This is a genomic window from Myroides odoratimimus (assembly GCF_030326305.1).
Lineage (GTDB): Bacteria > Bacteroidota > Bacteroidia > Flavobacteriales > Flavobacteriaceae > Flavobacterium > Flavobacterium odoratimimum_A.
The window spans coordinates 214,698-330,040 of record NZ_JACAKB010000001.1 but is presented as its reverse complement, the minus strand read 5'-3'; the positions used below and the strand labels follow the sequence as shown (position 1 = coordinate 330,040).

Genomic DNA, 115,343 nt, shown 5'->3' with positions numbered 1-115,343 from the left:
TAGACTTTTTCAAAAATCACACATTCAAACCTAATTACAGACCTTTTCAATTAGCGTTTTTCTTGTTGAATCTTGAATCAATAATCAACGAAAATTCTGACGACAGAAACAACGTTGTTGATTTGCTTTGGTTTCCGACAGGTGGCGGTAAAACAGAAGCGTATTTGGCAATTACAGCATTCACGATAATTAGCAGAAGAATTTTATACGGAAAAGATTCGGACGGAGTTTCTGTGATTATGCGTTATACATTGCGTTTGCTGACTGCACAACAATTTGAACGTGCAACAAAATTGATTCTTTCGTTAGACTTTTTGAGAAGATTTTTTAAACCAAACGAAGAATACTTTTTTGGAGAAAACAAAATTTCAATTGGAATGTGGGTTGGAGCTTCTACAACACCAAATTCATATAAAGATGCTCAAACAATATTCAAAAAAACATTTGACGAAATAACAAAACTGAATAACAAAAAAGTAGGAGATTATCGTAAAGCAAATACTTTTCCAATTACAAGTTGTTCGTGGTGCGGTTGTAATTTAGTGTCGCAAAATAGTTTAGGAAAATTTGATTTGGGTTACAAAGCAACAAACAATATTTTCTCGACCAATTGCTTAAATTCAGAATGTGCTTTTAATCTAGAATTACCAATTTATTTTGTGGACGATAAAATTTATCAAAATCCACCAACATTGCTTTTCGCAACAGTTGATAAATTTGCGATGCTCTCACACAGAGAAGAAGGACATCATCTTTTCAATTCATTAGACGATAAAAAATCACCCCCTGATTTAATTATTCAAGATGAATTACACTTGTTAAGTGGTCCTTTGGGTTCAATCACAGGTTTGTATGAATCAATCGTTGAATTACTCGCTACAAAAGGAAAAAGAAAGCCAAAAATCATTACTTCAACAGCAACAACAAGAAACACCGAACAACAAGTTGCAATGCTCTATGGAAATAGAGAATTGAATGTTTTTCCACCAATGGGAGTAACTTATGATGATAATTTCTTTTCTTATGTTTCAACTGAAAGCAAACGAAAACATATTGGTTTTATGCCAACAGGAAAAACAGCTTTAAATTCGCAAATACGTATTTTAGGAAATTTGCTTTTGGCAAGAATTGAATTGTTCAAGTATTACAGAGTAAAAGAAAGTTTAACGCAAGAAGAAGCAATTAGCAGAGAAGATAATTTTTGGACGATTGTTTCATTCTACAATAGTTTACGTGATGTTGGAAAGATTTACAATAAAGTTCCTGCAGAAATTTCAGACTTCTTGAAACTCTTACACAATCGCTATCAACTGTCAAAAAAAGTGTATGGTTTTAATTATTTCGGACTTGCAGGAAGAACAAAAGAATTGACAAGTAGAATTGAAAGTAATTCTATCAAAAAGCTCTTAAACGAGTTAGAAATGCCGTTTAGTTTGGTCGCAAAAGACGGTTACGCTTTCGTTCAGAATTCGGTAGATTTAGTTTTGGCTTCAAATATGTTTTCGGTTGGTATTGACATTGAGCGACTAAATGTGATGTTAATGAACGGACAACCTAAAAATGTTGCTGAATACATTCAAGCATCTAGTCGTGTTGGACGAAAAGACAAAGGAATTGTAATCAATTTATTGGATGCTAATCGTTCAAGAGATAAATCGTATTTTGAAAATTACGTTCCGTTCAACAATGCTTATTACAAATTCGTTGAACCTTTAAGTGTTACACCATTTACCGAAATTGCATTAGACAAAGTTTTAGCAAGTTTATTGGTTTGTTTTGTCCGACACAAGCAAGGATTATATCCAGACAAACGAGCAAAAGATTTTACAGGAAATTACAAGGAACTTAAAATATTTATTTCTGAACGTATCAAAAATAAAAAACAACTTGATTATGCTTTGGAAAAATTGGAAGTTTTATCTGAAAAATGGACAACAAAAGAAGGTGATTTAACTTATAAAGTTCTGATCAAAAAAATGTCCGATTTAGATGATTGGAGTTTAATGATGTCAATGCGAGAAATAGATACTAATAGCATTGTAAAAATAATAAATAAGTAATGGGACAATTTGAGCAAATACAAACAAGAAAAGCCATTAGTTCTTATGGTGGTGTTGGTTCTATTATAGAAACAAGAGATGGTTCTATATTGATTGATAATTTTAATGAATGGCCCTTTTTCGATAAGATAAATGGAAAATTTGAAGAACATAATTTTATCTTTGATAAACGCTTCAAAAACCGTTTGAGCAGATATTTTCAACAATTGGAACACTTAGTAAAAATCCCTGTTAATGAATTAAAGCAAGGTTTTAAGCCCGAGAATCAATTCGCCTTTTTATCTGCAAAATATTTTCCCGAATGGTTTTATTGTAATAATTGTAATCGTTTTGATAGAATTGACCATTGGAAAAATAATTGGGAAAATAACGTTAATTCGGAACACAAAGAAAATTTATATCCGCCAAAATGTTATAGTTGTTATGTTCAAAACCGAGAAAAGAAAAGAAAATTCTATGATTTAGAACAAGTTCGTTTTGTTTTAACATCTCCTAATGGAGAAATTGCTGATATTCCTTGGGATAAATGGGCAATGTTTTTAAACAAGAAAAAAGACGATAAAAAAGAATCTACTGAAACTGTAAGCGAAGAAGGTATTATTACACTTGGCAATATTCAAGTTCCAGAAGATGCAATTTTTGAATATATAACTTCTGACAAGTTAGACGATTTAAAAGGTATTTGGATAATTGCAAAAAGAAAAAACGGAGAGCAATTAAACTTTACAACGCTTTCAGGTTTGTTCAATTTAAGAGTGAAAATTCAAGAATTATTACCCAATACAAAAGAAACAGATATTTTGTTTAAACCTGTTATACGTTCAAGTAATAGCGTTTATTATCCAAATATTTTGTCAAGTATTTACATTCCTGCAAATGACGAGTTAAATGAACATTCACTCAATTTAATTAGAGAAGAACACGAAGACGGAAGCAATTCACAAACAATTTCAAGAAATTTAAAACGCTACAAAAACATAGAAATTGATGCTACAATTATTCAAAAATTGATTGACAACAATTTTAGCGAACGAGAACTTGAAATTGCCAAAACTGAAAATCAATACAGATTTGATGAGTACAAATTCATTACAGAAAAAGACAGCGAAAGAGTTGAAGACAAACTCATTTTCAACAAAATTGACAATTCGTTTTTTCAAAATGATTTGATAAAGTCTATTTTCAAAATGGATAAAATAAAAATCACTTCTGTTCAAACTTCTTTTACACGACAAGAACCTCTTTCATCAAGTTTGATTTTGGAAGATGAGGATACTGAAAAAATAACAAAAGAAAGTATTGTAAAAAAGTTTACTTCAACTTTTGGAAAAACAACAAAGTACTTACCAGCAATTGAAAGTTTTGGAGAAGGAATTTTCTTTGAGTTTAACAATGAAGTTCTAAATGATTGGATTAAAAACTATTCTAAAATAAAAGAGCGAATTGAAATTCTTATCGGAAATCAAAAACATTTTGAATCCAACTTTAATGAAGATTTTGAGTTAAATCCGAAATATGTTTTAATACATACTTTTTCACATTTAATCATCAAAGAATTAGAGTATTTGTGTGGTTATCCATCAACTTCCATTCAAGAACGACTTTACATTGACGAAGAGCTTGAAATGAACGGAGTTTTGATATACACAATTGCGGGTTCAGAAGGAAGTTATGGTGGAATAACATCAATTTGTGATGACAATAAAATTGGAAAACTAATTGAATCTTCAATGATTCGCGCAATTGATTGTGCAACAGACCCAATTTGTTACCACACACACGGACAAGGTGTAGCAAACTTGAATCTTTCAGCTTGTTTCAGTTGTACATTATTACCCGAAACCTCTTGCGAAAAATTCAATTGCTATCTTGACAGACGAATATTAATAGACAAAGATTATGGGTATTTTAAAGACCTAATAAACAAACTGTGAAAAGGCTTATACTAAACTGGACAGATAAGATAAGATAAATTATTTTTTCTTTATATCAGTATTAAAACAATTTCAATCATAGTTTATAACTTTCCGAATAAGGTGCTAACCGCAATTTAAAAAGTGAACATCCCTATTTATAAAGCATACAAATTAAAAGAGGCTAACCCTCTTTCTCCAATTATAAACTTAAATAAAAAACCTACATCCTAAATCAAGATGTAGGTTTTTACATTTAATCTCATTCCTGAAATAATTCCTGAAAACGTTCGACATCTTCAATAAAATTGTTCGATATTTGTCCCTTCGGGAGTACAAGAAAATCCTAAGTTAACGCTTAGGATTTTTTCTGTTTAAAAATAGAAAATTAGTTTTCTAAAATAATTTTGTTGGTAACAAGCCCCAGATTTGGACAAAGGTTAAACTGTTAATTTTCACTATATTTTATTGTATACAATCTTACACTTATACTACTCAATTTATTGGGTCATTTAAAGAATCTAGTCAAAATAATATTAAAATTAATAATACAACTTTAAACATTAACAAAGAAATGGAGGGAAATATGAAGAACTACGTACACGAATTAAAATCGAAAACAGTATGTCCTAAATCCAAATCTGTAAAGCATTAATATAAAAGAAAGACTGTCCTAACAAGACAGTCTTTTGTATATTATCCCATTTCTTTTTTCTGTTTAATAAGAATAAAGAAATGGAATAATATACTTAAACTATAAGTTATTTATTAAGTTTAATATTTTTTTTCCATATTTTTGTGCATAATGCATTAAAACCAAATTTATGGATACTTATACTACATTCAACAAAGTTATTGCAGAGTACTTCCAAAGAAGTTCTTCTGAAACAATTCATTATATCAATCAAAAATTTTTAGATAGTAAACGTAATACCTATTATGGTTTTTTTGATGATTTTTTATATGAATATGGAATAATATCTCTCAACCTAAGTCCTACAGACATAGTTAGTAACAATTATGACTCTTATGTAAACTGTACCAAAAACAACATCTTTAAAGAAGAAAAGGGAATTACTGAGATCAGTACTAAACTGAGTCATTCTAGTAGTGAAAAAGCATTAGCAAAATATGTATACACAAAACTTACTACTTTAAAAGCAGAAGACTTTATTAATTGGAATTCAGAACTAAACAATGGTTAAGAAACATTAAATATATAAAGTCCTTAGTTAACGCTTAGGATTTTTTTTTGACCTTAACTAAAAAGCAGAAGAGTACTAGACGACTCTCCTACTTTTTTGAAAAAAAATATAAAACTAAAAGGGTGAAACACTTTTTGATTTTAAGTAAACCCATGTTTTACTTAAATAAGGTGTGAATAGTACTAAGATGATAATCACTAATAAAAGTAAACTAAGTATCTCGAAGTAATCCATTGCATACCTCAACTCTATTTGTTTGCTAAGATCAGATAACATTATCTTTTCACTTGCTTTCTCAGCTATAGAACTGGGCATACCTCTACTTTTTAACTTCATAGTATTCTGAGTAAGCTTAGTCTGTAGTATAGGATTAGCTATATTCAAATAATCTGAGAAACGACTTAAGTGACGATTAGAACTGTACAAACTATAATAATTCATAATCGCTATACTACATGTATAACCAAAGTAGCGCACACCTAAACATACAGCAGCCGCAGAAGCACTAAGTGATACAGGTACTGAAGTAACACAATAAACTATAATAGGCACCATTAAAACTCCTACTCCTAAACCTTGACAAAACAAAAGAAGATAATAATCATCTGGATTAGCACTAGGGGCAAACTGCATATACATCCCCACGTGAAACAAAAACAGCGCAATAAATCCTAGACTCCATATAAAGCGCATAGGACGACGATTAATCAACCAAACACATGCAAGTATCACTCCTGTCACAAGTCCTATTAAATTAAAGCTATTTAGATAAGAAAGATGCCTAGGGTCTAAATGAAGTGAGTTAATAAAATGTGTATTTGTAATCCCTGATGCAAAACGACAGATATAAAGAATAAACAATAAGAACAATCCTATCTTAAAGTTGCGATACTTCCATACATGCCAATTAATATAAGGTCTCTTCAAATGCTTTTGTCTCCATACAAAGAAGAATAAGGTAATCAAGATCGTCAATCCTATTAAACGAATATCGCGATCTTCAAACCAATAATACTGTTGCCCATAAATAGTAAGATATCCAAATAGTACTACCACTACTGAAAATAACACAAAGCTCTCCCAATCTAGACTATACAATGGCAGTTTACGCTGGAGACGTACAAAGCGCATAGTCAGCATAATTAATATTAACCCTGGTATAAAAGAAAAAGAAGCTATCTTATACAAAAAGGAATAGTCGTACTGATCTACTAAATCTGAAGTAATTAATTGATTAAAGGGTGTTGCACAAATCAAAATACCGTAGAAGCACGAGAAGCTAATCTCCCTAGCTTTAGAACTATCTAAACGGACATATAATGTAGAAATAGATAGATTAACTGTACTAGCAAATAACATTCCTTGTAAAAAGCGAACAGGAAAAACAATGCATAGCGCTTGTACATTATACAGTACTATACAGCCTACTATCTGTAAGACATTAAATAGAATAAAGTATTCTTTAGTCGCTAAATACGTAAAGAAACGTCGTTCTAAACTATAAAAAGAGACAAAACCTGCATACAATAGAGACACAGAAAACTGAATGTCTCGTGAATCACATCCAAAGTATCCTGCAGCTGCTGTAGCATTAGCAGCTGGCAGGAAAAACAAGACAATACTCGGCATTAAAAGTACAAAAAGAATGACGTGTATCATCCACTCTGGAATCCAATCAACGAATAACTGAGACGCTTCGTTATTTTGCATTAGATTGTTTTTTAGCTATAAAAACATTGACATTCATACCCGCTTTTAATAATTCTTCCGAATCAGTAGGTGATATTATTTCTATACGTACAGGAATACGCTGTACAATCTTTACAAAGTTACCTGTGGCATTATCTGGTGGTAATAAAGAAAAACTAGAGCCAGTAGCTGGAGCTATAGAAATAACCTTTCCTATAAACTGTCTATCAGGATAAGCATCTGCGACTACCTCTACCTGATGACCTATCTGTATATTGCGTATTTGTGTTTCTTTAAAATTAGCAATAATCCACTTCGGTGTTTCGTCATTAACGATATAGGTAAGCACCTGACCTACAGAAATCATCTGACCTAAGTCAATGCTCCTCTTCCCCATTCTCCCTCTATAAGGTGCAGTGATAACGGTATAACCTACAGTCAGATTCTTATACTTCTCAAGTTCTTGTAATCGAGTAATCTCTTTTAACAAAACTTGTTTCTGTGCTTCAATATCTGCTATACTAGCTGTAGCAGCTCGAGCGTGCTCTACACTAGTATTATAATCACTCTGTCCTATATTTAATTGTGCCTGTTTCTCCTCTAGCATTTGTGCAGTAGCTGCATCTTCTTCATAGAGTTTCTTATATCGCTGATAATCCAACTCCTGTTGATGATATTTAGATTCTCTCCCTTGGATTTGGCTTTTTGCGGCGGCGGCTGTTTGAGACAATGTATATTGACGAGCGTCTAATTCCTTTATCAATGCATACTGTTTCGCTATCTCAGCAGAAGTAGTCGCTTGATCATAAATGTACTCTCGATTATCCACTACTAATAGGGTATCTCCTTTATTCACTATTTGATTCTCCTCAAAGCGCACTTCTGTTAAGAATCCTCCTACTCTAGAAATAACAGGATTAATATACTCTTGTACTTGAGCATCATTAGTTTGTTCATATTTCCAATACATCCATAGTGTGTGAATTCCCCAAAGACTTCCTATCAAAATAATAATAGAAGCTAGATAGCGCGTAATACGTGTGATTAGGCGATCTGTAATTTTAATACGAGTTTTAATATCCATTATAATAAGCCTTTAGCGAATTGAAGAGTATAGTATTTATAAATGCTGTCTAACTTGGCAGCTTCTAGTTCAAATTGTGTTTGTAAATGTTGTACATCAGCATCTAATAAATCTGTAAGCAAAGAAATTTTATTAAAATAAGTACTCTTAGTAATACGTGCATTCTCTGCCGCATGTTCTTTATTCTTCGTACATACCTCTATCTGTACCAATGATTCTTGATATCTTAAATATGCCTGTTGTACCTCTTCTTTTATTTGATCTTGTACATATTGATGTTGTAACTCCTCTTTCTCATGTTCTAAAGCACGACTGCGAACCTTGTGTACATTCTGATATAAATTAGAAATAGGAAATGATACCTGTACTCCGATAGTCCCTAAACTGTACCAACTAGGATTATACGGATACAAGAATATTTGTGGATTAGCCATAGTGAAGTTTCCTATTAAGCCAATACTAGGTTTAGTATTAGCTTTCACCTTTTTCTGTTCGATATCACTTAATACCAAGCTCTCCTCTGACAGCAGGTGTTTAAACCCGTGTTCTAAGGCAATATCTAAAGCCTCATCATAAGATTCTAAGAATAGTTCTTCATTAAAGGAATCTTGTGGTTTAATAAAATCTGTATCCTTACGTCCTGTCAATATAACCAACTTTTGGTTTTCTATAGAGAGATCGTTTTGGAGTTGTACTAAGGTCATTTCTCTCTTCGAGATTTCCATAGTCGCACGAAGTACATCACTCTTTAACACTACTCCATTCTTATATAAATGTTCTATTTCGATTAACTGCTCTTTATGTTCGGCAATATCTTGTGTAATCACTTTTTTAAAACGAGATAGTTTCGCTAAAGCCAAATAACTCTTGATCGCCTCTAACCGAACTTCTGATTTAGTCATATCTGCCTCAATATTCGCTTTAGCTTCTAAAGTTTTTCGCTCTTCTATTTCTAGATTTTGTCTATTGCCACTATATAGATTTAAGTACATAGACACTCCAGTATTATAGAGCGTATGTATCACATCATGTTGTTCGGGTTTATTAAATATTCCATTTGTATAGACAGGGATATTACTTGCCTTTTCTGCTTTACCGAAGGCATTAAACACTGGATATCTACCGATGCGTGCATCATCCGTATTCTCTTTTCTGATCTGTAGATCTTTGGCTTGAATCAAGCTTCTTTTACTACTAAGATCTGTTTGTTCCCAAATCTCTTGAATACTGAGTTGTATTGTATCCTTGTTGGAAATTGATAGAGTAGTACTCTGACAATACCCCATAGTAACACAGCTGGTGAGTACAGCTAATAAGTGGAAATCCCCAAGTTTCATACGTTGTTTTTAAAATCGGACAAAAGTAAAATGAGTACGATATATCTTGTATTTCTTAAATAGTCATTTTTTTATTCAAAACAGACAAAATCATTATATACTTTTGCGCTCATTAAAAAGAAACACTACAATGAAGATCATCGATTCCTTAGAGTTTATCGATAGTATAGAAGAAGGCGTATTTATCAATCATGAGAAATCGACAAAAAGATATCCTTTACATCAACATCAAAAAGGACAACTCACATATGTAGAAGGAGGAATAACTTATGTGACTGTAGACAATGTCACTTATGTTGTACCCGCGAAGTACTTCTTTTGGATCCCTGAGGGCGTACCACATATTTTGAGATTAAGTAACTCTGCTACTGTGCTTCACTCCTTGTATTTTTATACCCATGATGATGATAATGATCCTTTTTATACTACACTAGGGATATACGCGGCTTCAGATCTATTAATAGAGATGATAGCATATACAGTGTGTTGGCATGATAAGATGGTCAATCAAGACACGCCTAATTTTGTTTTTCTACAAGCTTTAAAAAATATTCTACCCACTTTTATCAATAAGAATATACAGTTACAACTTCCTTTTAGTGATAATCCACGCATTACTAAGATAACAGACTATCTAGACAGTAGTTTTGGACTTCCATTAACGCTGACGGATATCAGCAACAAGTTTAATATGAGTGAACGCTCTGTATCACGCCTCTTCCAAGCTGAATTACAAATCTCCTTCTTACAATACTTAAAAGCATTGCGTATCGTGAAAGCTATAGAACTACTGATGAAGACTGAGCACTCTGTCAGCGAAATAGCCAATACAGTAGGATATGTTACTCTAGGAGCATTTAGCAATGCGTTCTGTGAGTTTACAGGAACACGTCCATTAGAGATGAGAAAGAATAAATAGTGATTCTACTATACTATGTTTTTACTTACTTTAGAGTATTCAATTTAAAATAACTATGAAACGAACTTATCTAATAAAACATGCCTTCATCAGTTGTTGTACTGCTTTCCTATTACTAGCTACAACATCAATAGAAGCTCAGACCAAACCAAGTTCTACTAAATACACAGAGAAAGAGCTTACTAACCTATCAGTAGAAGAACTTGCTTTATTGCGCAATGAAGTATTAGCACGAAAAGGTTATGTGTTCTCTAAAGGAATCTATGCTAGTTATTTCGAAATGCAGAACTGGTATAAACCTGCTAAGTCTAATAGTAGTATCGTACTAAACGATACCGAAAATGCCAAAGTAACTCTAATCAAAAAGGTAGAGGATCAAAAAAAAGCAATGCGCACAAAGGCTATTAATGACCTAAAAGAAATAAAGAAAGCTGTAAATACTAATAATAGTAATGAATTAAAAAGGTACTTTAACAATACTGAGTTTAGTGAAGATATGCTTAATGCTCTAAAAGAAATCTTTAGATTATGCAATCTTAATGATATTAACTTTACACGAAAAGAGGGTTTAAATAAAGTTAGCATAGATAATGGTGATGCTGTATATGTCTATTATATACGATTTACAACAACACAAGTTATTTTATCTGAAGGACGCATAGAACACAGTGAAATATTTGGAGACTTTAGTGATGGTTATTCTTCATATATGTCAGAATACGAATACACAAAATGGTTTGTTTTCAATATTACAGAACAAGGTCTTAAATTTGACAAATGGGATATTGCAGGGTAACTAACTATCTCTATTCAATTAAAAATACTTTTGACATTGTTCTATAGTAATATTATTTGGGAGTAATATCAATATAGTTGAATACTCTAAAGTACAAGTAGGAGATAAAATCTTTAAATGAATACATTCCTTTTAATTTCGTTGTTAATGAATAGGATAAGAGCGTTTCGCTTGCACTTCTTAGGGGATTGCTAGCACATTCCTAGGGGGTTCCTTGCCTAGAAGGTGCTTTTGTCGAAGGAATGTGCAAGAAACCCTCAAGCAATCCCCTAGCAGGTCCAAACAAAACTATCTTTAACTCATCAATAAACACTGATCAGAAATAGAATTTTAAGTACTTTATGTTAAATTCGGTAATGAGAGACTTTATTATTCCGTTGTTTAAAATGCTTTTATTTCACTTCTTCTGTACTTACAAAAAGCCAATTATTAATCAAACTTAGGTGATTATGTATCGGAATAATCGGAATCTACAATAAAAAAGAGGTTAGACAGTCTTTAGTGATGTCTAACCTCTTTTTTATTTACACTTAGAGTAGATGTATTTATTTAGATGATATTGCGTGATTGGTCTTAAAGACTTACCAGAGATAGGATGTACCCCTGTTCCTGGGTTATTAAAATAATCATGTTTTCCCTCTCCAGTCTTGACAAACCATACCTTCGGTTTTCCTTTCCTAAAAAACTCGGTATCACAATCAACACTTATTTGTTTAAAGTTCTTCAGTATGCTTTTATCATACGGTACAGGCTCACTACTTACACCTGCAAAACTCTTTATTGTAGCCTCACCACAGTCATAAGCCACATATCTATCTCCTTCCCACTTCATACATTGATCATTTGATAACACACTACTCGCTAAACTACCAACACCTAATAAGCCTATTATAATCACTGTGACAATTACTAGATTGCGCTTAAGTTTCTTCTTCGGTGTAGTAGTAGGCTGAGATTCTGCAAATGATTGAACAGGTGATATATTATTTGCAATAGTTTTCTCTTCTACTGCTTCACTTTTCTCTTCAACAATAATTGAATCAGCTTGATCATCAGCTACACTCCCCTCTTCTATCTCTACACTACTCTTTCTAAACTTGCCATACGGTCTAGGTTCATAATCATACATCACGGCAATTAGCTCAACAATAGCAGGAATTTTTGTGCCCTTTGTTTTAGCAATTATAAAGTGTTGTACTGGTTTAAGTTTTTCTACATCTACATTACGGATGATAGCTATTAACTCTTTGAAATCCTTTGCATGGCATTGAAAGAAGGCATTCAATACTTCTAGATCATCTTTAGATAGTGTATTCCCCTCACACAGCATCACACAGTGGTTTCTTATCTGTGCAGGTGATGGAGACATTAGTAAAGTATACTTAGGAAAATGTTTAACAGCTTCAATATGCTTTCTCAAACATTCTATATAATCATCATTCGTTAGTAAGGTCATAATTATAATTCAATGTAAAACGGAATTATCAGAATCATCGGAATCATCAGATTTACAACACATTGCACCCTAAAAGTCGCCTTTCCTTTGCTGTGTCGAAAATCAGATACGTGTTGTGATGTTTCAAAAGTACGAAACATTTATATGGGTTGTTTACTCGTGATACTAAAATAACAAGGAAGCCATTTTATGTCACTTAAACAACTCGCTTCCCTCAGCATGTATTACTGCTTTTCGCATCTAACTTAATAATTAAACAAGATGAAAAAAACAGTACAAGCAGCAATGCTATTAGGCGTAATCACATTATCAATGGTAAGCTGTGATAAAGATGATAACCAACTTCAAATGAAGAAAGAGGTTAAAGCGAATGGAGTGGATCAGGAGATGGACAATAATGATTTAGGTAATACTACTATTAAACCTCCTATAAGAAAAGTAATGAATGAACAAGAGGACAATAATGATTTAGGTAATACTACTATCAAACCTCCAAAAAATGCAAAAAACACAAATGAACAAGTAGACAATAATGATTTAGGTAATACTACCATCAAACCACCTATTAAAAAATAGTCCCTAAATGAAAAGGTTTAAGGAATAAAACTATTCCTTAAACCTTTTTTATTTTTTAATATTGTAACTTTACTATCTTATTTTATATTAATCTTATAAGAAAAACAGTACAAGCAGTAATGCTATTAGGCGTAATCACATTATCAATGGTAAGCTGTGATAAAGATGACAACCAACTTCAAATGAAGAAAGAGGTTAAAGTAAATGGAGTAGATCAAGAGATGAAAAAAGATGATTGGGGACTAACTCCTATTAAAAGACCTACATCAAAGTAGTTGACCTATTTAGAAAATTACTAAATTCGAAGAATGAAAAGACACCTACACACTTTCTATTCTTCGAATTTTCTTTTGACAACACTTCTACTGTTATCTTTTTGTTCGTGCTTAACAAAACCAGCTAATTCCACTAATGAAAAAGAATCAGAATTAGCTTATAGATATCAAGGTCATGCAGATAGCTTATATAATAAAAATCAATTAGATAGTGCTTTTAGTTTTTTTTTAAAATCTAACTTTTATTTTAAAAAAATTTACAAATCAGAAGAAAGTATTACTTACAACAATCTACGTATAGCTACAATTTATTTAATTATTGGCGACTCCAATAGTGCACAAGAATTAATCATTAAGGAACTTCCTAAAGTTAATAAAGACAATAAACCTTTTGTCATTTATATTTATAATACTTTAGCACATTGTTATACTAATCTAGATGATAATTTAACAGCAATAAAAACATACAAATATGCATTAAAATTAATACCTGAAAATATAGATAAAGATATAATAAACAACAATATAGCTTCTAATTATATTAGTTTAAAAGAATACACTAAAGCAATTGATATTCTACAAAGCATTCTTTCTTCTAATGTATTTAAAGAAATGCCCTTAGAGCAAGCACGAGTCCTTAATAACCTAGGAAAAGCCCTTTACTTACAAGACAAATCACAAGGGTTAAAAGAACTTGAAGAAGCCTTAGCTATAAGACTAAACGATATCAATCAAAATGACATCTATAGAAGCTATATCAACCTAGCAGAATATTATACCTTAAATAAAGATTATCACTCTGCACATGACTATGCCTTAAAGGCTTATGAAATCACTACAACTAATAAAAATAAAAAAGACAAACTACAAGCTCTTGAATACCTCATCAAGTCTAGTAAAGAAAGTCCCTCTAAGTATTATGCAGATTATATAGACCTTTCTAAAGAAATCGCTACGGAGACTCAGCAAGCGAAGAACCAATTCGCTAAAATACGTTATGACTTTGAACAACATGAACAAGAGAACATTAAGCTAAAACTTGATTTACAACACAGTGAACTAGTATCTGCTAGAAGTAAAAATGCTCTTTATGTGAGTCTTCTTTGTTTATTGGCAGGTGGAGTGATTACATCTTTTATTTACAGAAGAATAAAACATCGTCATAGAATAGATAAGATTCAACAGTCTTACTTAACAGAAACTAAAATTGCTAAAAAGATACACGACGAATTAGCGAATGATGTATTCAATGCATTAACGTATACACAGAACTTTAACCTTGAAACTCCAGAAACAAAGAATCATTTACTATCTGATCTGGAGTCTATCTATAAAAAAGCAAGAAATATTTCTCTGCAACATAGCTCTATTGCAACGGATGAAACTTTTGTTACGCATTTGACTAATTTATTCAATGAATACACTACTGCTAACTGCCAGATTATCATCTCAGGGCTTGACAACTTTGATTTTTCTTTACTTGATAAGAATCAAAAGATAACCATCTATCGAGTAATACAAGAATTATTAGTCAATATGAAGAAACATAGTATGGCTACTATAGTAGTATTCAAATTCAATGAAGATAAAAAATACTTTAAAATATTCTATTCTGATAACGGCGTAGGAATCATACAGGAGGATATTAAATCAAAAAATGGGCTTTCAAATGTGGAAAACCGTATTACTAATATTGGAGGAACATTTATATTTGATTCAACTAATAAACTGGGTGTAAAGTATAATATCCAATTACCGAAAAAAAATTATGTTTAAAAAGATATTAGTTGTCGAGGATTATGATAGTATCAATATTGGTATTGTACAAGCCTTAAGTGACAACATTCCACAGGTCGAAGTATACAGTACTAAATACTGTGATGATGCTTGGCTAAAAATTCAAGGTGCTAAGAACAATAACTCTCCGTTTGATTTAATCATCTCTGACTTGTCTTTTCAAGAAGACTATAGAGAAACTAAACTAAAGGGAGGAGCAGACTTAATCAAATTAATACGTGAACAAGATGACAATCTTAAAGTCATTGTCTATTCTATAGAAAACAGATTTATAGAAGTAAGTGAATTAATAGATGATTTAAAAGTCAATGCTTATATCAGTAAAGGGAGAAATAGTATTAAAGAATTACTAGCAGCTATCACCTATATCCAACAAGAGGAAAAACCTTATCTATCACCAGATATCAAGGATGTAAAAGACAATCCTGTCACACTAGTACTACAAGAGGAAGATTTAACCATTCTCCGTCTACTAGCAGAAGGGTATTCTCAAAGTGAAATGAGTCATAAGTTTAAAGAAGATAATTTATCAATAGCAAGTACAAGTAGTATCGAAAAGAGAATTAGCCGTTTAAGAGTTTCTTTTAATGCTAAAAACACGACACACCTTATTGGTATTGTAAAAGATATGGGAATCATTTAAACCCAGATTCTCCATTAACCAAATACTACAGTAAACTCTAATACTCATCTATCTTTTTGACATAAATATTCACTAAATGAGGTTTTCCGTAAAACACTGTCATTTATAGCCAGTACTTTTACCTTCCATAAATCATACTGTATTATGCAAAAATATGTTTATCTATTAGTTATCTCTTTCTTTCTTCTTTTTTCTGGTTGTAATGAAGGGCGATATACAGTAATGGAGCCTACAGAAGAAGATAAAGCTTACCAAGTAGAAATAGACTCTATACTTACTATTTACAGTCAACATGCTTCTATCTACTCAGAAATATACCCAAAAGCGTTATATGGTAATAAAGATGCCTTAAAAAGATACTCTGATCTCATGTTAGATATTAATGTATTAGATAATAAATTAAATCTTTTAATTAATCAGAACAGAATAACATCCAACCAACTTAAGAAATATATGAAATTGAGAAAACAATTTACTCAATAAAAAAAGCAGGAAGATCTTTCCTGCTTTTTTATTATGATGCAACTTCTAATCGTTGCAATAAATTTTTATTTAATGCCTGAGCCGTGTAGTCTTTATCTACATTTAACTCTTTTACTCCATCTTGGCTAGGTAACTCATACATAGCGTCTGTTAGAATAGCTTCACATAATGATCTCAATCCTCTAGCTCCTAACTTATACTCTAGTGCTTTATCCACAATATAATCTAATGCCTCATCAGTAATAGAGAACTTAATACCATCCATTTCGAATAGCTTTTCATATTGTTTTATTAGAGCATTTTTAGGTTCCGTAAGAATTGCACGCAATGTCGTCTTATCTAATGGATCCATATGCGTTAATACAGGTAACCTTCCAATAATCTCAGGAATTAATCCATAGTCCTTAATATCCTTAGGAATAATATACTGCATTAAGTTAGTACGATCAACTTGATCTCCTTCTACTGTAGACTTATATCCTACAGCTTGCATATTTAATCGTTTAGAAATAAGTCTTTCAATTCCGTCAAAAGCTCCTCCTGCTACGAATAGAATGTTCTTTGTGTTTACTTCTATAAACTTCTGATCTGGATGCTTTCTTCCTCCTTTAGGTGGTACATTTACTATACTTCCTTCTAGAAGCTTTAATAGAGCCTGCTGAACTCCTTCTCCTGACACATCACGTGTTATCGATGGGTTATCACTCTTACGCGCGATTTTATCTATCTCATCTATAAAGATGATACCACGCTCTGCTTTTTCCACATCGTAATCTGCAGCTTGTAAAAGTTTAGTAAGAATACCTTCTACGTCTTCTCCTACATAACCAGCCTCTGTTAATACTGTCGCATCTACAATAGCTAATGGTACGTTCAACATTCTAGCAATTGTTTTTGCTACTAATGTTTTACCTGTACCTGTCTGTCCCACCATCAAGATATTACTCTTTTCGATTTCGATATCTTGATCATCTCCATTCATTTCTTGTAGAAGACGTTTATAGTGATTATAAACAGCTACAGACATTACTTTCTTAGTTTGATCTTGTCCTATGACATACTCATCTAAGAACGCTCTTATTTCCATTGGTTTCTTAAGTAATAAATCACTTGACAAATCACTTAAATGTTTTGACTGTTGTTCTTCTAATACTATACCATAAGCTTGCTCTACACAACGATCACAAATATGAGCATCTATACCAGCAATTAGAATATTTGTATCAGATTTAGCACGTCCACAGAATGAACATGACATTTCTTCTTTAGCCATAAATTATTTTCTAATTAAAACCTCATCAATCATTCCATATTCTTTAGCCTCTTGTGCAATCATCCAATAGTCACGATCACTATCATGATGTACTTTCTCCATAGATTGTCCTGAGTGCTTAGAGATGATTTCGTATAATTCATCTTTTAATTTTAATATCTCACGAGCTGTAATTTCGATATCAGAAGCTTGTCCTTGTGCTCCTCCTAATGGTTGGTGAATCATCACTCGTGAATGTGGTAATGCAGAACGTTTTCCTGCAGCTCCAGCACATAATAATACAGCTCCCATTGATGCTGCCATACCTGTACAAATCGTTGCTACATCAGGTTTGATTAACTGCATAGTATCATAGATACCTAATCCAGCATAAACACCTCCTCCAGGAGAGTTCACATAGATACTAATGTCCTTCTCGTTATCTACACTTTCTAAGAATAATAACTGCGCCTGTATAATATTCGCTACATAATCATCAATAGCTGTTCCCATGAAGATGATTCTATCCATCATTAAACGTGAGAACACATCCATAGAAGCAACGTTCATCTGTCTTTCTTCTATAATGTAAGGAGTCATACTACTAACGATTTTATCGTAGTACATACTATTTATTCCTTGGTGCTTTGTAGCAAATTTTTGAAACTCTTTACCAAAATCCATATTCTTCTTCAATTTATTTTAAATACTATATAAAAAAATAAGCGCCTCTCTTTAACAGAAAGACGCTCAAATATACTTATTTTTTTCCGGATATTATTCTCCGTACATTTCCTTAACGAAATCTTTGTAAGATACTTCTTTTACTTCAGCTTTTACTTTATCGTTAAATAAAGCTAACACTTTTTCATTCATAACTTGCTCAGAAATACGTCTAACTTCATCTTGGTTAGTCATTACTCTAGCAACAATATCTTCAACTACTTTAGCTTCAGGATCCATTTGTCCAAACTGAGCCATTTGATCTTTAATCAACTTAGTAGTATATTCTTTAATTTCTTCGAAGTTTAATTGTAAGTCATATTGAGACATTACTTTACCTTCTACTAATTGGTAACGTAAACCTTTTTCTGATTTTGTGTACTCAGCAGCAGCCTCTTCAGCAGTCATTGGAGTCTCGCCTGCATCCATTAACCATTTAGTTAAGAAAGCAGCTGGTAATTCAAATGACGTATTCTCTAATAAATGCTCGTAAACATCATTTAAGAATTTTTGATCTGCTTGACTAGCAAATTGCTTTTCAGCATCTTCTTTGATTTTTTCTTTTAATTGCTCAACAGAAGTAACAACTCCTTCTCCAAACAATTTATCGAATAACTCTTGGTTTAATTCAGCTTTCTCTGTTTCATTGATTTCGTTGATAGTAAATACTACATCAATTTCTAATCCGTGAACTTTATCGTGATCAACAGCTAAAACTTCCATTAATTTATGGTCATCTTCGAATAAACCTTTAGTACTTACAGTAACTTGGTCACCTACTTTTTTACCTATAAATTTCTTTTGGTTAGTTTTAGTTCTGATATCGCTTACAGCAATTTTAACTTCATTGTTGATTCCCTCTTCTTCGTTAACAAAAGTACCTACCATTTCTGATGTCTCTTCTACTATCTCTTTAGAGATCATTTTTCCGTATTGTTTTTGAATAAACTCAACTTGCTCGTCAAGCATAGCGTCATCAGCTACAACTTTGAACTTCTTGATTTTATTTTTACCTTCTAAGTCTAAAGAGAACTCAGGAGCTAATCCTAATTCAAAATCAAATTTTAATACATCTGCATCCCAGTTAATATCATTAGCTACTGGTAATGGATTTCCTAAAATATCTAATTTTTCTTCTACAAGATAGTTACTTAATTTTTCTTGCAAAATTTTGTTTACTTCTTCGAACAATACAGCTTTACCATATTGTTTTACGATTAAACTCATTGGAACTGCACCTTTTCTAAATCCAGGAACGTTTGCGTTCTTTTTGTAGTTAGATAAAACGTTATCTACATTACCTTGGTAATCTTCTTTTGCAAGCTCAATAGTTACGATTGCATTAAGAGCATCTACATTATTTCTTGTAATATTCATTTTTGATGTATTTACATATAAAATTGGGTTGCAAAAATATATTATTTTTACAACCCAAACAACTTTTTAAGTAATTGTATTTCAACTATTAATTTTTTTATCCTCTTCTAGGCTCATCTTTTTGTAGAAACCCATTTACTATAGATTGACAAAATGTCAAGACAACACTAAATAGTAATGCAGTCCAAAATCCACTTACTGTAAAACCATTAACAAAATAGGCTGCTAACTGTATGATAACTGCGTTAATTACAAGTAAGAACAATCCCATAGTAACAATAGTCGCAGGTAATGTCATAAACACTAAAATAGGTCTTAAAAACATATTTAATATCCCTAGCGCTACCGCCACCCATAGTCCAGTAGTAAAACTCTCTACAAAAACTCCTGGTAATATATTTGCTAATAAAACAACTAAACCAGTAGTAATTAATAATCTAATGATAAATCCCATATTTAATTTTTTGTTTAAAATTAAAAAGAATTTTACTTATTACCAACCATTAATGTTGGCCCAGGGTATACAGCAGGATTAACTAATGGTATACTAGCCTTATAATGTTTATTAATAGATCTTAAAATCTCTGAAGCTATAAATGCATAGCCTCTTCCATTTAAATGTACTCCATCTAATGAGAACATAACCGTATTTAAATTCCCCATTCCTTGGAAATAATTAGCTGTATAGATTTGACCATCTTCTACTCTAAGTCCAGAAACTGCTTTATTTAAGATATCATTCATATCAGCTACAGCTAATCCTTTACTAGCAGCTGTTGCTTTAATAATACTATTAAATTGAACTGTAGCTTCTTTGATATTTGCTTGTTCTGTAGGGTTAAGTACAAAAGAATCACTAATAGGGAAACTAACTCCTTTTTTCAGCATAGCATCCATTGTAGGGTTACCTGTTGACTGAGGTAATGAAGCTCCAATCTGTGCCTTACTTGTTAACAGCATTAAATCTTTTGCAGTAGCATGTCTAGCCTGTCCATAAGACATTGCAATAAACTTGATTTGCTCAGGTGTTAATTTTACAGGAAATAAACCTGCTCCAACTACTTGTGTTAACCCTCCCTCTAATAAAGGAGACATATCTGCCAAAGTTTTGTCTTGAATTAAAAGTGGATTAGCTGAAGTTTTAGATATCAATTGAAGTCTATCCCCCTGTCCTCCTTTTGCTAAAATTTGCTTTAATAATCCTATTAAGCTATTTAATTGATCAATATTACCTTCACCGATAAGTTTAGGAGATAATGGATTATAAGGTACTGTCGTAAAAAATGGAATCGCTGTCACATCAGGAACAGTAGCTACCACACCTTTTGCACCTTGAGAAGTTAAGGTACTCGTGATTTGTTCATACACTTGTTTAAATACTCCTACATGAGTAATATCATTTGAACCATACATTGCAGGATTAAGTCCTCCTGCTTTATTTTGATCCACACCTTCTCCTCCTGAAGTAGCATATGCTAATACATCATTAGCCCCAATCCAGTTCGTAAAGAATGTTGGCTTCAGACTCATCGCATCACCTAACACTGTCGCATTATCCGCTGTAGCCGTGCGTACAAAGTATGGGTTAGCGGTAGCAGGAGTGGTTAATAACCCCGATGGATTACCATATCCAGGTGCTATTAAATGGAAAGTCTTAGCACCAGGTACACCAGCATTGTGATATGCTTTTTTCTGTTGCTTAGTCGCTTCTATAGTTACTGCTCTATCAATATTCTGAGGCCCTATAGCTTGTCCATCAGCTCCAGGCATCATATTAACAATCATTCTTGTTGGAAAGCCTGGATTCGCTTGCCCTCCAAACAATAAACCTCCTACATCATTAATATCATCTTCAAATGATGGTTGAGTGAACTCTCCACCTCCTACTACTTTAAATTGTGTTGCCAATATATTAGGAAATGAGTTCTTCTGTCCTGATTTAAAAACAGTTCCATCCATAAACCCAGAAGTAAGAGAGTTTCCAAGAGCTACGTATGAACTAAAGTCAGCTTCTCCTGCATAATATGTTCCTGAATTAATCTCGTCTTTAATTGAAGGTTCACATGCTGCTAATAAAGCAATGGCAGGTAATAATAAATATCTTTTTTTCATGATTTCTTCCTAATTAAATTAAAAACTATAGCTTACTCCTAGACCACCACTGATTACAGAAGACTTATAAGTCCCTCCAAAAGACACATTCTGACCATCTTCCATAAAATAGTCATAAGAACTATTTGTATCACTAAAGTGTAAATAAGTCAATGACATATCTATTGCTATACCATTCTTAAACTTATAACTAAATCCTCCTGTATAAGCGCGAGAATCATTACGTGGCGTTTCTGGGGCAAAATATCCCTCTTGTACAGGGCTTTCGTCATAATACCAACCAGCTCTAAGTGTTAACTGATCATTCATTGTATACTGTAATCCTAAACGATAAGTACTTGAGTCTTTATAATTACGAGGATTTACAGATGTTCCAATTGCAGGGTTGTCTACGAACTCAATCTCTAATGCTTTATATGCATTCCAAAATGTTCTATTATAATCAAAAGCAAATAACCACTTATTCCAAGTATAAGATGCTCCTACTGCCAATTCTGCTGGCAAAGGCATCTGTGCTTTAATTTTTCCATTTGTAAACAATCCTTGACCATATCCTGGTACATCAGAGAATTTAGACTTACCGCTCTTCTCATCCATAACAATTTTAGAACGATAGTTTAATCCTAATCTTAGATGATCATCTACATTCACCATATATCCAGCTGTCCATCCCCAAGCAGTAACGTTTTTAGCTTCTACTGTTACATTCGTTCTATTCCCTTGCTCATCAGTCATACTACGAGACAAGTTTTTATTAAATGTAACTCCACCATTTACGAAAATAGGTCCCCCACCAAAACTGAAGTGTTTACTAACTTTAATAGCTACAGTTGGTTGAAAATAGATTGCCTTTAAATCAATATTATTAACTAAGTGTGAACCTTGCCAATCTTTATCCCATTCTACTTTACTACCGTATGGCGAATAAATAGCTAGACCAACTGTCATCCAATCAGTAGCCTTATAAGTACCATATGCATAGAATGGTGTTCCTGGATTACGAGTTTCATTCTCCCATCCATAAGTTTTATTCTGAAATTTAGTATCAGCGACTAAAACACTAACACCTCCTGAAAAATTAAACTTATCTTCCAAATAAACAGATGCAGCAGGGTTGAAGAATAAAGATTCCGCACCACTACTTATGACTGCTACTCCCGTATGTCCCATTGCAAGTTGTTTATTTCCTTGCATTGCAACTCTATACCCCCCAGCAAAGGCTGATGTAGATATCAAAGTAAGTAGAGACAGTGATAATAATTTTCTTATCATAATTAACTGTTATTTATAATTCGTTTATTTCAAATATATACAGTTCTATTAGTTTTACAAATATTTAAGTCTATTTTTAACATTCATATTTTTACTTTTTAATTATTATTAAAATATAACTCAAATAAACTCATTTTAATACAATACAATTAACAAATTAAAAGAATTATGCATGCATACATTAACAGCACACATATTTAAAAACCAACAACATCTTGCATTTTTACTAAATCAATGATTATCTAACAACAAAAACAGTCAATAAAAAAGAGATATACACTCGGTATATCTCTTTTTACAATATTTCTTAATCTACATAGACTAAAAATTTCTATACTCCACTATCCCATTAGAAGGAACAAACTCTTTAAGGATAGACACATCTGTATTACTAAAAAAATAATTAGTACCTCTACTTTCTCGAGTAGTAAGTAAATCCAACTCTTCTAATACTTTTTTTGTTTGTTTAGCAACTGCTTTTCCAGAATCAATAATCTTTATTTCTTTTGGAATAATCGTTTCTATAATAGGTATAAGATAAGGATAATGAGTACAACCTAAAACTAGAGTATCTATTCCTTTCTCTACCATAGGATCTAAATATGATCGCAGCAAATCTTTCATTTCTTGAGAATCAATACAACCACTCTCTATAAGGTTAACTAAGTTATAACCTATTTGCTCAATGATCTCAATATCTGGATACATCTTTACCTTAGAAGTAAAGAAGTCACTTGTAATCGTTCCTTTTGTCGCTAAAATACCGATTTTAGAAGTCTTCGTTAAGATAGTAGCTGGTTTAATAGCTGGTTCGATTCCTATAATAGGAATATGACACCTAGCTCGCATCTCGCTTATTGCATTGGTCGTTGCCGTATTACAGGCTACTACTACAATCTTACAATTCAGAGAGACTAAATACTCAACATTTTTAAGAGATAAATCTATTATTTCTTGTTTTGTTTTGATTCCATAAGGAGCATAAAGTTGATCACCTATAAAGATAGTATCTTCGTTTGGCATTAAGAGATTAATCTCTTGCCAAATAGTTGTTCCTCCAATTCCTGAGTCAAATAAACCTATAGGGTTGTTCTTAGTCATATACAAATATAAAAAAAACCACTCTTTAACAAGAGCGGTTTTGATTATGATTATCTAGTTAAACTAAAATTAATTAGCTCCTAATTCTTTTTTTACATCAGCTAAAAGGTCTGCACCTCCTGCTAATAAAACTCCAGAACCATTAGAAGAATCTAATACATAGTCAAATCCTTTAGATTTTCCTACTTTCTGGATAGCTGCTAAAGCTTTTTCTACGATAGGTTGAGTTAACTCTAATTCTTTTTTACCGTAATCTTGTTGAGCAGTTGTTTGGAACTGTTGAATTCTTTGTTGTAATTCGTCGATTTCTTTAGCTCTTTCTTCATTTTTAGCATCACCTGCAGTAGCAGCTTCTGCTTGGTATTGTTGAATCTTAGTTTGGTAAGTAGACATCATTGTAGAAATTTCTTTCTCGTATCCCTCACCTATTTTCTTTAATTCAGCATTAGCGTTTTTCATCGCTGGTAATTCTGTCATTAAAGCTCTTACGTCGATATGTGCTACTTTAGATTGAGCCATTACCGCTGTAGTACTAACTCCAAAAAACATTGTAGCTGCAATTAATAAAGATTTCATTTTTCTCATCTTTCTCGATTTTTGATTTATATTTTATTGTTATTCTATTTTTTATTAGCTTCTTCAGCTTTCTTTCTCGCCTCTTCTTGCTTTTGCAAGATTAATAATTTTCGGTCTTCTTGTTCCTTTAAGATACGCTGTCTTCTTTCTTCTTGCTTACGTAGAGACTCATCTATTAATTCTTGTCGTCTCTTCATCGCCTCTTCCTGCTTACGCTTTTGATCAGCTTCTCTCTTCTCTTGAGCTATTCTGCGTTCCTCTTGCAATTTCTCGATATCCACAGAAGATTTCTTTGACTGATGATCTAAAGCTTGTTGTTTTCTTCTCTCTAGCTCATCTTGTATCAGTTTATCTCTTTCTGCTTTACGTCTATCAGATTCTGCCTGTTGCTCCTGCATCATCTTTAAACGCTCTTGAGTTGCCTGCTCCTTGTTTCTCTCATTTTGCAGACGCTTATCCTCAGCTTGTTGCTTGCGTTCTTCTATTAACTTCTTCTGAGCTTCGATCTTATCCGCCTTCTCTTGTTTCAGTTTCTCCTGTCTCTCTATCTGCTCTTTGATTTGCTCCTCTTTTCTTCTCTGAAGCTCTTGCTCTTTCTGATAGTTAACATCATTCTCTAGCTCTTCTTTTCTCTTCTTCTCCTCAATTCGCATGATACGTTCAGCTTCTTCCTTACGTCTCTGTTGCTCTTCACGTCTACTCTGTCTTAGAGACATTGCATCCTCTTTCTGCTCTTCTTCTTCAACAGCTTGTGCTTCTGATTTAGTCATACCTTGCTTTCTACGAGCAGTAGCTAGTCTACGTAAAACTAAGTCGCTAATATCGTGTTTTTTTGTAGCAATTACCATAGTAGCCTCAGAATTTTTATCTAGAACGTAATCAAATTTACGAGCCTCTGCAATATCTTCCACTACAGCAAAAACCTGATCTTGTATTGGTTTAGCTAACATGATTTTTTGTGTAATCAAATCACCTGACGTACCAAATCTCTTTTGTTGATATTGAAAAAGCTCATCCTCTAATATAGCGATTTCTTCTTCTTTCTCTTCTATCAACTCTCTGGTTAATAAAATTCGTTCAGCTGCTAGATTATCTTTTAATTTTTTAATCTCAGCCTTCTTTTTATCAACATCTCCTTTCCACGTATTTGCTCTTTCATCTAATTGACTAGTAGCCTGTAGATACTCTGGTGTCTGACTTAAGATGTACTCCATATCAATGTAGGCTACACGAGCACTACCACCTTGAGCCACTACTGATACTAATCCAAAAATACTAAATAATAAAGTTAAATACGTTTTCATTCTAAATCAAGTTTATGATGTAACTAGTACATTAAAACGATTGCCCAAGAATAAAGTGTGTTTGAAATCCACTCTTCTGAGTAGTACCTGGCACAGAATCGAATCCATATCCAAAGTCAATACCTAACAATCCAAACATCGGCATAAACACACGAACACCAAAACCAGCAGAACGTTTTAATTCAAACGGACTATAGTCTTTAAATGATGCAAATGAGTTCCCTGCTTCTGCGAAAGTCAACACATAAACTGATGCACTTGGCTTTAATGTAATAGGGTAACGTAATTCTAACGAAAATTTATTATAAATAGTACCTCCGATTTGTTCTCCTCTATCATTATATGGTGTTAATGTCTGATTTTGGTATCCTCTTAACTGAATTACCTCACGACCATCTAATGAATAATTCGCTAATCCATCACCTCCTACATAGAACCTTTCAAATGGAACAACACCTCTATTATTGTTGTAAGCACCCATATATCCAAACTCTCCAAGTGCACGAACTACTAATTTATCATAGATAGTTGTATACCAATCTCCTTTGAATTTTAATTTGTAGTATTCTAACCAATTAAATTTCTTTTGATCCACTTTAGCTACATCTGCTGTAGCATCTTCCCAATTATTAACTGGTCTATAGCTAGAATCTAAATAAGTTCCTACAGGGATAGTCGCTCCAGTTACTGGATCTATTGCACCTGCTTTTGCTCTTAATTTATATTCTTGCTGATCACCAAGGTTTTTATAATCTACATTGTTAAACAACGAATATGGAGCAGTAAACTTACCACTTACACTAAAGAAAGAACCAAACGTTGGGAAAATCGGGTCATTACCACGATTATCACGTCTTAACTCGATCTGATAAGCTAAGTTACGAGAATCTCCATCTCCGAATGTAAATAATCCTGTATTATAATTTTTCATATTATAATATTGGAAACTCAAAGTATGAGATAATACAAAGTTATCATCTGGCACACTTAATTGTTTAGCTATACCAAATTGTAATGTTGTAATATCAAATCCTCTACTTCTATCTGTACGACGATTTACATAATCATAAAGATTCTGTGTACTGTACGCTACTGTACCAAAGAAGTTAATAGGTTTACGCCCTCCAAACCATGGCTCAGAGAAACTTATACTATATGTTTGATAGTAAGTACTTCCTTGTAGACGTAGTGATAAAGACTGTCCATCTCCCATTGGGAATGGTTTATAAGACTTCTTATTAAATATATTTCTCAATGAAAAGTTATTAAACGACAGTCCTAATGTACCGATGAATCCTCCACCACCGTATCCTCCTTGTAACTCAACCTGACTCGATCCCTTTTCAGTTACTTGCCAGTCGATATCAACTGTTCCAGAATTTGGATCAGCATTTTTTACATCTGGAATAATTGCTTGTGCATCAAAAATATTTAACCCTCCAAGTCTACGAATTGTTTCCATCACTAACGATTTACTCCATATCTCACCTGGACGAGTTCTTATATCTCTATGAACTACGTGATCGTGTGTGTTATCATTACCAGAAACAGTAATATTATTAAACCTTGCGATAGGTCCTTCCACAATTCTCACCTCGAAATCGATTGTATCATTTGCAGTTCTAACCTCAACTGGGTTAACGTTAGAGAATAAATATCCATTATTCTGATACACATTTGATATATAATATCCATCGGGATCAGTTTTATCATCTATACGTTTATCAAGCAAGACTCCATTATAAACATCACCTTTCTCAATACCTAATACTTGCTTTAGTTGACTATTAGTATAAACGGTGTTACCAATAAAACGAATGTCTCCGAAGTAATATTTATTACCTTCAGTAACATCAATATTTATACTGATTCTATTTGTTTCAGGATTATAGCTTGTTGTATCAGCAATTATACGAGCATCTCTATAACCATTCTCTTTATATTTACTAACAAGTTTATCTAAATCCTCTTCATATTTAGCTTTGATAAACTTAGAAGGCTTGAAAATACGCAAAGGATTAAAAGGACTACGTTGCTTAGTCTCCTTCATTGCTTTTTTCAATTTCTTATCGCTTAACTGTGTATTACCACTAAAAGCTATCTCTTCTATACGAACTTTTTTCCCTTTATCTATTCCAACTAATAGTTCTACTGTTCGGCCTGTCGAATCAGCTGGAATAGTATTTAAAGTTACCTTTGTATTGTAGTAACCATCCTTCTTATACTTATTTAATAAGAAATACTTAGTAGTAGATAGAAAGTTGTCATTAACAATTTTACCTCTGTTCAGTTTAGCTTCTTTAATAAGAGCTTCAGACTTTGCCTTTTTAAAACCTTTAATCTTTACACTTTTTAAACGAGGTAATTCATTTAAAGTAAGTTCTAAATTAATAGTGTCATTTACAACAGATGTTTCGTAGAAGTTAATATCAGTAAATGAACCAACCTTCCATAACTTTGTAAGAGCATGCGAAAGCTCTTCTCCAGGCACAGCTATTTTTTGGCCTTTAGAAAGCCCTGTAAAAGTAACTATCGTTTGTGGGTTTAAGCTATATTTTCCTGTCACTGTTATATTTCCTAAAGTATAGATTTTAGGAGCTTCGAAAGAAGGGACTTTTATACTGTCCTGTGCATGCACATGAGAGTATACTAAACCAGCAATAAACAGTGCAAAAAGAGATGTACCTTTTTGAAACATTAGATTCGTTTTTTATTTTATTTGTTCACTTGTTTTTCCAAACCTTCTTTCTCTATTTTGATAAGTAAGAAGGGCTTTATAGAGTTCCTCTTCCGTAAAATCCGGCCAAAGTACCTCTGTAAAATAAAGCTCAGAATAAGCGATTTGCCATAACAAAAAGTTACTTATTCGTTGCTCTCCACTTGTTCTAACTAATAGGTCAACATCAGGTAGATCACTCGTGTAAAGATGATTATTTATAACTGATTCATCTATATCAGCCTCCGAAATTAAGTTATTTTTAACTTTAAATGAAATTTCTTTTACAGCTTTTATTAGTTCAGCTCTAGAACCATAGCTCAATGCCAATGTTAAAGTCATTTGAGTATTGTCTTTAGTCTGTTCTAATACATCTCTTAATTGAGCTTGTACTTTCTCTGGTAATAAAGATAAATCACCTATAGCATTAAGTTTAATATTATTCTTTGTAAAAGTAGGGAGTTCCTTTTTTAGTGACTTCACTAATAATTTCATTAACATCTCTACTTCCAATTTGGGACGATTCCAATTCTCAGTAGAAAATGCATATAAAGTTAAATGCTTAATTCCTAACTTAACGCATGTGCTAATAGTAGTACGCACGGACTTAACACCATTCTCATGGCCTAGCGTTCTTAGAAATCCTTTTTGTTTTGCCCATCTACCGTTACCATCCATAATGATGGCTAAGTGATTAGGTAAATTGTCTGTGTTAATCTGTTCTTTCAAATTCATTTAATCTGCACAATAACATGGGTTATTTCCAAAAGTATAACTTATCGATATACCTGAGTAAAAAAACCAATCATTTCCGTTTTTACCAAAGCCATAAGACTTTTTATTTGCGTCTGTAGGACTACTTCCATCTAAATTATTAGTGAAAGTATAATGTGCAGCTACTTCAGCATTCAGATTTATCTTAGGAGTAAGTCTTAATTTTAACCCACCTGCAAAAGGTATAGCCATTGAATTTTTCTTTTCTCCTTTTACTAAATCCACACTTGTCGACTCAAACCCTTCAATAGGGGTGCTGGGTCTAAAGTAAATATCATTATATCTTATACCTGATACTCCAACAAAAAGATAAGGTGTAAAACCAAAATTTTCCTGATGTAAATCAAATTCAAAAAAATTGAATTCAATTCCAACTGACAATTGTTGAATAGTATTAGTAAAACTATATCCTCTTTCTTTTCGGCTTCCCATATCAGACTTAGCATCATCACCTCCTATTTTATAGTGCGAATAACTAATTCTAAACGAGTGCCTAGGACTTCTATTCCATCGATAAAACACATTATACCCCATATCCTTTGGCGCTATATACTGAGTAGAACCAATATCTCCTACATAATTAGAACCCCCAAGCCCTACACCGAATTCGTGAATCTGAGCTTTAGCTATAACTGTTGTAAGTATCAGTAATAGAGATATAAGAATTTTATTCATTCTGTTAAAATAATTTACAAATATAGTAATATAGACCTTTCAAAATCTAATTTTTTCTCATGGATTGACCAAATGAGGTTAAGCTATTTTGTTCTAAACGTAGAAAACCCTTAAAAAGTATATAGTTTATTGACTTTTTTAATTTCTCTTATCCTCTCCCCACAGTAATTTATTTCTCAATGTCTTAATAAAGCTCTGAGTAGGGAACTCTACTAAATCTACCGTAAAGGGAGCTTTAGTAATAATTAATTCTGTATCATTATCCACAGCTTTTGTAGTTGTATCAAGTGACACTAAGAACTGCTTCTCTCTAGAACTTACTTTTAACTTAATTGTTAAATTATCTCGGATAACCAACGGTCTCACATTTAAATTATGTGGTGCCAATGGAGTTAATACAAAACAACCTGTTTCAGGTTCTATTATTGGCCCACCACAGCTTAGAGAGTATCCTGTAGATCCTGAAGGAGTAGATATAATCAACCCATCAGCCCAATAAGTAGCTAAAAACTCATCATCTAAATAAGTTTCTACTGTAATCATGGAAGTTGTATTCTTCCTTGATACAGTCACCTCGTTTAAGGCATACTGAATATCAAAAGCATTATTTTCTTCAGGTAAACAATTTAAGCTCAACAAAGATCTTTTTGACCTCTTAAACTTACTTTCAAACAATAAAGGAATATGCTCCTCTAAATTATCGTGTTGTACATTAGCTAAAAAACCTAATCTTCCTGCATTAATTCCCACAATTGGGATATTCGTGTTTTTAATAAAATTAGCGGCACGCAACATTGTTCCATCACCTCCCACGCTAATAAAAAAATCCACTTCACTAGTCAATGGATTATTCGTTCCAAACGTTTGGTATTCTTTATCAAGAATATCTTGTTCATTCAATAGACTGTAAAACTTTTCTTCAAACACTACTTCTGTGTTCTCGTATTTTTGAAATAAGTTAAATAACCTACGTACTATATTTTGTACTATAGGTTTGGCAGTCTGTCCATAAATCGCAAACTTCATATTATATGTTTAGATATTTATTAAGGTATTCTGTTCTTTCCTTTAGATCATTAATATGCGTATCTTCTGAAAGTGTACTAACTATCTCATAACCATAACGTCTTAGGTCATCTAGAATAACCTTTGTATTGATACTATTAGTTTTAACTAATAGTTGAGTATTATGATTATTATTAGACAATAGTAATAGACCTATCATTTTAGCATTATTACCTTCTACTATTTGTGTTATTTCTGAGAAGCTATAATCTAAATGTCCTTTTTCGATGACAAAAGTAGTGCCCTTTTCATCAAAAAACATTGTTTTACTCCATTCATTTAACAAATATTCTTTAGAATATATTCCTTTTATTTTTCCCTCTTCGTCTAATAGCGGAATTGTATTCGTATCACACTGACTAAACAAATCAAAAAAATCAAAAGGATTCAAATTAGAAGATTCTAAAAGATAGAACTTATCTAAATCATACATAACATCCTGAATAGTGCTATCGATATCAGCTGTATAAATATCCTCTGTATTGATATTACCAATCCAGATATCATCTTTATTCACCACAGGAAGATGAGAATAGTTACTTTTTTCTAGATAAGGCAGAATATCTTTAATAAGCGTATTCAATTTACAGATAGGATAATCTGTTAGTAGAAAGAAGTCAGGAGATAACATAATTCAAGGTTATTATTTAGAAGTGCAAAATAATCAAAAATAAAACAATAGACGTTAATTATAGTTTGTATTTTTGTCTTTAAAACTTAATTTTATGACTAAGCTATCTGTTAATATCAACAAAATTGCTACTCTAAGAAACTCAAGAGGAGGAGATGTTCCTAATTTATTGCAAGTAGCCAAAGATGTACAAAAATTCGGAGCTCAGGGAGTAACTATACACCCTAGACCTGACGAAAGACATATTCGTTATCAAGATGCACGTGATTTAGTAGACGTAGTCTACACTGAATATAATATAGAAGGTAACCCTATGGATAACTTCTTAAACTTAGTATATGAATGCAAACCTACCCAAGTAACATTAGTTCCTGATGCTGTAGACGCACTTACTTCTAATGCGGGATGGGATACTATTAAGCACAAAGCATTTTTACAAGAAGTAATTCAAGAATGTAAATCTCGCAATATCCGTACTTCTATTTTCGTAGATCCAATATTAGAAATGGTAGAAGGCGCTAAAGTTGTAGGTGCTGATCGCATTGAGTTATATACTGAAAATTTTGCTGCTGAATATGCTAAAGGAAATGAAAACGCTATAATACCTTATACTAAAGCTGCTGAATTAGCGAACCAACTTGGATTAGGAATTAATGCAGGGCACGATTTAAGTCTTGAGAATATTGAGTTCTTTAAGAACAATATTCCGAACCTACTAGAGGTTTCTATTGGTCATGCTTTAATTTCAGAATCTCTTTACTTAGGATTAGAGAATGTAGTGAATATGTATATCAGAAAATTACAATAATGGCAGATATATTATACTCTAAAATAGAAGGCGAAGGTATCCCTTTAATTGTCATGCACGGTTACATGGGAATGTCTGACAACTGGAATACTTTTGGTAAACAAATGGCTGAAATAGGTTACGAAGTACACCTATTAGATCTTAGAAATCATGGTCGCAGTTTTCATTCTGACGATTGGTCTTATGACTTTATGGTTGAGGATATAGTTCGTTATATGGATCATCACGCTATATGTGATGCTATCATATTAGGACACTCTATGGGAGGAAAAGTAGCTATGAAGTTAGCCACTCGTTACCCAGCTAAAGTAGAAAAACTAATTGTAGCAGATATTTCACCTCGCAGCTATGCCCCACATCATCAGGATATATTAGCAGCACTTAATGCTGTTGACTTTTCTACTAAACCAAGTCGAAAAGAAGTAGAAGAAATCATTGCCTCACATATTCCTGAAATGGGTACACGGTTATTCTTATTAAAAAGTTTATACTGGGTAGAGCCAGGACAGCTAGGTTTTAGATTCAACCTGAATGCTTTTAATCAAAATGAAGATGTAGTAGGTGAAGGCGTAGAAGAAGGTGCTGAATACACAGGAAATACGCTATTCGTTAGAGGAGGAAACTCTAAGTACATACAAGAAAAAGATGAAGTTCTTATCCAAGAACACTTCCCTAATGCAATTATCAAAACGATTCCAAATACTGGACATTGGTTACATGCAGAGAACCCACAAATGTTCTTCGATATCGTTAAAGAGTTCCTAGGATAAACACAAAAATATCATTTATAATAAAGGTCTAATACATATGAAGTATTAGACCTTTATTAATATATAAAATGTAGTTCTAAAAAACATTGGTTCTTCATTACAATGTATCCCGTATTGACTTATCCTCAATAATGTTTTTTTGTAGACTTAGAGTATATTATTTATAAATTAAACGCTACAAATTTACCTATTGAATAAGACACATGATAAACAAAGAAAGTAAATATCGTTAGCGCACAAAATAGATAACAAAAAATTTCAAATCTAGAATATTCACTTTTCATAAACAGTACTATTTAGTTAATACACTGCAATATACTACTTATTTTGTTTAAAACAACTACTTCTCGTACTTATACTCCCAACGTTATTTATGGTACCTCAAGCTTGCATATTAATTGTACAAAATTCTTAATTAATCATTTATACCAGCTAGAATACATCACATAATTATCTGCTATACGCTCTACCTCACCTCCAAAGTCTGATGCACTTATATCCTTTACCTTTTTAGCTGGCATACCAGCATATATAGAACCTGCCTCTACTACCGTATTCTGAGTGACAACAGCACCAGCTGCAATTATTGTATTGCTGTGTACGACACAATTATCCATTACAATAGCTCCCATACCGATTAACACATTATCATGTATCGTACATCCATGTACCATAGCATTATGCCCTATAGAAACATTATTACCAATCACAGTTGGATGTTTTAAATAGGTACAATGCACGATAGCTCCATCTTGTATGTTCACCTTATCTCCTATCGTAATAGAGTTCACATCACCGCGAATAACAGCATTAAACCATACACTACACTTCTCTCCGAATGTAACGTCACCTACTATAGTTGCATTCTCTGCCACGTAGCAGTCCTCAGGTATTTGAGGATATTTTCCTCTTATTTCTTTTATAATCATAATATATAGCAATAAAAAATCCCGATAAATATCGGGATTTTTTTATTATTTAATCTTTTGCTGTCGGACAATTACACTCTAAACTCGTACGTTTCGGAAATATATTAAATCCTACTGTAAACTGATGGAAAGCACCATCACCGAAAGTAAGATCTCCCATCAACTTAGTATAAGAGTATGCGAAACTAACATTCTTATAGTTTCCTCCTAACATTGGAGAAATATACTGATAACGTTGTGTTTTAGATTTTCCATTCTCGAAATAGTCTGTCCCATTAAAATTAGATCTAAAAGACGCACCAGCCCAAATCTTACCAAAATCAAACTGTCTATAAACCTTCATATTAACATCTAGAGCGAAGTCCTCGCGTTCTTCAGTATACTGAGCTAATATAGATGGCTCATAAATCCACCCCGTTCCATATCTCGTGTTACCAAACGCATACCCTGCACCTAAAATATATTTTCTAAAGTTATTGCTCTCTGTATCCGAGTATAATTTACTAGAACTTGTTACCGCATTCTTCACTGTAAACATAGAAAAGAAATTTTGATAGTGATAAGCAGCACCAAAATCAACTGAGAAATAAGAATCTTTTAATTCTATACCTCCCGCTACATTAGGATCAAATCCGCCAAACTCACTTTCATCTAACTTCGTCTGAGCAAAACCCGCACTCAATCCAAATGACAATTGGTTTAAATCATAACGTGATTCACTAAAGGTAATATGGTGAGCATACGTCGCTTTAAAACCAGTCTGAGAGTGATAACCATTCTTATCATTAAATCCGATAATTCCGATAGCTGATTGATCAGTTAGACGAGTACTTGCATTCATCGTCATAAGACGAGGAGCATCATCTACACCACTCCACTGTTGTCTTACAGTCAATCTAACATTCGTACTATTCTTAATACCTGCCATAGCAGGATGTAAAAGATAATAGTTATCTGCTAAATATTCAGAATTTACCGTTAGTCCTTCTTGTGCAAAACCAATTTGAAAAATCAATAATGCTATAGCTAAATAGCGCTTCTTTATTATATTCATAACTTAATTATCTTTTTAAAGAAAAGTGTCCTTTATAACTTACCTTACGTCCATTCATATCATTCGGAGCTTTAAAATCATTCACAAACTCCACAGTGAACCAATAATCTGTAGACGGCATCGGTTTTCCATTCCATGTTCCATCCCATCCTTCTGTATGTGGACTTAACTGTTTTAATAATCTACCAGAACGATCATAGATATAAATACGAGCCTCATTGTGTCCTTTTAGACCTGGTATATTCCATGTATCATTATATCCATCTCCATTAGGAGTAAAATACTTAGGATAACCAAACACTGAGAATTTAACTGATGTAGAACATCCTGTTATTCTATTTCTTGCATAAGCAATATGTTCTCCGATTGGTATATTATAAAACTGACTTGAAGGCTGAAATGCACTATTGTCAATAGCAAAATCATAACCATCTGTAATAGGACTTGTTCCTCCATCCAATACACCTAAGCGTACCATCGTTTCTCCTTTTTCATCTATCTCCATACTGTTTAACATTCCTGTTGCATCTACTCCTTCCACTACAGCTACTGGTGGTGCTTTTACTGTCCATACTATCGTCTTTTTTGAACAAGATTGTACTTCTGGGTAAGGAGAAGTAGCATAACTAGCTACTGCCCAATAGTTACCAGGCTTATCAATGTTAATCGAAGTTTGATTACCACTACCCGGTACGGTTTCATAATGTATCCAACCATTCTCTCGACTTACTTCATATTGCCATGTTATAACGATAGGTCTACCTTTTACATCTTTATTCTCCACACTTAGCACCACAGGAGCTATTTCATTCGTCTCTGTATTAATACATAATTGTTGAGTACTTTCTTTAGGGAAATAATCTATAGCTAATTCTACCCCAAGAGAAACTTTAAAAGAAGAGTAATTATCAGCCTTACAATCGAAACCTTCTGTCATGATCACTCTAGTATAGATTGGTCCTTTTACTTCCCCCATCTTAATAGGGTAAGCCGTTACTTTACTCTCAGGCATACGGTTTACATCAGCTTTTGCATCATCTTCATTTTCGTAATAAACAGTTGTTATTTTATCAGTAGGATTTAAATCAGGTGTATTTACAAAAGAACTTTTTCCCATCACTGTATCCTCATCTTTTCTAAGATTGATAGTAGATTCCCCACTAATATTTTCTACTTGACAGTAAGGAAAAACTTGAGTTGATACATTTGCTGTCTCTAAATTATCGTATCCTAAAGATGCATAGAAAAATGCAGTATTAAAATTCTTGTCTTCTAGATTCGTTAAACGAGTCCATATCTTACGTGCTTCATTTAACTTCACTGTTATCTCTACTCCTACTATCTTATTTGTATTCGCAATTGCATCTTCCTCTGAATTAAAATATCCTATAGAATATTTCCCCTTAGGGTCAAATCCTTCTGCTGCTTGTTCTTCATCTGTAGCTATAGTACGTCCATCAGCTATCACTTTAGTTTGGCCATCTATAGTCAAACTGTATGAAGCAATCTTACTATCACAATAAGAAACATTCTGAAGAGCTGGAATAATTGGTTTATCAATCACTTTAAACACTACTTTCTGACTTGTTGAAACAATAGGACTAGCTGATTTAGCTAACTTATAAGAAATACGTGTAGTAGCATCTGTCCCATGTGCTCCTTCATAAGGCTTAGAGATATCTATTGGATTCTCATTTTTCTGAGCATCATAAGCAGTCTTGTGAAAAGTAATCGTATAATAATCTGGATTTTCTCCAGCAGCTAATAAAGCAGGTATTGTCTTTTTCAAGTCGTAATTACCATATCTATTTGTATCATCTTTTCTTGTCTCTACAGATTCTAATACTGGGTTAACGCCACTCACCTTTAGCTTCTCTACATAAAGTGTGAACTGACGAGTAGCTGTTTCTCCGTCTAGTACTATCTTAGCTTCGATTAATTGATTCTTATTGGTTGTAAACTCATCAATCTCAGCATCTGTTAACTTAGTTCTACTAGCACCATCTACTTTGAAAAGTTCTGTATTAGAATTACCATAATACAACTGGTTTTTATCCTCTTTTAGTTTAAAAGTTGCATTACCATTTTCACCTGCATTTTGATACTGATCAGGACGTCCTGTAACCCTATCATTTAATGTAACTCCTTCTTCTGGTTTCACTTTAATTAAAAAAGGGCTAACTGTTACTTTAGTAGCATCTACTACAGATTGCACTCTAAGAAACCTAGTCAATGGTGCTGTAGAAGGATTAAACTTATCTACATAAAGAATTTCTTTTTGCTTATTAGTATTGCGATTAGCTTCATCTTGAGTATTGTGAAAACTATAGATATATCCTTCAGGAACAATAGCATTTCCTTCAGCATCTACAACTAATCCAGTTGTTTTGTTTTTTATTGCCTCACCTAAGAATACTCTAAAATTCCCTGATGCGCTATTCTTTGGAAGAGCCTGTTCTATATCATGAGGTTTCCCAACTTTCACCTCAGGTTTTGGCTCATCTTGGTCATTATATACCTCAACTATCTCTCTATTACCTAGATATTCAAAAGGGTTTATACCTCCAGCTACAGCTCCTACTGACAGAACTCCTGAAAGTACAAATAATGAAAGCCACATTCTTTTGCCCATTTTATCGCTATATTAAATTGTTAGTGCTTACTAATGTTAATTAATTGTTTAAAAATCTTATCTTCGTGACGCTTAGCATTTTTCTTTGCTAATTTTGAAAAAAACTAAATTAACATGTCAAAAATACAAATTCAAAATACGTCAAACCCAACAATTATAAAATTTGTTTTACCAGATTTTATAGCTAAGGGCGAAAACCACGAGTTCAAAAATATTGATGAGACTGCAGAATCACCTTTAGCGAAGGAATTATTCTATCTTCCTTTTGTTAAAACGGTTTATATCTCAAATAATTTTATCGCCATCGAAAAATTTTCAATTGTCGAATGGGATGATGTAAAAGAAACCGTTGCAGATCAGATAGAACTATTCTTGGCTAAAGGTAAGAAAATCTTAATAGATTCTAAAAAAGAAATAAAAAAGCAACCAATTACTATTTACGCTGAATCAACTCCAAATCCTTCAGTAATTAAATTCGTTGCTAATAAATTATTAACAAAAAAAGGTGTAGAGTTTAAAAATATAGATGAAGCTAGTGCTTCTCCTCTTGCTAAAGAGCTTTTTAAACAATCTTTCGTTAAAGAAGTATTCATTGATGAGAACTATGTTTCTATTTCTAAATACGACTCTTTCGAATGGGATCAATTAGTACAAGTTACTCGTGCCTTTATCAAAGAGTTCTTAGAAAATGGTAATCTAGCAGTAGACGAATCTCTAATTCATGATGTTAAAGCAATTGAAGCGGCAGCTGACGAACACTTTGACTCTTTAGATGAAAAGTCTCAACGCATCATTAATATCCTTGAAGAAAACGTAAAACCTGCTGTACAAGCTGATGGTGGTAATATCGCTTTCCAAAAATATGATCAAGAGTCTAATATTGTACATGTACTTTTACAAGGAGCATGTAGCGGATGTCCTTCTTCTACATTCACTTTAAAGAATGGTATAGAAGGAATGCTAAGACATATGCTTAACGATGAGAAAATCATTGTAGAAGCTTATAACGGATAGTAAACAACTAGATATAAAGAAAAAGGTAGCATTTATAATGCTACCTTTTTTTATGCCTTATTATCTGAGTAGAAGATAGAAAATCATAAATCTACTTCATTACACCCCTAAATACCTTAAAAACAAAATGAGGTTGCCTAGACAACCTCATTTCTTCACTTAAATTAAATATAGATTAGCTCATTCTTTTGAATGACTTCCTCTTAACGTCAATTTCGAAATCTCGAAACAATTCTAACAATCCAATTGTAGACTTGATTAGATCATCAGTCTCAAATAAAATAGAGAAGTATAACTTACTATTTTTAGGACTTGTCTCTGTCGTACGTATACGAATGATTTGTTTTTGGATTAACTTATCTACAGTAGCGATTAAGTCGTCTTTTTCCTGTAGGATTTCTTCTATCTCAGAGAATTTCTCCTCTGTAAATAATACGATTACTTTATCGAATAATATTTGAAGTTTTTTATCAATTAGTTTTAAATCTCTAATTTGATTAAACTTCAGTTTCTTATGGTTATTGTCAATATGTGTATAACTATTCTGGGCAATAAAATTAATCGACTTAATCATATCTTGTAGATACCCTAATGTCAATACATAGAATTTACTTGCTTCTACAGAAGTTTCATCTAGATTTTTAATAAAGAAGTACACATTACCACGTAAGTTATCCACTTCTTTCTCTAGCTTCTTAAGCTGCTTTCTGCTTTTCTTTAATTCTGTCAATTCTTGTAGAGCTACACCATCTATTACAGAAGTATATAATTCATTCGCTCTTGTAATCACATTAGCTATTTGAGAAGAGCTTTCTGAAGCTACTCCTTGAATAGTCATAATATCAACGCTATCTAACCTCGCCTCACTATCCGCTTTTTCTTTTGTCTTCTTATTATACATTTTATTACTTCTGTATAATAAAATTCCCACTAGAATTAACATCCCTACTAGAGCGTAAATCTCTCCTACCTTTAATACATATGCGATAACAAAAGAAGCAATAAATGCTACAATAGCAGTTACGAACCAACCACCTATAACATTAAACACCCCTGCTACACGATACACAGCTGAGTCTCTATCCCATGCTCTATCCGCAAATGACGTACCCATAGCCACCATAAAAGTCACATAAGTAGTTGATAGTGGTAATTTCATAGAAGTACCTATAGAGATCAAAATACTTGCTACAATAAGGTTCACTGAAGCACGCACCATATCGAATGCTGGCTCATCCTTTAAAGTTCTATTCTTTGGTTTCTTAGGAATCTCAAAGCGCTTATCCATTTTAAGCTGTAGTGATTTTGGCAAGAAGTAATTCACTCCCATACCGATTAACACCATACCTCTAACGATAACCTTAGACAGAATATTAGGTGAGAATTTCTCCTCTGTACTTCCTGTATCTTGTCTTGCCAAGCTCATTTCTGTCTCGATTACATTCTTCGCTTTCTTAGATGTCCATAAAGTATACACCATGATAATACCTGCGATGGCTAAGAAATAGAAAGGAGCGACTACACTCTCTTCTGCTAACTTATTCATCATATAAGTATCTGGAGACTGACCTGATGCCATAAAGAACTCAAATGATTGGAATGCTGCAATAGGCACACCTATAAAGTTCACTAAGTCATTACCAGCGAACGCTAATGCTAATGCAAATGTTCCGATAACGATGATTACTCTAAGTATATTTAACTTAAAGATACTCATCAGTAATTGAGAGAATATAGTCCAGAATACTAAACTAATTCCTATAATAGTTAACTGATTATCTCCAATCCAGTTACTAGTTTCTTTTGTAATAAAACTTGCACCTTTTAATCCTTTTACCAAGATAAAGAAAGTAATAGCAGTAATGGCTACCCCTCCGAATATCGCTCCGAAGTATTTCAACTTTTGTTCCACCTGGAAGGTGAAGATTAATCTAGAAACGTATTGTACTAAAGTACCTAACGTAAAAGAAAGTATTACTGACAGCAATATACTGACTACAATCTCGGTGGCCTTCTCCGTATTGATATAATCTGGTAACATAGACCAGCTATCATTATTAGCTACGATTTTGATTACAGCAAGACACACTGCAGAACCTAATAATTCAAAAACAATAGATACTGTCGTAGATGTTGGCAACCCTAAAGAGTTAAACACATCCAGAAGTAGTACATCGGTAATCATCACCGCGAGGAAGATGACCATCACATCATTAAAGGAGAACATACTAGGGACAAATATACCACTTCGGGCTATCTCCATCATCCCTCCTGAAAATATCGCTCCTACTAGAATACCTAGTGAAGCTACAATCATAATTGTCTTAAAAGTAACTGCTTTTGAACCCAAAGCTGAATTCAGGAAGTTCACAGCATCATTACTCACTCCAACAGTTAAATCGATAATAGCTAATACCCCAAGGGCTATAAGCATTACAATAAAAATCTGTTCCATTTTATAAATTATATTTAAATTAAGTGTGCTGCAAAATTGATTATAATTATTTACTCCTATGTTAACTTAACGTTATTAATCCCATCGCTTCTTTTTATAGTTAAAATACATTTGACTACTTTTGTTAAGCAACAACAATATCAAAATCTCATCATGAATTTATTACACTTAGAATCAAGTCCTTATTTATTACAACATGCCAATAACCCTATTTATTGGAAAGCATGGAATAAGGAAACTTTAACACTAGCTGAGCAGGAAGACAAACTTCTTGTTATTAGCATAGGATATTCGACTTGTCACTGGTGTCATGTTATGGAGAAAGAAAGTTTTGAAAACCAAGAGGTGGCAGATTTAATGAACGAACATTTTATCTCTATCAAGGTTGATCGTGAAGAACTTCCACATCTAGATAACTTCTATATGAAAGCAATCCAAATTATGACGAAACAAGGAGGATGGCCTTTAAATGTTGTTTGTTTGCCTGATGGTAGACCGATATGGGGAGGAACTTATTTTAAAAGACAAAATTGGATAGATTCTTTATCACAGTTACATCAACTGTACAAAGAAAAACGTGATACTGTACTAGATTTCGCAACACAACTACAAGAAGGGATCTCTATTCTTAGCCAAGCACCTATAGCACAAGAAGAATCTAGATTCAATACTGAACTTGTACTTGAGAATTGGAAAAAGAGTTTTGACTGGGAATATGGGGGATACACACGAGCGCCTAAGTTCATGATGCCTACTAATTTATTATACTTACAAAAAAAAGGTGTACTACACCAAGATCAACACTTATTAGACTATATAGACCTTACGTTGACTAGAATGGCATGGGGAGGTCTATTTGATACAGTAGAAGGAGGCTTCTCGAGATATTCTGTCGATTATAAATGGCATATTCCTCACTTTGAAAAAATGCTTTATGACAATGCACAACTGTTATCTGTATATGCAGATGGGTATAAACGTACTCACAATAAACTCTACAAAGAAGTTATTGACAAGACAATTAATTTTATTACCAACAATTGGGCTAATGGTGAAGGAGGATATTATTCAGCACTAGATGCAGACAGCATAGACAGTCATAACCAGCTAGAAGAAGGTGCTTTCTATGTTTGGACCATAGAAGAATTAAAAGAATTAGTCCAACAAGATTTTCCTTTATTCAGTACTGTATTTAATATCAACTCTTTTGGACATTGGGAGAACAACCAATATGTATTAATCCAAACACGTGAATTAATAGATATCGCTAACGAGAATAACATCTCTCTTGAAGACCTAGAAAGTAAAAAGCAGCAATGGGAAACAGCTCTAAGACAGTATAGAGCCAATAGACCTAAACCTCGCTTAGATGATAAAACACTTACATCGTGGAATGCTATGTACATCACAGGATTATTAGATGCGTACACAGCTACTCAAAACATAGCTTATTTAGAGCAAGCTAAACAATTGCACCTGTTTATCCATAACAACCTATGGTGTGAAGAGCGTGGACTATTGCGTACATATAAAGATGGAAATGCCAAGATAAAAGCATTCTTAGATGATTACGCCTTTTATATACAAGGATTAATCTATCTTTTTGAACACACGGAAGAACAACAATACATCACAGAAGCTAAAAATCTTATGGACTACTCTTTAGACCACTTCTTAGATCACGAGAGTAAGTTCTTCTATTTTAGCAAGCACAATCAAGAAGATACTATCACTCCAGCGATAGAAACAGAAGATAATGTCATTCCTTCTTCTAATGCCATTATGGCCATAAACTTATTTAAGCTAGGTTTATTATATGAGAATGATTATTATATCGATTTAGCAACGAATATGATGAATACTGTACTTTCTAATGTCGATTATCCTTCAGCATACTCACATTGGTTATTACTGCAATTATATATAGAACAACCTCTAGAATTAACATGGGTAGGTGCCAATGCACTTCAACACAATCTTAATACAAGAAAAAAAGTCTTAACTAGAGCTTCTGTACTTTCAGTGTCTTCGCCATCAGCTATCCCATACCTTACTAAATATACTCCTAAAGAAGAGACTTTACATTATATTTGTATAGAAAGAGCGTGTTTAGCACCTGATACAGATCATACACTGATAGACAATTATATTTTATAGAATATGCAAAAATTAGATACTTTATTATCTAGATATATTGAAGATATTATTACCTATATACCAGAGATAGTGACTTCACTTATTATCTTAGGCATAGGATTATGGGTCATTCGTTTCTTACAGAGACTAGCAAAAAAAATATTCTTAAAAAAGAATATAGATCCTACTTTTTCTAGCTTTATTCTAGATGTATTAATTTGGGGCATGCGAATACTCTTATTTGTAATCATCGCCTCAAAGCTTGGAATACAGACTAGCTCATTCGTAGCGATTATTGGTGCGATGAGTTTAGCCATTGGACTTTCATTACAAGGGTCCTTAAGTAACTTCGCTGGAGGTGTATTAATTATATTGTTTAAACCATTTAGAATAGGGGATATTATAGAAGCGCAAGGAGAAACAGGTAAAGTTCTTACCATACACATCTTCTCCACTCAGATACTTACCTATCAAAACAATATAGTGTATATCCCAAACGGTGTGCTCTCTAATGGTAAAATCAAAAACATCACTCAGAACAACCTTAGAAGAGCCGAAATAGCAGTACAAACAACACTACTAAAAAACACAACACTCTTTATAGAAAAACTACAAGAGGAATTAGACTCCTATGACAAAGTACTTTCACAACCAAGACCTCGAATATTAATCAAAGAGCTATTAGATACTAAGATTACATATACCGTACAAATATGGGTAGAGAATGATAACTTTACAGTTGCCACATCTTATGTACTCTTAAAGGCGAGAGAAATAAGTGATGCGCTATAATAGATAATCATTCAATAAATAAGGGCTAAAAATCTATAGATTGTTAGCCCTTATTTAGTATTATTTATTTCTTCTTTTGAATTAGGACAAAGTCTTTAAGATAGAATGGCTCAAAGTAAGCCACATCTACAAATTCTTCTTTTATATACTTATCATAAGCCATCACTCCCATTTCATTTGCTGAAGGATACGTTATCTCCGGATAGTACATAAAACCTTCCGTACCTAATGTTTCTTTACACTTCATCGCTCCATCACCTATTAAATGTAATAGTGTTCCCTTATAGCTACTAAAAGCATTCTCATCAATAACAATTGCTTCTATTTCACTTCGTTTATTATACTCTTTATCAAAGACTGCTGAGAACACTTCCATACGTCTAGCATCTAGCATTGGTACGATAAGCCCTTCTGTCACCTCTACCTGTCTTGCTAATATTTCTAAGGTATCTAAAGCAATCAAAGGAATAGACAGTCCGTAGCACAATCCCTTCACAGAAGATACTCCAATGCGCAAGCCTGTATATGATCCAGGTCCTTGACTAATTGCTATAGCCGAAAGATCTTTTAAAGTCTTATTATTCTCTTTTAATATCTCTTCTACAAAAACATGCAATTTTTCAGCATGAGAGAAATTCTCTTCCGCTATTTCCTTACATGCTATAACCTCTCCACTCACTGATAATGAGACAGAACAGTTCTTAGTAGCTGTCTCAATAGATAAAATCGTTATCATTATTATTTTTTACTTTCTACTTCTACTTTAGCTCCATGCTGAAGAATCCTACTTACAGTCGAATATGGTCCTGTTATAATCACATCCTTAGCACTAAGCCCTTCTATAATCTGAATATTCGTATCGTCCTTTATTCCTGTTTTTACAAACTTAAGTTTAGCAGTACCTCCATCGTTAACGAATACAGCCTCTCTCATAAGCTCTTTATCGAATATTTTCTTCCCTTCTGTTTTATTTACTATCGTATCTGTAGGTGTTTTCATGACCACAGCACTAATAGGTACAGCAAAAATATCATTCTTTACATCTGTAACAATATCTACTGCAGCTGTCATACCAGGCCTAAATGGAGAATAATTCTCTATATCCTTCTTTACCAAGTCTTCGTATGATTCTGCTAAGATTTTAATCTTAACTTTAAATGTGGTTACCTGATCAGCAGATACAGTCTGATTAGAAGCAGAATTAGAGATACTAGTCACTACACCTCTAAATTCTTTCTTTAGATAGGCATCTACATTAATTCTTGTCTCATCACCTAACTTCACTTTTACGATATCATTTTCATTAATATCTACTTCTACCTCCATACCACTAAGATTAGCTACTCTTAATATCTCCGTACCTGCCATCTGTTGCGTACCTAACACTCGCTCTCCCAACTCTACATTCACTCTAGAGATTGTACCATAAGCAGGCGCATAAATAGTAGTTCGAAGAAGATTTGCTCTAGACTCTGCTAGTGCAGCCTTAGAGCTCTCTACGTTATAGAAAGCCGAAGACTGAGCTGCTTTAGCCACCTCATATGTTCGTACTACAAGATCCCATTCAGAACGCGAGATCACCCCCTTATCATACAGTCTACTATTTCGATCATAATTAGACTTAGCCTCTTTTAGCTGAGCTTCTGCTTGTGATAATCCAGCTTTACTTGTAGCCAACATCGCTTCTACCCTCTCCATAGCAGAAGTATATAAGTCAGGATTAATCACTACCAAGAGATCTCCCTTATTAACAACCTGTCCCTCTTTGATTGGCAAATTTATGATTTCTCCAGATACTTCCGAAGATATTTTAATCTCTATTTCAGGTTGTATCTTTCCTGTACCTGATACAGTCTCGATGATATTAGTTTTTTCCAATTCTAGTATCTCTACTTGAGTGCGGTCTTCCTCTTTACCGAAGACAAATTTACTGATCACTAGAGTAGCGATTATAGCAATACCAAGTATTACGATGTATTTTTTCTTCATCTCTCTAATTTTTAAAAAGTGGAATACCAAAATAGTACTCTAGTATCTTGGTTTTAAAAATGTATTCATATTTAGACTTTAATAAATCTGACTGTGCTGTCACAAATAAAGTCTGATTTTGATTTAATTCAAAGATATTAATTAAGCCTACAGAATAGCGCTCTTTTGAGTACTCTAGAGACAACTTTCTTGCTTCAAGACTTGCATTACTAGCCTCGTACTTCTGATAAGCACTCTCTGTATCTGTATAAGCCTTAAATACGAGCTGTTCTAAATTCAATGCGATCACCTCTCTTTCATTCTCTATCTGCTGAAGGCTAAGCTTTCTTAACTTTACATTATTTCGAGTAGAGAATCCATTAAAAATAGGTATCGTTAGACTTAAACCAAAATTAGAATTAAAGTTATCACTAAATTGATTAAAAAAGGAATTAGGCCCACCGTATACAGCCATACTATTCTGTCTCAATACACGCTGATTAGAACCTTCTACATAACCCACCTCAGAAGTAGACTCTAATAGGCGATTCCCCACTAATCGATCTTGGTAATTAATATTTGTACCTAGATTATAAAATGCTTGTAGAGTAGGGCTATAAGCAGACTTAGCTATACTTACATCCTTTTCTGCCATCAGCACATTCGTCTCTGCTGTTTTAATATCTGTCAATACCTCAGTAGCTCTATCCGTAATATCCTGAGGGCTATAACTAAGCATACTCGACTCTGACACTTCATAGTCTGTATCTACGATATCAAAAGACTCATAAGACCTTATTTGAAGCAATTGAGCTAAGTTTAAACGAGCCATCACTAACTCATTCTGTGAAATAATTAATCGCTGTGTATCTATAGCTACAGTAGCTTTAGCTTCTAATAAATCACCTGCAGGTACAACACCTTCGTTTACTAACTCTTGTGTGCGTTCTTGTTGACTCTTGTCGTATTCTAATTGTGTTTGATTAGTCTTTACCAACTCTTTATTAAACAAGATTTGCAAATAGGAATTAATCACATTTAACGCAATATCTTCCTTCATCTTTTGCAGCTTATATTGAGAAGCTAACTCTGATAAACGAGCTTTCACAAGCATATTCTGTTTCTTCAGTCCACTGTACAAGTCCACATTTACCCCAAGCCCTACTGTAGTAGCTTGAATAGTTTTACTTCCCAGAGCTCCTGTTAACTGATCTGGCTGATCTGCAATAGTCCACGAATGGTTTCCTGTTAGATTGACATTAGGCATAAAGCTACCTATAGCGATGTCTTTATTAATCATAGCACTCTGCTCATCTAACTCATATTGTTTAATACGAATGTTATTCTCTATTGCATAGTCGATACACTTCTCTAATGACCATAGAGTACGCTCTTGTCCCTTAGCAAAAGAACAATATAAACACAACATTATACAAGCTCCTTTTAGGAGGTAGCGATTTATCATACTCAATATACTCATCAGAAATTTATAAATATTTATAACTCAAGTATAAAGTAATAAAAAAAACCGCTAATAGTAGCGGTTTTTTTTATTACTTTATACTTTTTTTGTTTTTATATATTCTGTAACTAAAATACATAGCAAAAGCAACTAGTAAATACGGAAACATCATTAGATAAACTATTCCGTCATTAACAGCCTCTGCTTTCACTCCTCCGTCTTCTGTCTCTAACGTAGCACGACACATCGCGCACTGAGCAAAAGCTTCTCCTGAAAAGAAAAACACAGAAAAGAGTATACCCCAAACTAACTTTTTCATCATTACTTAATTGTATTAGTTAATATAATAAGGCGAAATCATCAAGTAAACGATAACTCCTGTTACAGCTACGTACAACCACATAGGATAAGTAATACGAGCTAACTTCTTATGTCTCTCATAAGATCCTGATATACCACGTACAAATGTGAATAATACAAAAGGAATAATGATAATAGACAATAAGATATGCGTAATCAAAATAAAGAAATAGATAGGACGTATAATTCCTTCTCCACCGAACTTAGTTTCTATCGAAGTCATGTGATAAGCCACATACATCGCTAAAAACGCTAAAGAACATGCAATACACACTTTAATTAAACGCTCATGCAATTGCTTATTCCCTTTTTTAATAGCCATTACTGCCCATACTAATAATACGGCTGTAAGCCCGTTAATACTAGCATAGATTGGAGGTAAAAATGATAATGGTTTTACATCATATCCTAGTTTCTGTAGATTAACTCCAAATAGGATGGCTACTACCACAGGTATAACGATAGAAAGTACCCATATCCACTTATTGTACTTTTGTTCAATATTGTTTTCCATTTTAATAATATTATTCTTCTAATAATGCTTTTATATCCTCTTTTAGCCAAGCTACACCTTCATCACTTGTCCCATCGTAATAAACTACAGGATTACCGTGCTCATCTTTACGAGAGCGAATATTCCCTTCTTTATCTACTAAGGCAAACAGTCCTGAATGTTCAAAACCACCTGGTGCATCAGGATTAACTCCAGTGTATAAATTAAACTTCTTTGCCAAATCATAAATGTACTTAGCATCCCCAGTCATCATGTGCCAATAAGGGTTCTTCACACCTAGTCCTTCAGCATGTGCATGTAGAGCTTCTACAGTATCACGGGTAGGATCTATCGTAATAGAAGCGATACCAAAATCTAACTTCCCATAGAATGTATCTTGTATTTTCAACATATTCGCATTCATAATAGGGCAGATAGTAGGACAGTTTGCAAAGAAGAATTCTACTAAGTATACTTTCCCTTTATAGTTATCATTGGTAATCGTTTTATTATTGTGATCCACTAATTCAAATTTAGGTGCTGTACCTATAATCTCTAAATCAGCTTTCTCAAACTTTTTAATAATCTTAGGCACAGCCCAAATTCCAAATATTAAAACAATAAGTGAGATCCAGATATACGACTTGTCTTTCATATTATTCGTTTGTATTAATTCGTTTATATTTTTTTAGAGCTAGTCGATACTCAGCTAAAAGTACTTTTACATCATCCATCATATCATTATTTAACTCTGCTGCTGATATCGTTGAGTAACCCTCCTTGTATTCATAATTCCCTATTTTATTCTCTCCTTTACGCCCACGTACATTTCTATCTTTATCCACTAGATACACATTGCTACTCGCTAGATCACTATCTAACTTACCAACTAACCCTAATGAATTAAAGAACTCTTGTATCTCTTCTGGCTTTAAGAATAAATAATTCCAATTAGACATATCTGAGATTGGACTCAACTCATCTACTACTTTCTGAGCTGCCTCTTCACTTCCATAAGGAAGAACCATCACTAATTGAAAATCTTCAAAATCTTTATATCGTTTATATATCTTTTGATTTAAATTAAAAGCATCACCACGATCTCGGAATAAGTGCGCTCCAGGAAAACCTAGAACTGTAATCTTACCGTCTAAAGAAGGCATCTTATTCAAGGACGACGTTCCTTTCGGAAAATCCTGAACACCTTCAGTAATTATAGGCAAACGCTTAAATTGATTAACACCTGTTGCAAAGAATAAGTATGCACAGATAGGCATCACAAACAGCAACGTTAGAATTAAATATTTTTTCATTTTTACACAATGTTGACTAACTAACAAAAATAAAAAAAGGCGGTCAATAAACCGCCTTTAAAATATATAATAATATGTTATTAAAATATCCACTTATATTGTGAGTTATGGAATACATCAAAGATGTAATTCCCCTCGATCAACACTAAAGTGATTAAATACACACATAAGAATGTAAGAACTCCTGCTACAGACCATCTGAATGCAGATTTCTCTTGCTCTAAGTGCATAAATGCCCACATAATGTAGTATGCCTTAACAATAGTTAAGATAATGAAGATGTAGTTTAATAAACTTAATCCAAAAATATGTACGTGGTGTAGAGATTCTGGTTTAATAATACCTAAAATAACCTCTACTAGAGTAACGATAGACATGATTACGAATACTGTCCATATTCTCTTTGTATTTGAATGATGTGCTCCTTCTGCTGCCATTTTACTTTATTTTAAAAATTAAACTAAATAGAAGAATGTAAATACGAACACCCATACTAAATCCACAAAGTGCCAGTATAATCCTCCTTTTTCAACCATTTCGTAAGAACCTCTTCTTTGGTAAGTTCCTAATAGTACGTTGAAGAATATTACTACATTAATTAAAATCCCTGTAAATACGTGGAATCCGTGGAATCCAGTAATAAAGAAGAAGAAATCAGCAAATACTTTATGTCCGTACTCATTGCGGATTAAGTTCGCTCCTTCTACTACTAATACAGCATCTTCTAAACGTTTAACTGATTGCTCTCTAGTTAAAATTTCTTTGTGCTTAGCATCTGTAGTTAATTGAGTTCTAATTCTTACATTAGGATTAGCTTCAAAACCTGCTTTTACTTCAGCTAAAGAATATGTAGGTGCGTTAGCTCCTTTTACAAACCAAGTAGCTTTAGCTCTTGTCAAAGTAGCTTCATCTCTGTTTGGATCTACTTTTGCAAAATCTCCTAATGCTATCTGCTTACCATCTTCTCCTACGAACTGTAAGATAGATCCTCCACGAGTCTCTACTGCTCCGTAAGTTCCGTTAATAAAGTTTTTCCACTCCCATGCTTGTGATCCTAAGAATACTAAACCTCCTATGATCGTTAAGAACATGTACACTGCTACTTTATTCTTTTTCATTTGATGTCCAGCATCTACAGCTAATACCATAGTAACTGAAGAGAAAATTAAAATAAAAGTCATCAATGCCACATAGAACATCGGCGCATCTACACCGTGCAAAAATGGAAAGTGATTAAATACTTCGTCCGCAATCGGCCAAGTATCCATGAATTTGTAACGAGTAAACCCGTATCCTACAAGGAATCCACAAAAAGTTAATGAATCTGATAATATGAAATACCACATCATCATTTTACCATAGCTTACTTTAAGAGGCTCATTTCCTCCACCCCAAGTAGTTTCTTTAGTAGCTGCTGTAGTAACTGTCGCTCCCATAAAATGTTGTTAGTTATAAAGTTTTCAAATTTAGTTTATTTTTTTTATTTAAAGAATGTAAAAAATAAAAACAAATAAATCCACAATAAATCCAAAAAGTGCCAAAACCATGCACACAATTCAATTCCAATATATTGCTGTGAATTATACTTTTGTTTAAAATGATTATAAATTACATACAATAGTGATAAAACTCCTCCAGCTAAGTGAGCAATGTGCACAATCACGATCACATATAAAAATGATGTAGTAATCGTACTCTCACTTCCAGTGAAGAAATATCCCATAGATATTACCTCATTAAAGCCTTTGAACTGCAAAAAAACGAATAACAATCCTAATATCAAAGTAGAAACTAGATAAGTAGTCGTTTTATTGCGATCATTTTGTTTTATAGCCTTATATGCTAAGTGCATAGTAACGCTACTTATCGCAATGGCTAAGGTACTATATAAAAAAGAATTTGGCAATTGAAACTCTGCTAACCAGTCTGGACGTGACTTACTTACTACATAAGCACTCGTTAGACCAGCGAAGACCATCATAATACTACCTATACCGAAAAGCATCATTACTTTTAATGCCTTTCCTTTTCTTTCGTATTGTTCTTGAGCTGTTATATCCATTTATTGTTATCTTAAAATTTTATCAAGTATATAGATTATCTGTATTAACGAAATATATGTCACACTCACTAACATCAGTGAACGTGCTGCCTTATCTGTTCTTTTCTTATACAGTTTTATTCCTGCCCATAACATCCACAAGCCTGCTAATAACACTAGTACTGCTGATATCGGTGTAAGATATAATCTACCTGTAACTCCAAATACTGGGAATACAGACGCAATGATTAACCAGATTGTGTATAAGATAATCTGTGTCGCAGTCTTAGAATCCTTCTCTCCTGTTGGTAACATAGAAAAGCCTCCCTTTTTATAGTCATCGTATAAAAACCATCCTATAGCCCAAAAGTGTGGGAACTGCCAGAAAAACTGAATAATAAATAATGTTCCTGCCTCTATACCAAAGTTATTAGTAGCCGCTACCCATCCTAACATAAAAGGAATAGCACCTGGAAAAGCTCCTACAAAAACCGATAGAGGGGTAATAGTCTTTAACGGTGTATATACACTCGTGTACAAAAAGATAGAGATAGCACCAAACATGGCTGTCTTAGGATTTACTATATAAAGAATAGCAATACCTAATACGGTAAGCGTACATGCTAAAATAAAAGCTGCACTAGGCTTAACTCTTCCTGACGCGATAGGACGATTCATAGTTCTTGTCATCTTCGCATCCAGATCTCTCTCTATAATTTGATTAAATACATTAGAAGCACCCACCATACAGTATCCTCCTATAGCAAGAGCCGCTACTGTAAGAATGTCAATACTTCCTAAATCAGGTATAGCTAAAAAGTAACCAGCTATGGTAGAAAAAACTACGCTGAGCGCCAACCCCATTTTAGTCATTTCTTTAAACTCCGTCAACACAGAAGTTGACGTATTTTTTTCAGACGATAAATTCAAAGCTGTTTTCATTTGTTTTTAATGATGTGCAAATATAGTTCAATTTTTAAAACAATACCTAAAAACAAACGTTACAGCCTTTAATATAACCTTTTTTTAAATATCCTCAGTCTTTAGTGTCCTAAAAAAAAAACATTCAAATAAATCAGCACTTTCACAAAAGAAACATTGATGATAATCACAAACAACTAAGATTGCTATGACTAATAAAATGAATTTAATATAGTTTTTAACAATTCTTACACTTATACCAACAACTTCTAAGTCAAATTAACCCAATTCACAACCAAAATAATACAACTCGTTCCCGCCTCCTTTTCTAAACTTCGACACTAAAATATAGAAACACAATCCTATGATCACATTTCTAACTTAGAAATAAAAATCATACAAAGCTTTACAGTTATTCAATTACAATAAAATAGAATGATGCCATCCGATCAAACTAATTCTAATAACGAAACACCTTTTTTAGAAAACATACAACACTATTCACTTCAACATTAATACCCTGCACAACGCTATTATCCATTCAAAAACATACAGACTACACCTACCACAAAATGGTATAAATAAACATCACACTCAAAAATAAGTAACACACTTATATACAAACACTTAAAACTTCCGTATTAGCAGTGATCGCATAGTGGTCGCATAGTGATAGCATACTGCTCGCATATTTTTGGCTAGTTTTAATGCGATCACTACCCTATCATTATCCCAGAACTATCTCATCTTACCAAAAATGATTCTGTCTGCAGGTGCGATATTATACCTCTCTTCACTATTTCTGATTTAAAACAACACGTTTAAAAGCCTATCTAAACATTCAATGCACTTATCTAATACTTGTGATAAAACTTCATAAAACCACGAAAAAACATCTCCAAACAAGGCACAAAAAAAGAGCATCTAAACTAGATGCTCTTATATAGAACTAAAATATAATCTTAGTAATTATCTACTGTACCTGATCCGTCAACAATGATCTTAGCAGAAGAAGTACCTAGACGTTTCACTCCTAAATCAATTAATTTGATCGCGAAGTCCTTATCACGCACTCCTCCAGAAGCTTTTACAGGTAGAGGTCCAGCGTTCTCTAACATTAAAACCATTGCTTCTAGTGTAGCACCATTAGGCTTACCACCCTCTGTCTTATAAAACCCTGTTGAAGATTTCACAAACACTTTATCATAATCTTTCTCATTGAACTTCGCTAACACTACATTTTTAATCAATGCTGTCAACTGTACAATTTGATTATCTGTCAAAGCAGCAGTCTCTATAATCCACTTCACTACTTTACCAGCATCAAGACCTAGCTTAGTACACTCCGCTACTTCTTTTTTTACTTGTTCTACTTCTCCTTTTTGGAAAGCAGTATAATCCACTACATAGTCAATCTCATCTACCCCATCAGCAATGGCTTGCTTAGCTTCAGCTAACTTCGCCTCTAGACCGCGGTTCCCTTCTGGAAAATCTATTACTGTACCGATCGCCACTTTTGAATTAGCAGCATCCACCATTTTTCGTCCCATCTTCACTTGGTCAGGGCGAATCATTGCTAATTTAAATTTCTCATCAATTGCTTCTTGAATTAAATCAGCTACAACTTGATTATTTTCTACTTCAGTTAAACCAGCTTGATCAGCTAATTTTAAATAAGTAGAATCCATAAATTCCCTTAAGTCTCTCATAATCTAAATATATTTAAAACAAAAAAAATGACCCTGTAATGGGGTCATTTTTAAATCTTATTTCTTTCTTTTAAAAAGAGTCAAACATAGTAATACCCCAAATAAACTACCTAGACAGTTTGCTAATTCGTCAGCCCATTCTGCACTTCTTGAAGAAGTGAAGTAATACTGTAATAATTCTACAGTGGCTCCCATTAAACTAGCAATAGTAAAGATAAGAATACTTACCCAAATTCTAGACCTATTTGGCTTACTTTTCACTAAATATACAAACCAAATTATGGAAAATACAAAATAAAAAGTAAAATGTGCTACTTTGTCTTTATATGGGATATCAAATCTTGGTGCTTTTGCAATAGTATCACTATCCAACAGGCAACCTGCTAATACAAGACCTGTCCATAGTATTCCTAATACAAAAAAAGTTTTACGCCCCAATCAATTCTTTATATTGTGCATCTGATAATAAAGATGATACTTCATCCATATTAGACACTTTTACTTTAATCATCCATCCTGCTCCGTAAGGATCAGTATTTACTAACTCTGGTTCAGTATCTAAACCTTCGTTAAACTCAATCACCTCTCCTGACAATGGTAAGAATAAGTCAGAAACGGTTTTTACTGCTTCTACAGTTCCGAAAACTTCATCTCTATCTAAAGTTTGATCCAATGTCTCAACTTCTACATAAACGATGTCTCCAAGTTCTCTCTGAGCGAAGTCAGTAATTCCAATTGTAGCAACATCTCCTTCGATAGCTACCCACTCGTGATCTTTAGTGTACTTTAAATTAGCTGGTATATTCATTATAATAAGTTTTTAGCAAATGTATAATATTATTACATAATGTGGAACCAATATCCGTTAATTTCCAAAATTATATCGCATTGTAAAACCTGCTCGAATATTAGTGATTGGATACATAGTCGAAATTACCGCTTTAGAGAATGAGTGATCATAGAAGAAGATAGCTGTAAGATTCTTACTCAACATATAATCTGCTGTCAATCTTAATGACCACATATCTTGTCCTCCCCCTGTCTGACTATTTCCGTAATCTAAATAACGAACTACAGTCTCCCTCTTTGTCAATGTAAAATCTGCCTTAATATTAATATCACTAGCGATTCTTCCTCCCATTCCATTGTTAGCGTACATCGAGTTAAATCCTACGTCTTTCACGCGATACCCTAATCCTAATACAAAGTCATTCCCGTTAGTCTCTGTCAATAAATTATTGTCAAAACTCAAAGAAAGCATTCTATCTTTTCTCATCTCTAAAGACATTCTTATCGAAGATTTTGTCTCTACATCGAAGCGAATTAGAGGATTAAACTGCTCAAATAATGTAGCATTGTTTACTACATATTTACTAGGATAATTACCAAATTTATTTACTTCATTCGGAGCTTTATAATAGTCTGTATTATAACTATAAGACCCCAATGTATAAGATGCTCTATAGCCATGGTTAATAGAGAAGTTTTTGAAGTTATCTTTAAACCATCCTATTTTCATTAATCCTCTATATTTCAAGTTCCAGTTTGGTAAAGGTATTCCTTTAAACAATCCTGTCGACACCTTATTTGCATCCTTACCAGTATACGCCGCCACAAAAGACGGTAATAAAACAGACTGACTTCCTTTGCTATATCCAATCGGGAATCCTTCTCTATCTAGATTAGCAGGATTAGTAATATCAATGCCGCGTTCTACAGCTAATCTATTTGCTACGATAATACGATTATCCAACATTCTGTCAAAAGTAGCTGAACTCATTAAATCACTACTAGAAAATGCTGTACCTATCATCACAGTAGACATACTAAAGTTACCATAGCTATAAGGCGCTTGTCCCATATACTCACCATTCTGCACTACGAATTGTTCTGAATAGTTATCAGACTTCATACGCTCAGCATACAAATCAATAGTCAAATCAGGTATTAAAGAAACTGAAGCATTCAAATTAAGTGTCTTATTACTAATTGTAGTATAAGGTTGATTCATCTCTGGGTAATCTGTTAAATACCCTTTGCGAGCAGCATCATATCTAATGTCCGCTTGGTTACCAAACACGAATCCTAAGTCAGGTTTAGATGTACCAAAGAAACCTACGGTAGGTAAGAAACCTGGTAACATCGTACCACTATTCTCAGAGTAATTAATCTGAATATTCTTTACAGAAGTTAATACTCCTATTAATAAATCCTTCGTAGCTGTACCAAATGCAGAAGGTTCTCCCTTCTCCTTGTTGTCTTTTTTCTTAGTATCTTCTTTCGCTTGTACTACTTTCTGTCCAGGAACGATAGTTGCTTTCTTTGCCTTAGAAGGAGTCCTTTTGCGATCAGAGCTCTTTACTAATCCTAAATAACGATACAAAGTCTCCATACCTAAAGTAGTATTCAGACGTTGTGTTCTCGCATTCTGAATCGTGTTCCCCAGAGAATAATTAATACCGTCTATGTCAATATTAGAATAAGCATCTGATGCACGTTGCCAGTTAAAACTACCTGTATAAGCATAATTAGAACGGATAAAAGACAATACTGGAATCTTACTAAATGGCAATTCATAATTCACCGTTAACTGTTGTGTAAACTGATTAGGCTCACCAATATTAAAGTAATCATCCCATATCGTATTTGTATTATCTACGATTCCATTTACACTATCATAATAGTTTCGAACGATATTATTACTACCTCCGATATAACTTAATCGAAGAGATTTAGTCAAGTCAAAATTGAATCCAAAGTTATAATTGAAGAAATAATTTCTTCTATACAATGGATCTAAACCTATCCCTTCTACATCTATTAGTCTAAACTCTTGTCTATTATACTGACGCATAATATTAGAGCTAAAAGATATATTAGTAGGTACATAATTAAAGTTAAAATCTCTAAGTAGCCCCCAATATTGTCCTTTCATAAAACCGATATTTTTAAATGGTTCTACTGATTTCGTTTCGAAAGCATAAGTATAATCAAGTGATGATCTCACCTGCTGTTCTAACATGGACTCTATTTCAAAATCATGGTGTCTTACCTCATTATATGAGTGAGATACAGTGATATTCTCTATATCATAAATACGATTCTTCTGTTCTGGGCCTCTCTGTTTATTAACACCAATAAAGTTTATACTCTTACGCTTAGTATAGTCCATCGCTCTCTTCTCTGCCTCTTCTGCTTCGGCCGATGTCTTCGCTCCAGATTTAATATAACTCAATTTTAAATCAGGATTCATTGGGTCGTACTCAGGTGTAATAAACTCTTCGCTAATAGCATAGTTAAATGGCAGTGTGATTCCCCAGCGTTTAGGTAATAGTTGTCCTAAGTTTACATTTGTCATGACACTGTACGACTTTCTATCTTCACGACTGCGATCTTGAGGCCCTTGCTCTAAGCCACCAAAACCAATAGTAGACTTCATCCCCGTCAAAGAGATATTAGCAAAGTCTGCTATATTAGCATCAATAGTAGCTGTAGCAGCCCATCCTCCTTTATTATCCATATCAGACATACGTAGTTCATCGAACCAGAACTCTCCTGATAGGGCTTCTGCTCCTGGTGAGATATTACGTATCCCTATCATCATCATCCTTACTTTTCCAAAGTTTGGATTTCCTTTTATCCCTAGTCTTACTTTATTAGGTTTATCCCCAGCGCTTGGATTTAACTCCTCTTCATTCACATAAAATATCTTAGAACTGTCAAAACCAGGACGAGATACTTCTCCCATCTTCATCACTTTTAACTTCGCAAGTAAGTCTATAGGAAGATTTAGTTCATTCTCTTCTGGCCAAATCGCATCAGGATTAGTCTCTCCACCATTTGTTATTTTTAATGGGATTTCTACTTCATAGAAGTTCTCAATAACATCACTACCTATACGGATGAATGCCGCCATCTCATAATCTTGTAAACGTCTCGATGCACCACCTTCTAAAGACTCTCCGTGGATAAACATTCTCAGTTTTTTATACTGACGCATATCTACATTAAAGTTCTTAAATACCCCTCTAGCATCATTTGGCATTAAACCTAAAGGATATGCATTTAAGTCTTTTGGATAAATCTTTAATGAAAGTGATTGTTCATTCTGATTAATCAAGGTGTTGTTCATATAAACCTGTTCTCTTCTTACCCCAGGAGGAGTTACATAAGGAATAGGTTTACGATCATAATTATCTGTTAGATTCACAGAAGACACATCTATTCCTGTATTAGGATATTTTTCTTCAATATTCCCTGAAGTATTTTCCATAAGGTTTCTGTCATATCGCTTCCAATCCGATCGAACCAAGTTCAAAGTTCCAAATCGAAGCGTTACTTGTTTTTCGAAACCTGTAAGATACATTCTCATAAACTTCATTGATCTCGTATCTTCTATAGCTCCTACTTTTTTTCCTTTAGTGTCAATCGGGATTTTGTACTGAATCCATCTTACATCAGATACAGATCCATCAGGTAACTGTACTTTAGTTTCTCTGACATCTGTAACATATTTGTCACCTACTATGGTATTAGGTTTCACGTTAACCTTATACTCATAATAAGCGTCAATAGTATTCATGGTATTATCACCATCGATATCTTCCGTATCAGGTTGATTATTACCTGCTCTACCTCCACCAGCTGGACTATTATTTTCTAAACCATTATAATCTCTATAACGCTCTAGTATCCCACCTTGAGCATCTAAATAATGTACAAAGTTATCTGCTGCAGGATCACTAAATCCAGCAAAATCTTTAAAGAAAGCTCTTTCTTCTTCGTCATTTAAACCATCAAGCCCAACATCTTGTAACCTTCTATTCTCTGCATTGTTATCAAATGCATAAACTAATGAAGGAGCTGAAGGCACTTTTCCCCAAACCGTATTAATCGTTGTAACAGCATTAGCACCTGTATCAGGTAGTCCATTCTCATACTGCTTATGTCCATCTCTTAAAATATCTTCACTGATAAAACCTAAGTTTAATCTAAGCTCTCCAGTATTCTGAGCAGTTAGTGCATCACCATTTTTTCCAACATAAGGGTCCATTACCCAAAACTCTACAAACTCAATATTCGCTTGTTCAAAGTTCGTAGTTGTCAAACCACGCATAATACCTGCCCAGTTTTTTCTAGGTGTTAAAGAGCGAGGGTTCGTTAGATAGCTCTTATTAAAGTTATAAGGTCCTCTCTCCTCTGGATAATAAGTCAAGTCAAGTGTATTAATCACACGACTCTCTCCATAAGCAATATCTTTGTCAGGGAATAACTCTTCACTGTAAATTCTACGTGTTCTATTAGATGATAGATCATACTCACTTACCCCATCTGGTTTGCTTCCTACATAGAACGTTGGATCGATCGAATACCATGACATCTTAGATCTTCTATACCCATCCTCTAGAGAATATGCTGGCAAAACTACATCCATCTTATCTCTATCACTATCTAGTTCATTCAATCCATGGAATCCTACTGGTACACTCGACAACTTCCATGAAAGAGGTGACTTAACATCAATAACAGATTGCATTCCCTCAAAATCATCAATATAAGAAGTCGCTTCACCATTCATCTGATCTAATTTAGAAGAACCTGGTTTTAAATAAGCAAATTCTCCTCTAAACGAAACTCTAGACTCTACATCTGTATCTATATTAGGTAGCTTATTAACCATTCTAGTTAAGAAAGGTACCTCAGTAGAATACTGAGCATTCAATCCCCAAATAGTATTATTCACAGCTTCTTGACCATAACTCGATTTATGAGTAAAAGGACGCTCTGACATCTGTAAGAATGTACCTCCTAATATAAAGTCTTTGCTAAACTTATGTTCTACGTGCATTCCAAAGAAGCGTTTAGTCTGCTGACCAAACATCGTATTATTCTCAACAGAGACCTCGATAGGTGTATTAGATGCCTTTAAACCTGGATCTAATATCATCACACGCCCTCTACTATAATCGACTGTATAATCAACTCCTTCTACTAATACCCTACCCGCTGCTCTAACAATAACTGATCCCGGAGCTACATTAAATGATCCGATAGGAATGCCTTCTCCCATTGAACTAGAGAATTTCCCTTTTAACTGGAACTTATTCTTCTCATTTTGGTTTCGTAGAGCTTCTGCTTTAGTAGTACGATACATACTTCTAAAGACATATTTCGATTGGTTTTTATTATATGAACTAGATTCGTTATAATCTTCACTTAACTGATTAGCCGAAAGCTTTTTAAATAAATGTTCTCCAAAAGGCTCAACAGTCGTAAAAATAATACGACCATACATTGGGTCTATCGTAATCCCGTCAAATGTATTACTGTTGTATTGGTTATTATTATTTCCATACCCTCCACTGTTGCCATAGCCTCCGTTATTGCCGTATCCACCATTATTTCCAAAACCACCATTGTTTCCAAAGCCGCCACTATTACCTCCATATCCTCCATTACCGCCATAGCCACCATTGTTATTATTACCATAACCATTATTCATATTACCTGCATTAGTAGGATCGAACGTATTTTGCATTCCTCCATTAGGCAAGAAGTCAAAGAAACCATCTCCTCCTTGCTGAGGATCATTCGTATAATTCAATCGGTCTAAATGGAATACTTTTAATAACGGTGTACGCTCTACATCTGGAGGCAACGGTTTTCCATCTACAGAACTAATATAATTCAGTGGACTTGGATCTGTATAAAGAATATTAAATCTAAACTTATCTTGTGAGATATACATCGCATTCGGAATCTGATAGATATTCTTCATCATCAGTTTCCATACTGGCTGTCCTACTAAAGTAAAGTTACTTTTTAATAATTTCAGAATAAGCGATTGACTCTGTGGCACATCTGGGTTTGCTTCATCTACACCAGGAGGCAATACAGTCATCCCTCCATCAGTACCAAACTCACCCACTTGATATATCTTATCCCCAATAGAGTATTGGAACGCTACAGCAAGCACTTCGTCATTAGAAAGTTTTTGTTGTAATGATATGTATCCTAACTGAGGATGGAATGTGAACTCACTGGCACTTAACTTACGCGCTCCCTCTAAACGTACAAAATCTCTTCCTTCTTGTACAGGTACAGTAAATCCACTTGTACCTGATGTATTTAATCGAATAGATGAATTTAAATAATTACTACCAATATTTCCTGGGTCATATTGGTTATTCGCATTATCAGGGTATGCATTAGGTACTCCATTAATAGTAAAGAATTTAGGCTCTGCCTTAGAAACAACATCTGTATTAGGTCTACCTAATTTATTCTGTCCTTCTCCTAAATCCTGTATAGCTATAATATTACGTGCATTATTACCTGTTTGATTAACACGCCCATATCGATTCGTTATCCATACTTCTACACGAGTGATACGTACTCTACTTTTGATAAACGGATATTTCTCTAAAGCCTCATCATAGTTATTTCTAAAATAATGAGATAAAAAGAAGTGTCTATCTTCATCATAATCTAATGCATCTAATTCAAACTCTTCTAAAGTACCTGCTCCATCAGCGCGAATAGAAGTCGTCTGAGACTTCTGCTCTGAGAACACTCCTGTAATAGTCGTTCTACCGAACTGTAATTCTGTCTTTACCCCAAATAAACTCTGTGCTCCTCTAACTAACGAACCACTAATAGGCATACTTACATTACCTACTTCTACTTTACGTACGATATCATCTTCATCTGGTGCGAAAGATAATTTCATCATATTCTGAAAGTCAAAAGTAGCCTGCGTATCATAATTAATATTCACCGCTAGTCTAGTACCTACCATTCCTTGTAATCCCATACTAATGCGTTGATTAAAATCAAACGCCATATTCTTACGATTACGTGTAGACACTACAGGATTATCTTGCTTGCTATAGCGAACTCCCATATCAAACTCTACAGACCCTGTAGGCTTCACATCGATGGTATTCGATCCAAAAATAGTACTGAACAACTTCGAATTTACGTAATAACGTGGTAACATATCACGCTTAATCTCCTCATTCTCCTCACGTCCATGCATTACATTGAAGCGCTGCTGAAAATACTTACGCAATTCAGCTCGCATTATTAGTTCCTCAAACTCTTTACGTGTTAGTACAAGAGGGTAGTTTACATTAAAACCGTCAAAAGTTTTAGTAAAATAATAGCTATCCGTTAAAGGATCATAGGAATATGCTTCCTTAATAAGATTAGGATCAGGTATGACAATTTTCCCAATATCATATTGAGTTTGTAGACTATCAGCTACTTGTTCATCTGGATCTTGAGCATACATTCCTTGTACACTCAAAAAAAGAACAATTAGCCAAAAAAAAATTGACTTTGATATAGGAAATTGCCCCCTCAAAATTTATAAATTTTTTAAAGCTTGCTTAATGATGAATTCAACAGATGCATCAGGTGTTTGCTTCATAATCTTATCAACAACTTTTTCAGCTGATTTACGCACAAAACCTAATACCTCTAAAGCTGATAACGCTTCATCTGCATTTGTATTGTTAATAACAGGAGAAACTTCATCAATATTATACAATTTTATTACCTTTTCTTGTAAGTCAAGTATAACACGCTGAGCAGTCTTAGCTCCAATTCCTTTAACAGATTGGATTGTTTTTACATCTGCAGAAGCAATAGCTTGTAGAAGCTCTTTAGGAGCAATAGATGAAAGCATATTACGTGCAGTATTACCACCAATACCCGATACCGATATCAATAGTTTAAATAATTCACGTTCTATCTTATCTATAAAGCCGAACAGAGTATGTCCGTCTTCTTTTATTTGTAGGTAAGTATATAATCTCAAATTTTCTGAGGAACCAATTTGAGAAAAAGTATGCAGGGAAATATGGATAAGATATCCTACTCCCCCGCAATCTATTACCACTTCTGTGGCTGTTTTTTCTACTAGGCGTCCTTGAATATGTGCTATCATTATTATATCGAATTTTACTTCAAAAATAACAATAAATATTAACTATTTACTAACAAATAACTAATCGCACAACTACTATTCAGAGTACCAGTATATTATTTCTTTTTGCGATTCTCACGTACTTGAGCATCTACTACAGCTACAGCTGTCATATTAACCATCTCATCAACACTAGCACCTAATTGGAATACGTGAACTGCTTTATCTAAACCTAAAATAATAGGGCCAATAGATGTCGCTTTATTCAATTCTTTCAACATTTTATAAGTGATGTTAGCAGAATCTAGGTTAGGGAAAATAAGAGTATTCACTTTCTTATCTACTAATTTAGAGAAAGGGAATTTCTTCTTCAACATTTCACTATTTAAAGCGAAGTCGATTTGAATCTCACCATCTACAACCATCTCAGGATGTTGCTCATGTAAGATGCTAACTGCCTCTTTCATTTTTGTTGGAGAAGCATTAGGTGCAGATCCAAAGTTAGCATATGATAACATTGCAACAACAGGCTCCATACCGAACATACGTACAGTCTTCTCTGTCATCACAGCTATTTTAGCTAAATCTTCTGCACTAGGATCAGGATTAATAGCAGTATCTGCTAAGAACATTGGTCCTCTCTTTGTCATCATTAAGTTCGTTGTAGCTACTCTACTAACTCCCTGTGCACGAGGTATTAATTCTAAGATAGGTTTTACTACATTAGGGTAACTACGAGAATATCCTGTCAACATAGCATCAGCCTGCCCTTCATTCACTAACATAGATGCAAAGTAATTTCTTTCTAGCATCAATTTACCTGCATCATATAGAGTAACTCCTTTGCGCTTTCTAGTTTGCCAATAAGCATTAGCAAAAGCAGCTCTTCTCTCTTTTTGTTCGTCAGACTTAGGATCAATAATTTCTACATCATCATTGAACTCTATTTCTTTCTTAAGCTCTTGAATAGTTTCTTTATCTCCTAATAAAATTGGAGTCACCATACCTTCTTCATAAGCAATCTGAGCAGCCTTTAATACATCCAAATGATCTGCTTCAGCATACACTACGCGTTTAGGTTCAGTCTTAGCACGGTTGATTAACATACGCACTAATTTATTATCTGATCCCATTCTTTCTTCTAAAGAAGATTTATACTCCTCCCAATCTGTAATTGGAGCAAGTGCTATTCCACTTTCCATAGCTGCTTTTGCAACTGCAGGAGGAACAACAGATATAAGTCTTGGATCAAATGGCTTAGGAATAATATACTCTCTACCGAAAGTAAACTTAGTTTCTCCGTAAGCAATATTTACTTGTTCAGGCACTGGTTCTTTAGCTAACTTAGCTAAAGCCACTACAGCAGCCATCTTCATTTCTTCGTTAATTTTAGTAGCACGTACATCTAAGGCTCCTCTAAAAATATAAGGGAAACCTAATACGTTATTAACTTGGTTAGGGAAATCAGAACGACCAGTAGCCATAATCACATCCTTACGTGTAGAAGTTGCAAGGTTATAGTCGATTTCAGGTCTTGGATTAGCCATCGCAAAAACGATTGGATTATCTGCCATACCTAAAAGCATTTCAGGTTTTAAAACATCCGCAGTAGATAACCCAATAAACACATCAGTTCCTTTTAAAGCATCTGCTAAAGAGATATCGTTATCAATAGCAAACTCTCTTTGTAAATCTGAAATACGCGTATCGTCTTTCTTTAAAACACCTTTACTGTTAAACATTTTAATATTCTCTTGTTTAACACCAAAAGCAACATATAATTTAGCACATGCAATAGCCGCTGAACCAGCACCAGAAACCACCATCGTGATTTCTTCCATCTTCTTACCTGCTAACTCTACTGCATTTAGCAACGCTGCTGCTGAGATAATAGCTGTACCATGTTGGTCATCGTGCATTACTGGAATATCTAATTCTTCTTTCAGCCTTCTTTCTATTTCAAAAGACTCTGGAGCTTTGATATCTTCTAAGTTAATTCCTCCAAAAGTTGGAGAAATATTCTTCACAGTTTCAATAAATTTATCTACATCAGTAGTATCTACCTCAATATCAAAAACATCAATATCTGCAAAAATCTTAAACAGCAATCCTTTCCCCTCCATTACTGGTTTAGAAGCTTCAGCCCCGATATCTCCAAGTCCAAGTACTGCAGTACCATTAGAGATAACAGCAACTAAATTACCTTTTGCTGTGTATTTATATACATTATTTACATCGCTTGCAATTTCCAGACAAGGCTCTGCTACACCTGGTGAATATGCTAAGGCTAAGTCTCTTTGTGATGAATACTTCTTCGTAGGAACAACTTGAATTTTACCAGGCGTTGGTTCAGCATGGTATTTAAGTGCTTCTCTACGTAAACTATCTTTATTCATATATTTACATTTAACGTGATGAACAAAGATAACCTTTTTGTAATATAATTCGGATTTACGAAATTCACTCCCTTAAAAATTGCATATTTCGCAACAAGCCTTCGTATTTCGTTCTTTTAATTGCAGATTTTTTAAAAATTTCATTAAAAGTCTCCTTCGTTAGTTCTTTCCATTCACGCTTTGAGTACTCAATTAACGCAGTATTAGGAATAAATCTTTGTTCTTTATGTGGTGAAGCAAAGCGATTCCACGGACAAACATCTTGACAAACATCGCATCCAAACATCCAATTATCTAATTTACCGCTAAATTGACTCGGTATATCATCTTTCAATTCTATAGTTAGATAGGAAATACATTTACTCCCATTAACGATATAAGGACTCTCTATAGCCTCTGTTGGACAAGCATCTATACACTTAGTACAAGTTCCGCAATGATCAGTAGTAGGCCCATCTTCCTCTAGCTCTAAATCAATTATTAATTCAGCAATAAAAAAGAAAGAACCACTTTTTCTATTAATCAAATTGTTGTTCTTACCTACCCATCCCAATCCAGATTTAGCAGCCCAAGCTTTATCTAACACAGGAGCTGAATCAACAAACACACGTCCATCAACGGCACCTATTTCACTTTCTATAAAATACAATAGCTCCTTTAACTTATCTTTTATCACGTGGTGATAATCCTCGCCATAAGCATACTTTGATATTTTATAAGTGTCATTAATCTGTCTCTCTTCTGGATAATAGTTTAAAGTTAATGATACCACACTTTTTGCTCCTTCAACAAGTAATCTTGGATCTAAACGTTTATCAAAATGATTTTCCATATAAGACATCTGCCCATGCATCTGCTTATTTAACCACTGCTCTAAACGAGGTGCCTCCTTCTCTAAGAAATCTGCCTTAGAAATACCACAAGACGAAAAGCCAAGGCGTTTGGCCTCGGCTTTTATAATAGTAGAATATTTACTTTTATTTTCAATCATCTAATCACTTGTATGATCTCTACATATCAAAAAGTCCACCTTGTGGATGAATTCTTTCTCTACCTAAGTGTTTATAAGCTTTATCAGTCACCTCACGACCTCTAGGAGTACGTATAATAAAACCTTCTTGAATTAAGTAAGGTTCATAAACTTCCTCTATTGTTTCACCATTCTCAGAAACAGCAGTCGCTAACGTAGATAATCCTACAGGTCCACCTTTAAACTTATCAATAATCGTACTCAATATCTTATTATCCATCTCATCTAATCCAAATGAATCTACATTCAATGAATTTAAAGCATATTTTGAAATCTCGATATCAATATCACCATTCCCCTTTATCTGAGCAAAATCTCGCACACGTCTCAACAATGCGTTTGCAATACGAGGTGTTCCTCTACTTCTACCAGCAATTTCTATAGCTGCTTCCAAGTCAATATGGACTCCCAAGATAGAAGCACTACGTTCTATGATAGTCGCTAATAATTCTTTATTGTAATATTGAAGACGACTTTGAATACCAAAACGAGCTCTCATTGGTGACGTTAACAGTCCAGAACGAGTAGTCGCACCTACTAATGTAAAAGGATTTAAATGAATCTGAACTGTACGTGCATTCGGACCAGACTCTATCATAATATCGATCTTAAAGTCTTCCATGGCAGAATACAAATACTCTTCTACAATAGGACTTAAACGATGAATCTCATCAATGAATAAAACATCTCGTTCTTCAAGATTAGTTAATAACCCTGCTAAATCACCAGGTTTATCTAAAACTGGTCCAGAAGTAATCTTAATTCCCACATCAAGTTCATTAGCCAAAATATTAGCTAATGTAGTCTTACCAAGTCCTGGAGGTCCATGAAACAAAGTGTGATCTAAAGCTTCTCCCCTTTGATTAGCAGCTTCAACGAAAATCCTTAAATTCTCTAATACCTGATCTTGCCCAGCAAAATCATCAAATGACAGCGGGCGCAACTTCTTCTCAACATCTAATTCATCAGAAGAAAAGTGCTTATTAGTTGGGTTTAAATTCTCATTCATAGTACAAATATAATTGAAATATCAGAGTCTACACTAACAAAAAAAGTCATCCTTTCGGATGACTTTTTAATATCTATAAGAAATATAATCTTAGTGATGTAATTCCTCTTCACCTGCAACGAATGGCATGTTTTGAGGAGCGTAATCTTCTGGTAATCCAGGTTTACTATAGTCATAAGGCCATCTGTAAACAACTGGTAATTCTCCAGGCCAGTTACCATGAATATGTTCAACTGGTGTAGTCCACTCAAGAGAGTTACTTCTCCATGGGTTCTGAGTAGCTTTCTTACCATAGAAAATACTATAGAAGAAGTTCCATAAGAACACTAATTGGAAAGCAGATCCAACTAAAGCGAATACTGTAATTAACACGTTTACATCGTAGAACTCATCAAATAATGGGAATGCAGTATTTGAATAATAACGACGTGGTAAACCAGCTAATCCGATGAAGTGCATTGGGAAGAATACTCCGTAAGCACAAACTGCAGTTACCCAGAAGTGGATATAACCTAAGTTTTTATTCATCATACGTCCAAACATTTTAGGGAACCAGTGGTAGATACCAGCAAACATTCCATAAAGAGCAGAAATACCCATTACTAAGTGGAAGTGAGCAATAACGAAATATGTATCGTGAACGTTGATATCTAATGTTGAATCTCCTAAAATAATCCCTGTTAAACCTCCTGTAATAAACGTAGATACGAATCCAATACAGAATAACATTGCAGGGTTCATTTGGATATTACCACTCCAAATTGTAGTGATATAGTTGAATGCTTTTACTGCTGAAGGAATTGCAATCAATAACGTAGTAAATGTAAATACAGATCCTAAGAATGGGTTCATACCAGATACGAACATGTGGTGTCCCCATACAATTGTTGATAAGAAAGCAATACCTAAAATAGAAGCAATCATCGCACGGTAACCAAAAATTGGCTTACGAGCGTTACAAGCAATAATTTCTGACGTAATACCCATCGCTGGTAAAATTACGATATATACCTCAGGGTGACCTAAGAACCAGAATAAGTGCTCATATAATACAGGAGAACCTCCTTGGTAATGTAATACTTCTCCAGCTAAATAAATATCTGATAAGAAGAATGATGTTCCAAAACTTCTATCGAATAACAATAATAAAGCTGCAGATAATAAAACTGGGAATGATACGATACCAATAATAGCTGTAGTAAATAAAGCCCACACTGTTAATGGTAATCTTGTCATAGACATTCCTTTAGTTCTTAAGTTAATTACTGTAGCAACATAGTTTAACGATCCCATTAAAGAAGATGCGATAAAGATTGCCATAGATACTAACCATAATGTCATTCCCATTCCTGAACCAGGTATAGCTTGTGGTAATGCACTCAACGGAGGATATACTGTCCATCCAGAAGATGCTGGTCCACCTTCTACGAATAATGAAATAATCATTAATACTGCAGAAATAAAGAATAACCAATAAGATAGCATATTTAAGAATCCTGAAGCCATATCACGTGCTCCAATCTGCAATGGAATAAGTAAGTTCGAGAACGTACCACTTAATCCAGCAGTTAAAACGAAGAATACCATTATGGTACCGTGCATCGTTACTAGGGCAAGATAAGCATCATTTTTCATAACTCCATCAGGAGCCATTTTATCACCTAAGAACCATTTGAATACTGTAAAAGATTCTTCTGGCCAAGCAATTTGCATTCTAAATAACAGAGACATTCCAATCCCGATGATTCCCATAATAATACCTGTAATCAGGTATTGCTTAGCAATCATCTTGTGGTCTAAACTAAACACATATTTAGTAAAGAAGTTCCCTTTATCGTGATGATCATGATCATGTGAGTGATCGTGATTGTTTTCGTGTCCTTCTACTGACATAGTTATAGATTGATTTTAATATGTGAGTTTTATTTTCCTACTTGAGCGATAGCTTCAGTTTCAACTTCTTCAACTGCTGCAGGAACTTCCTCTACTGCTGGAGCAGGTGCGTTACTAGCTTTTTCAGCAGCAACTTGCTCTTTCAATGTAGGTAGTTCTTTCAACCAAGATTCGAATTCTTCAGGAGTCTCTACAACAACTTTCATTTGCATATTGTAGTGAGAAGCTCCACAAATCTTATTACATAAAATTAAATAATCAAATGAATAAGGTTCTAATGCCTCTTCTCCTTTAGCGATTAACTCTTGGCTTCTTTCAGCTCTAATATCGTTAATATTACTAACTTTTTTCACAATCGCCTCACGTTCTCTCATTTCTGCTGTAGTAACAGTAGGAACGAAAGCAAACTGAGTAACCATACCAGGAACACAGTTCATTTGTGCTCTAAAGTGAGGTAAGTAAGCTGAGTGAAGTACGTCTTGCGAACGGAACTTCAATACTACTTTTTTACCTTTTGGCAAGTGTAATTCTTTTGCCATTTTATCATCAGCAGCATTCGGGTCAGACATGTCTACCCCTACTAAGTTGATACCTTCAATAAAACGAACGTTAGCTTTACCTAAAGTGTTATCTGTTCCAGAGTAACGAACATCCCATCCGAATTGTTTAGCATATACTTCAACAATAAGAACGTCTTCTTCTTCATCTACAAACATAATATCATTCCAAGCAAATAATCCATAAAGAATTAAACCTGATAATGTAATTACAGGGATAATTGTCCAAAGAGCTTCTAATTTATCATTATCTGAATAGAAACGAGCTTTTCTACCGTTTATTCCACGTCCTTTGAATGCAAAGTAGTGTAATAAGAACTGAGTAAAAATTTGAACAACTCCAATTAATCCCATTGAGATCCACATTAAATTGTCAACCTCTTTTCCATGCTCTGACGCAGGGTTATCCATCAAAGGAAAACTTCCATACTCTACTAAACAGAAGATAGTGAAGATATAGATGAATCCTAAGAAAGCGAAAGTCAAATAACCATTGATGTTATTATCCTTCTCATTAGCGATCTCTGTAGAAATATCATCAGGGTGAGAACCTACTTGAGTCAAATCAAATATTTTCGTCAGTTGCCATACAGCAACTCCTAACAATACAACCGCAGCTAATATTAATAAACTTGTCATTTGTTTATTTTTAAATATTAATAGTGAAAATGTTTACTCTCTTCAATCAATGGGTTATTCTTAGCTAATAATGGCGCTTTAGCAATTGCACTAAATCCAACATAGATAAATAATCCAATGAAGAAAATAAGTGAAGCTATCTCAGAAACACCAATAAACCAAGAACCTCCAACTGTACCAGGAGAGATCATCATAAAGAAGTCAATATAGTGACCTACGATGATACAAGATCCTGCCATTACAACAATCCAAGTTAAACGTTTGAAATCTGTATTGATTAATAATAATAATGGCAATAAGAAATTCAATACTAACATTCCGAAGAATGGTAAGTTATATTCTTGAATTCTAAAGATAAAGTAAGTAACCTCCTCTGGAATATTAGAATACCACTGTAACATGAATTGAGAGAACCAAAGATAAGTCCAGAATATACTTAATCCAAACATAAATTTAGCTAAATCGTGAATATGACTAGTATTAACATATTCTAAGTATCCTTTGTTCTTTAAATAAAGAGTAACAAAAGCGATAGTTGTAATAGCTGTTACAAAGAAACTAGCGAATACATACCATCCGAATAATGTACTATACCAGTGAGTATCAATCGACATAATCCAATCCCAAGATGCCATAGACTCAGTAACGATAAAGAATACTAAGAAAGCAGCTGAAGCTTTAAATATCTTTTTGTAGTAAGTTTGATCACCACTATCATCTAAAGCTAAAGATTGTTTACGAGCATAAATTCTATAAAAGTTCCATCCAGCTAAATAGATAACTGTTCTAATTAAGAAGAAAGGTACATTTAAGTATCCAGCTTTCCCTTGAATAATTGGATCTGCATCAACTACTGCTTGGTCAGCCCAAATAAATAAATGGTTTCCTCCCAATACAGAAATTAATAAAATCACAAAGAATATAACTGATCCTGGCAATACATAAGCTGATAATCCCTCCATTACTCTGAATAATACTGGAGACCATCCAGCACTAGCAGCATTGTTAATAGCATAAAAAGTTAGAATACCAACTGCTACTAGCATAACGAAAATACAAGCTACATATAACGCAGTCCAAGGTTTATTTTGCATTTGACCAAGAACATGTTCTAAATGTTTTTGATGTTCAGCATGATCAGCGTCAGACACAGAATGGTCTGCAGCAGATACATGATGCTCACCACCATCATGATGAGCTTGCTCAGTTAAGATCTGCTCTACTTCAGCAGTTGTCTTAGGGGCACTGAAGAAACCATATGCAATCCCTACAAGTCCTAGAACCATAAGGACGATTGCAAAAGTCTTCAAATTTTTTGAAAATGTGTACATATCTAAACTTTCAAATAAGTTTTACAATTTATTATTCTGATTTCAATTTTAATACGTAATCTGTAACTAACCAACGTTCATGTTGAGTTAATTGGTTAGCATGAGATCCCATTGAATTCAAACCATAAGTAATTACGTGGTATATTCCTCCTTCAGTTAGCTCTCTATCTTTATAGTTAGGAACCCCTAAGAATTTTTCTTTTTTCACTAAATTACCTTTTCCATCCCCAGCTCCTCCGTGACAAACTGAGCAGTAAATTGTATATAACTCTTTACCTTTTTCTAAATCTTTCTCCTCTGCAGATAATGGTGATTTTTGATTTAATCTAGCCATTGCTAAACCTTCTGGAGTATTCTCATACTCCTCAGGTGAAAATCCGCGTGGTATAGATCCTTCAGCAGGTAACTGACCTTCTTTACCATTTTTAAAAACTGTAGTAGGAACTTCAGAATATGTCTCATATGCAGCTGACTCGTACATATTTGGCATAAATTGATAGTTTGCACGTTCTTTATTAAAACAAGAAGTAGTCAAAACTGATACCCCTACTAAAGCTACTATTTTATATATCGTTTTCATTCTACAATTGCTTTTCAATTACTTTAACTTCAACTGCTCCCGTTTGTTTGAAGAACTCAATCGCTGCTGCTTCATCAGTTTTCAAAGCTACTTCCATTAAGAAGTGATCATCTGTAGTTCTTACATCAGGATTTTCAGCTTTCTTGAAAGGCCATAATTTACTTCTCATAAAGAAAGTAAGAACCATTAAGTGAGCTGCAAATAATACAGTCATCTCAAACATAATTGGAACGAATGATGGCATATTCTGAATGAAGCTAAAACTTGGTTTACCTCCAATATCTTGTGGCCAATCTACAATCATAATATAATACATCATGAATGTACCGAAAGAAAGTCCTACCAAACCATATAAGAAAGCACAAATAGCTAATCTTGTAGGTTTTAATCCCATAGCCTTGTCTAGACCGTGTACTGGGAATGGTGTATAGATTTCTTCAATATGATGATGAGCATCTCGTGTTTCTTTTACAGCATGTAACAACACATCATCATCGTTGTATAGTGCGTGAATTACTTTATTACTCATAATATATTAATGATTTAAAGATTGATGATTCTCTTTGCTGTCTCTTTCTTTTTTGTAAAACTCTCCTGAAGATTTCAAGATTGTTTTTACCTCTGCTTGTGCAATTACAGGGAAACTTCTTGAATATAATAAGAATAATACAAAGAAGAAACCTATTGTACCGATGTAAATACCAGCATCTACGAATGTAGGTTGGAACATTGTCCATGAAGATGGTAAATAATCTCTGTGTAATGATGTAACGATAATTACGAAACGCTCAAACCACATCCCCACGTTTACTACTAAAGAGATAACAAACGATGCTAAGATATTAGTTCTAATTTTCTTGAACCACATTACCTGTGGAGAAATTACGTTACAAGTCATCATTAACCAGTAAGACCACCAGTAAGGTCCTGTTGCACGGTTTAAGAATGCGTATTGTTCATACTCTACTCCTGAATACCAAGCAACCCATAACTCAGTAATATATGCTACCCCAACGATAGAACCAGTGATCATTACAATAATGTTCATTAATTCAATATGTTGTACTGTAATATAATCTTCTAAGTTAGAAACTTTTCTCATGATGATAAGCAGGGTATTTACCATTGCGAATCCAGAGAAGATAGCTCCTGCTACGAAATATGGAGGTAAGATTGTAGTGTGCCATCCAGGAATAACTGAAGTAGCAAAGTCAAAAGATACAATCGTGTGTACAGAAAGTACAAGAGGAGTAGCTAAACCAGCTAATACTAATGAAACTTCCTCAAAACGTTGCCAGTCTTTTGCACGACCTGACCAACCAAATGATAAGATTGAATATATTCTTTTTGTAAATGGCGTAATAGCTCTATCACGTAACATAGCGAAGTCAGGTAATAAACCAGTCCACCAGAAAACTAATGATACTGATAAATACGTAGAAATCGCGAATACGTCCCATAATAATGGAGAGTTAAAGTTAACCCATAACGATCCGAATTGGTTAGGAATAGGCAATACCCAGTATGCTAACCATGGACGTCCCATGTGAATGATAGGGAATAAACCAGCCTGAACTACTGAGAAAATTGTCATTGCCTCAGCAGAACGGTTAATCGCCATTCTCCATTTTTGTCTAAATAATAATAATACTGCAGAAATTAACGTACCAGCGTGACCGATACCTACCCACCAAACGAAATTGGTAATATCCCAAGCCCATCCAATGGTTTTATTTAATCCCCAAGTTCCTATACCTGTACCTACAGTGTAAGCCATACAACCTACTCCCCATAGAAACGCTAATAAAGCTAAAGTAAAAACTCTCCACCATAGTTTATTCGCTCTCCCTTCTACAGGTCTAGCCACATCCACAGTTATATCGTGATATGATTTCTCACCAATAACTAAAGGTTTTCTAATGGGTGCTTCGTAATGTGACGACATAATCCTTTATATGTTTCTTTAATTAATAATTCTTTTAACTAGATATTTCTAACCTTAACGTGATAGAATACATTTGGTTTTGTTCCAATGTGCTCTAATAAATGGTAAGCTCTATCTGACTCAGCTAATTTAGTAATTTCTGACTCTTTATCATTTACATCTCCAAATACCATCGCTCCACTTGAACATGCTGCAGAACATGCAGTTTCAAATTCATTTGGACGAATTGCTCTTCCTTCATTCTTAGCTTTTAAGATTGTAGATTGAGTCATTTGGATACATAATGAACATTTCTCCATTACCCCTCTTGAACGAACTACTACGTCTGGGTTTAATACCATACGTCCTAAATCATCATTCATGTTGTAATCGAAAGCATCGTTCTGAGAATATAAGAACCAGTTGAAACGTCTAACTTTATAAGGACAGTTGTTTGCACAGTATCTTGTACCAACACAACGGTTATAAGCCATATGGTTTTGTCCTTGACGACCATGTGATGTAGCAGCTACTGGACACACAGTCTCACATGGAGCGTGGTTACAGTGTTGACACATTACTGGTTGGAAAGCCACTTGTGGGTTTTCAGCTGGATGTTCTAATTCTTGGAACACTTCACGGTATTCTCCGAATCCACTTGCATTAACTTTTTTCTCGATATCTCCTGCGAATGTATCTTCTGAAGAGTAGTATCTGTCGATACGTAACCAGTGCATATCTCTACTTCTTCTTACTTCTGACTTACCTACTACAGGTACGTTATTTTCAGCGTGACAAGAGATAACACAAGCACCACATCCAGTACATGCATTTAAATCAATTGATAAGTTGAAGTGATGTCCAACTGATCTATCAAATGATTCCCAGATATCAATAGTAGAAGCTTGTACAGTCTGGTGATCGTAAGAAACCACAGGTTTAATATTCCAGTCTTCAGCATCTTTTGTATTGAAGATCTCTAATGTAGTATCTTTTAAGATATCACCTCTACTCATTAAAGTGTTTTGTAACTGAACACAAGCAAACTCGTGATCACCACCTACTTGAGTAATAGCAGCACCTTGTACTCCATTACAGTCTTTGTATAATGTGTAAGCATTAACACCTACTTGCATTTCTTCTTTTAATGCAGCCTTTCTACCGTAACCGAACGCTAAACCGATAGTACCTTTTGCTTGTCCTGGTTGGATAAGAGCTGGCACTTTTTCTAATTTAACACCGTTAGCTTCGATAGTTACATAGCTACCATTAAGACCACCATTAGCAACGTGGTAGTTTTTGATTCCTAATGACTCAGCATCAGCTTGAGCTACAGTTACGTAGTTATCCCAAGATACACGAGTGATAGGATCTGGGAACTCTTGTAACCAAGGGTTATTAGCTTGTTGTCCATCTCCCATACCAGTTTTAGTATAGAATACCAACTCTAAACCATCTACTTTCTTAGCAGAAGCTAATGCAGATGCAGCAGCTGAGAAATCAGCAGAAGCACTTACTTTAGAGTTTGTTCCAACAACAGCAAAACCATCGTGTACTAATTGATTCCAAGTTTTATCAGCTACATAAGACTTACCAACATTCTTAACATAGTCATAGTAAGCAGTATTGCTTCCTGACCATAATAATAATGAATCTTGTAATTGTCTAGTATCAAATAATGGACGGATTGTAGGTTGAGTTACAGAGTAGTGACCTTTTCTGATCATTACATCTCCCCAAGACTCTAAGTAGTGTGGAGCTGCAGCAGCAACAGTAGAAAGTAAAGCTGTTTCATCTTCTTTCAATGAGAAAGAAACTGAAGTTTTTACTTTTTTCAATCCTTCTACGAAAGCAGCAGAATCAGCTAAAGTATACACTGGGTTAACACCTGACATAATCAACGTGTGAACTTTACCAGCGTTCATATCTTTTACTAATTGTCCTACTTGAGTAGCATTACCTTGTCTAACATATTTTGTTTGCTCTGGTAAGAAAGCTTCTGATTGTAACGCCTCGTTAATTGCAAACACTAATAATTGAGCATTTACATCATCAAGACCTGTTACAACAACTCCTTTATTTCCAGCAGATTTAAGTTGACTAGCTGCTTTTTTAATAGCATCTTCGTACTTATCTACAGCTGGAGCAGAAGCACTTCCTCCTACAATAGCATTGTATAACTTAACTAAAGCAGCTTTTTGGTTAGCTACAGTTAATGGAATTCTCACGTCAGCATTAGCTCCTGATAAAGACATATTTGCCTCCATTTGGATATGCTTAGACATTTTTCCATTTTTAGGAATACGTTTTTGAGCATAAGCCGAATCGTATCCTCCACCTTGCCAATCTCCTAAGATATCAGCACCAATAGAAACGATCACATCAGCAGCACCAAAATCGTAATCTGCTAATCCACGAACACCATAAGCTTTCTCATAAGCATCTGCAGCAGCAGATGAAGATACAGCATCATATACAACGTGTTTAGCTGTTGGGTTAGCAGCGATAAACTCTGCTATAATTTTATCAGTAGATGGACTAGCCATTGTATTTGTTAACAATACAACGTTTCCTCCATTTGCTTTTGCATCTTGTAAACTTGCTCTAACTTTTGCATCTACTTCATCCCATGAAGCACTTTTACCACCGATTTTAGAACCTTTCAAACGAAGGCTATCATACATTGATAAAACTGATGCGTTCACACGAGCGTTAGCTCCTGAGTAAGCATTAGCTAGTCTGTTATTATCAACTTTGATTGGACGCCCTTCACGAGTTTTGATTAGAACGTTTACAAAGTCAAATCCATCAGCAATAGTCGTTGCATAATAATCTGCAACACCAGGAATAATCTCTTCTGGCTGTACTACATACGGAATAGATTTCACAACAGGCCCCTCACATGCAGCTAAAGTTGCTGCTGCAGTAGAAAAACCTACATATTTCAAAAAGTCTCGACGAGTAGTTGATGAAGAAGACAATTTACTTTGATCTCCAAGAAACTCATCAGTAGGAATTTCTTCAACAAACTCATTGTTTCTTAGCGACTCAACAATAGAACTATTTTCATTCAGCTCCTCAACACTTTTCCAGTATTTTTTGTTTGATGCCATTGTATATATATATTAGCTTCTTATTCTTAATTTATTAATAGTGACATTTACCACACTCTAAACCTCCCATTTGAGCTACAGTCAATTTCTCAACTCCGTACTTCTCTGATAATTCTTTGTGAATTTTAGCGTAGTACTCATTGCTCTCTAACTTAACGTCAGTTTTTCTGTGACAGTCAATACACCATCCCATTGTTAATGGAGAGTGTTGTCTCATAATTTCCATTTCTTCAACTGGTCCGTGACAAGTTTGACATTCTAAACCTGCAACATTTACGTGTTGAGAGTGGTTGTAGTATGCGAAGTCAGGAAGATTGTGAATTCTAACCCACTTAACTGGTTTTTCTTTTCCAGTATATTTGTTTGTTGCAGGATCCCATCCTACTGCATCATATAATTTTTGAATCTCTGCAGTATAGAATTCTGGAGTGTACTTACCGTAGTCTTTTCCAGCTTCACCTGTAAACTCATTGATATTCTCATGACAGTTCATACAAACGTTCAATGATGGAATACCCGAAGTTTTACTAGATCTTGCAGCAGAGTGACAGTATTTACAGTCAATACCGTTATCTCCAGCGTGAATCTTGTGAGAGAAGTGAATTGGTTGTACTGGCTCATACCCTTGGTCAACACCTACTTGCATCATCCATCCATACGCGAAGTATGATCCGAATAACACTAATACGATAACAGAAACAATCACTAAAAATTTATTTTTAACGAATGCTGTACACAATGGAATTGATTTACGTACTTCAGGAGTTAATCCATTAACCTCTACTACTTTGTTTAATACTCTCTTAACGAAGAATAGCATAGTTACTAGAAGCATCAATACAACAACTAAAGCTCCTAATACAATAATATTAGAAACACCGTCATTGTTAGATTGCCCAGCAGCTCCACCTTGAGCACCAGCTACAGGCGCTGGAGCAGCTTTCTCTTCTGAAGTATAAGCTAAGATATTATCAATGTCTTCGTCTGACAATCCAGGGAAGTCATTCATAACAACCTTATTCCAGTCGTTAAATAATTTAACAGCAGCAGCATCTCCAGATTTAATCAATGAAGAACTACTTTTAATCCACTTGTGTAGCCAAGCTACATCATGTCGTTCAACTACTCCACGAAGAGCTGGTCCAGTAGAAGTTCCATCCAACTTGTGACAAGCCGCACAGTTAGAGTTAAACAATTCCTTACCTTTTGCTGCATCTTGAGCAAACGAAATTGTAGTAAACGATAGCATTAACGCTAAACAAAAGAATAAAATCTTTGAAAACGAATTATGGTTACCCACTTTTTTCATAGTTATAAAATGATTTTCAACTAAACTTGGTCTTATTTAACAGCCAATTAGACCGCTATCTTATACACCTTATTTACAAACTCCGACAAAAATACAATTTATGAGTTACTCTTAAAACCTTTACCATGCTTAAAATACAATTTATATGCGTTCTAAATAACGTACGATTACCTCATTATCAAGATAATTTGTAAATTTGCCTTAAACTTTATTCATTATGAGATTTTTAAGAAATTTTCTTGTCTTAATTCTAGTTCTATTTACTAATCACGTAATTATAGCTCAATCATCTAAAACCACATTAAATGAACCCTCAGCCATAAAAGAACTACTAAATAAGAAGAAAAACACAAATACGTCGACAACTGTAAACGATAAATACAAAATACAGATATTTTTCGGCAAAAATACAGAAGCTAGAGCTGCCCTAAACAGCTTCAGAAGATTGTATCCTGATGTTAATGCTACGATAATTTATACTAATCCTTCTTACAAAGTTTTAGTAGGAAATTATAAAACTAGATTAGAAGGAGAACGCAATCTTAGAGCTATTCAAAAAGATTTTGAACACTCTCTTCTCTTGCGTCCAGGTAAATAATTCACACCTTATATACGAAGGGTTATTAGCTAAAACTAATAACCCTTTTTTTATAAATAAATATAACATAACCTCTAAAAAGAAAAAGCCTCAACATCGATGTTGAGGCTTTCTGTATTTATTTGTGATAATAAGTGCATTTATAAGACTTACAATCATACTGTAATTTATCCAACCAAGTTAATAATCTTACCTGGAACAATAATTACCTTCTTAGGCTCTCTACCTTGAAGTTGAGCTACTGTTCTTTCGTCTGCTAAGATGATTGCTTTAATCTCTTCTTCTGTTAAGTCTAATGGCAACTCAATCTTGAATCTCATTTTTCCATTAAACGACACAGGATACTCTTTTGCACTCTCTACTAAATACGATGCGTTGAATTCTGGGAACTCAGCATACGTTACAGATGTAGTATGTCCTAGCATAGACCACAACTCTTCTGCAATATGCGGAGCATAAGGAGAAACCACTATTGCTAATGGCTCTAAAATAGCTCTGTGATTACATTTTAGCTGTGACAATTCATTCACACATATCATAAACTGTGAAACTGAAGTATTAAAAGAGAAGTTCTCTATATCCTCAGTCACTTTCTTGATTGTTTTGTGAAGTGACTTATACATCTCTGCCGTTGGCTCATCATTGGTCACGATCACACCATTATCATCTGCATATAGTCTCCACAATTTCTTTAAGAAACCTGCCACACCAGATATACCAGCCGTATTCCATGGTTTAGCTTGCTCTAATGGCCCTAAGAACATTTCGTATAGACGCAGTGTATCCGCTCCATATTCATCACAGATATCATCAGGATTCACCACGTTGAAATAAGACTTAGACATCTTTTCCACCTCGTGTCCTACGATATATTTACCACTAGCATTCAAGACAAACTCTGCATTTGCATAGTCTGGTCTCCATGCTTTAAACCCTTCTGTATCTAATTCAGATGATGAATTAACTAATCCAACATAAGCATATAGCTGTTGAACCTTTTCATCCTTAATCATATCTTTAGATATAAACGTATTCGTTCCTTCTATTCTATAAACAAAAGCAGAAGTACCTAAAATCATTCCTTGATTAATCAACTTCTTGAAAGGTTCTTCCGTTGGAGCCACCCCTATATCCTTTAAGAATTTATTCCAGAAACGACTATATAATAAGTGTCCAGTAGCATGCTCGCTTCCTCCTATATATAAATCTACATTTTGCCAATAAGCTAATGCTTCAGGAGAGGCGATTTCTTCTGTATTCTGAGGATCCATATAACGCATCCAGTACCAAGAAGAACCAGCCCAACCAGGCATTGTATTTAACTCTAGTGGAAATACCGTTACCCCGTCTATCTTGTCGTTTTCTACTACTTTATTATTAGCAGTATCCCACGCCCATACAGTTGCATTCCCTAAAGGTGGTTGACCATCTTCTGTCGGCAAATACTTTTCTACTTCAGGTAGAACGATAGGCAAGTATTTTTTGTCAATCATCTTAGGAAGATTATTTACATAGTACACTGGGAATGGCTCACCCCAATAACGCTGACGTGAAAATACAGCATCACGCAAACGGTAGTTTGTCTTTCCTTTTCCTTGTCCTATTTTCTCTAGTGCTTCGATAGCCTTAAGAGTCGCATCTTTAAACCCTAATCCATTTAAGAAATCAGACTCGATTAACAAGAAACCTTCTTTCTCTGCATATGCCTCCTCTGAAATATCTTGATCAAAGATATTCTTGATTGTAATACCGAAGTGTTTTGCAAAAGCATAATCTCTTGTATCGCCAGCCGGAACAGCCATTACAGCTCCAGTTCCATAACCTGCTAACACGTAATCTCCGATCCATATTTCTATCGGTTCTTTTGTGAAAGGATGTTCAGCATACGCTCCTGTAAATACTCCTGAGATAGTCTTCACATCTGCCATACGGTCGCGCTCACTTCTCTTAGAAGTAGCATCTATATAAGCTTCTACAGCTGCCTTTTGTTCTGCTGTAGTGATTTTTCTCACTAAATCGTGCTCTGGAGCAAGAGTCATAAAACTAACACCAAAGATAGTATCAGGTCTAGTAGTGAACACTTCTATCGTATCATCACTTTCTTTTAAGTTAAATACTACAGAAGCCCCTACAGATTTTCCGATCCAGTTTCTTTGACTCTCTTTAATACTCTCAGTCCAGTCAATATCTTCTAACCCTTGAAGTAGACGTTCTGCATAAGCAGAGATACGCATACTCCATTGTTTCATTTTTTTTCTAACCACTGGATGCCCACCTCTTTCAGACAGACCATCTTTAATCTCATCATTCGCCAATACAGTTCCTAGAGCAGGACACCAGTTTACTTCTGTCTCGGCTAAGTAAGTCATTCTATATTTTAGTAGAATTTGCTCTTTTTCATCAGCTGAGAACGCATTCCACTGATCAGCGCTAAAGATCTCGATAGCATCCTCAGATACAGCTTGCACATTTGCATTTCCTTCTTTTTCGAAGATAGTCACTAATGTATCGATAGACTCCGCTTTATCGCTTACTTTATTATACCACGAATTGAACAATTGGATAAAGATCCATTGTGTATGTTTATAATAGTCCGCATTAGAAGTACGTACCTCTCTACTCCAGTCAAATGAAAAACCAATTTTATCTAACTGTTCTCTATAACGATCTATATTTACTTCTGTAGTCACAGCAGGGTGTTGTCCTGTCTGGATAGCATATTGCTCAGCTGGCAACCCGAAACTATCATATCCTTGAGGATGAAGAACATTAAAACCTTTTTGACGTTTATAACGAGTAAAAATATCCGAAGCTATGTATCCGAGTGGGTGCCCCACATGTAATCCTGCTCCAGATGGGTAAGGGAACATATCTAATACGTAATACTTAGGCTTGTCAACATTATTCTCTGTTTTGAAAGTTTGGTTTTCTTTCCAAAATTTCTGCCATTTAGCTTCAATTTCGTTTGGATAATACTTCATACTATTATATATATCAATTTTTATACTTTGGTTAGTTCTTCAATCACACTATAATAACGCAGAATACTAATTTGAATTTCTAAGAAGTCAAATCCTATTTTCTAACACCATTCTAAGTTTGACAAAAAAAACCGTCAATTCAGGCAAAAATAAACTATATTTATAACAATTAGAAAACTTTAATCGTTATTGTCTCAATAAAAACATTTTTGTTTGTTATTTTTACGCACTTAAAATTTGATATATGGCTAGCTCTTATGAAAAATATCAAAAGCGAAAACTAATTTCGTCTTATTTTTCAGTTATACTTAGTATTTTCTTGGTTCTATTCTTATTAGGATCGCTAAGTCTATTCGTTATTAATTCTAAAAAAATCTCTGACAACTTTAGAGAGAATATACCTATGACTATATTCTTTGAGAAAAACACTTCTAAAGCAGTCATAGAAAAATTTGGTAAGAAGTTAGAAAAGCACACCTATATAAAAGAGCATCGCTTCGTCTCTAAAGAAGATGCTGCTAAAGAACACCAAGAGACCTTAGGTGAAGATTTCGTTGATTACTTAGGATTCAACCCTTTACAAGACTCTTATGACATTCACTTAAAAGGAGAATATGTCGTGAATGACAGTATAGATATTATCCTTAAAGAATTCAATGCTAACACAGCGATAAGCGATATAAAATATGACAAACAACTAGTAGATCTAGTCAATGAGAACGTAGATAAGATCACGAAGTGGGTGCTTATTATAGCAGCCTTCCTTACGATTATATCTATGCTATTAATCAATAGCTCTCTACGACTATTAATTTTCTCTAGCCGTTTTACCATTAAGACCATGCAAATGGTAGGAGCTACAAAGCGTTTCATCAGACGCCCATTTATCAGACATAGTATGAAGCTAGGACTAATAGGCTCTATACTAGCCATCATAGCTATCACTGCGCTTACATTCTATGCTGACAGCAAACTACCTGATCTAAATATCAACCCAAAAGAAGATTATATGCCTCTAGTGATCGTATCATGTGGAATATTAATCTTAGGAGGGATTATCACTAGTATCAGTACATTCTTTGCTACACAAAGATTCTTAAACCTAAAATCAGACGAACTTTATTAAATATGAAAGATCAAGATCAAAACCAGAATGTGCTTCTTTTCACTAAGAAGAACTATATTATACTACTGGTAAGTATAGCTTTAATTGCACTTAGTTTTTTCTTAATGGCGGGTGCTACTAACGATGTTCCTACAGAGTTTAATGAAGACATCTATAGCTTTAGACGCATACATCTAGCTCCTACAGTATTCTTTATCGGAATAGGAGTAGCTATTTATGCAATATTTAAAAAAGACAATAAATAATATAACTACATTAAATGGATTTAATACAAGCTATCCTCCTAGCCATAGTAGAAGGATTAACAGAGTATCTACCAGTATCTTCTACTGCGCATATGATATTCGTAAGTTCTGCTTATGGTATTCAAGAAGACGAATTCGTAAAATTATTTCAAACAGCTATACAGTTTGGAGCTATCCTAGCCGTAGTGGCTCTATACTGGAGAAAGTTCTTTGACTTTAGTAAACTGAACTTCTATAAAAAATTAGTCTTAGCAGTTATCCCTGCTTTAGTATTAGGAAAATTATTTGACGAAGCTATTGACAAGGTATTAGGAGAGACTATCTACATCGCGATTATGTTGATTATTGGTGGTTTTGTATTAATCTTTATAGACAAGTACTTTAAGAACCCTAAGACCGTACGTGAAGAAGACATTACTGTTAGACAAGCTGTTACTATCGGGTTTTGGCAGTGTCTTGCGATGATGCCAGGTACGAGCCGTTCTGCTGCATCTATCATTGGAGGTATGCAACAAGGGCTTTCTAGACAAGTAGCTGCAGAGTTCTCATTCTTCTTAGCAGTACCTACTATGGCTGCTGTGACTGTGTACTCTATTGTACTTAAGAAATATGAATCAGGAAGAATAGGATATGAGATACTTCTAGACAATCCTGATAATATGAAATTATTCTTATTAGGAAATGTACTTGCCTTTATCGTATCGATTATCGCTATTAAATTCTTTATCGGCATCATTAAAAAATACGGTTTTAAACCTTGGGGATACTACAGAATTATAGCTGGAGCTATACTATTATTATACTTCGGATATCTTAAATAAGAATGATACAATACAATACTGAAGCCTTTCAGAGTGGGCAAATACTATTAATAGACAAACCGCTGCACTGGTCGTCATTCCAAGCAGTAAACAAAATTAAATGGCTATTAAAAAAACACTTTGACTTAAAAAAGATTAAAGTAGGTCATGCAGGAACTTTAGATCCTTTAGCCTCTGGACTTCTTATCATCTGTACAGGTAAATCCACAAAACAAATCAGTGAATTACAAGGACAAATAAAAGAATATACTGGGACAATCACACTAGGAGGAACTACTCCATCTTATGACTTAGAGACAGAGATAGACCAGACCTTCCCTACAGAACATATCACAGAAGCACTGTTAGAAGAGGCAAGACTATCCTTTATGGGAACTACAGAACAACGTCCTCCTATCTTCTCTGCGCTTAAGAAAGATGGCAAACGCCTGTATGAACACGCTCGCAAAGGAGAAGAAGTAGAGATAGCGACTAGACCTATCACCATAGAAGAGTTTGAATTAACACAGACAGCCCTTCCTAATGTTGATTTTAGAGTCGTGTGTTCTAAAGGAACTTATATCCGCTCTCTAGCTTATGATTTTGGAAACAAAGTAAACTCTGGAGCACACCTAAGCGCCCTGCGCAGAACCAAAATCGGAGACTTCGATGTCATCAACGCCATCACTCCGGAAGAGTTCGAAGAACAAGTATTAAAAGCAATCGCTGACAATATATAATCAAAAAGCTACAAGATATCTTGTGGCTTTTTTGTTTTTCTGTGAACTGTGAAGTAATTCGTTATATCGTGATATCGCGTAGCTTACTATATCAATCACAGTCTATCTCGTTGTCACGGATTTATAATCCGTGACTTACACTACTCCTCTTCCGATGTCATACTGAGCTTGTGAAGAATCACATCCTACACACTCGTTGTCGCGGATTTATAATCCGTGACTTACACTACCCTCACAGAATTACCCAAAATTTAAAAATACTTTTTTCTATTTTCACTCTGATTATACCTCAAAAAACAAGTCCCCTACTCTCATTTCTCTTATTTCCATCCCCTATTCCTCCTTGAAGAAGAGTAACGCCTTATAAAGAGTTATTTTTTTCAAAACTTTTTTAGTTACATAATTTCATAAAAAATTAAATATCAACTGTTTAATAAAACCCAAAATCACACCAACCTTTTGATAACGTCAACAAAACTGCGGTATAACAGCCTTTCCTTGGACAATTATAGGACTATACTAGGACTATAACGGGTTTAAAGTAACTTTTGCCCAAGAATAGTTCTTTTATACATCTTCTATTCTTCTTTTATGAAAACTTAATACGGTCATACAGCAGTCAAAATAAGTTCTCTACAAGACGAAATCATTCGCTTTGATATTCTTCATTTCATGTTCTTATTTTTATGAAGTGTGATGTGTGCTAGGATGATCTTTTTTATCGATTGTTTGAACAGTTAAATAATATCATATCAGTATTTTATACCTTGTAATAACCAAAAAACAAAGAAATCATGGCAGAAATCAAAGAAGGAATATTAGGTGCTGTAGTAGGAAAGGTAGGAACCGTAGTAGGTGTACTGTGGAGAGGAAGGAATATACTCCGCGCTAAGCCACTAAAATCAAGTAAGAAAGCAACTGAGAAGCAGTTAAAACAATGGGATAAGATGAGCCTGGTATCTACCTTTGCTAGTAAATTCAAGGATTTTGTCAATGCGCATTGTCCTGCGGTGTATAATGGGGAGAAATGGATGTCGGGAAAAGAACAAATGATTTCTAGGCTGATGAAGCAGGGCATCACAATGCATGAAGAGGAACAATACATACAAATAGACAAGGTGCTGCTCTCTATCGGAACCCTCGCTCCTGCTGTGATTAAAAAAATAAGCATGCTCAAAACTGGAAAGCTAAAAGTGCAATGGGATAATCATCTGATCAATCCCCTGACGCTCGATACAGACGCACTGACGATCATGGCGTATCACGAAGAACTAGACAAATTCATTAGCATCCCTACTATCGGACAACGCAAAGACAGATATGCTCATTTCAGTCTACCTAATGGATGGCAACAAGGGAAAGTTTATCTATGGAGTATGTGGAAAGCAGAAGACGGTAGTGTACATAGCACAAGTTGCTTTCACGGGATCTTAGAAGCAGAAAATGGAGAACAGAAAACAGGTAACGGGGAAACTGGGAACGGTGAAACTAGGAACGAGGAAATGGGGAACAGACCTACGGGGAATGGGGAAACGGATAACGGGAAAACAGAAAACGAGGGAACTGAGAACAGGGGAACACTTGTATCTATAACAGATAGTGTAAGTGAATCATCACCTCCTATCCCACTTATGGAAGAAGAATCCGAAACTAAAAAAGAATTACCACCTGGACTCATCCGTCAAGTCAGAAAGAAAATCATAAAAGAAATAAAGTCTAGAGAGCCTTTGCCTTCTAGTGATAATGCGCATGAAGGTGTGATCTATGAAGCGCGCTCTATCTTAGAAGCACTGAAGGCTGAGGAGGAACAGAGAGAGTGAATGAATAAGCATAATGGCTTATTTTTATTTTCAATACTCATGGTGTACTAAATACACAACCTAATCATCATGTCTTTTATTCTTCCCTCTTAAAAGCAAGTTGATAAACATTGCCATTTGTATCCATACCTAAGAGTCCTCCCTCCTGAGAGCGCTCTATCTCTATATAGAATCTAACACCTAAACTATCACTCGCTATATACCCTGCACCGACATCTCCTTTTAGCTTTACTTCACCTGTATAATGCAAGCCTTCACGATCCATACCTTCCACGAAAAAGAATGACAATTCACTTTCTTTCTCTGGATGTATATATTCCATTTTATCTAACTCTTGATAATCTTCAATTCCTTTTGGCTCCTCCTTAGTTTTATTACATCCTAGTAAAAGCAAAAGACCTAATATAGATAAAACCTTCTTTTTTCTATTTAAAATCAACGACATAACATTTTTTTCTAAACACGAAAATAGACATACTAATACACTCCCCCCACCACAAATAAGTAAAGCATGACTTTTTATGAGTAAACCACGTATACTAATAGCTAAAACGATTTGAAAATCAGTAATGTTCCTCCTATCTTTGCCTAAAACCAAAATAAGCGATAGATAAAATAGCTGAATTAATTGTATTCTACCATTCTCTCATCACCTCTTATATAATATTAGCGTGATGATATAGCTACTGTAGATTTCTATTATCAATTACTACTGCTGCTCATCTTTACAGTTTATTTTGGACTAAAAAATAACTTATGCGTAATATACTTTTTCTATTTGTTTTCATAACACAACTATCTTGGGGACAAAAAACAGAATACCAAGAAGGTGACCTTATCTTCCAAAATATAGATTGTGGTCCTTTATGTGATGCTATAAACGAAGTAACTTTTGGTTATAATGATTTAAATTTTAACCATATGGGAATGGTTATAGAACACGAAGGCAGTCTACAAGTCATAGAAGCGACTTGGCCTGAGGTATGTATTACGCCAATGGAGGACTTTCTAAACAAAACAAAAGAGCCTATGTACATAGGCCGTCTAAAAGGTAAGTTGACCAAACTAATTCCTGCAGCAAAAGAATTTGCTATAAAACAAGTAGGTGTTCCTTATGATGATAATTATCTATATGCTAATGGTAAATACTATTGTTCGGAGCTTATATATGAAGCCTTTAAAGTATCTAATAAGAATAAGAGTTTCTTCTACCTATACCCAATGACGTATAAATCAAAATACACTAAAGAAACATTCCCTGTATGGGCAACATACTTTGAAAAATTAGGACAAACTATACCTGAAGGGGCGCCTGGCTGTAATCCAGCAGGAATGTCATTAGATCCTAGACTAAACATCATAGGTCCTATCGTTAGATAGTTTTACTCACAGTGCTCAAACCATTACTCTATTGACTACAGATTACTTTAGTGAGACTGTAAATCATCTATTTATAATAACTAAAAAACGCTCTTTCACAAGTCTGAAAGAGCGTTTTTTAGTTATTATTCAAAAGATGTCATTAACTCTATTACTTCTTTTTGTACTTCATGTCCTTTATCTTTAGTGTACCACTTCTGTAGTTCTACCTTACCTGCTTCGTCCACTACACCATGAGCAGCTTTATAATCTGTCACTACTTTTTGTCCTAAGGCAGGTCTTGGTCCCCAGTGTCCTAATACATTAAGTGTATCTTGTTCTACGATGATCAACTTTGGGATAGCTCTACCTCCATTCGTTAAGAAAGCATCCATTAGCTCTAGGTTTTTATCTCTTAGTACTAATCTCATCTCAATGTTAGGAGCTACTTCAGCCATCTTATTTAGGATAGGAACTATCTGAGCTGCATCACCACACCAACATTCTGTTATCACTATCCAAGTATACTTTTTCTTCAGATTTGCCAATTTAGCAGCGACTTCTTCTTCTACTTTCATCGTCTTGTCTAAGCGATGTAGCCTAGCTTCGTTCAACTCTGCATAAGCTAAATAATCATCGCTAAGTTCTAAAGAAGCTTTATCATTAGTCAATGCATCAGTAACAAATTGTCTAAATTCAGTATAACTAAAACTTTTGTCAATGTATTTTGAATCAATGTTTATCATTTTGTGTACTTTTATTGTTTGTTATTACCAAAGATAAACCTTTTACAGCAAATAAAATGATGACAAAAGTCAGGGAGATAAATTGTCCAAGCAAATTTAGCGCCTAAACGACATGCTTAGATCGTTAATAGCTTAAGATAATGTATATTCTGATAGATATAGATCATTTTAGACGTGCTTAAACATTAAAATTATGATACATAAAACCAAAATCGGATTAGTGCTATCAGGTGGTGGTTATAAAGGTATAGCCCATGCAGGAGTATTACAGTTCTTAGACGAACAACAGATCAAACCAAACTATCTAGCAGGTACTAGTGCTGGTTCTATAGTATCTTCATTATACGCAAGAGGCATAGAACCAAAAGAAATATTGATGTTCTTTAAGTCTGTTAATATCTTTAACTGGCAACACTTTACTTTAAAAAAAGCAGGGTTAATGGATGTAAACGCTTTTGACAAATATTTGAATAAAGTGTTTAGTGACCTGACCATTGGTGACTTAGACATACCTGTATACATCAACGCTACTGATATCGTCAGTGGCAAATTGCACGTATTTAATAAAAAGACAAAGATAGTAGATGCAATCCTAGCATCTAGTGCATTCCCTGGTGTATTTTCACCATATCAAATTGGCAATAAAATATATAGTGACGGAGGGATTATCAATAACTTTCCAATCGAATTACTAAAAGGTAAATGCGATTACATCATCGGGAGCAATGTAACGCCAATACAACAAGTAACTGCTGATAGTCTAACATCTATACGATCAGTGACATTCAGAGCATATGAGCTGATGACTACGATAAACAACGCTAAGTTAGGCAAACTATGTGACTGGCTTATAGAGCCCAAAGAGCTAACGCTCTACTCTACCTTTGAACGTAGTAAGAAGAAAATGGATGAGATTTATGACTTAGGATATCAAACGGCAAAACAGACATTCGAAGAGAATCAACATATTTTTAAAAAAGCTATTCCATAGAAGCATATAATCTTTATATTTGCAAAACTTTAAAAATATCTTTCAATGAAGTACAAAAGAATTCTACTAAAATTAAGTGGAGAAGCCTTAATGGGAGATCAACAATATGGTATTGATCCTAAGAAATTAGCAGAGTATGCTGCTGAAGTAAAAAAAGTTCACGATTTAGGTGTTGAAATTGCGATTGTAATAGGTGGAGGAAATATTTTTAGAGGCGTTGCTGGAGCAAATGTAGGGATGGACCGAGTACAAGGTGACTACATGGGAATGCTTGCTACCATTATCAATGGTATGGCATTACAAGGAGCATTAGAAGCTGCTGGAATGTTAACTAGATTACAGACTGCCTTAAAAATAGAGGCTGTAGCAGAACCTTATATCAAAAGAAGAGCTGTTCGCCACTTAGAAAAAGGAAGAATCGTAATCTTCGGTGCTGGTACAGGTAACCCTTACTTCACTACTGATACAGCTGCTGTATTAAGAGGAGTAGAGATTAATGCTGATGTAATCTTAAAAGGAACAAGAGTGGATGGTGTTTATACAGCTGATCCAGAAAAAGATCCAACAGCAGTTAAATTTGAAAAAATCTCTTTCAGCGATTGTTTAACAAAAGGACTAAATGTAATGGATACTACAGCATTTACTCTAAGTAGAGAAAATGAATTACCAATCGTAGTATTCGATATGAATAAACAAGATAATTTATTAAAAGTTTGCCAAGGAGAAGATTCAGTAGGAACTACTGTATCCGTAAACGTTAATTAATCTATAGTTATGACAGAAGAAATCAATTTAATAATCGACGCTGCCAAAGAGTCTATGGACAATACTGTAGCTCACTTAGAAAAAACATTATTAAACATCCGCGCTGGAAAAGCATCTCCACAGATGTTAGGAGCAGTATTCGTAGACTACTACGGTTCACAAACTCCACTATCTCAAGTAGCAAATGTAAATGCAGCTGATGCACGTACATTAACTGTTACTCCATGGGAGAAAAACATGTTACAACCTATCGAAAAAGCAATTATGATCGCTAATCTAGGTTTAAATCCAATGAATAACGGAGACAACATTATCATCAATATCCCTGCATTAACAGAGGAAAGACGTAAAGATCTAGCTAAACAAGCTAAATCTGAAGCGGATGATGCTAAAGTAGGTATCAGAAATGCTCGTAAAGATGCAAATAACGATATCAAAAAAGAAGAGAAAAACGGAACATCTGAAGATATCTGTAAAGATGCTGAAGAGAGAGTTCAGAAGTTAACTGATGGTTACGTAAAAAAAATAGATGATATTCTTGCAGCAAAAGAAGCAGAAATCATGAAAGTTTAAAAAATCCGCAAGTGTGCGGATTTTTTTTTATCATATACTTTCTGATTAGGGAATTGCTATTGCGATATCTCTATTTCTATCAAAAACAGAACATACCACACTCATAATCAATGCTTTTTTACTTATCTTTATAGATAACTAACCCTAAAATTCATTGATTATGAATACAACAATCTATTCACCAGAAGAGCTTAAAAAGATATCTCCAGTATTTGGACAAATATCCTTTGACAATCATGAGCAAATTATGTTCTGTCACGATAAAGAATCTGGATTAAAGGCAATCATAGGTATACACAATACTACACTAGGTCCTGCACTCGGTGGAACAAGAATGTGGAACTACACATCAGAATGGGAAGCGCTAAATGATGTACTACGCCTCTCTAGAGGGATGACTTATAAATCTGCTATCTCTGGACTAGACTTAGGAGGGGGTAAAGCTGTAATCATGGGTGATTCTAAAAAGGATAAAAGTCCAGAACTCATCAAAGCTTTTGCCCATTATGTCAACTCTCTTAGTGGTAGATATATCACAGCTGAAGACGTAGGTACCACCACAGCAGATATGGATCTAATCCATTCTATCACACCTCATGTGACTGGTATATCAGAAAGTCTAGGAGGATCAGGCAACCCTTCGCCTGTAACTGCATATGGAGTATTTATGGGATTAAAAGCGGCGGCACATTATCAATTTGGGTCTGATAACTTAGAAGGTAAAAAAGTGCTGGTACAAGGAATAGGGAATGTCGGCGAGACATTAGTAAAACACTTAACTGCCAGTGGAGCCATAGTTACAATCACAGATATCAATGAAGAGAGAGTGAGTGAAGTAGCAAAAAAATATAATACTAAGATATTTACTGGTACAGACCTATACTCAGAAGATGTAGATATCTATTCTCCTTGTGCTTTAGGAGCGACTATCAATGATGATACTATCGAAAAAATCAAAGCAAAAGTAATAGCAGGAGCAGCTAACAATCAATTAGCAGTAGAAGCTATACACGGCAAAAGACTACAAGAACGAGGAATTGTCTATGCTCCCGACTTTTTAATCAACGCAGGAGGAATTATTAATGTTTTTGGTGAGATAGTTCACTATGGACTAGATGAAGCTTTAAAACGCACTGAAAACATCTACAACACCACTTTAGAAGTACTTAATTATGCTAAAGAACACAAGATAACTTCTCAACAAGCTGCTATGAAAAAAGCAGAAGACAGAATCAACAAAAAGAAAAACGCTAAATAATGGTTTAAAAGCAGTCTACAAATAGGCTGCTTTTGTTTTGTATCCCCCTTCTCTTCTACCACTATCGCCCAGTTCTCTACTGTTCTCAACAATTAGAGTACTTCCATTCTTTCACTCTAATTAGCCTATTCTTTATTCTCATGTAATTATTACCGTATTATGGCAATTTCTTTATTCCATAATACACAATATTTTACTATTTTTGCAAGTATTTGAAATTGTCTAAATAAGACACTGATTATTAAAATTATAAATCACGATGAAACATACGAAAATTAACGATCTACTGGCAGGCAAAGGTCTACTCCATGAAGTTAAAGCAAAAGGATGGGTAAAAACGTTTAGAAACAACCAATTTATCGCCTTGAATGATGGATCTACGATTAACAATATTCAATGTGTTGTTGATTTAGATAAGTTCCCAGCAGAGTTGTTAAAAAAGATTCACACAGGAGCTGCAATCTCAGTTAGAGGAACATTAGTAGAGAGCCAAGGGGCTGGTCAAACTGTAGAAATACAAGTTGAAAATCTTAAAGTGTACGGAGAAGCTAATCCAGAAGAGTATCCGATACAACCTAAGAAACACTCTCTAGAATTCTTACGTGAAAATGCTCACTTGAGAATCCGTACAAATGTATTTGGAGCTATTATGAGAGTGCGTAGTGTTTTATCTTATGCAGTGCATAAATATTTCCAAGAGAATGGATTCTTCTATTTCAATGCACCTATCATTACAGGATCTGATGCAGAAGGAGCAGGAGAAATGTTCAGAGTAACAAACTTAGACTTAAATAATCTACCTCGTACAGAAGAAGGAAAAATAGACTTCTCACAAGATTTCTTTGGAAAGACTACTAACTTAACTGTATCTGGACAACTAGAAGCTGAGACTTATGCTATGGCATTAGGTTCAGTATATACATTCGGACCAACGTTCCGTGCTGAGAACTCAAACACATCTCGTCACTTAGCAGAGTTCTGGATGATCGAGCCAGAAGTTGCGTTTAACAACTTAGACGACAACATGGACTTAGCAGAAGACTTTATCAAATATGTAATCAACTACGTACTAGATAAATGTGCTGATGACTTAGCATTCTTAGACAAGCGTTTACAAGATGAGGAAAAAACAAAACCTCAAGCTGAACGCAGCGAAATGACACTATTAGAAAAACTTCGTTTCGTAGTAGATAACAACTTTAAACGTGTTAGCTATACTGAGGCTGTAGATATCTTAAGAAACTGTAAGCCTAATAAAAACAAGAAGTTTAAATATATCATCGATGGATGGGGTGCAGATTTACAAAGTGAGCATGAGCGTTACTTAGTAGAAAAACACTTTAAATGTCCGGTAATTTTATTTGATTATCCTGCTGAAATCAAAGCATTCTATATGAGAATGAACGAAGATGGAAAAACAGTAAGAGCAATGGATATCCTATTCCCTGGTATTGGAGAGATCGTAGGTGGTTCTCAAAGAGAAGAACGCTATGATGTACTATTAGAGAAAATAGAAAAAATGGGAATTGACAAAGAAGAGCTTTGGTGGTACCTAGATACAAGAAAATTCGGAACAGCTCCTCACAGTGGATTTGGACTTGGTTTTGAACGTCTTGTATTATTTGCGACAGGAATGACGAATATTAGAGACGTGATTCCTTTCCCTAGAACACCGCAGAACGCAGAGTTTTAATATAATAAGACCTTTATAAAAGTGTTTACTTTATCACATATTTTCATTAAATTTGAAAAAGAATATGTTTTAAAGTAAACATTTTTTTTATTTGTAATTAATATTCACAAAAGAATGCTTAAACAAAGTTTACAACTCAAATTATCTCAAAAATTATCTCCTCAACAAATCCAGTTGATGAAGTTAATACAATTGCCTACTTTAGCTTTTGAACAAAGACTGAAGGAAGAGCTAATTGAGAATCCTGCTCTAGAGACTGGCAAAGAAAACGAGTCTACAGATGTGGATGAATTTGACAATGACTTTGAAGATTATGATAATGAACGCATAGAAGCAGAGGATATCAATATAGATGAATACCTAAGTGATGACGAAACACCTGACTATAAATTACAAGCAAATAACTACAGTAAAGATGATGACGAATACGAAATGCCTATCATCGCACATGAATCATTCCATCAAGACCTGTTAAATCAATTAAATACCTTTATGTTAAGTGAAGGTGACAGAAAGATTGCAGAGTTCTTAGTAGGAAGTATTGACGACATGGGATACTTAAGACGTGAGACACAAGACCTAGTAGATGACTTAGCATTCACTCAAGGTATCTATACTGATGAAGAAACTGTAGAGAGAATATTACTAATCGTACAAGAACTAGACCCTGCAGGTGTAGGTGCTAGAGACTTGCAAGAGTGTCTTCTATTACAGTTAAAACACAAGACGCAATCTGACGCTGTAGATTTAGCTACAGAGATTATAGCGGATCAATTTGATGCTTTTACAAAAAAACACTACGATAAATTATTACAGAAATATGGTGTTTCAAAAGAAAAACTTAGAAATGCTATTGACGAAATAGAAAAGCTAAATCCTAAGCCAGGAGGAGCATACATAGGTAATGAACGTACTGTAGAACACGTAGTACCAGACTTTACAATAAAAATTAATGAAGGTGAACTTGAGCTTTTATTAAATGGTAGAAATGCGCCTGAACTTCACATCTCTAAAGATTACCAAGAGATGCTACAGTCGTATAAGGAATCTGCAAAATCTTCTAGTGCGCAAAAAGATGCAGTGCAGTTTATCAAACAAAAACTAGATGGTGCTAAATGGTTTATAGATGCAATAAAACAGCGTCAAGAAACCTTATTTGTGACAATGCATGCTATAGTAGAGTATCAGGAAGAATACTTTCTGACAGGAGATGAGACCAAACTAAAACCAATGATCTTAAAAGACATTGCTGATTTAGTAGGCTTAGATATTTCTACTGTGTCTAGGGTAGCTAATAGTAAATATGTAGATACACCTTATGGTACAAAACTAATCAAAAACTTCTTCTCTGAAGCAATGGTTAACGACCAAGGTGAAGAAGTATCTACACTAGAGATTAAAAAAATATTAGAAAATATTATTAGTGAAGAGGATAAGAAAAAACCTTACCCAGATGATAAACTAGCAGAGCTACTTAAAGACAAAGGATACCCTATCGCTAGACGTACAGTAGCTAAATATAGAGAACAATTGGACATTCCTGTAGCTAGAATGCGCAAACGTATTTAATACTGATTGTTAAATGAAAAAAACAGCGAAATTATTCTCTTCTATTTTTCATCCAATAACAGTCCCTTTTTTAACGACTTTATTGTATTTTTCGTTAGCACATTTCTATTTTTCTTCAGTAGAAATGTCCATTATATTAGGGCAAGTTCTAATTACGACCTGCCTATTACCTATATGTATTTACTTTTTGTTGCGATCACTTAAACTAGTCAACACTTCAGTTATGGTCAGCTCAAGAAAAGAGCGTATCATCCCTTTTATCATCAATATTGTTTTACTGTTTGTACTAAAGGACTATATTCTATACAACAATAGTGCTTATACTATACGCTTATACATTTGGGGATTGATGAATAGCTACCTTCTATTACTAGTATTTGCGTTATTAAAACAAAAGTCTAGTGTACATATCACTACATTAGTCACTAGCTTTATGTTCTATATCCACATATTAGTAGAATTACAACAACCCAATATTATAGGAGTAATTCTTTTCGTCTTTTTAATTGGGATAGTTGCTTGTTCTAGATTACTACTTAGAGCACATACATCTAAAGAAATTATCCAAGGCTTTTGTATTGGGATTATACCTACACTTATATATTTACTTATAAACTATAAGATGTAGAACATGACTCCTACATTTAAGAGTCTTAGCTTATTAGAATCCCACTTCAATACCTCATCTTTGTATACATTATTTAGACCGTAATACATATAAACATTCCAGGTATTAAACCCTGCTGATAGATATACTCCGTATAACCACTTATTCACATTAGGATCTCCTTTATAAGTAGCAGAATAATCTCCTGTAGTCGTTTTGGTACGATCTCCAAAAACATAACTAGCTTTAAAACCTAAATAAATACGCCAAAATTTATGACTATAAGGTGTAGAATTTCTCCAGCGTAGCTCTATCGGGAAGTCAATAGCATGCAATGACAAGCTACTTTTCTTATATGAACCTAAAATAACATGTTCATTCTCTGGTGTAATTCCAAGGTTCCCTCTCAAGTTCAGGTAAGAATATCCCACTCCAGGTGCTATAGCCACAGTTCTAGATCTATTGATAGGAAAGTCTCTCAAGAACCCTCCATTCAATCCAATAGATACTGAGCTAGGAGAAAAACCAGCAGGTTTATCTTGCATTAAAGTATGTGTGACACCAAAGTAAAACTGGTCTTCTCTGTATTTAAAATCTACAGTTTTCAAAGAGTCTTGAACAGTCTCATTTATATTTTCATTTGACTCAACGTATTCTTGTCCATGAGCGATAAAACTGCTCAACAACACAATACCTATAACTAGTAATTTTCTCATAGCTTCTTAGAATTAAAACGCGTAAGTTAACCCTACTCCTAAAGTTTGTTTAAACTGCATTTTAGGTCCTTCTATAACCTGTACACCATCTCTCATCACTTTATTCTTAACATTATCATCATAAATCATATAAGTTCCTACATTAGCACGTACATAATCATTAACCTTAAGATCCAACTTCATTTCAAACATGATATTCACATTGCCAAAGTTGTTTAAATAATCGCTATACAACGTAAGTTTATGCTGATAAAACATGTTTTTAAATATTTCTTTTTTCCACTCACTGCTCAATAAAAAACCTATCTCTGCTTTATATTTAGATCCACGTCTAATAATATTACCTAGGTCATCTTTCTCTGCTTTTGTCACACCAAATGCTCCTTGATCTGCTAATGTTTGGTCTAAAACGAAAGTTGATTTATAAGTTAATGGTGAAATATAATACTTCATCTCTGTTTTAGGATCTACATACTCAGCTCCGACCCCGACAAATAAGTATGCAGGAGCAAACCAAGCCGATACAGGATTATCAGTATCTGGGTAATTATATCCGTTCGTAAACTGTGTCTTGAAGTTTAACTTCGCTACATAATACCAATCAGAAATTGCAGAAGATTTATACCCAAACGCAGAGTTTAACTCTAATACATCATCTGTCTTACGAGATTCTCTTCCTGATTGCTTATTTAGCCCATACCTCATATTTAAAGTATTTTCCCACAATAAACGCCCCTTAATATACTTACGCCCAAACTCTCCTTTTAAAAGCCCTGAAATAGAGTTATCCCCACCAGCACTCCAATTGACAAAAGCGATCTGATTAAAATCTAATCCAAAGCGATTCTCTTTTTCCCAATAGCCAATTATCTCATTGTTAATAGGCAAAAGACTTAAATCTATATTAGGATTATAATTCGTCTTTATTTTATTCACTTTAGGTTTATTTCTCTCTACGTACACTGCAGGCTTTAAGAAAGGCTCTTCCCTATTGTTTTTATCGTATAGTATCGTTCCTCCACTATAATCCTTATAAGGTATAACCCCCATCAGTGGATTATATGGATTTTCATCTATGCGTAAAGTATCTTTCTTTACATCTTGAACACTCTTATTTTCTAGTTGATTACTTCTTTCTGTTATTTCTTGTCCATACGTTTGTAAACAACTCGTTAACACAACTAAACCAAGTAAACCGCTCTTAATCTTTCCCAAAACTTAATTCTTTATTTTTGCAACTAAACTTTCTGTATCTATTCCACATAATTGCTGCTGTTCTAACACAGTAGCGTGCTCTATAAATGTATCTTTCACCCCTAACACTTCAACCTCTACATGAGGATAATACGCAGTAACAAATTGACTTACTATACTACCAAAACCACCAATAACTGTTCCGTCCTCTATTGTCACTATCTTCTCGTGTTCTTGACAAATACGATGTAAGATCTCCTCATTTAATGGTTTTACAAATATAAAATGATAATGTGACCAAGCAGCACTATTACAAATATCCATCGCCTTAACTACATTATTACCAATAGTTCCTGTAGAGATAAATGCAAATTTATCTCCTTTTTTGATTTGAGAGACACTTCCTATATTAATTTTCTCAAATGGCAATTTCCAAGAATATTCAATAACACCTTTTCCTCTAGGATAGCGTATTGCTATCGGATGATTTAGACCTAACTGAGCTGTATATAATAAATTGCGCAACTCTAATTCATTTAAAGGAGCTGCGATAATCATATTAGGGATACAGTTCAGATAAGCAATATCATACACACCTTGGTGTGTTGCTCCATCCTCACCAACTAATCCAGCTCTATCTAAACAGAATATCACAGGAAGGTTCTGTAAAGCCACATCGTGAATAACCTGATCATAAGCACGTTGTAAGAAAGTGGAATATATGGCACAGAAAGGAATAAGTCCTTCAGTGGCCATACCAGCAGCTAATGTCACTGCATGTTGTTCAGCTATCCCTACATCTATTGCTCTATCTGGATAAGCATCCATCATAAACTTTAACGAACTACCAGTAGGCATCGCAGGAGTAATCCCTACAATCTTCTCGTTTGCATCAGCAAGCTCAACTAAAGTTAACCCAAAAACATCTTGGAATTTAGAAGGAAATTCGCTCTCCTTTCTAGGAATTAGTTCTCCTGTATCTTTATTAAACTTGCCTGGTGCATGATATTTTACTTGATCTTCTTCAGCCTGTTTTAATCCTTTTCCTTTAGTTGTAATAACATGTAGAAACTTAGGTCCTTTAATATTTTTTAATCTCTCTAGTTCTTTTATTAATCTAGGTAAATCATGTCCATCTATTGGTCCGTGATAGTCAAAGTTTAGAGATTTGATCATATTATTCACTCTTGGATTCCTTCCTTCCTTCACAGCTGTCAAATAATCTTTTAATGCTCCTACGCTAGGATCTATACCTATAGCATTATCATTAAGCACCACTAGCATATTAGTATCTGTCACCCCAGCATGATTCAATCCTTCAAAAGCCATCCCTGACGCAATAGAAGCATCTCCCACTACTGCAATATGGAATCTATCTTCTTCCCCTTTTAGCTTAGCTGCTATAGCCATACCTAAGATAGCAGAAATAGCAGTAGAAGAGTGCCCAACTCCGAAAGCATCATAAATACTCTCTTCTCTTAGAGGAAATCCACAAATACCACCTTTTTGTCTATTGGTGTGAAATACTTGTTGTCTACCAGTAAGTAGTTTATGTCCATAAGCTTGATGTCCAACATCCCATACCAAATTATCAATAGGAGTATCAAATACATAATGTAGTGCAATCGTTAGTTCTACCACTCCTAAGCTTGCTCCTAGATGCCCTTCTTTACTAGCAACTATATCAATAATAAATTCTCTCAACTCCACAGCTAATCCTTTCAATTCTTCAATTGAAAGATTCTTTAAGTCAGCCGGAGTGTTAATATGTTCAAGTAAGTTTTTAGACATTCTAAATAAAATAAAAACAAAATTACAATTTTGTTTTTACTTTTGACTTTGCATTTATGTTAACACAAAAGAATGGATACATTTTTCACAGATGAATATTTTATGCGTATTGCTCTAAATGAAGCAAAAGAAGCATATGACAAAGGAGAGATTCCCGTAGGGGCAATTGTAGTAGCTAACAACCAAATTATAGCGAAAAGTCATAATTTGACAGAACTACTACACGATGTAACTGCCCATGCAGAAATACAAGCAATCTCTTCTGCTGCCAATTACTTAAATGCTAAATATTTGAAAAACTGTACTTTATTCGTAACTTTAGAACCCTGTCAGATGTGTGCAGGAGCTCTTTATTGGAGTCAAATAACCAAAGTTGTTTATGGTGCATCAGATGAAAAAAGAGGATATAAAGCCATAGGAGGACAACTCCACCCAAAGACCGAGGTAGTCTATGGTGTTCTTGAACAAGAATGTACGGCTTTAATGAAATCGTTTTTTGAAAATAAAAGAAAATAAAAAAATTGCTTATAACTATGAAATTCAGAAATCTACTTATCCTCATCTGTTGTGCTTTTATAGCGCTCCAGTCTTGTAAAAAGAATGGGGATTTAAATGTCAATTTATCCAATCCTAAGCTTTTTAGTGAATATATACTTGCTTTTACGGCAGGTGTGATCTCCACTAAAGATCCTATCGATATCAGTATTCCTAAAAACTGGAAAAACTGGACTCCTAATGAAGAGTTGGACAGCGACCTATTTACAATCACTCCAGCTGTAAAAGGAAAAGTTGTATACTTACCTACAGATGTAATCCGTTTTATCCCATCTGAACGATTAAAACAAGATCAGAGATATAATATTACTTTTCATTTAGACAAAGTTACAGAGACAGAAGATGCCCTAAAGAACTTCTCGTTTATGGTAATGACTGTACCTCAGACATTCCATACACAGTTATTAGACCTTCAGAGTGTATCTGATAAAGAGTATGTTCTTAATGGTGTACTGACTACAAGTGACTGGTTAACTACTGCTGATGCAAAAAAAGTACTAACTGCAGTACAAGAAAAAAAGAACTTAGATCTAAAATTTGATAGTGATGATAAAACAGAAGCTAAAGAATTTAAGTTCACAATCAATAAGATTAAGAGAAATCCTTCAGAATCATCAATTGATATCGTTATCAATGGTAAACCTGTAAATAATGCTGCTAAAAGTACTGAAGTACACACCGTACCTCAACAGAATTACTTTGATCACTTTAAGGTTGAACCTGTAGCTGATGACGCACAGGCTTTTTGGATTAACTTTTCGAACCCTCTTAAGAAAAATCAAGACTTTAATGGTTTAATAGACTTAGAGAATAGCGATGCTAAACTTACCTTCTCTACAGATGGGAATGTATTAAAAGTATTTGCAGACAAACCGTTACAAGACAAAATAAACATTAGAATAAGCTCAGGTATCGAAGATAACAAAGGAAATAAAACCCTTACTACAGAAGTAGTGGAGTTAAACTTTGGTACCCCTAAACCTGATGTACAACTAATCAACAGTGGTACAATACTACCTAGCTCAGAAAACTTAAAAATAAACTTTAGAGCTACCACACTAAAAGCTGTAGATGTAAAAGTTTTCAAAATATACGAAAACAATATTCTTCAATTCTTACAAGAAAATAATATAGATGGGAAATACAGCCTTAATAGAGTAGCTGACCCTATCGCAAAAACTACAATTAAACTGACGAATGCGAATCCTAAAGCATTAATGCAGTACAATACTTATGCTTTAGACTTATCTACTCTTATTAGTCCTGATCCAGGAGCGATATACAGAGTGGAGTTCTCATTTGACCGCTCATACTCGCTATATGGATGTGCTGATAGTCAAGACAGCGAGACTACAGATGAGGATATAGAAGAAGATACAGATGAGGAACTAAATCAAGACGACGAGTATTATGATGATGATTACTACTATTACTATGACTGGAGTGAGAAAGATGACCCTTGTTCAAAATCTTACTATTACTATCACGAAAAAGCAGCAACTAATGTATTAGCTACTGACTTAGGTGTAATTATTAAAGGTGGTAATAATAACATCTATACAACTATTGTTACAAATCTAATTACAACAGATCCTGTTGCAGCAGCTACAGTAGAATTCTATACGTATAGACAACAATTAATTACTTCTGCGAAGACAGACACTAACGGTATACTTACTGTTAATTTAGAGAAAAAGAAACCTGCCTTTGCTATTATAAAAGATGATAGAAATACAACTTATGTAAAGATAGATGAGGCAAACTCTCTATCTATGAGTAACTATGATGTAGATGGTACTACACTACAAAAAGGTATCAATGGATATATCTATACCGAAAGAGGCGTATGGAGACCAGGAGATAACATTTACCTAGATTTCATTCTTGATGATCTAGCTAATCCTCTACCTTCTAATCACCCTGTCAAATTAACTTTCTCTGATCCTTATGGCAAAGTAGTGGACCAAATAGTACAGAAAAAGAATGCTAATAATCACTACGCTTATGTTTTAAAAACAAACCCTGAATCTCTTACTGGGAATTGGCAGGCAGTTGTAAGTGTAGGAGGAGCTAAATTCTACAAACAGATTAAAATTGAAACGATAAAACCTAATCGTTTAAAAATTAAAAATACAATCGAAGGCAAAACTGTTTATAGTAATAGCAATAGCAACAGCGCTAAAATAGATTATAACGTACAATGGCTACAAGGAAGTGTTGCTAAAAGCTTAAAAGCAGAAGTAACCCTAAAGTTACTTCCACAAATAACAACCTTCTCTAACTATAAAGCATACTCTTTTAACAACAGCTTGAACTCTTATGGGGCGCAAGAGATAAATGCTTTCTCAGGATCAACTGATTTTGAAGGAGACTTTTCATTTTCTGTTAATCTAAATAATATACCTGAAAACACAGGAATGCTAAAAGCTATCTTTACTTCTAAGGTATATGAAAATGGAGGTGATGTATCTACTGATGTATCTACAGCTACTATCTCTCCATACAATACCTATGTAGGGATAAAAGCACCAGACGCTAATAAATACGGTTATTATCAAACAGACGAACCTCTTAAATTCTCTTTTGTTACTGTGAATGCTCAAGGGGCTCCTAAGTCTCATGATATCAACGTAACTGTTTATAGAAAAAAAGGATATTGGTGGTGGAGTTCTAATAACAACGGAGCTTCTAGTTACAGTAGTTCAGACTACTATTCGGTGTATAAAGACGCTGTACATTACACTACATCTTCTAATGGTACAGCTACTATGTCTCTGACTATTCCAGAACAAGACTGGGGTACTTATGAGATTGTAGCGCGTGACAAATATGGTAAACATATTGCTTCGTCAGTGGTATATGTAGATTACCCATATTGGTCTGGTAAAACCAAACACTCACAAGGAAAAGAAGCTACAGTACTAGCTCTTGCTACAGATAAAAAAGATTATAATACAGGAGAGAAGATAAAGTTATCTTTCCCTTCTAGTGAAGGTGGTAGAGCATTAATCTCTATAGAGAATGGATCTACTGTATTAGAGACACATTGGGTGAAAACTCAAAAAGGAGAAACTACATTCGAAATCGCTACTACAGAAGCGATGTCTCCTAATGTATATATCAATGTATCTGCTATACAACCTCATGCCTCTACTCTAAACAATTCGCCTATACGTATGTATGGAGTAGCTCCTATCAATGTATACAATAAAAAGACTAAGCTAGAGCCTGTTCTAACTATGCCTGACAAACTAAAACCTGAGCAAGAATTCACTGTTCAAGTAAAAGAAAAAGCAGGTCAAAAAATGACTTATACTATAGCGATAGTAGAGGACGGTCTACTAGACTTAACACGTTTTAAGACTCCTAATCCATGGGATAACTTCTATAGCAAAACTGCCTTAGGTGTGCGCACTTGGGACATTTATGACAATGTTATTGGAGCATATGGTGGGGCTATTAATCAAGTATTCAGCATAGGGGGAGATGAAGACCTTGGAGCTGGTCAAGTGAAGAAAGCAAATAGATTTAAACCTGTCGTTATCCACTTAGGACCATTCGTTCTTGATGGAGGTAAAACAGGAACTCATAAAGTAAAACTTCCTAAATACATAGGTTCAGTTCGTACAATGGTAGTGGCTTCTAACGTAACTAATAAAGCTTACGGAAGTGTAGAGAAAACTGTCAAAGTAAACAACCCTCTTATGATATTAGGTTCTCTTCCTAGAAGAGCTGTACCAGGAGAGAAAGTAACACTCCCTATCACAGTATTCGCTATGGAAAATCATGTGAAAAATGTTACTGTAAAAGTAAAAACAGATGACAAGTTTAAGATTCAGAATAATGCTACACAGGAAATAACATTCAGTGAACCTGACGAAAAAGTAGTGTACTGTGACCTAGAAGTACAACAAAAAACAGGTATTTCTAAGATAGAAATAGAAGCTATATCAGGAAAAGAGAGAGCTACTTATGTAGTAGAGTTAGATGTTCTAAACCCTAATCCTATCACTGTCAAGACAGAGGATATAGTACTAGAACCTAACAGTACAAATAAAATCGAATGGGAGAAGTTTGGAGTGACAGGTAGTAATAAAGCTACTCTAGAATTATCTACTTTCCCAGGAATAAATCTAACGTCTAGATTAAACTTCTTGATTAAATATCCTCATGGATGTAGTGAGCAGGTGACTTCTGGAGTATTCCCTCAGATCTTCTTAGAAGACTTGGTTTATGTAAGTAAGAGCAAAAAAGAAAGTCTACAACGCAATATCAATGAAGGGTTAAAGACATTAGCTCAACGTCAGATGGCAGATGGTAGTTTTAGATACTGGAGCAGTGATTCTTATGCAGATGACTGGACTACTTCATACATCTTACATTTCTTAATCGAAGCTGAGAAGAGAGGATATGCATTACCTATTGGAAGTAAAGCTAATGCAATCGCTTATCAACAAAAAGCAGTAAGATCATGGTCATACAACAGTCGTTATCACAATGATATTGCACAGGCTTATAGACTATACACACTAGCACTAGCTGGCAATGCTGATTTAGCTTCTATGAATAGGCTAAGAGAGACTACAGGCATCTCTGCTGATACGAAGTTACGTCTTGCAGCAGCCTATGCTTTAGCTGGTCAAAAAGAAGCTGCTAATAAACTAATCGCAAGCTCACCTATTATAGAGAATAATCAATCTCAGTATTACTATTATGGTTCTTATGAGAGAAGATTAGCCATGGCATTAGAAACACTTATTTTGACTAAATCGAATAACAAGTTAATGCATGAATACGCTAATACATTGGCAAAAAGATTAGGTTCTAACACTTGGATGAGTACACAGAGTACAGCATTCGGACTAAACGTGATCTCCGCTTATGTAAAAAACAATAAATCAAAAGAAGGTATCAATGTAGACTTCACCAATAACGGAACGACTACAAATGCTACGACAAAAAACAATATGTATGAGTATGACTTTAAAACGATATCTTCTACTAATGAAGTTAGCTTAGTCAATAAGAATACTTCTACTGTCTATGCTCGTGTGGCTTATAGTGGTATCCTTCCGGTGGGAAAAGAATTAACAGACGAAAGTAATATCAGTATTCGCACCTCATTTAGAGATGCAAGTCAACAAGTGATTAACCCAACTCAATTGAGTCAAGGTACAGAGTTTTCAGCATATATTACGATCACAAATACTTCTGTAAACAGCATTGATAATGTAGCACTAACACAGATTGTTCCTTCTGGATGGGAGATAGTAAATCTGAGATACACAGATGCTGGTGGAGTAAGTAATCCTGTACAACATACAGATATCAGAGATGACCGTTCTAACTTCTACTTTAGTCTTAATCCAAGAGAGACGAAGACCTTAAGAGTAGTGTTAAATGCATCCTACTTAGGTAAATATTATATGCCAGGAGTCTATGCAGAAGCGATGTATGACAATACATACAGATGTCGTACAGCAGGACAATGGATAGAAGTAGTAAAATAATATATTGACAATCATTAAATAAATACAGGGAAACAAAATTCCCTGTATTTTTATTTTATATGAAACTGAAAACTAACTTTAACTGGAAAACATGGTCTTTAAAGAGAAAAGTGACGACTATCATCACTTTTATTCTCTTAGTTCTCTATTACTTTTCACTGCCTAGCGAATTGTTTACCAAACCCTATTCTACTGTAATAGAAAGTAGTGATAATAAGCTTCTCGGTGCACAGATAGCAACAGATGGACAATGGCGTTTTCCTGAAGTAGACTCTGTACCCCATAAATTCAAGGAGTGCATTATTGCCTTCGAAGACGAATATTTTTACTATCACTGGGGAGTTAACCCAGTTTCAATGATAAAAGCCTTTAGAGCTAATCTTAAATCTGACAAGGTAGTCAGAGGAGGAAGTACACTTACACAGCAGACTATTCGCTTATCTAGAGATGGTAAGAAAAGAAGCTATTCTGAAAAACTTATTGAAGCCATACAAGCTACTCGTCTAGAGTTTAAGTATAGCAAAGATAGAATATTAAGTCTATACGCCTCTCATGCTCCTTTTGGTGGTAATGTGGTAGGTATAGAAGTAGCGGCTTGGCGTTATTTTGGGACAACACCAGAACAGTTATCTTGGGCTGAGAGTGCTACATTAGCAGTACTACCTAACGCTCCAAGTCTTATATATCCAGGTAAGAATCAAGAAACATTACTTAAAAAAAGAAATGCCTTACTTAAAAAGCTACTAGACAAAGGTGCTTTTGATGAAAGTACCTATCTACTAGCATTAGAAGAGCCTCTTCCACAGAAGCCTCATGAGTTACCACAGATAGCACCTCACCTATTACAGTATGTAGCTAAGACTAATAGCCAAGAGAGAAATCATACCACGATAGACTATAATATTCAACAACGTGTCAATGATATCGTGAAGGGGTATTATTTTAATTATAGTCAAACCGAAATCTATAATATGGCTGTTATCATCATAGATGTAGAAACACGTGATATCATCAGCTATGTAGGAAATACCCCTACTACTGTACAGCATAAAAAAGATGTAGATATCATCCATGCACAGCGCAGTACAGCGAGTATCATTAAACCCTTCTTGTACGCGAGTATGCTAGATGATGCTGAGCTACTGCCAAAAACATTAGCTGCAGACATACCAGTAGTGATATCGGGTTATAAACCAGAGAACTTTAATAGCTCTTATGAAGGAGCAGTACCAGCAGACGAAGCCTTATTTAGATCACTAAATATTCCTTTTGTATTAATGCTTCAGAAATACGGTATCTACAGATTCTATAATCAATTGCAAAACTTAGGCTTCAAGTCCATTTCTAAACACCCTAATCACTATGGTCTATCCCTAATATTAGGAGGAGCTGAGAGCAACTTATGGGAAATTACTAAGGCATACACAGGACTAGCTTCTACCCTTAACTATTATAATAAATCCAAAGGTCAATATAGAAATAACGAGATACAAGACTTAAATTGGAACAAAGAAGTTAACCTTGACTTTGGACAGGATAGCAAAGAGAAAACTCATCTTGGCGCAGGAGCTATTTACAGCACTTTTAAAGCACTTACACAAGTCAATCGACCAGAAGGAGACGAAGCATGGAGATACTACGACTCTTCTCTTAAGATAGCCTGGAAGACAGGTACAAGCTTTGGAGGTAGAGATGCATGGGCTGTCGGTGTTAATAAAAAATACGTAGTAGGTATATGGGTAGGGAATGCCTCAGGAGAAGGACGTCCATCCATAAGTGGAGTGCGTATGGCTGGTCCTATACTATTTGATGTATTTAATTTGTTGCCACGTGCGAGTTGGTTTGAACAACCACTGAATGATATGGAAGAGATAGAAGTATGTACACAATCTGGCTACCTCGCTAATCCATATTGTGACAAGAGAACAGAGCTAGTACCCTATCGTGCTAAAAAGACAGAACTATGCCCTTATCACAAACTTGTTCACTTAGATCAGTCGATGAGCTTTCAAGTCAATAGTATGTGCGAACCCATTGATAATATCATTAATCAGCCTTGGTTCATCTTACCTCCTACTATGGCACACTTCTATAAGCGTCATCACAGTGATTATAAGGATCTTCCTCCTTATAGACCAGACTGTATAGATTATAACGCACAGAATACGACAGAGTTTATCTATCCTAAGCACAATGATCTAATCTATCTGACGAAAGACTTTTATTCTAATATACAGCCTTTTATAGCTAAAGCAGCCACTAGCAACCCTGCCAAAACACTGTACTGGTACCTAGATGAAGAGTATTTAGGTGAGACCTCCTTATTTCATGAACAGGCTATAAAGGCCGATCCAGGCACACACTACCTAACCATAGTAGATGCTGATGGAAATACAAAAACCATTCAAATCACATTAGCACTCAGCAGTCCTAAATAAAACAGAGGAGCTATAACAGCTCCTCTATTCCTCAATTGCACTCAAAAACAACTTCTCCTCTTCTTCTTTTACTTATCTTCTTGATTCAATTATTTCAGCCAATACATATCTAATTACCACATTCCATATCATTTATTGAAAATGAGCACTCATTTCCAAACAAGATTATACAATCAACTATCCTATCAAAAAACTAATTATAATACTCAAGGCTGACATACAAAACAATGCTCTCTTACACTTGCTAAATTACTTTTTTGAGTATTGAATAAATTATAAAAAGCAAATAATAAGATAGAAAACACCACAAATAAACCACTAAGGATAAATATAATAGCCCTAAAGTTATCCTATCGCTATACACATTCCCAAAGTTCATTATTTAAAAAAATAATACCCTAAGAGTATAACACCGTGCTAAAAAAGACAAAGACTCGCTTTATGTAGTTTTAAATCAACTTTTTAAGAAAGGATTATTTGATTATTAAAAGGTAAGAATGCTATCAAAAGGTAAGAAACAAAAAAACCACTAATCTCTGACTAGTGGTTTTTTTGTTATTCTGAAAGTTCATTTCCTTTATCATCTAAGAAATGGTATTCTAGATACGTGTAAGCGTCACGTGGAATTACTTTAACCCATTTTTTAAACTCTAAGTACCACTTAGCTCTAATAGATGGAATTCCTTTAGTCAAATAAGCAGCCACAAATGGGTGCGTATTTAAGATAATTTTTTTCGATTTATCTTTCGAAATAATATTTTCTAGGTCAGCCTTTATTTTGTCAATAACAAGAATAGGAGCTTCGATTTCACCATGTTCATTAGGATCTTCTTCTCTCGTTTCAATATTAACTTCAGGTCTAACACGTTGTCTAGTGATTTGAATTAATCCAAATTTACTAGGAGGCAAGATCTTATGCTTTGCTTTATCATCACTCATTTCTTCTTTTAAGAAATCGTATAGTGTCTTTCTATTCTCTGGATTCCCCATGTCAATAAAATCTACTACGATAATCCCTCCCATATCTCTTAATCTAAGCTGTCTAGCTATCTCAGCAGCAGCGATAAGATTAACTTCAAGGGCAGTATCTTCTTGAGACTGAGCTTTGTTTGAGCGGTTTCCACTGTTTACATCTATGACGTGCAACGCCTCAGTATGCTCTATGATTAAATAAGCTCCCTTACTCATAGAAACTGTTCTACCAAAAGAAGTCTTAATCTGACGTTCGATATTATATTTTTCGAAAATCGGAACTTCTAATGATTGATAGTGCTTCACAATAGAAACTTTCGAAGGAGCTATCTCTTGCAAATAGTCTTTCGTTTGGTAATACATATCTTCATCATCAGTCATGATACCCGTGAAAGTATCATTAAACACATCTCTAAGAATAGACGACGCTTTATTAACCTCTCCTAATACTTTAGAAGGATGATGAGCTACGCTTAATTTTTTGCACATATTGTTCCAGCGAGTCATTAGGTTCTGTAGATCTTTTTCGATCTCTGCCACCTTCATTCCCTCTGCTACCGTACGTACTATTACTCCAAACCCCTTTGGTTTGATTGTTTGAAGAAGTTTCTTTAAACGCTCTTTTTCTTCTTTAGATTCTATCTTTTGAGAAATAGAGATTCTATTAGAGAAAGGAACTAAGACTACATAACGTCCTGCTATAGAAAGTTCAGAACTAATACGAGGTCCTTTAGTAGAAATTGGTTCTTTAACAATCTGAACTAATAAAGACTGATTAGCACTTAATACATCACTAACCACGCCATCTTTATCAATTTCTTCCTCAAAAGGAAAGTTTTTTAAGGAGTAATCTTTTAATTTACCTCCGCTTACAAGTTTAGTGAACTTCAGCAAAGTTCGAAGATTAGGACCTAGATCGTGATAATGCAAGAAAGCATCCTTCTCAAATCCTACGTGAACGAATGCAGCATTAAGTCCTGCTACAGGTTTTCTAATCTTAGCGATAAAAATATCACCCACTTGAAAACCATCATCCTCACTCTCTTCTCTCTCTCTGTGTAGTTCAATTAGTTTTCCATCTTTTAATAAGGCAAAATCTACTGTATCAGAATTCGACCTAATAATTAGCTCTTTATTCACACTGTACATTTTTATCCATACTCATCCATTACGATGTCTAATAGACCAAATGAGTTTGTATAGATGGATTAAACATTAATACAGATATTTCTATCTGGAAAACTTACCTTTTGCAAGGCAAGTTTTTTCAGTATCTTTTTTCTACTAAAAGAAAAAAGTAGTTTTAAACTACTTTTTCTTTTTGTGACGGTTAGCTCTCGCTCTTTTTTTACGTTTGTGCGTCGCTACCTTATGTCTTTTTCTTTTTTTACCACTTGGCATAATGTGTGTAATTTAGAGATTAATAAATTATTTTACTTTTACTTCTGTGTTTGACTTTACGCCTTCTACAAACACCTTAGCTGGTTTGAATGCTGGGATATTGTGTGCAGGGATTCTGATAGTCGTGTTTTTAGAGATGTTTCTTCCTGTTTTCTCAGCTCTAGTTTTAATAATAAAACTACCGAAACCTCTTAAATAAACATTTTCACCAGCTTCTAAAGATCCTTTTACTTCTTCCATAAAAGATTCTACTGTTGCCTGTACTTCACCTTTCTCAAGCCCTAATTTTTCTGAAATTTTAGCTACAATGTCTGCTTTCGTCATTTTAGATATAAATTATTTTGTTGTTGTCTGATATTTTTAGAGTGTGCAAATATATTAATTTATATCCCAATAATTCAACCTTAATTGATTAAAATTTAAATATATAAAGTTTTAAGTTTGCGTTCAATACTTTTTACAATGATTTTTTCTAATAAACTCATTACTTGGTACTTAGAAAACAAACGCTTTTTACCTTGGAGAGAAACTAAAAACCCTTACGCCATTTGGTTATCAGAAATAATACTGCAACAAACGCGAGTAGCGCAAGGATTGCCTTATTTTGAAGCCTTTTTAACCAGCTATCCTACTGTAAAAGATTTAGCTGATGCACCCGAAGATGATGTAATGCGCTTATGGCAAGGACTGGGGTATTACAGCAGAGCTAGGAACCTTCATGCAACAGCAAAAAAAGTAGCCTATGAGCTAAATGGAGTGTTTCCGACCAACTATAAAGAACTACTTACACTAAAAGGAGTAGGAGAATATACTGCAGCTGCCATAGCATCTATCGCTTATGATGAAGTAGTACCTGTAGTAGACGGCAATGTATTTAGAGTATTATCACGTGTATATGGTATCACCTCTGATATCTCTACCAATACTACTAAAAAAGAATTTCAAGCACTAGCGGCTACTCTTATTCCTCAGCATGACCCTGCAACCTTTAATCAAGCGATAATGGACTTCGGCGCTATACAATGCACTCCGAAGAGTCCAGACTGTCCATCATGCCCTTTTATTAAAGAGTGTGTAGCCTATCAGACTAATCAGGTGGCTGTACTGCCTATCAAACTAAGTAAGATAAAGGTAAAAAAACGTTATTTAGACTTTATCATTCTTATAGATAAAGATGGCAATACCCATATAGAACAACGTACTGCTAAGGACATCTGGCAACAGCTATACCAATTTCCAGTATTTGACAGCTTCACTCATCACGTAGAAGACATAAACTCTGCACTGAGAGAGCGATATGACACCTTATATATAAAGGAGATAAAAGAACTAACGACGGACATTATCACACACCAGCTATCACATCAGAAGTTACACATCAAGTTCTGGTGTGTACAGATAGAAGCAACACCCTCTGTACAAACACGTTGGAAGGATTTAAATAAATTTGGTTTTCCGATTGTAATTCATAACTTTATTACATCCTTAGATTTAAAAACACTAATATCCTAACATTATGAACGGCACCCTTAACAAAGTTACATTAATAGGCCACCTAGGTGATAATGTCAAGATGCATTACTTCGAAAATGGTAATTGTATAGGTCGTTTTCCGATTGCTACTAACGAAGTCTATGTCAATAAAACCTCTGGAGAAAAATACACTTCTACAGAATGGCATAATCTAGTAGTCAAAAACAAAGCTGCTGAAGTATGTGAGAAATATCTATCTAAAGGAGATCGCATCTATGTAGAAGGAAGAATACGCACTCGCCAATGGCAAGGGGAAGACGGTGTGAACAGACAGACAGTAGAGATAATGGTAACAGAGTTCATGTTCTTAGATACCAAAAAAGAAAATGACTACAGACAAAAAACATCTTTTGAAGATGAAAAAAAAGAGGCTGTAGATAATTTTAATATCCCTAAAGAGACTAATAATGACAATTTGCCGTTTTAAGTAGGTTACCTTAATCGAAATAAGAAAGATGAAATTACAATATATAAGCACTTTACTATTATCTGTAGTCTTCTTCGCTGCTTGCAAAGAGGATACTACTCCTAAGCCAAATGCTTTCTTAGCTCTAGACTATCCAAATCAGGAATACAAGACTTATCAAAACGAAAATGGTTTTGAGTTTAGTCAGAATCAATGGTCTACGATTAAAGAGACTAAAAAGAACTCACTAGAGATACATTACCCACAGATGAAGGCTACCATCTTTATCAACTATAAACCTATAGAAAACAACTTAAATCTGCTGCTAAAAGACGCTCAGAAGCTTACTTATGAGCACTTCGTAAAGGCAGACGAAATTATAGAACAACCTTATATCAACTCTGATGACAGGGTATATGGAATGCTCTATGATGTACAAGGAAATGCTGCTACGAATGTACAATTCTACGCTACAGACAGTGTAAGAAACTTTATAGTAGCCTCTCTATACTTCTATGCTAAACCAAATTATGACTCTATCTTACCCGCTACAGAATATGTAAAGAAAGATATGAGAACACTACTGGAGACGCTTAAATGGACTGGTAAACAGGAAGCAAATAAACCTGCTATTAAATAGAATACATCTCGATTTTTATATTCCGATGGAGCTAATCTTTATAGATTAGTTCCATTTTGCTTTTATAGGATTCTTCTTCGTTATGACAATTGAGTACCTACATCACAGGTACATCACTACTCCGTTAAAACACTTAAAATAACGGAGTCGGTACAGACTCATAACGGACTCACAACGGACTTAAATCAAACGAAACTAATACAAAAAGCGAGTATGTATCAACACACTCGCTTTATATCAAATATTTAAACAGATGGACAGTGCCTCTACTTTTATATTGTATTTATTATTTAGTAGCACTAACACTTTCTACTTTATAGATCCCATTAGCGATCTTCTCTACAGTACCTACTAATGATTCTACACTCTGCTTAGATTCATCATAGTCTATCTCTGCAGTCTTAGTATCGAAGTCTACCTTAGCTACCTTCACACCATCTAGCCCTGCTAACTTACTCTCTATAAGCTTCGCACATCCTATCTCACATGTCATCCCATCGATCTTAAATGTAGTGTGCTCCACATTACCAGCTACTTCTGTAGATGCAGTAGATACAGACACATCAGCTGTCTTCTCTTCATTCTTACACGATACTAATAATATAGCTCCTAACATCATGAAGCCTATTGACTTTACTATTTTCATCATAGTGATTTTTAAAAATTACATTCTTAACGATACAAAAATAAAAAAAGCAACTGACAAATCAGTTGCTTTTTCAATTCTATTATTTAGATAATCAATTATTTAAAATCTTCATCAGTAACTCCTTCATTGATTTTAACATCAGAGATCTTGTTTATGATCTCTATACCTACATTCATTACATTCTTAAAAGGTATTTTAATTCCTTTTACCTCTTTATAATCTTCGTATGTAGTTACGATATTCATTACTTGCCCACCTTGCTCTTGCGTAGCCACAGATGATACCTTCA

Annotated in this window: 94 protein-coding genes (2 of these 94 cut by a window edge); 35 read left to right on the top strand and 59 right to left on the bottom strand. The window is 34.3% G+C overall.

Annotated features, from left to right (window positions below; translation table 11 throughout):
- The 3 genes from HX049_RS01440 to HX049_RS01430 all read left to right on the top strand — a co-directional run.
- Window positions 1-2,060, top strand: partial view of a helicase-related protein gene (locus tag HX049_RS01440; RefSeq protein ID WP_286413528.1) — the 3' portion only. Its footprint begins 1,537 nt before the window's first position; the window shows 2,060 of its 3,597 coding nt (coding positions 1,538-3,597); the start codon falls outside the window, past its left edge; it ends in the stop codon at window positions 2,058-2,060.
- Window positions 2,060-3,994 carry a DUF1998 domain-containing protein gene (gene drmB / locus HX049_RS01435; RefSeq protein ID WP_286386446.1) on the top strand — a complete coding sequence of 645 codons (1,935 nt, stop codon included), beginning with the start codon at window positions 2,060-2,062 and terminating at the stop codon, window positions 3,992-3,994. Before HX049_RS01440 ends, drmB begins: the two co-directional genes overlap by 1 nt.
- 803 nt (window positions 3,995-4,797) lie before the next feature.
- Window positions 4,798-5,178 (top strand): hypothetical protein, encoded by a 381-nt coding sequence (locus HX049_RS01430; protein ID WP_286413527.1) that lies wholly within the window; start codon window positions 4,798-4,800, stop codon window positions 5,176-5,178.
- A gap of 114 nt (window positions 5,179-5,292) precedes the next feature.
- Here HX049_RS01430 and HX049_RS01425 read toward each other — a convergent pair whose 3' ends face one another.
- Genes HX049_RS01425 through HX049_RS01415 form a run of 3 tightly spaced genes read right to left on the bottom strand, consistent with a single transcriptional unit; the run spans window position 5,293 to window position 9,288 of the window.
- Window positions 5,293-6,888, bottom strand: coding sequence for a beta-carotene 15,15'-monooxygenase (locus tag HX049_RS01425; protein ID WP_286413526.1), 1,596 nt, complete (start codon window positions 6,886-6,888; stop codon window positions 5,293-5,295).
- Window positions 6,878-7,951 carry an HlyD family secretion protein gene (locus HX049_RS01420; RefSeq protein ID WP_286413524.1) on the bottom strand — a complete coding sequence of 358 codons (1,074 nt, stop codon included), beginning with the start codon at window positions 7,949-7,951 and terminating at the stop codon, window positions 6,878-6,880. Before HX049_RS01420 ends, HX049_RS01425 begins: the two co-directional genes overlap by 11 nt.
- The gene (locus HX049_RS01415; RefSeq protein WP_286413523.1) at window positions 7,951-9,288 is read right to left on the bottom strand and encodes a TolC family protein; all 1,338 of its coding nucleotides are present in this window, start codon (window positions 9,286-9,288) and stop codon (window positions 7,951-7,953) included. Before HX049_RS01415 ends, HX049_RS01420 begins: the two co-directional genes overlap by 1 nt.
- Window positions 9,289-9,418: 130 nt before the next feature.
- Between HX049_RS01415 and HX049_RS01410 the strand changes: the two genes are divergently transcribed.
- Both HX049_RS01410 and HX049_RS01405 read left to right on the top strand, forming a co-directional pair.
- On the top strand, window positions 9,419-10,207 hold the full coding sequence (locus HX049_RS01410; RefSeq protein WP_286413522.1) for a helix-turn-helix domain-containing protein: 789 nt from the start codon (window positions 9,419-9,421) through the stop codon (window positions 10,205-10,207).
- 55 nt (window positions 10,208-10,262) lie between these two features.
- Complete coding sequence (locus HX049_RS01405) at window positions 10,263-11,003, top strand: YARHG domain-containing protein (RefSeq protein ID WP_286413521.1); 741 nt, start codon at window positions 10,263-10,265, stop codon at window positions 11,001-11,003.
- Between the two features lie 520 nt (window positions 11,004-11,523).
- Here the strand turns inward: HX049_RS01405 and HX049_RS01400 are convergent.
- Window positions 11,524-12,459, bottom strand: a complete 936-nt coding sequence (locus tag HX049_RS01400) for a hypothetical protein (RefSeq protein ID WP_286413520.1) — start codon at window positions 12,457-12,459, stop codon at window positions 11,524-11,526.
- Between the two features lie 261 nt (window positions 12,460-12,720).
- Here HX049_RS01400 and HX049_RS01395 point away from each other — a divergent pair, with 261 nt between their 5' ends.
- From HX049_RS01395 to HX049_RS01375, 5 genes are all read left to right on the top strand, one after another.
- The gene (locus HX049_RS01395; protein ID WP_286413519.1) at window positions 12,721-13,035 is read left to right on the top strand and encodes a hypothetical protein; all 315 of its coding nucleotides are present in this window, start codon (window positions 12,721-12,723) and stop codon (window positions 13,033-13,035) included.
- Between the two features lie 119 nt (window positions 13,036-13,154).
- Window positions 13,155-13,310: a hypothetical protein gene (locus HX049_RS01390; protein WP_286413518.1), complete on the top strand. Its 156-nt coding sequence runs from the start codon at window positions 13,155-13,157 to the stop codon at window positions 13,308-13,310.
- A gap of 33 nt (window positions 13,311-13,343) precedes the next feature.
- The gene (locus tag HX049_RS01385) at window positions 13,344-15,086 is read left to right on the top strand and encodes an ATP-binding protein (RefSeq protein WP_286413517.1); all 1,743 of its coding nucleotides are present in this window, start codon (window positions 13,344-13,346) and stop codon (window positions 15,084-15,086) included.
- Window positions 15,079-15,750 carry a response regulator gene (locus tag HX049_RS01380; RefSeq protein ID WP_286413516.1) on the top strand — a complete coding sequence of 224 codons (672 nt, stop codon included), beginning with the start codon at window positions 15,079-15,081 and terminating at the stop codon, window positions 15,748-15,750. Before HX049_RS01385 ends, HX049_RS01380 begins: the two co-directional genes overlap by 8 nt.
- 144 nt (window positions 15,751-15,894) lie before the next feature.
- Window positions 15,895-16,233 (top strand): hypothetical protein, encoded by a 339-nt coding sequence (locus HX049_RS01375; protein WP_286413515.1) that lies wholly within the window; start codon window positions 15,895-15,897, stop codon window positions 16,231-16,233.
- Between the two features lie 31 nt (window positions 16,234-16,264).
- Here HX049_RS01375 and clpX read toward each other — a convergent pair whose 3' ends face one another.
- From clpX to HX049_RS01305, 14 genes are all read right to left on the bottom strand, one after another.
- Window positions 16,265-17,506: an ATP-dependent Clp protease ATP-binding subunit ClpX gene (gene clpX, locus HX049_RS01370; protein ID WP_006257314.1), complete on the bottom strand. Its 1,242-nt coding sequence runs from the start codon at window positions 17,504-17,506 to the stop codon at window positions 16,265-16,267.
- Window positions 17,507-17,509: 3 nt separating this feature from the next.
- The gene (clpP, locus tag HX049_RS01365; RefSeq protein WP_006257315.1) at window positions 17,510-18,169 is read right to left on the bottom strand and encodes an ATP-dependent Clp endopeptidase proteolytic subunit ClpP; all 660 of its coding nucleotides are present in this window, start codon (window positions 18,167-18,169) and stop codon (window positions 17,510-17,512) included.
- A gap of 93 nt (window positions 18,170-18,262) precedes the next feature.
- Window positions 18,263-19,585, bottom strand: a complete 1,323-nt coding sequence (gene tig / locus HX049_RS01360) for a trigger factor (RefSeq protein WP_286413514.1) — start codon at window positions 19,583-19,585, stop codon at window positions 18,263-18,265.
- A gap of 97 nt (window positions 19,586-19,682) precedes the next feature.
- Window positions 19,683-20,039, bottom strand: coding sequence for a phage holin family protein (locus HX049_RS01355; protein WP_286413513.1), 357 nt, complete (start codon window positions 20,037-20,039; stop codon window positions 19,683-19,685).
- Between the two features lie 32 nt (window positions 20,040-20,071).
- Window positions 20,072-21,697, bottom strand: a complete 1,626-nt coding sequence (locus HX049_RS01350; RefSeq protein ID WP_286413512.1) for a hypothetical protein — start codon at window positions 21,695-21,697, stop codon at window positions 20,072-20,074.
- An 18-nt stretch (window positions 21,698-21,715) separates the two neighbouring features.
- Complete coding sequence (locus tag HX049_RS01345) at window positions 21,716-22,969, bottom strand: OmpP1/FadL family transporter (protein ID WP_286413511.1); 1,254 nt, start codon at window positions 22,967-22,969, stop codon at window positions 21,716-21,718.
- Between the two features lie 321 nt (window positions 22,970-23,290).
- Window positions 23,291-24,070, bottom strand: coding sequence for a glutamate racemase (murI, locus tag HX049_RS01340; RefSeq protein ID WP_041888930.1), 780 nt, complete (start codon window positions 24,068-24,070; stop codon window positions 23,291-23,293).
- 69 nt (window positions 24,071-24,139) lie between these two features.
- The gene (locus HX049_RS01335) at window positions 24,140-24,655 is read right to left on the bottom strand and encodes an OmpH family outer membrane protein (protein WP_006257321.1); all 516 of its coding nucleotides are present in this window, start codon (window positions 24,653-24,655) and stop codon (window positions 24,140-24,142) included.
- A 35-nt stretch (window positions 24,656-24,690) separates the two neighbouring features.
- Entirely contained in the window at window positions 24,691-25,950 is a 1,260-nt protein-coding gene (locus HX049_RS01330; RefSeq protein ID WP_286413510.1) for an OmpH family outer membrane protein, read from the bottom strand.
- A gap of 31 nt (window positions 25,951-25,981) precedes the next feature.
- Window positions 25,982-28,648 carry a BamA/OMP85 family outer membrane protein gene (locus HX049_RS01325; RefSeq protein WP_286413509.1) on the bottom strand — a complete coding sequence of 889 codons (2,667 nt, stop codon included), beginning with the start codon at window positions 28,646-28,648 and terminating at the stop codon, window positions 25,982-25,984.
- Window positions 28,649-28,660: 12 nt separating this feature from the next.
- Window positions 28,661-29,401: an isoprenyl transferase gene (locus HX049_RS01320; protein ID WP_286413508.1), complete on the bottom strand. Its 741-nt coding sequence runs from the start codon at window positions 29,399-29,401 to the stop codon at window positions 28,661-28,663.
- The gene (locus tag HX049_RS01315; RefSeq protein ID WP_286413507.1) at window positions 29,402-30,115 is read right to left on the bottom strand and encodes a DUF6089 family protein; all 714 of its coding nucleotides are present in this window, start codon (window positions 30,113-30,115) and stop codon (window positions 29,402-29,404) included.
- A gap of 138 nt (window positions 30,116-30,253) precedes the next feature.
- Window positions 30,254-31,141, bottom strand: coding sequence for an NAD kinase (locus HX049_RS01310; protein ID WP_286413506.1), 888 nt, complete (start codon window positions 31,139-31,141; stop codon window positions 30,254-30,256).
- Between the two features lies 1 nt (window position 31,142).
- A complete protein-coding gene (locus HX049_RS01305) occupies window positions 31,143-31,811 on the bottom strand; it encodes a CBS domain-containing protein (RefSeq protein WP_041888918.1) in 669 nt (222 codons plus the stop codon).
- Window positions 31,812-31,905: 94 nt separating this feature from the next.
- Between HX049_RS01305 and HX049_RS01300 the strand changes: the two genes are divergently transcribed.
- Both HX049_RS01300 and HX049_RS01295 read left to right on the top strand, forming a co-directional pair.
- Complete coding sequence (locus HX049_RS01300) at window positions 31,906-32,619, top strand: pyridoxine 5'-phosphate synthase (RefSeq protein ID WP_286413505.1); 714 nt, start codon at window positions 31,906-31,908, stop codon at window positions 32,617-32,619.
- A complete protein-coding gene (locus HX049_RS01295; protein WP_286413504.1) occupies window positions 32,619-33,389 on the top strand; it encodes an alpha/beta fold hydrolase in 771 nt (256 codons plus the stop codon). The genes HX049_RS01300 and HX049_RS01295 overlap by 1 nt, the downstream gene beginning before the upstream one ends.
- A gap of 419 nt (window positions 33,390-33,808) precedes the next feature.
- Here HX049_RS01295 and HX049_RS01290 read toward each other — a convergent pair whose 3' ends face one another.
- The 3 genes from HX049_RS01290 to HX049_RS01280 are packed head-to-tail and all read right to left on the bottom strand — an operon-like array spanning window position 33,809 to window position 37,992.
- A complete protein-coding gene (locus HX049_RS01290) occupies window positions 33,809-34,318 on the bottom strand; it encodes a gamma carbonic anhydrase family protein (RefSeq protein ID WP_006257332.1) in 510 nt (169 codons plus the stop codon).
- 49 nt (window positions 34,319-34,367) lie between these two features.
- Window positions 34,368-35,372, bottom strand: coding sequence for a PorP/SprF family type IX secretion system membrane protein (locus tag HX049_RS01285; protein ID WP_286413503.1), 1,005 nt, complete (start codon window positions 35,370-35,372; stop codon window positions 34,368-34,370).
- A gap of 7 nt (window positions 35,373-35,379) precedes the next feature.
- Complete coding sequence (locus tag HX049_RS01280) at window positions 35,380-37,992, bottom strand: T9SS type B sorting domain-containing protein (RefSeq protein WP_286413502.1); 2,613 nt, start codon at window positions 37,990-37,992, stop codon at window positions 35,380-35,382.
- Window positions 37,993-38,118: 126 nt separating this feature from the next.
- Here HX049_RS01280 and HX049_RS01275 point away from each other — a divergent pair, with 126 nt between their 5' ends.
- The gene (locus HX049_RS01275; protein WP_006257335.1) at window positions 38,119-39,018 is read left to right on the top strand and encodes a NifU family protein; all 900 of its coding nucleotides are present in this window, start codon (window positions 38,119-38,121) and stop codon (window positions 39,016-39,018) included.
- A 175-nt stretch (window positions 39,019-39,193) separates the two neighbouring features.
- Here the strand turns inward: HX049_RS01275 and HX049_RS01270 are convergent, their stop codons facing one another.
- Window positions 39,194-41,473: an inorganic phosphate transporter gene (locus tag HX049_RS01270; protein WP_286413501.1), complete on the bottom strand. Its 2,280-nt coding sequence runs from the start codon at window positions 41,471-41,473 to the stop codon at window positions 39,194-39,196.
- 153 nt (window positions 41,474-41,626) lie between these two features.
- Between HX049_RS01270 and HX049_RS01265 the strand changes: the two genes are divergently transcribed.
- Together HX049_RS01265 and HX049_RS01260 are read left to right on the top strand one after the other, a co-directional pair.
- Complete coding sequence (locus HX049_RS01265; protein WP_286413500.1) at window positions 41,627-43,630, top strand: thioredoxin domain-containing protein; 2,004 nt, start codon at window positions 41,627-41,629, stop codon at window positions 43,628-43,630.
- 3 nt (window positions 43,631-43,633) lie between these two features.
- The gene (locus HX049_RS01260; protein ID WP_041888905.1) at window positions 43,634-44,401 is read left to right on the top strand and encodes a mechanosensitive ion channel family protein; all 768 of its coding nucleotides are present in this window, start codon (window positions 43,634-43,636) and stop codon (window positions 44,399-44,401) included.
- A 64-nt stretch (window positions 44,402-44,465) separates the two neighbouring features.
- Here HX049_RS01260 and tsaB read toward each other — a convergent pair whose 3' ends face one another.
- The 27 genes from tsaB to HX049_RS01125 all read right to left on the bottom strand — a co-directional run bounded on the left by tsaB (window position 44,466) and on the right by HX049_RS01125 (window position 79,378).
- A complete protein-coding gene (gene tsaB / locus HX049_RS01255) occupies window positions 44,466-45,137 on the bottom strand; it encodes a tRNA (adenosine(37)-N6)-threonylcarbamoyltransferase complex dimerization subunit type 1 TsaB (RefSeq protein WP_286413499.1) in 672 nt (223 codons plus the stop codon).
- A gap of 2 nt (window positions 45,138-45,139) precedes the next feature.
- Window positions 45,140-46,390 (bottom strand): efflux RND transporter periplasmic adaptor subunit, encoded by a 1,251-nt coding sequence (locus tag HX049_RS01250; protein ID WP_286413498.1) that lies wholly within the window; start codon window positions 46,388-46,390, stop codon window positions 45,140-45,142.
- A 4-nt stretch (window positions 46,391-46,394) separates the two neighbouring features.
- The gene (locus HX049_RS01245; RefSeq protein WP_341309652.1) at window positions 46,395-47,834 is read right to left on the bottom strand and encodes a TolC family protein; all 1,440 of its coding nucleotides are present in this window, start codon (window positions 47,832-47,834) and stop codon (window positions 46,395-46,397) included.
- 88 nt (window positions 47,835-47,922) lie between these two features.
- Window positions 47,923-48,153 carry a hypothetical protein gene (locus HX049_RS01240; protein ID WP_286413496.1) on the bottom strand — a complete coding sequence of 77 codons (231 nt, stop codon included), beginning with the start codon at window positions 48,151-48,153 and terminating at the stop codon, window positions 47,923-47,925.
- Between the two features lie 12 nt (window positions 48,154-48,165).
- Complete coding sequence (locus HX049_RS01235; RefSeq protein WP_286413495.1) at window positions 48,166-48,705, bottom strand: DUF420 domain-containing protein; 540 nt, start codon at window positions 48,703-48,705, stop codon at window positions 48,166-48,168.
- Between the two features lie 10 nt (window positions 48,706-48,715).
- Window positions 48,716-49,339: an SCO family protein gene (locus HX049_RS01230; RefSeq protein ID WP_286413494.1), complete on the bottom strand. Its 624-nt coding sequence runs from the start codon at window positions 49,337-49,339 to the stop codon at window positions 48,716-48,718.
- A 1-nt stretch (window position 49,340) separates the two neighbouring features.
- The gene (locus HX049_RS01225; protein ID WP_286413561.1) at window positions 49,341-49,961 is read right to left on the bottom strand and encodes a hypothetical protein; all 621 of its coding nucleotides are present in this window, start codon (window positions 49,959-49,961) and stop codon (window positions 49,341-49,343) included.
- A gap of 116 nt (window positions 49,962-50,077) precedes the next feature.
- Window positions 50,078-50,434, bottom strand: coding sequence for a cytochrome C oxidase subunit IV family protein (locus HX049_RS01220; RefSeq protein WP_286413493.1), 357 nt, complete (start codon window positions 50,432-50,434; stop codon window positions 50,078-50,080).
- Window positions 50,435-50,452: 18 nt separating this feature from the next.
- Window positions 50,453-51,433, bottom strand: a complete 981-nt coding sequence (locus tag HX049_RS01215; protein WP_286413492.1) for a cytochrome c oxidase subunit 3 — start codon at window positions 51,431-51,433, stop codon at window positions 50,453-50,455.
- A gap of 44 nt (window positions 51,434-51,477) precedes the next feature.
- Window positions 51,478-52,059 (bottom strand): cytochrome c oxidase subunit 3, encoded by a 582-nt coding sequence (locus tag HX049_RS01210; RefSeq protein ID WP_006257348.1) that lies wholly within the window; start codon window positions 52,057-52,059, stop codon window positions 51,478-51,480.
- Between the two features lie 6 nt (window positions 52,060-52,065).
- Window positions 52,066-52,980: a heme o synthase gene (gene cyoE, locus HX049_RS01205; protein ID WP_286413491.1), complete on the bottom strand. Its 915-nt coding sequence runs from the start codon at window positions 52,978-52,980 to the stop codon at window positions 52,066-52,068.
- 941 nt (window positions 52,981-53,921) lie between these two features.
- Window positions 53,922-54,668, bottom strand: a complete 747-nt coding sequence (gene deoC / locus HX049_RS01200; RefSeq protein ID WP_286413490.1) for a deoxyribose-phosphate aldolase — start codon at window positions 54,666-54,668, stop codon at window positions 53,922-53,924.
- Window positions 54,669-54,725: 57 nt separating this feature from the next.
- A complete protein-coding gene (locus HX049_RS01195; protein WP_286413489.1) occupies window positions 54,726-55,106 on the bottom strand; it encodes a VanZ family protein in 381 nt (126 codons plus the stop codon).
- The gene (gcvH, locus tag HX049_RS01190) at window positions 55,096-55,476 is read right to left on the bottom strand and encodes a glycine cleavage system protein GcvH (protein ID WP_006257352.1); all 381 of its coding nucleotides are present in this window, start codon (window positions 55,474-55,476) and stop codon (window positions 55,096-55,098) included. The genes HX049_RS01195 and gcvH overlap by 11 nt, the downstream gene beginning before the upstream one ends.
- A gap of 57 nt (window positions 55,477-55,533) precedes the next feature.
- Entirely contained in the window at window positions 55,534-63,033 is a 7,500-nt protein-coding gene (gene sprA, locus HX049_RS01185; protein ID WP_286413487.1) for a cell surface protein SprA, read from the bottom strand.
- Between the two features lie 3 nt (window positions 63,034-63,036).
- Window positions 63,037-63,618: a Holliday junction branch migration protein RuvA gene (ruvA, locus tag HX049_RS01180; RefSeq protein ID WP_006257354.1), complete on the bottom strand. Its 582-nt coding sequence runs from the start codon at window positions 63,616-63,618 to the stop codon at window positions 63,037-63,039.
- Window positions 63,619-63,713: 95 nt separating this feature from the next.
- A complete protein-coding gene (locus HX049_RS01175) occupies window positions 63,714-65,993 on the bottom strand; it encodes an NADP-dependent malic enzyme (protein ID WP_286413486.1) in 2,280 nt (759 codons plus the stop codon).
- Window positions 65,994-66,057: 64 nt separating this feature from the next.
- Entirely contained in the window at window positions 66,058-66,984 is a 927-nt protein-coding gene (gene queG / locus HX049_RS01170; protein ID WP_286413484.1) for a tRNA epoxyqueuosine(34) reductase QueG, read from the bottom strand.
- A gap of 19 nt (window positions 66,985-67,003) precedes the next feature.
- A complete protein-coding gene (gene ruvB, locus HX049_RS01165; RefSeq protein ID WP_286413482.1) occupies window positions 67,004-68,032 on the bottom strand; it encodes a Holliday junction branch migration DNA helicase RuvB in 1,029 nt (342 codons plus the stop codon).
- Window positions 68,033-68,122: 90 nt separating this feature from the next.
- Window positions 68,123-69,925: a cytochrome c oxidase subunit I gene (locus HX049_RS01160; protein WP_006257358.1), complete on the bottom strand. Its 1,803-nt coding sequence runs from the start codon at window positions 69,923-69,925 to the stop codon at window positions 68,123-68,125.
- A gap of 29 nt (window positions 69,926-69,954) precedes the next feature.
- A complete protein-coding gene (locus tag HX049_RS01155; RefSeq protein ID WP_041888878.1) occupies window positions 69,955-71,121 on the bottom strand; it encodes a cytochrome c oxidase subunit II in 1,167 nt (388 codons plus the stop codon).
- Between the two features lie 17 nt (window positions 71,122-71,138).
- Window positions 71,139-72,452 carry a quinol:cytochrome C oxidoreductase gene (locus HX049_RS01150; RefSeq protein WP_286413480.1) on the bottom strand — a complete coding sequence of 438 codons (1,314 nt, stop codon included), beginning with the start codon at window positions 72,450-72,452 and terminating at the stop codon, window positions 71,139-71,141.
- Window positions 72,453-72,483: 31 nt separating this feature from the next.
- The gene (locus HX049_RS01145; RefSeq protein WP_286413479.1) at window positions 72,484-73,032 is read right to left on the bottom strand and encodes a c-type cytochrome; all 549 of its coding nucleotides are present in this window, start codon (window positions 73,030-73,032) and stop codon (window positions 72,484-72,486) included.
- A 1-nt stretch (window position 73,033) separates the two neighbouring features.
- Window positions 73,034-73,561, bottom strand: a complete 528-nt coding sequence (locus HX049_RS01140; protein ID WP_006257362.1) for a DUF3341 domain-containing protein — start codon at window positions 73,559-73,561, stop codon at window positions 73,034-73,036.
- Between the two features lie 6 nt (window positions 73,562-73,567).
- Window positions 73,568-74,977, bottom strand: coding sequence for an NrfD/PsrC family molybdoenzyme membrane anchor subunit (nrfD, locus tag HX049_RS01135; protein WP_006257363.1), 1,410 nt, complete (start codon window positions 74,975-74,977; stop codon window positions 73,568-73,570).
- A gap of 38 nt (window positions 74,978-75,015) precedes the next feature.
- Window positions 75,016-78,069 carry a TAT-variant-translocated molybdopterin oxidoreductase gene (locus HX049_RS01130; RefSeq protein WP_286413478.1) on the bottom strand — a complete coding sequence of 1,018 codons (3,054 nt, stop codon included), beginning with the start codon at window positions 78,067-78,069 and terminating at the stop codon, window positions 75,016-75,018.
- A 34-nt stretch (window positions 78,070-78,103) separates the two neighbouring features.
- Window positions 78,104-79,378, bottom strand: coding sequence for a cytochrome c3 family protein (locus tag HX049_RS01125; RefSeq protein WP_286413477.1), 1,275 nt, complete (start codon window positions 79,376-79,378; stop codon window positions 78,104-78,106).
- 217 nt (window positions 79,379-79,595) lie between these two features.
- Between HX049_RS01125 and HX049_RS01120 the strand changes: the two genes are divergently transcribed.
- On the top strand, window positions 79,596-79,976 hold the full coding sequence (locus tag HX049_RS01120) for an SPOR domain-containing protein (protein WP_286413476.1): 381 nt from the start codon (window positions 79,596-79,598) through the stop codon (window positions 79,974-79,976).
- Window positions 79,977-80,143: 167 nt separating this feature from the next.
- On the opposite strand, the gene leuS is transcribed toward HX049_RS01120, so the two are convergent.
- A complete protein-coding gene (leuS, locus tag HX049_RS01115) occupies window positions 80,144-82,957 on the bottom strand; it encodes a leucine--tRNA ligase (protein ID WP_286413475.1) in 2,814 nt (937 codons plus the stop codon).
- 244 nt (window positions 82,958-83,201) lie between these two features.
- Between leuS and HX049_RS01110 the strand changes: the two genes are divergently transcribed.
- From HX049_RS01110 to HX049_RS01090, 5 genes are all read left to right on the top strand, one after another.
- A complete protein-coding gene (locus tag HX049_RS01110; RefSeq protein ID WP_286413474.1) occupies window positions 83,202-84,083 on the top strand; it encodes a cell division protein FtsX in 882 nt (293 codons plus the stop codon).
- A gap of 2 nt (window positions 84,084-84,085) precedes the next feature.
- On the top strand, window positions 84,086-84,328 hold the full coding sequence (locus HX049_RS01105) for a DUF3098 domain-containing protein (protein ID WP_286413473.1): 243 nt from the start codon (window positions 84,086-84,088) through the stop codon (window positions 84,326-84,328).
- A 14-nt stretch (window positions 84,329-84,342) separates the two neighbouring features.
- Entirely contained in the window at window positions 84,343-85,149 is an 807-nt protein-coding gene (locus HX049_RS01100) for an undecaprenyl-diphosphate phosphatase (protein ID WP_286413472.1), read from the top strand.
- A 2-nt stretch (window positions 85,150-85,151) separates the two neighbouring features.
- A complete protein-coding gene (truB, locus tag HX049_RS01095) occupies window positions 85,152-85,868 on the top strand; it encodes a tRNA pseudouridine(55) synthase TruB (RefSeq protein ID WP_286413471.1) in 717 nt (238 codons plus the stop codon).
- Window positions 85,869-86,662: 794 nt separating this feature from the next.
- Window positions 86,663-87,688 (top strand): DUF6266 family protein, encoded by a 1,026-nt coding sequence (locus HX049_RS01090; RefSeq protein ID WP_286413470.1) that lies wholly within the window; start codon window positions 86,663-86,665, stop codon window positions 87,686-87,688.
- A gap of 76 nt (window positions 87,689-87,764) precedes the next feature.
- On the opposite strand, the gene HX049_RS01085 is transcribed toward HX049_RS01090, so the two are convergent.
- Window positions 87,765-88,133, bottom strand: a complete 369-nt coding sequence (locus HX049_RS01085) for a hypothetical protein (RefSeq protein WP_286413469.1) — start codon at window positions 88,131-88,133, stop codon at window positions 87,765-87,767.
- A gap of 311 nt (window positions 88,134-88,444) precedes the next feature.
- On the opposite strand from HX049_RS01085, the gene HX049_RS01080 reads away from it, so the two are divergent.
- Entirely contained in the window at window positions 88,445-89,068 is a 624-nt protein-coding gene (locus HX049_RS01080) for a YiiX/YebB-like N1pC/P60 family cysteine hydrolase (RefSeq protein ID WP_286413468.1), read from the top strand.
- Window positions 89,069-89,193: 125 nt separating this feature from the next.
- Here HX049_RS01080 and HX049_RS01075 read toward each other — a convergent pair whose 3' ends face one another.
- The gene (locus tag HX049_RS01075) at window positions 89,194-89,793 is read right to left on the bottom strand and encodes a thioredoxin family protein (protein WP_286413467.1); all 600 of its coding nucleotides are present in this window, start codon (window positions 89,791-89,793) and stop codon (window positions 89,194-89,196) included.
- Window positions 89,794-89,986: 193 nt separating this feature from the next.
- On the opposite strand from HX049_RS01075, the gene HX049_RS01070 reads away from it, so the two are divergent.
- From HX049_RS01070 to HX049_RS01040, 7 genes are all read left to right on the top strand, one after another.
- Window positions 89,987-90,784, top strand: coding sequence for a patatin-like phospholipase family protein (locus HX049_RS01070; RefSeq protein WP_286413466.1), 798 nt, complete (start codon window positions 89,987-89,989; stop codon window positions 90,782-90,784).
- A 45-nt stretch (window positions 90,785-90,829) separates the two neighbouring features.
- A complete protein-coding gene (gene pyrH, locus HX049_RS01065) occupies window positions 90,830-91,549 on the top strand; it encodes a UMP kinase (protein ID WP_006262791.1) in 720 nt (239 codons plus the stop codon).
- A 9-nt stretch (window positions 91,550-91,558) separates the two neighbouring features.
- Complete coding sequence (frr, locus tag HX049_RS01060) at window positions 91,559-92,122, top strand: ribosome recycling factor (protein WP_286413465.1); 564 nt, start codon at window positions 91,559-91,561, stop codon at window positions 92,120-92,122.
- Between the two features lie 160 nt (window positions 92,123-92,282).
- Window positions 92,283-93,380 (top strand): Glu/Leu/Phe/Val dehydrogenase dimerization domain-containing protein, encoded by a 1,098-nt coding sequence (locus HX049_RS01055; protein WP_286413464.1) that lies wholly within the window; start codon window positions 92,283-92,285, stop codon window positions 93,378-93,380.
- A gap of 259 nt (window positions 93,381-93,639) precedes the next feature.
- Window positions 93,640-95,073 (top strand): asparagine--tRNA ligase, encoded by a 1,434-nt coding sequence (gene asnS, locus HX049_RS01050; RefSeq protein ID WP_286413463.1) that lies wholly within the window; start codon window positions 93,640-93,642, stop codon window positions 95,071-95,073.
- 114 nt (window positions 95,074-95,187) lie between these two features.
- Window positions 95,188-96,642, top strand: coding sequence for an RNA polymerase factor sigma-54 (gene rpoN, locus HX049_RS01045; RefSeq protein WP_286413462.1), 1,455 nt, complete (start codon window positions 95,188-95,190; stop codon window positions 96,640-96,642).
- 13 nt (window positions 96,643-96,655) lie between these two features.
- Complete coding sequence (locus HX049_RS01040; protein ID WP_286413461.1) at window positions 96,656-97,270, top strand: phosphatase PAP2 family protein; 615 nt, start codon at window positions 96,656-96,658, stop codon at window positions 97,268-97,270.
- Here HX049_RS01040 and HX049_RS01035 read toward each other — a convergent pair.
- The 3 genes from HX049_RS01035 to HX049_RS01025 are packed head-to-tail and all read right to left on the bottom strand — an operon-like array spanning window position 97,258 to window position 100,950.
- Window positions 97,258-97,965, bottom strand: coding sequence for a porin family protein (locus tag HX049_RS01035; protein WP_286413460.1), 708 nt, complete (start codon window positions 97,963-97,965; stop codon window positions 97,258-97,260). The two genes, HX049_RS01040 and HX049_RS01035, sit on opposite strands and share 13 nt — an antisense overlap.
- 12 nt (window positions 97,966-97,977) lie before the next feature.
- Window positions 97,978-99,180: a DUF3078 domain-containing protein gene (locus HX049_RS01030; RefSeq protein WP_286413459.1), complete on the bottom strand. Its 1,203-nt coding sequence runs from the start codon at window positions 99,178-99,180 to the stop codon at window positions 97,978-97,980.
- Between the two features lie 3 nt (window positions 99,181-99,183).
- Window positions 99,184-100,950 carry a 1-deoxy-D-xylulose-5-phosphate synthase gene (locus HX049_RS01025; protein WP_286413458.1) on the bottom strand — a complete coding sequence of 589 codons (1,767 nt, stop codon included), beginning with the start codon at window positions 100,948-100,950 and terminating at the stop codon, window positions 99,184-99,186.
- A 72-nt stretch (window positions 100,951-101,022) separates the two neighbouring features.
- Between HX049_RS01025 and HX049_RS01020 the strand changes: the two genes are divergently transcribed.
- The 3 genes from HX049_RS01020 to pbpC are packed head-to-tail and all read left to right on the top strand — an operon-like array spanning window position 101,023 to window position 109,453.
- Window positions 101,023-101,466 carry a nucleoside deaminase gene (locus HX049_RS01020; RefSeq protein WP_286413457.1) on the top strand — a complete coding sequence of 148 codons (444 nt, stop codon included), beginning with the start codon at window positions 101,023-101,025 and terminating at the stop codon, window positions 101,464-101,466.
- 17 nt (window positions 101,467-101,483) lie between these two features.
- The gene (locus HX049_RS01015; RefSeq protein WP_286413456.1) at window positions 101,484-107,015 is read left to right on the top strand and encodes an alpha-2-macroglobulin family protein; all 5,532 of its coding nucleotides are present in this window, start codon (window positions 101,484-101,486) and stop codon (window positions 107,013-107,015) included.
- 59 nt (window positions 107,016-107,074) lie between these two features.
- On the top strand, window positions 107,075-109,453 hold the full coding sequence (gene pbpC, locus HX049_RS01010) for a penicillin-binding protein 1C (RefSeq protein ID WP_286413455.1): 2,379 nt from the start codon (window positions 107,075-107,077) through the stop codon (window positions 109,451-109,453).
- A gap of 555 nt (window positions 109,454-110,008) precedes the next feature.
- Here pbpC and HX049_RS01005 read toward each other — a convergent pair.
- Complete coding sequence (locus tag HX049_RS01005) at window positions 110,009-111,565, bottom strand: ribonuclease E/G (protein ID WP_286413454.1); 1,557 nt, start codon at window positions 111,563-111,565, stop codon at window positions 110,009-110,011.
- Window positions 111,566-111,853: 288 nt separating this feature from the next.
- Window positions 111,854-112,150: an HU family DNA-binding protein gene (locus HX049_RS01000; RefSeq protein WP_006257401.1), complete on the bottom strand. Its 297-nt coding sequence runs from the start codon at window positions 112,148-112,150 to the stop codon at window positions 111,854-111,856.
- 117 nt (window positions 112,151-112,267) lie between these two features.
- Here HX049_RS01000 and mutY point away from each other — a divergent pair, with 117 nt between their 5' ends.
- The 3 genes from mutY to gldD are packed head-to-tail and all read left to right on the top strand — an operon-like array spanning window position 112,268 to window position 114,405.
- Window positions 112,268-113,338, top strand: coding sequence for an A/G-specific adenine glycosylase (gene mutY, locus HX049_RS00995; protein WP_286413453.1), 1,071 nt, complete (start codon window positions 112,268-112,270; stop codon window positions 113,336-113,338).
- A 4-nt stretch (window positions 113,339-113,342) separates the two neighbouring features.
- Window positions 113,343-113,786, top strand: a complete 444-nt coding sequence (locus HX049_RS00990; protein ID WP_286413452.1) for a single-stranded DNA-binding protein — start codon at window positions 113,343-113,345, stop codon at window positions 113,784-113,786.
- A gap of 28 nt (window positions 113,787-113,814) precedes the next feature.
- A complete protein-coding gene (gene gldD / locus HX049_RS00985) occupies window positions 113,815-114,405 on the top strand; it encodes a gliding motility lipoprotein GldD (RefSeq protein WP_286413451.1) in 591 nt (196 codons plus the stop codon).
- 286 nt (window positions 114,406-114,691) lie between these two features.
- Here gldD and HX049_RS00980 read toward each other — a convergent pair whose 3' ends face one another.
- Together HX049_RS00980 and HX049_RS00975 are read right to left on the bottom strand one after the other, a co-directional pair.
- Window positions 114,692-115,054, bottom strand: coding sequence for a heavy-metal-associated domain-containing protein (locus HX049_RS00980; protein ID WP_286413450.1), 363 nt, complete (start codon window positions 115,052-115,054; stop codon window positions 114,692-114,694).
- Between the two features lie 95 nt (window positions 115,055-115,149).
- Window positions 115,150-115,343, bottom strand: partial view of a M16 family metallopeptidase gene (locus tag HX049_RS00975; RefSeq protein ID WP_286413449.1) — the final stretch only. It continues 1,858 nt past the right edge of the window; only the last 194 of its 2,052 coding nucleotides appear in the window; its start codon lies off the right edge, out of view — the gene reads right to left on this strand; the stop codon is at window positions 115,150-115,152.

What these genes read in the sequence shown, in the direction of transcription:
- drmB (WP_286386446.1), top strand. Translation starts at nt 2,060, where the DNA reads ATGGGACAATTTGAGCAAATACAAACAAGAAAAGCCATTAGTTCTTAT.
- HX049_RS01430 (WP_286413527.1), top strand. Translation starts at nt 4,798, where the DNA reads ATGGATACTTATACTACATTCAACAAAGTTATTGCAGAGTACTTCCAA.
- HX049_RS01425 (WP_286413526.1), bottom strand. Translation starts at nt 6,888, where the DNA reads ATGCAAAATAACGAAGCGTCTCAGTTATTCGTTGATTGGATTCCAGAG.
- HX049_RS01420 (WP_286413524.1), bottom strand. Translation starts at nt 7,951, where the DNA reads ATGGATATTAAAACTCGTATTAAAATTACAGATCGCCTAATCACACGT.
- HX049_RS01415 (WP_286413523.1), bottom strand. Translation starts at nt 9,288, where the DNA reads ATGAAACTTGGGGATTTCCACTTATTAGCTGTACTCACCAGCTGTGTT.
- HX049_RS01410 (WP_286413522.1), top strand. Translation starts at nt 9,419, where the DNA reads ATGAAGATCATCGATTCCTTAGAGTTTATCGATAGTATAGAAGAAGGC.
- HX049_RS01405 (WP_286413521.1), top strand. Translation starts at nt 10,263, where the DNA reads ATGAAACGAACTTATCTAATAAAACATGCCTTCATCAGTTGTTGTACT.
- HX049_RS01400 (WP_286413520.1), bottom strand. Translation starts at nt 12,459, where the DNA reads ATGACCTTACTAACGAATGATGATTATATAGAATGTTTGAGAAAGCAT.
- HX049_RS01395 (WP_286413519.1), top strand. Translation starts at nt 12,721, where the DNA reads ATGAAAAAAACAGTACAAGCAGCAATGCTATTAGGCGTAATCACATTA.
- HX049_RS01390 (WP_286413518.1), top strand. Translation starts at nt 13,155, where the DNA reads ATGCTATTAGGCGTAATCACATTATCAATGGTAAGCTGTGATAAAGAT.
- HX049_RS01385 (WP_286413517.1), top strand. Translation starts at nt 13,344, where the DNA reads ATGAAAAGACACCTACACACTTTCTATTCTTCGAATTTTCTTTTGACA.
- HX049_RS01380 (WP_286413516.1), top strand. Translation starts at nt 15,079, where the DNA reads ATGTTTAAAAAGATATTAGTTGTCGAGGATTATGATAGTATCAATATT.
- HX049_RS01375 (WP_286413515.1), top strand. Translation starts at nt 15,895, where the DNA reads ATGCAAAAATATGTTTATCTATTAGTTATCTCTTTCTTTCTTCTTTTT.
- clpX (WP_006257314.1), bottom strand. Translation starts at nt 17,506, where the DNA reads ATGGCTAAAGAAGAAATGTCATGTTCATTCTGTGGACGTGCTAAATCT.
- clpP (WP_006257315.1), bottom strand. Translation starts at nt 18,169, where the DNA reads ATGGATTTTGGTAAAGAGTTTCAAAAATTTGCTACAAAGCACCAAGGA.
- tig (WP_286413514.1), bottom strand. Translation starts at nt 19,585, where the DNA reads ATGAATATTACAAGAAATAATGTAGATGCTCTTAATGCAATCGTAACT.
- HX049_RS01355 (WP_286413513.1), bottom strand. Translation starts at nt 20,039, where the DNA reads ATGGGATTTATCATTAGATTATTAATTACTACTGGTTTAGTTGTTTTA.
- HX049_RS01350 (WP_286413512.1), bottom strand. Translation starts at nt 21,697, where the DNA reads ATGAAAAAAAGATATTTATTATTACCTGCCATTGCTTTATTAGCAGCA.
- HX049_RS01345 (WP_286413511.1), bottom strand. Translation starts at nt 22,969, where the DNA reads ATGATAAGAAAATTATTATCACTGTCTCTACTTACTTTGATATCTACA.
- murI (WP_041888930.1), bottom strand. Translation starts at nt 24,070, where the DNA reads ATGACTAAGAACAACCCTATAGGTTTATTTGACTCAGGAATTGGAGGA.
- HX049_RS01335 (WP_006257321.1), bottom strand. Translation starts at nt 24,655, where the DNA reads ATGAGAAAAATGAAATCTTTATTAATTGCAGCTACAATGTTTTTTGGA.
- HX049_RS01330 (WP_286413510.1), bottom strand. Translation starts at nt 25,950, where the DNA reads ATGAAAACGTATTTAACTTTATTATTTAGTATTTTTGGATTAGTATCA.
- HX049_RS01325 (WP_286413509.1), bottom strand. Translation starts at nt 28,648, where the DNA reads ATGTTTCAAAAAGGTACATCTCTTTTTGCACTGTTTATTGCTGGTTTA.
- HX049_RS01320 (WP_286413508.1), bottom strand. Translation starts at nt 29,401, where the DNA reads ATGAATTTGAAAGAACAGATTAACACAGACAATTTACCTAATCACTTA.
- HX049_RS01315 (WP_286413507.1), bottom strand. Translation starts at nt 30,115, where the DNA reads ATGAATAAAATTCTTATATCTCTATTACTGATACTTACAACAGTTATA.
- HX049_RS01310 (WP_286413506.1), bottom strand. Translation starts at nt 31,141, where the DNA reads ATGAAGTTTGCGATTTATGGACAGACTGCCAAACCTATAGTACAAAAT.
- HX049_RS01305 (WP_041888918.1), bottom strand. Translation starts at nt 31,811, where the DNA reads ATGTTATCTCCTGACTTCTTTCTACTAACAGATTATCCTATCTGTAAA.
- HX049_RS01300 (WP_286413505.1), top strand. Translation starts at nt 31,906, where the DNA reads ATGACTAAGCTATCTGTTAATATCAACAAAATTGCTACTCTAAGAAAC.
- HX049_RS01295 (WP_286413504.1), top strand. Translation starts at nt 32,619, where the DNA reads ATGGCAGATATATTATACTCTAAAATAGAAGGCGAAGGTATCCCTTTA.
- HX049_RS01290 (WP_006257332.1), bottom strand. Translation starts at nt 34,318, where the DNA reads ATGATTATAAAAGAAATAAGAGGAAAATATCCTCAAATACCTGAGGAC.
- HX049_RS01285 (WP_286413503.1), bottom strand. Translation starts at nt 35,372, where the DNA reads ATGAATATAATAAAGAAGCGCTATTTAGCTATAGCATTATTGATTTTT.
- HX049_RS01280 (WP_286413502.1), bottom strand. Translation starts at nt 37,992, where the DNA reads ATGTGGCTTTCATTATTTGTACTTTCAGGAGTTCTGTCAGTAGGAGCT.
- HX049_RS01275 (WP_006257335.1), top strand. Translation starts at nt 38,119, where the DNA reads ATGTCAAAAATACAAATTCAAAATACGTCAAACCCAACAATTATAAAA.
- HX049_RS01270 (WP_286413501.1), bottom strand. Translation starts at nt 41,473, where the DNA reads ATGGAACAGATTTTTATTGTAATGCTTATAGCCCTTGGGGTATTAGCT.
- HX049_RS01265 (WP_286413500.1), top strand. Translation starts at nt 41,627, where the DNA reads ATGAATTTATTACACTTAGAATCAAGTCCTTATTTATTACAACATGCC.
- HX049_RS01260 (WP_041888905.1), top strand. Translation starts at nt 43,634, where the DNA reads ATGCAAAAATTAGATACTTTATTATCTAGATATATTGAAGATATTATT.
- tsaB (WP_286413499.1), bottom strand. Translation starts at nt 45,137, where the DNA reads ATGATAACGATTTTATCTATTGAGACAGCTACTAAGAACTGTTCTGTC.
- HX049_RS01250 (WP_286413498.1), bottom strand. Translation starts at nt 46,390, where the DNA reads ATGAAGAAAAAATACATCGTAATACTTGGTATTGCTATAATCGCTACT.
- HX049_RS01245 (WP_341309652.1), bottom strand. Translation starts at nt 47,834, where the DNA reads ATGATAAATCGCTACCTCCTAAAAGGAGCTTGTATAATGTTGTGTTTA.
- HX049_RS01240 (WP_286413496.1), bottom strand. Translation starts at nt 48,153, where the DNA reads ATGATGAAAAAGTTAGTTTGGGGTATACTCTTTTCTGTGTTTTTCTTT.
- HX049_RS01235 (WP_286413495.1), bottom strand. Translation starts at nt 48,705, where the DNA reads ATGGAAAACAATATTGAACAAAAGTACAATAAGTGGATATGGGTACTT.
- HX049_RS01230 (WP_286413494.1), bottom strand. Translation starts at nt 49,339, where the DNA reads ATGAAAGACAAGTCGTATATCTGGATCTCACTTATTGTTTTAATATTT.
- HX049_RS01225 (WP_286413561.1), bottom strand. Translation starts at nt 49,961, where the DNA reads ATGCCTATCTGTGCATACTTATTCTTTGCAACAGGTGTTAATCAATTT.
- HX049_RS01220 (WP_286413493.1), bottom strand. Translation starts at nt 50,434, where the DNA reads ATGGCAGCAGAAGGAGCACATCATTCAAATACAAAGAGAATATGGACA.
- HX049_RS01215 (WP_286413492.1), bottom strand. Translation starts at nt 51,433, where the DNA reads ATGGGAGCGACAGTTACTACAGCAGCTACTAAAGAAACTACTTGGGGT.
- HX049_RS01210 (WP_006257348.1), bottom strand. Translation starts at nt 52,059, where the DNA reads ATGGATATAACAGCTCAAGAACAATACGAAAGAAAAGGAAAGGCATTA.
- cyoE (WP_286413491.1), bottom strand. Translation starts at nt 52,980, where the DNA reads ATGAAAACAGCTTTGAATTTATCGTCTGAAAAAAATACGTCAACTTCT.
- deoC (WP_286413490.1), bottom strand. Translation starts at nt 54,668, where the DNA reads ATGAGAGACTTAAGGGAATTTATGGATTCTACTTATTTAAAATTAGCT.
- gcvH (WP_006257352.1), bottom strand. Translation starts at nt 55,476, where the DNA reads ATGAATATACCAGCTAATTTAAAGTACACTAAAGATCACGAGTGGGTA.
- ruvA (WP_006257354.1), bottom strand. Translation starts at nt 63,618, where the DNA reads ATGATAGCACATATTCAAGGACGCCTAGTAGAAAAAACAGCCACAGAA.
- HX049_RS01175 (WP_286413486.1), bottom strand. Translation starts at nt 65,993, where the DNA reads ATGAATAAAGATAGTTTACGTAGAGAAGCACTTAAATACCATGCTGAA.
- queG (WP_286413484.1), bottom strand. Translation starts at nt 66,984, where the DNA reads ATGATTGAAAATAAAAGTAAATATTCTACTATTATAAAAGCCGAGGCC.
- ruvB (WP_286413482.1), bottom strand. Translation starts at nt 68,032, where the DNA reads ATGAATGAGAATTTAAACCCAACTAATAAGCACTTTTCTTCTGATGAA.
- HX049_RS01160 (WP_006257358.1), bottom strand. Translation starts at nt 69,925, where the DNA reads ATGTCAGTAGAAGGACACGAAAACAATCACGATCACTCACATGATCAT.
- HX049_RS01155 (WP_041888878.1), bottom strand. Translation starts at nt 71,121, where the DNA reads ATGACAAGTTTATTAATATTAGCTGCGGTTGTATTGTTAGGAGTTGCT.
- HX049_RS01150 (WP_286413480.1), bottom strand. Translation starts at nt 72,452, where the DNA reads ATGTACACATTTTCAAAAAATTTGAAGACTTTTGCAATCGTCCTTATG.
- HX049_RS01145 (WP_286413479.1), bottom strand. Translation starts at nt 73,032, where the DNA reads ATGAAAACGATATATAAAATAGTAGCTTTAGTAGGGGTATCAGTTTTG.
- HX049_RS01140 (WP_006257362.1), bottom strand. Translation starts at nt 73,561, where the DNA reads ATGAGTAATAAAGTAATTCACGCACTATACAACGATGATGATGTGTTG.
- nrfD (WP_006257363.1), bottom strand. Translation starts at nt 74,977, where the DNA reads ATGTCGTCACATTACGAAGCACCCATTAGAAAACCTTTAGTTATTGGT.
- HX049_RS01130 (WP_286413478.1), bottom strand. Translation starts at nt 78,069, where the DNA reads ATGGCATCAAACAAAAAATACTGGAAAAGTGTTGAGGAGCTGAATGAA.
- HX049_RS01125 (WP_286413477.1), bottom strand. Translation starts at nt 79,378, where the DNA reads ATGAAAAAAGTGGGTAACCATAATTCGTTTTCAAAGATTTTATTCTTT.
- HX049_RS01120 (WP_286413476.1), top strand. Translation starts at nt 79,596, where the DNA reads ATGAGATTTTTAAGAAATTTTCTTGTCTTAATTCTAGTTCTATTTACT.
- leuS (WP_286413475.1), bottom strand. Translation starts at nt 82,957, where the DNA reads ATGAAGTATTATCCAAACGAAATTGAAGCTAAATGGCAGAAATTTTGG.
- HX049_RS01110 (WP_286413474.1), top strand. Translation starts at nt 83,202, where the DNA reads ATGGCTAGCTCTTATGAAAAATATCAAAAGCGAAAACTAATTTCGTCT.
- HX049_RS01105 (WP_286413473.1), top strand. Translation starts at nt 84,086, where the DNA reads ATGAAAGATCAAGATCAAAACCAGAATGTGCTTCTTTTCACTAAGAAG.
- HX049_RS01100 (WP_286413472.1), top strand. Translation starts at nt 84,343, where the DNA reads ATGGATTTAATACAAGCTATCCTCCTAGCCATAGTAGAAGGATTAACA.
- truB (WP_286413471.1), top strand. Translation starts at nt 85,152, where the DNA reads ATGATACAATACAATACTGAAGCCTTTCAGAGTGGGCAAATACTATTA.
- HX049_RS01090 (WP_286413470.1), top strand. Translation starts at nt 86,663, where the DNA reads ATGGCAGAAATCAAAGAAGGAATATTAGGTGCTGTAGTAGGAAAGGTA.
- HX049_RS01085 (WP_286413469.1), bottom strand. Translation starts at nt 88,133, where the DNA reads ATGTCGTTGATTTTAAATAGAAAAAAGAAGGTTTTATCTATATTAGGT.
- HX049_RS01080 (WP_286413468.1), top strand. Translation starts at nt 88,445, where the DNA reads ATGCGTAATATACTTTTTCTATTTGTTTTCATAACACAACTATCTTGG.
- HX049_RS01075 (WP_286413467.1), bottom strand. Translation starts at nt 89,793, where the DNA reads ATGATAAACATTGATTCAAAATACATTGACAAAAGTTTTAGTTATACT.
- HX049_RS01070 (WP_286413466.1), top strand. Translation starts at nt 89,987, where the DNA reads ATGATACATAAAACCAAAATCGGATTAGTGCTATCAGGTGGTGGTTAT.
- pyrH (WP_006262791.1), top strand. Translation starts at nt 90,830, where the DNA reads ATGAAGTACAAAAGAATTCTACTAAAATTAAGTGGAGAAGCCTTAATG.
- frr (WP_286413465.1), top strand. Translation starts at nt 91,559, where the DNA reads ATGACAGAAGAAATCAATTTAATAATCGACGCTGCCAAAGAGTCTATG.
- HX049_RS01055 (WP_286413464.1), top strand. Translation starts at nt 92,283, where the DNA reads ATGAATACAACAATCTATTCACCAGAAGAGCTTAAAAAGATATCTCCA.
- asnS (WP_286413463.1), top strand. Translation starts at nt 93,640, where the DNA reads ATGAAACATACGAAAATTAACGATCTACTGGCAGGCAAAGGTCTACTC.
- rpoN (WP_286413462.1), top strand. Translation starts at nt 95,188, where the DNA reads ATGCTTAAACAAAGTTTACAACTCAAATTATCTCAAAAATTATCTCCT.
- HX049_RS01040 (WP_286413461.1), top strand. Translation starts at nt 96,656, where the DNA reads ATGAAAAAAACAGCGAAATTATTCTCTTCTATTTTTCATCCAATAACA.
- HX049_RS01035 (WP_286413460.1), bottom strand. Translation starts at nt 97,965, where the DNA reads ATGAGAAAATTACTAGTTATAGGTATTGTGTTGTTGAGCAGTTTTATC.
- HX049_RS01025 (WP_286413458.1), bottom strand. Translation starts at nt 100,950, where the DNA reads ATGTCTAAAAACTTACTTGAACATATTAACACTCCGGCTGACTTAAAG.
- HX049_RS01020 (WP_286413457.1), top strand. Translation starts at nt 101,023, where the DNA reads ATGGATACATTTTTCACAGATGAATATTTTATGCGTATTGCTCTAAAT.
- HX049_RS01015 (WP_286413456.1), top strand. Translation starts at nt 101,484, where the DNA reads ATGAAATTCAGAAATCTACTTATCCTCATCTGTTGTGCTTTTATAGCG.
- pbpC (WP_286413455.1), top strand. Translation starts at nt 107,075, where the DNA reads ATGAAACTGAAAACTAACTTTAACTGGAAAACATGGTCTTTAAAGAGA.
- HX049_RS01000 (WP_006257401.1), bottom strand. Translation starts at nt 112,150, where the DNA reads ATGACGAAAGCAGACATTGTAGCTAAAATTTCAGAAAAATTAGGGCTT.
- HX049_RS00990 (WP_286413452.1), top strand. Translation starts at nt 113,343, where the DNA reads ATGAACGGCACCCTTAACAAAGTTACATTAATAGGCCACCTAGGTGAT.
- gldD (WP_286413451.1), top strand. Translation starts at nt 113,815, where the DNA reads ATGAAATTACAATATATAAGCACTTTACTATTATCTGTAGTCTTCTTC.
- HX049_RS00980 (WP_286413450.1), bottom strand. Translation starts at nt 115,054, where the DNA reads ATGATGAAAATAGTAAAGTCAATAGGCTTCATGATGTTAGGAGCTATA.